The organism is Methylobacterium iners (assembly GCF_022179305.1).
Lineage (GTDB): Bacteria > Pseudomonadota > Alphaproteobacteria > Rhizobiales > Beijerinckiaceae > Methylobacterium > Methylobacterium iners.
In genome coordinates this window covers 55443-166703 of sequence record NZ_BPQP01000004.1, presented here as the reverse complement: position 1 = coordinate 166703, position 111261 = coordinate 55443, and the positions used below count along the sequence as shown (strand labels likewise).

Here is a 111261-nt window from a genome sequence, read left to right as displayed (position 1 = left end):
CGGCCTCATCGGCATGCGCGAGCGCCTAGCTCTGGTGGGTGGAGGTCTGGACATCGAATCCGCACCGGGCAGCGGCACGTCGATCGTGGCCAGGGTCCGATTGAACGGGAGTCAAGGGAATGATGCCTGACCGGACCGTGATCCGCGCTGTGCTTGCAGACGACCACCCGGTTTTTCGTCACGGCGTGGCGGATCTTCTGACAGCGGCGGGCGAAGTCGACATCGTCGCCTCTGTAGACACTGGAACGGCCGCGTTGCAGGCCGTGATGGATCTCGCGCCCGACGTCGTCGTCCTGGACATCGCAATGCCGGAGATGAACGGAGTCTCCGTTGCGCGAAAGCTTGTTGAGAGAGGAAACTATGCTCGCGCGGTGATGCTCAGCGTCTACGAAAGTCGGGTCTATGTAGAACAGGCGTTTGAAGCTGGAGCATGCGGATACGTATTGAAGCGCTCTGCATTTCAGAACATTGTACAAGCCGTGAGGGCGGTATCAGCGGGGGGTACCTATCTCGACCGCTCGCTTCCCGGACGCTATCCCGCGACTTATCAAGTCACGAAGGGCGGAAGTCCCCAGATCAGTAAGCACTCCCTAGTTGATCGTGAGAAAGAAATCTTAAGATATATTGCTTTCGGATACACTACCAAGGAAGTAGCGGCACTTTTGAATATACATATCAAAACAGTGGAGACCCTAAAGTCTAGAACATGTAGCAAATTAGGTATTTCCAGTCGCGCACAGATCGTTCAATTTGCAATACTTCAAGGTTGGTTGCACGGCGATATGCCTGCTCATTGAGTGTCTATTTTACAGGTATTAATACTATCGAGTTATTCAAAGAATTCACATTTGAAAGACTAATATAACGATTAATATTAAAACTTCTGTTTGGCAAGCCGGCACTATACTGATCGCTTAGAGGTCTCACTGGTGCGTCGCAACGTTCGGCCTTTCTCGGCATGCGTTTTGGCAGAACAAAGCCACGGAAGCGCCAGCCGGGCGAGAAGACACATGTCTTTCGCGCTGGCTCGGTGTTGTCAGCATCCCGGAAAACGTTGGCAGCGGATGAACTTACAGAGAGCTTGAGGGTGCGGCGGCATCAGAGTTGATTCCGTCGCGACGGTAGCCGCAAGTCGAAACAGCAAGGCCGATCGGATGGTCCGCTCCGCCCCGGCCAAACGGAGGGGCGATGGTGAGGGACCGATGCGTCGAGGGACTTGGCTGGGGCGCCAGGATCCTGTTCCTGCGCCACAGACGCCAAATTCCCAAGCAAGATCAACGCTTCACCCGGATCGAAGGGTTGGCGTTTGTAGCAGCGACTTGGTGCAGATGGCAACGGCTTGTCGTTCCAACACCATCCTATGCGTATTCAGTCCAAGAGTGCGATGGCGGTGATGATTGTCTCGGGCGTCAGCTTCCTGAAGCTAACGATGGCGGGATCGTTCGTCCCAGCGGGGTCGACGAGTTCGGTCCGATACAGGGCGCCGACGGCCTGAGCGCGCCTGTTGAGCTGCGGGGCAAGTGCCGCAGCGGCATGTCACCGATGGCCCTCGCGGACGCAGGCTTGCTACTGCGTCATGTCAGGGGCCGACTAAGCCTCCGGTACGCTTCAAGTGCTCGGATGAGTGTACACGTAGGCTGGTCCTACGGCCTCAGGATGTCTTCCGGTCGAGCGATGGGCGACCCTTCCGGTGCCTCCTCCATGGCGAGATAGCCGAAACGTCGCCCCAGCTCTACGAAGGCGGCAGGATTGCTGGCCGCAACACCGTGGCAGACGGCATAGTAGGTGGCCGTGACATTCTCGAGGGCGCCCGGCGGACCATAGGGCGTATTCAACGCGAGGTAGTCCACCTGCCACCCGCCGCGGTCCGTCGGAACGATGACGGCCGGTTTCGGCCTGGAGCAGAAGTGATAGCTCGTCGAGATCTGACCGCCCTTTCGGGGAGCAGGACGGTCATAGGTTCCGTCGGGATGACGAGACTCCCAACCTCTCATGCTCACTTTGAAGAGCGCGCCTTGGCTGTTTGAGCCGACGATGCTGCGCTCCTCGATGCTGAACCAGCTGCAGATGTCCATGTAGCAGCGGCCGCGCAGCAGTTCGGCTGCTTTCGTCGGTGCTGCTGCAACTGTTTGCAGGCCTGCAACAGCACACAAGAGCGAGACTGCCGGCGCAAGTCGGCAAACTCGTCCCTTCCCCATGATCTTGGTCCGAGGCTCGTAAGTCATTCGGCGTCACCCTGGGCTATAGTGCGGAGCCGCAAAGCAAAGCACTGCGCGCTGTTCCAAGTACCGCTCAGGCCCTTCGTTCGGCTCTAACCGGGCAGTCTCGCCATGCACGCTTCCAAGTTACCCATGACGGCGCCCCAGCCTTGGATCGGCGCCTGAAGCAAGCGTCCGCCCGCTGACAGTTCCAAGCCGATGGCATCCGGTTTCAGGAGTGCGGGCAGGATCGTGCCGTCGAACCGTCCGGCGTCGATGCTTGCCGCGAGCACTTCATCCCCGGCGAGCCGCGTGCGTCGAGTCTTCAGCGTACCGAGCGCCCGCCCGTCCACGGCGAGGGACAGGTTCTCGACGACCGATAGCTTCAGCGCCGTCGCGCTCACGATCAGCACAGGCGCCACGCCGCGCTCGAAGCGGTACCGGATGCTGTAGTCGCCTCCGGCCTCACGGTTTCGGCCGCGCATGCCCACTTCGCAGAACAACGAACGATCCGGCGCGGTGTTGAGGGTGATCGTCCATACCTTCATGGCCAGGCTCTCGGACGGCGGTGCCCCTGATGCCGATGGCGTGGCCGGCTGAGCCAGCGCAGGTAACCCGAGGCAGACCGGTGCGACCGCAATGGCTCCCAGCAGGATCCGACACAGGCCGCGTCGTCCAGAACGTCGCGAGCGGGCGACCTGATCAGCGACGCGACCTAGAGGCGCGCCATGAGCTTGATCGCCAACGAAGAAGGAATGATTCATCCGGGAGTCTTCCTAGATTGAGCGAAGGTCATCTCGGGATAAAGAGTTGGCCTCTGTACCCGCCGGCTGTCACTACGAGCGGTCGGTGCGGCTGCAGGGGGTCAGGGCACGGGTGGTACCCTCGTCAGCTTTCCCTCGAAGGCGCATTCCCTGCCGTGCCAGTTTCCGCAGGCGTTCTCGTCGACACGCAGGCCCTTGCCGTCCGAGGTGTAGCGCAGCACCACCTCGCAGGTGTCCCCGTCCTCGTCCGGCTTCTGCCTCAGGGTGAGGGTTAGCGGCGCGGACGTGCGCGCGATACCCGTGACCTGACCCGTGCAGCGGTTTGGCAAGGCAGTCTGAAGGCTGACGAAGTAGGCTCCGGCGACAGGCGATGGGTCGTCAAGGGCGAACACCTGAAGGGTCAGCCGTCCTTCACCTCGTCCTCTGAACTCGCCGTCGAGCTTCGGCTCCGCCAAAGCCTGACCGCCGTTAAGCACGGCGAGACCAGCGATGACGGCGATAGAGGTTGGTCGCATGGCTGACTGCCTCTTGGCGTTGGTGCGTTGCTGGAGTGGTCCTGGTTAGCTTCGACGAGCTAAGCTGAGCGCCCGGCACGAAGAACGTGCTGTCATTCAGTAACGAAGTAGAGGCCCTTCCAAATTTACAGGTTAATCCAGACTAGATGGAAACCTCGTACAGCTTGAAATCTCAGGGATGGTTCGGGTCGATGTCGAAGACTTCGCGGAAGGCGTCAGCCTTCTGCGCAGCGTTGAGCGGCCTGGCGTCGCGTTGCAGATCCCAGAGCACAAGGTTACCGTGACCGTTGTTCTTCAAGGTGAAGCTGTAGGTGCGGTACTTTACCGAGCACTCGACCTCATAATGCCTGTTCTCCGCGCGTACCTTTGAGGTACAGGAAGAACCCCTTGAGTTGGCAGCGAGGTTCTTTCGAACCTCGTCAAGCGTCCCGATGTCGACAGGACCGATCTCCGGAGCGTTCGCCAGGATGCGGAACTTATCGAGCATAGTCTGGATCGGCACGACCTTCTTGAGGAAGGTGACCGCTGCAGGACCATGGACCGGACGACCGGCGACCTTCAGATCGGTGAGGACGTAGAGGTTATCTGCGTACCGCAACTGTGCCGAGATCGCTGGTCGACCACTGGGCGTGTCACATGTGAGCTGTTGTACCCGGTAGTCGGACTCCCGTACCGGGTTGACGACGCAGAAGTGATCCGTGCTGTCCATGAACGCCGCGATCACGGTCTGAAGCGGAGCAAGCCCAAGAGAGGGTTGCCCGAGGTCTGCTTCTACGTGCAGGTTAGGCCACGTCATATAGGCGTCGGTTTTGAGGGCGGCGGGCAACTCCGTCGCTACCGTTGTGGCGCTCGTGAGAAGCAGGAGACCGACCGCCAGACTGCTGACGGGGCGAGCGAAACTGCGCGAGAGGGAAGCCATCGGTGTCACCGGGTGGGAAGCGCAGGCGCGGTGAGCGTCGGCGGTGTCCCCGGCGGGCTGACGGGCCGGAAGCTCGTACTGCCGTCGGCGTTGCGGATGCCCCCACCCTGGTCCCTCGTCCTATGGTTCCCGAGGACTACGCCGGTAAGGAAGGCGGCGACGAGCAGCCAGAAGAAGGCGGCAGACAGGATCTGAGCGAAGGGATTGTTCAGGCGCCGGCCTGAGCCGAACACGTCCCCGGCCTTCGGGAAGAGGTACTGCCAGCGCAGGATGAGGATACCGGGCGTGATGAAGATGCGCCAAGCCGGCGAGGTGTAGCCAGGGCCGCTGTTGAGGTTGGGATACATGGCGCCATCCGGGCGATGCTGAGAGCTTTGACAAGCTTCAGCGAAGCGTCCGCGTTCTTGCGGTAAGAGGACCATTATCCGTGGATTGATGGTCCCACAAGGCCACGCTTGGCCTTATGAACGGTCGCGCGTTGGTGGGCTGGAATGTGCGGCGGCTGCGGGTCGCGCTGGGGCTGAGCCAGGAAGCGCTGGCGGTGGATGCAGGCCTGGACCGCAGCTACGTCGGCCGTATCGAGAGAGCCACCGAGAACCCCTCGATTGACGTCTTGGATCAGCTGGCTGCGGCGCTGCGGGTAGCCAGTGCCGAGTTGCTGAAAGAGCCGGCCGAGAATGAAGCTCCGCCTCCGACCTTGCGGAGTGGTCGAAAGCAGGGTCGATAGGTGCGCAATGGCGACCTAGCCGTTGTCAGGTTTCGACCCAATTCTGCGATAGAAGTCGGCTCGCGACTTGGTCACAAGCGGTCGTTCGCGGGTTGAGGGCGATAAGGGCGTGAATGCACCTCCGAGGGGAGGCAGCCGTGCGCAACGAAGCTTCAAGCGGCGCAGCATAGATGCATGCCGGCTGACGCTTCGAAAGCTAACTTGCGTTAAACTCAGTCGCGTGCAATCGATCCGCCGAACCTTGGCTTTGTACGAGACTGACCGTGGCCCGGCGTATCGACTTGGATGCCATAGACCCTTTGGCCTTCGACGAGGACAAGCTTGACGATGTGCGCTCCAACGTCGGCCAAGAGCAGACCGACGCGCTCTTGCGCCTGCTTGCTGAGGAACTGACGGAGCGATTCGGGCCCTCAGGAAGTAACGCTAAAAAACTGGCCTATGAGGCACACGTCATGATCTCTTCGACGGGGGTGCTCGGCTTCGTGGGATTGTCAGACCTGTGCCGAGCCGTCGAGGAGGCCTGCCGTACCGGCCAGGACCCGTCCGTGCTTCGAACTCGCCTGGCAGAGGCACGCGATCAGGTGATGAGCAAGATCGAAGCGCTTCGCCGCTCGCCCGAAGCTAAAGAATAGAGTTTAACGCCGCGACCGTCGGGCAGCGAGTGGTCGGGCAGCTCCGGGCCAGGAGCCGAGTTAAGGCAATGGGGGAAGTTGAACCTACTTTGGCACTGGCATCGGTGGCATGCGCCGACGCTGAGTGACGCGCCGCAGCACGCGTGACAGCTCCTCCGCGGCATAGGGCTTGTGAACCAGTTCGAAGCCGTGCCGGCCTTCCTCGGCCAACACGTGGCTGTAGCCGGAGGTGAGAACGACAGGTAGGTCGAGGTAGCGATCCCGGATCTCGTGGCCGAGCTGCACGCCGCTCATACCGGGCATCACCACGTCGGAGAACACCACGTCGAAGGCGTCTGCCTCGTCGAGCCGCCGCAGAGCTTCCTCGCCGTTCGCGGCCCAGACCGTCTCGTAGCCCAGATCCTGCAGGATCTGCGTCGAGAACCTTCCGACCTCGACGTTGTCCTCAACCACGAGCACCCGGCGCCCCCGCCCGTGCATGTGGGCCTCTACTTGCAGGGGGTCCGCCTCCTTAACTGGCGCGCGCTGCCCCTCGGCCTGGGGAAGGTACAGGCCGAAGGTGGTGCCGCGCCCGACTTCGCTCTCGACCGCCACGTCGCCGCCGGACTGCTTGGCGAAGCCAAACACCTGGGAGAGGCCCAGCCCCGTGCCTTTGCCCACCTCCTTCGTCGTGAAGAACGGCTCAAAGATCAGCGATAGCCTGTCCTCGGGGATGCCGTGCCCGGTATCGGCGAGCGAGACCGCTACGAACCGGCCGGGGCTGCCGCCGTGCCCGCGAATGGGCGGCATGGCGGCGACCTCCACCACATCGATCGTGAGCCGGCCCTCGCCGCCCATGGCGTCGCGCGCGTTCACGGCCATGTTGATGAGCGCGGTCTCGAACTGGCTGACGTCCGCTTCCACGAAGCAGGGCTCCTGGGGCAGCGCGGTGACGATCTGTACCCGCGAGCCGACAATCGTGCGCAGCATGTCGGTCACGGCCTGAACGCGACGCGCGGCGTCGAACACCTCGGGCTTGAGCGCCTGACGGCGCGCGAAGGCGAGGAGCTGGCCCGTCAGCTTCGAGGCACGGTCGACGGTGTCGGAGATGGCGTCCACGTAGCGGCGCCGGCGCTCCTCGGCCAGGCCCGGCCGACGCAGCAGATCCGTCGAGCTCTTGATGATGGTGAGCAGGTTGTTGAAGTCGTGGGCGACGCCGCCCGTGAGCTGCCCGATCGCCTCCAGCTTCTGCGACTGGCGGAGCGCTTCTTGCGTCCGCTCCAGGTCGGCCTGGCGCGCCTTGTCTGCCGTGACGTCACGCGCTGTGGCGTAGAGCATCTCCCCTTCGGGCGCGGCCGTCCATGACAGCCAGCGATGCGCGCCCTGGCGCGTGCGGAAGCGGTTCTCGAACGAGCTCAGCGCGTGGCCGGCTGCCAATTGCTCCACGGCAGAGCGCGTGGCTTCCCTGTCGTCGGGATGCTCCAACCAAGCGGTCGTGCGACCGACCATGTCCTCCGGTGACCAGCCGAGTTGGTGGTGCCAGGCCGGGTTCACCGCCGTGACGATCCCGTCTGTGCGCGCGACCAGCATGAGGTCGGTGGTGAGCCGCCACATGCGGTCGCGCTCGGCCGTGCGTTCTGCCACGCGCTGTTCCAGCGTCTGGTTCGCCTGGCGCAGCCGCGTCTCACCCTCGCGCAGTGCTTCAAGCCGCGCCCGTGCCTCGTATTGACGGCGGCGCCCGCGTAGGGCTGAGCGCACCAAGCTGATCAGGGTCGTCGGGTGGAAGGGGCGCTCGACGAAGTTGACGTTGCCGAGCACGTCCAAGTAGCGACGCGCTGCGGGATTGCGCTCGATCCCGCCCCCGTGGCTCGTCAGGAGTACGAAAGGTAGATCCGACCACGCCTGCTGGTCTGCGAGCCAAGCCGCGAGCGAGCCGAGATCGGCGGTAGCGAGGGCCTCTTCCGTCACGACGACCAGTGCGGCGCCGCGGTTCAACTCCTGGATAAGATGCGGCAACGAGGGGCAGGGCGCCGCACTGATCCCGGCCTCGCGCAACATGGCGACCGCGAGCGGCGCGTCTCGCCCGCGAGGCGCGAGGACCAGAGCGCGCTCCGAGAGCGTGGTGCGCTTCACGCCTCGTCCGCCCTGAGCAGGACGGGGCCGGCGTCGACGAGCGTCGGTACACCGCTGAGGACGCCCTGGAAGTTGGTGAGAGGCTCGCCCAGCGTGATGCCGCGGCCGTTGATACGGTACTCGCGGATGGTGTCCTCGTGCGCGCCCATGCGCTTCTTCACGACGGACATCGCCCGAAGCACCCGGCCCCACGCCTCGAAGTAGCGCAGGAGGATGACGGTGTCGGCAAGGTAGGTTATGTCGACCGGCGCCTTCATATCGCCGACGAGGCCGTGCTGCGCGACAGTGAGGAAGGTCGTGGCGCCCTGCCGGTTCAGGTACTGGAGCAGCTCGTGCATGTGCAAGATGAGCGCCTGCTCCCCCGGCATGGCGGCCTGGTAGCCGTTCAGGCTGTCGATGACGACCGTCCTGACGCCGTGGACCTCGACGCAGCGTCGGACCCTCTCCGAGAACTCGCCCGGCATCAGCTCGGCGGCGTCGACCTGCTCGACGAAGAGCCGGTCCTCGTCGACCATGGCTTGCAGATCGAGGCCGAGACCCCTGGCTCGATCGAACAGGAGCCCGAGCTCCTCGTCGAATACGAACATGGCCGCTCTCTCGCCACGCTTGACCGCGCCTTGGACGAAGGTGAGTGCCAGGAGCGACTTGCCCGTGCCGGCCGGACCGAGGACGAGGACGCTCGATCCGCGGTCGACGCCGCCGCCAAGCAGCGCGTCGAGCTCGGCCGACTCGGTTTTGAGGGTGTCACGGACAAAGCGCGTCTTGTGCTCGGCCGAGACGAGGCGCGGGAAGACGCGGATGCCTCCGGTATGGATGGCGAAGTCGTGATAGCCGCCACGATAGCGCCGGCCGCGGTACTTGCCGATGCGAAGCCGCCGACGGTCGGCGCCGTACTCGGGGGACGTTTCCTCCAGCCGGATCACGCCGTGCGCGACGCTGTGCACGGTCTTGTCGTTCGCATCGGTGGTAAGGTCGTCCAGCATCAGCACCGTCGCGCTCCGCTTGGCGAAGTAGTGCTTGAGGGCAAGGACCTGGCGGCGGTAGCGCAGGGAGCTCTGGGCCAGCAGCCGGATCTCGGACAGGCTGTCGAGGACCACCCGGTCGGGACCGACACGCTCGAAGGCTTCGAAGATGCGCTTGGTGGTCTCGCCAAGTTCGAGGTCCGAGGAATAGAGGAGACTTTGCTGCTGGTCCTCGTCGAGCAGGCTCTCGGGCGGGATCAGCTCGAAGATCTCGACGCCCGCAAGGTTCCAACCGTGCGAGGTGGCGCCGGCGCGCAGCTCCTCTTCGGTCTCGGCCAGGGTGATATAGAGGCAGCGCTCACCGGCGCGAGCGCCCGCGATGAGGAACTCGATTGCGATGGTGGTCTTGCCGGTGCCCGGATTGCCTTCGAGCAAGAACAGCCGCCCGCGTTCGAGCCCTCCGGCGATGATGTCGTCGAGTCCGATGATTCCAGTTGCCGCTTGGCCGTCTCGGCTTCCTGTCACCATCGCCCCCCTGGCTGTCTCATGATCACGCAACGAAGCGAGACAAGACGATCCGGTGCTCCCACGGCACGGTTCGCCTCACCTTAGCGGGCGAGCCCGCGACAGTCTATGATGAACGTCAGCGTTAATCGTCTTTGTCAGATGGGCTTGCTGCCGTGTGACGATGCATTGCTCAGCCTGTGCTGACAGGTCACTGATGCATTTGCGCTTGTGTTTGAAGTAATACGTATGCTGAGTGTTTTTTAGGTCCGGAGTAGGTCTGCGGCGTCCTATATGAGACGTCCGCTTCCGCCAAGAGCCCACCCATAAGCCGACGCGCAGAACTCACCCTTTGCAGACTTGCTGAGGTCTCGTCTTCCGCCAGGGTGTTACTGTAGTGGCTCCAAAGCGGGTAAGTAAAGTGGCGGTGATAAAAACGGAACGCGACCGGGTAGAAACGGAGTATTTGCCCTTCTCTCTATCCGTAAGTGACTAATATACCTAGGTTCTTTTTCCAGGACGCGAGAGGGCCCGTGGACGGGCCTTTCCACTTGTCCATAGGCATGCCGTAGTGGAGATCACAACGGCATCAGAGCGGCTTGCCAGCAGTTTGGGTGGCCTTGGCACTGAAGCGTCTTCCTGTTTGGGCTTGCCGTGACCGAACGGGCCCTGGTGAGGGTTGTTGGAAAAGCGCAATGCTTCCTTGAGCGGTCGCCCAGAGGCCCTAGTTCCACGAGAGGCATGGCGGTGTGGCCTTCGGTGTTGTGGGGCTTCGGCGCCGGCAGGGCGAAGCTCGGTCCTGCTGGGGAGGGTTCGTTGCCCTGCATCGCGAAGCGAACGACCTGCGCGTGGTCGCAGTAGCGGGCCCATAGCAGGTGAGCGAGGGCGGATGAACTGGCCGGTGCGATAGCCGTGATGCACGTCGCGAGCGTCAGGTTCACGAAGCCGACCGGGACGGTATCGTTCGTTCCGACTGAGTCGACGAGTTCGGTCCGATACAGGGCGGCAACAGTCTGGTGGGCTTGATTGTGCGGCGCCTGCGTGGCGCGCTGGGGCTGAGCCAGGAAGCGCTGGAGGTGGATGCAGGTCTGGACCGCGGCTACGTCGGCCGGATCGAGAGAGCCACCGAGAACTCCTTTATGGATGCCTTGGATCAGCTGGCCGCGGCGCTCCGAGTGACGAGTGCCGAGTTGCTTCGGGAGCCGGTTAGAGGTGAGGGGCCACCTCCGACTTCGCGGAGCGACCGGAAGGTGGGTCGGTAAAGGGCGGAGAGTATATGGTCCTAAGCGAGGTTCGGTGGATGGAAGTCACAAATAAGTCCAAGCTGATATTGTTTCGGTTGGGCGTTACCGTATAAAATTTCTCAGCTGTGTTGAGCGCAACGCTCAGGTAAGCTGAGATCGAGGACTGCGAGGTGCGACGTATGCTGAGCGCTGTAGCGTTAGTGCATCTTCACGCCGCCGTGCGATCGTTCAGATGCAGGTAGTCTGGCTTGAACTCGGCCACAGCCTGGAGGCCGGGCAGGTCCAGGATTCTGAGGCTCTTCGAACGCAGCTCGATCAGACCCTGACGGCGCAGTTTTTGAAGGGAGCGGTTGACCTGTACGTTTGAGAGACCTGTTGTGTCAGCAATGTCGCGCTGAAAAAGGGACAGCGTGTAGCTGTCGGAGGGAGCCAAGCCGACGACACGCAGGCGCAGCAGCAACTCGCAGAGGAGATGCGCAACCCGCTCCGTGGCGGTGCGGCAGCCGACATTGACCAACCACTCGCGAAGGGTCGCCTCGTCGACGAGCTTTCCAATACGAAGGGCCCGCCCGATGCGAGGGTGGTTCTGCAGCAGATCCTCGATCACCGGGTGGTCAAGCCGGACCACGCGGCAGGGCGAGAGCGTGCCGATGGTATGGTCCATCCGGGGCAGCAGTCCCACGTCGACGTCGCCGAGATCGCCCGGCAGGAGGTAGGCGGTGATATGCCTAGCTCCACTCGACCGTAGCTTGTAACGGCAGGCAAAGCCCTCGAGGATCAGAAACACGCCGTCGGGTACGTCGCCTTCACAAATGAGGTCGGTACGGGCCTTAACGACGCTCGGCTTCGCTGTGATTTGCTCCAGGAGTCTCTGATCCGCCTCTGTTAGTTCACAGAAGCCCGTCAGCTTTCGCACAAGAGGGTTGGGGCTAGACACAGCAGCGATCCTAGACTGGGAAGTAGCAGTTTGTCGGAGGTTGGGTTCTGACGATGCTGCAGATTGTGCTGCGATGAGGCCGGCCGCCTGGCGGAGCCTCAACCAGAGGCCTTTGCGGTGGCTTGCACGATTGCGCCATACCAGCCCAGACCCCGATAGGTTTCGTAGCCCGGGGTGCGGTGGAAGGCGGTGACGACGCCTGAGCGGGGATCACGATCCGCGCCGCTGGCTCTGCTGCCCGGGCTGAAGGCTAGGGTTTCAGTAAGTACGCCCCGACCGTCCGACGCCGCGAGGACGCGATGACGGGAATCAACGAGAAGCACCCGCGTGCGATCGCGGTTCTCCGGTGCGACGCGCACGCCCTCGACGATGGCCCTTGCCTGCGGCTCCCAGTCGAAATGGATCGCCAGCACGCCGAGCGGCCTGCCCGTCGGGCTGGCACCGGCGCGGATGCTCGCGCAGTAGGTGGCGACCTGCGCGCCGTTCAGCGCCGGCTGAGTCCCGACGTCGCCGGCGACGTAGGCGTCGCCGTTCGGCAGTGTTACGGCCTGCCGGAACCACTCCTCGCCGGAGACATTCTGCCCGATCAGACCAGGGTACCGGTCGGGCCGTCCGTGGGCGATGATGGTGCCTTTGAGATCGCACAGCCAGAGGTCGAGGTAGACGGTGTAGGCGCCGAGGATCACGCCGAGACGCTGGTTGGCGTAGGCCGCGCGTTCCGGTGTCGGTTCGGCCGCGCAGTCGACGATCGCGGTGTCGGTCGCCCACCAGCGCACGTCGCAGGTGCGCTCGTAGAGGTTCCGGTCGATGAGCTCGACGGCGTTGAGTGCGAGGTCGATCATGCGGTCGTTCTGCGAGCTGTCGGTGATCTGCTGGACGAGGGTTTGAAGGCCTGTGATGCGCCCGGTGAGTTCTGCCTCGAGCACCTGAGCGATTCCCTCGACCTCTGCGCCGATGGAACGGACCTCCTGGGCGACGACCGAGAAGCCTCGGCCGAGCTCGCCGGCGCGGGCGGCCTCGATCAGGGCGTTCAGGGCTAGAATCTTGACCTGCCCGGTGATGGCTTGGATATGACGCGTCTTCTCGGACGCAACCCGCTTCACCTCAGCAGCCTCGGCTGCCACATGGTCCATCGTCGCAGAACCATTTGTCGAAGGTGTCGCAAGCCTAGATGAAAAGGCCCTCGCCGCTAAAGTTGTGCTCATGATAACCCCACTTCCAAATCAGGGCCAATTAGAACCTAATTAGGGTAATTTATAGTTAACGCACTCGTGTTTTGGGCTTGTGAGATTCAACTAGCATTTGCAAATCGGCCGAGTGCCATAGTAAAGGTAAAACGACTTGCTGTTGACTTGAGTTGTGGTCTACGAACTTAAAGTGTTGCTGACTCATGACATTTCAGTTGGCGAAGGTTCAGGGCGCTAATCGGCACTGTGCCGTGTCAGCAGGATTTTCGTTGTAGTCACAACTATATTTCATGATGCGCGCATGCGCACTCTTGCTCACTTTGACTTTCCAGGATCAAGTTTGTACGCTAACCCGGGTGGGTTTGAGCGTGAGCTGCTTGAGGCCGCCCTGCCAAATCTTCGCGAAAGTCGTCGAATAGGGCCAAGGTCGGCCAATGAGGAGGATCCTCGACGGCGAAAGGATAGGTGGAGAGGAGCAACGCCAGTTTCTCTCGAAACAGGCCACGCCGTAATGAAAGCCGTGTGAGAGCGCTCCGGATTGCGCAAGGGCAAGGCGGGAAAGGTCCTAGATTGGTGTCGAGCCGGCCTCGTCAGGCCGCTCGACCCTCGCCACCGAGTGCCTCGAGCGTGCCGGCCAGCACGCTGATCCGCTTCTGGCTCTCCGTCACGAGGCCGGCGATGTCGGCTGAGGACACCGACGAGCGTCCCGCCAGCGCCTTGACCTCCTGCGCGACCACCGCGAAGCCCTTGCCGGCCTCGCCGGCGCGCGCCGCCTCGATCGTCGCGTTGAGCGCCAGCAGGTTCGTCTGCTTGGCGATCTGGTCGATGGTGCCGGTGATCTCGCCGATCTTGGCGGCCGAGGTCAGCACCTCGTCGAGGGCGGCGTTGGTCTGCTCCATCGTGCGGTGGCGCAGCGAGATGTCCACCGCGCACATCAGCACGCGCTCCGGGCGCCCCTCCAGGTCCGGCAGCACGGACAGGATCGCGTCCAACCAGATCGTCGCTCCGTCGCGGCCGGGCCAGGCCAGCGTGCGTCGGATCTGCTGACCACCCACGAGCGCGCGAAGGTGCTCCTCGCCGAGCAGGGCGCGGGCGTCGGCGACGCGCTCGTCGAGCAGGACGCCCAGGCTCCTGAGATAGTCGTTGGTGCTGACCAGCTGACCGGTCAGCGTCCACTCACAGATCGCGTTCGAGGCGGAGATCGCGTCGAGCTGGATTCCGCGCTGGACGGAGGCCTTCTTCGTGTCCGTCACGTTCGCTTGGATGGAGATGAAGCGCTCGATCCTGCCGTCGCTCCCGCGGATCGGGTTGATGGCCAGCGAGATCCAGTAGGGCTCACCCGCCTTCGTGTAGTTCAGGATCTCGTCGTAAAACGCCTCGTGGCGCGCCAGGTGCTGGCGCACCTCTGCCTTGGTTGCGGCACTGGTGGCTGGTCCCTGCAGGAAGGAGCCTGGCGTGCGGCCCACAACCTCAGCGGCGGTGTAGCCTGTCATGCGCTCGAAGCCGGGATTGACGAACTCGATGCGTCCGGCCGCGTCGGTGATGATCACCGAGTTGTCGGTCTTGTTGGCGACGAGCGAGAGGAGCTGGAACTGGCGTCGGTTGGCGACATCCGTGGTGATGTCGGTGGCAAACTTCACCACCTTGATCGGCTTGCCCAAGGGGTCGAGGATCGGGTTGTAGCTTGCCTGGATCCAGACCTCGCGGCCGCCCTTGCCGAGGCGGCGGTACTCGGCGCTCTGGTACTCGCCGCGGCGCAGGGACTCCCAGAAAGCGCGGTAGGCGGAGCTCTGGTGCTCGGCCGGATCAACGAACAGGCGGTGGTGCTGGCCCTGGATCTCGGCGAGGCTGTAGCCGACGGCCGAGAGGAAGTTGGCGTTGGCCGTGAGGATGATGCCGTCGAGGTCGAACTCGATCATCGCCTGAGCCTTGTCGATGGCGGCGACCTTGCCGGCGTAGTCGGCGTTGCGCAGCTTTTCGGCCGTGATGTCCGAGGCGAACTTGACCACCTTCAGGGGACGGCCCGCGGGGTCGAGGATCGGGTTGTAGGTCGCCTGCAGCCAGATCTCACGCCCGCCCTTGGCGACGCGCCGGTACTCGCCGGAGGAGAACTCGCCGCGTCCGAGCGCGGCCCAGAACTCGCGGTAGGCGGCAGACGCGCGCTCCGCTTCGTCGACGAACACGCGGTGATGAAGACCCTGGATCTCCGTCAGGTCGTAGCCGACGGTGGCCAGGAAGTTGGCGTTGGCGGTGAGGATGGTTCCGTCGAGGGCGAACTCGATCACCGCCTGCGAGCGGTCGATGGCCGAGACCTTGCCGGCCGCGTCGATGCTGGCAAGCTTTTGCGCGGTGATGTCGGTGGCAAACTTGATGATGCGGGTCGGCCGCCCTGAAAGTCCGGCGATCGGGTTGTAGGTCGCCTGGATCCAGACCTCACGCCCACCCTTGGCGACGCGTCGATACTCCGCCTGCTGGAACTCACCGCGGCGCAACGCTTCCCAGAACGCCTGGTAGGCAGGCGCGTCGCGCTCCTCGGGCAAGACGAACATCGAGTGATGACGGCCCTTGATCTCGGCGAGGCTATAACCGACGGCAGCGAGGAAGTTGGCGTTGGCGTCGAGGATGGTGCCGTCAAGCTTAAACTCGATGACGGCCTGCGAACGGTCGAGAGCAGCGAGCTTGGCCGAGGTTGCGCGGGTTGGGATCATGGCAGCACCAAGGTCGGGCCACGTACTCTGCGGGCCCCTCAGCGTCCGAACAGCTGTCGGATCTTCGTGCATGATCGACAAACTCGTTTAACAAGTCGTTAAGTCAATTAGACCCATTTGAGCGTCACTGCTGTTGCTTAGAAAGTATGCAGCTGCTTTTTTACATATGATGGGCTCCGAACAGCCGAGCGTTTAGCTTGATGTATAGTCAATAATTGCACTCGATCCACCAGAAGTTCGCCGCACCTTTATCCGTGTCCTCGATGTCGCCACCGCACGCGCGGAAATCAAGCGATGTCAGAACCTTGCTACCAAGGAAGTGATATAGTGCGCGTGGTACAAGGGTTGGGCCTTGCTTGTGCTCTTAGAAGCCTTTGTAGGAATCGTCGCGACTTCCAGTGTCAGCAGGGGAATTGTTGAGACTCACCGGCGTCTTTAAAGATGTCGCAGGCGGTCTTTACGATTGTGAAAGCTTGATCGTGTCCGATCTCGATGCCCTGACCGCTTGAAGCGTCTCGCACAAGCACGCAAAGGGCCTCCTGTCCTCCTTCAGGTCTTACGCCCATGTTCACTCGCCAGTTCGTCACAGTGCTCGTTGGTTCAGTCAGCCTTCTCTCCGCGACACCACTCTGGGCGGCACCAAAGCAAGTCGGCACGGTCGACAAGGTCGAACGTCAGGCAGTGGCGGATCAGGAGGGCAGCGAACGCGATATGGCTCCTGCCGGCCCTGTCTACTTCCGCGACATGATCCGGACGGGGAGCGCCTCACGGCTCGAAGCCAAGCTTGAGGACGGCACTGTGCTCACTCTAGGCGAGAACGCGGCGATGGCGGTTGATGAGTTTGCCTACAAGCCTGGCCGTCGCGGCGGCAAGTTGACCGTCGATGTGGTTCGCGGTGCCTTCCTGTTTGTAGGTGGCAAGATCGAGGGTCCGACCGGCGGCAACGTCGCCATCAAGACGGCAGTGGGCACGCTTGGCGTGCGCGGCACCACGGTCTGGGGCGGGGCTATCGATGGTGGCTACGGTGTTCTGGTGCTCGACGGCGAGGTCGTGTTGCGGACGAAGCGCGGCAACGTCACGATGCGCAAGGGTCAGGGCACGATGGTCTACGATAATCGTGCGCCTGAGAAGGCTGCACCTTGGCCCGAGGATCGCACGAAGCGGGCCGTTGCCACGATAAGCATCAGCCAGGACGCTCAGTTCCTCCCCACATTGAGGGGTCAGTAAGCGTCCTAACTTGTTGGTCAGCCGTACCGTCTTGACGCCGCGATCCTTCGGTCACGAGGTTGACCGGACGGCTGACCTTTTCATTTTTTACAGGCCTGGTGCTGCGGAGAGTGAGATCGAACTTCTGGGCATGCGCCGCCAGCAGCTTCGCGATCAACGCACGCGCGGGCGATAGGAGGCGATCCGTGTCGTGATGCAGCGTGCAAAGGAGATCGAGCGCGTCACGGAAAGACATAGAGAGCAGCACTGACCAGGCTGGCGAGGATGAGAGAGCTGAAGCCACCGAACCTGACCCTACCACCTACTCAGCTTTTGGACGCCGTCGCAGCCGTGTGTCCTCGTTTTGAGTTGGACGGCGGTCACAGATGCCAGGAGGCTGCTCCGCTCCGAAGGGACGGAGAAACGGAGCTTGCCCACGAAGAAACGGAGCGGTTGACGCCCCTAGGACCCATAAAATATTGAAAGTAAAGTGCTTCCCCTTCTGCTTGGGGAGGCTCGCGGGACTGGCCTTCCCACCTGCGCTGAGCGCTTTTGGACCTCCCGCGCAGAGGGTGCAGAGCGCGTCTCGCACACCGCCCGACGACTTGGATTGTATGCACCTTCAGGCTGACCTGGGGCAGCTAAGCCGCCTCAGGTCTGGTCGCTCATGAAGCGCGGCGGCGCCGTGGTGATCCGGAAGTCTTAGTTTCTGGTGCCATGAAGGCTGCAGGACTGATGTCGGCGCTTTCGTGCGAGGCGGGTGCGGACAGCGCGGGCATGGTCCCAGCCAAAGGCCGCTCGTCGCCATACAGAACGAAGCGGGCGACCCGCGCGTGGTCGCAGTACCGCGTCCAGAGCCGTTGAGCGAGGTCGGTGGCGCCGGCCTGCGCGATGGCCGCGATGACTGCCTCCAGCGTAATGTTCACGAAGCCGACAGTGGCGGGGCTGTTCGTGCCCGCCGGGTCAACCAGTTCGGTGCGATAGAGGGCAGCGACGGCTTGAGCCCGCCGGTTGAGCTTTGGGGCGATCAGAACGAACTGGCCGCGCGAGGCGAGGCCGTGACGCAGCATGAGGTCCGTCAAGACGTGCTCGCGGTGCAGCTGTTCGAAGCCGGCGCGAGCCAGGGTGAGGCTGCTGGCGTCCTTGTAGAGCCCGCTAGCCTGGGCCGCTTCGACATACCTTTCTCTCGGCGTCGCGGACGGGCCGGTTAGGCCCTCCACGAGCTTAACTTCGATCGTGATGACAGCGGCTTCGCCCTCCGGCGTGACGGCCTCGATGAGGGCGTCTACGGCGGTGCCGTCGCCAAACCAGGCGTCGTCGAATCTTCCCGGGCTGTGTTCTAACCTGATGCCTCGAACCTCATGGACGAAATCTGGCAGGAGCGAGCGCCAGACCTGAGTAGCGAGAGTGAGGTCGATGGCCATACCGGCCAAAAGGTTCACGGTCATGGCCTGGGAGGACAGAAGATGCCCCCACAGTCGCTCCTCGTTCCACAGGGCGCCGGGCTCACGGAAGAGAAGCGTCTGACGAGCGTGGTCGCGGATGGTGGGAGCGAGGAAGGTGGCGCCAGCGTGAGCAGCCTCCTGGCGCAGCAGCCAATTGGCTGGGCGACGGCGCGGTTTGTTCGCCGAATCGCGTGAGACGAAGGTGGCGGCTGGCAGCTGCTGGTCCTGCCTCCAGAGATGGGCCAGCATTCGGCATGAAGCAGCATGACGGTCGTCGGTAGCGACGAAGGTGTGGTGCCGGCGGCGGGTGGCCTCGTCGAGGAAGGGGGCATGTATGAGGGGCTGGGTAAAGGCTGATTCAGATTTCGCGATTGAGGACGAAGGGGGGTGGCTCATACCGTGGACCTCGGGCTGCGGGTGAGTGCAGACCAAGGTTCAGGGACAGCCCGACTTTCTTGCGAGGCCGGTGACGGACAAATGCGAAGACCCTAACGGACGACTTTCCGAGCGGCCACGGATCTGCATGCGGCGGCTGGTGTTTGACCGAACGGACAACTAGGAGAGGGAAGGACAGCTGATCTTGCGCTCTCGTCCCCAGCGATCCGGGGCGTTGGAGGAGCGTATGGAGGTGTCTACTGGCGGTGTGGCGGACCGGCGGTGCCGTCGAGGGAGTGCTCCGGCCGCGTCGTCCGTGCAGAGCCAACAGAAGCAAAAGATATAGCGTCGCCACACCAGCGGTTTCACTTGGTTTGTGAGCCTTCAGCACGAGCCTTTGACATTTGTGTCGTTCGCGTATTTGGGCGGGCGTGCTGCTATCCGCTTTGTAAATGTTAAAACGCAGCCCCTGCTAATGTAAGTGTGAGCGTCCAAACGTTGCTGTAGTTTACCGTCGTCGCGGCTCTGAGACAGGGCGTACCGCGCTTGAGAGATACTCGTGCTCCTGCCCTTGATGCGTGGAGAGCCTCGTGCCTTTTTACTTCTTCGACGTTCATGACGGCGGCTACCAGCGCGATGAAGAGGGTACCTATTGTACCGATTTGGAGTCGGCAGCTTTAGCGGCGAGGCGCCTTCTGCCTGCGATTGCCGCGAACGAGACAGTAATACAAGAAGATAGAAAGATAATTACTGTGCTTGTGACGGATGAAGAGGGGCGCGCCGTGTATTCTGCTGCGCTATCTCTTGTCGGGACTTGGCTCATCCGGTAGCCATAGCCCTTAATGAGCTTGTTGTTATGCGCCTATTGATCCTTCACCCCACACCAACTTTGGCCCCTCGCCCCAACCAGTGACGCGAACTACAAATTTGTTGTTGCGCTGGCGTTGGGCGCCGCCTAGCTTGCCGCGAGTCGCCTTGGCGCTAGCATATGTCTGTCGATCCTCCGGCTTCTGAGAGCGACCCTACAAGCAGCGCACGGCGCTACCGGGCACTCGTTCTCTACGAGAATGGGCGGATCCTGAAGACTGTTGAGTTCTCGGCCTGGGGCGAGGGTGCGGCGCTTGCCATAGCCAAGGGTATGGTGAACGAGCACGCCATCGAGCTATGGGACGGCCTGCGCTTCCTTGACCGGTTTGAGCCGCCGCGTGTCTAAAGTTTCGCCTCCCGCTTTGACGGCATCTGTCCCGGCAAGGGCATCCGGCGGGAGAGTTCTTTCAGAAGTATATGGTTGTATTTAGCCAGCACTAGGTGCTTCGCACAGGCTGCGCCACTTCTGTTATTGCGGCAGACATGAACCGCTTTGTAGAATTGGATCCGTGAGCCACGAAGAGGCGACCTCAGCTGTTGGCGAGCTTGTCGAGATCCTCTTGGATGATGCGCAGCTCACGCCAGGGCGAGGTATCCCGGAAGGCAGGGCCGGGTTCCTGCGTGGCGAGTAGGGCCAGCAGCTTGAGCTGGATGCCAGTAGGAGTGACGGTTGGTGTGGCGAGGAGCGTTGCAACTGCCTCACGAACAGCTTGGTTCAGGGCAGCCTCCCGTGCTTGAACACGCGAGAGCCCACAGACTTCTGAACCACGCTCCCAAGCCTCCTGCCGCTGCAGCAGAACCGCCTGCAGGCGAGAGCGGCGCCAGCCAGGGGGGACGTAGCGGATGATCGTCGCGACGTCGGCGGCGTAGCGGACAGGTTCGCCGGCTTGCCTCGGCAGCTGCACCCGGGGCAGCTCGAGCTCAGCTCGGAGCGACGTTTCGAGCCGGTCGCACTGGCGGACTACGCGCTGATGTTCAGTCTTGAGCCGTTGGAAGGTCTCGTGCAGCACCGGAATGATGTCAGGTGTGGCATCGGTCACGCCTGCCTCGGTCCGGCTCGGCTTTGCGCTGAAGAGTGGCACGCCAGCCAGGAGCGCGAGAAGCCGCCGACGACTCGGGTGCCGCTGAGCATGAGCTTCGGCTGGCAGTGTGGTGTCGGTGTGATTCATCGTAGGCTCGTCGCAGGGTCGCGACGAAGCTTCACAAACGCTGGTGCTTTGTTGCGGTCAGGCAGCGAAGGGGAGAGCCGTTTCGACTGTGGAGATGGCAGCAGCGCTGAGCGTGCCGCTGGGTGGACTGTTTGTTCAGCCGATGGAGGGCGCTGACCCACCGCAGGCGCTGAAGGGAGGACGGCGAAAGTTCTGAATGCGCACGCAAGTGTGCTAAGATTAGCAACCTGAGGTATATGCCTTGGTTCGGCCTTCGGTGCAGACGTGCTCGTTCGCTCAAGCTGAAGACTTGGGTGGGGGTAACGCGGCACAGATGCGTTTTCGTACCAGTGCCGGCAGCTTTCGCAGGTCCTCATGCTGGAGGTGCATGAGTCGGGAGGCGCGGCGCAGTTTTTCAAGCTTGGCAGCTGCAGATTCGGCGTGCTCGGCCCTATATTGCTCCGCAGGAGCAATTGGGGGTCGTCGACCCCGGTGAAGAGCCCTGCATGATCAGGGAGTTTGTCACCTTGTCCGACCAACAAAACAACCTATCGTCGCCCCCGTTGCCGATCCAGGCTGAGGCCGCCCGGCTACTTACGCAGGGGTGTTTCTGCCGAGCATGCGAGCCGTTCCACGAACAGCGTACCAAGCAGATTGACCCGGATTTCGCCGACTTGGTGGTCTCAGGACGGGAGGAGATGGCGCGCGCGGATGCCCGGCAGGCTGCAGAGCTTGAAGCGACTTCCGTGCAGGCGCGACACCTGCCGCGTGTCATGGACCTGCCCAGCGGGTTGGCCCGGGATGAGCTGCAGGCTCGGCTTGCCTACGCAGGCTTTCACCCAAGCTGCCCCCAGTACCGTGCCTTGGTGACGCTGCTGGCCGACAGCTCATTCTACAGTGCAGTCGCGCAGAGCCGGATCGGCAAGTTCGATCATACGGAGGCAGCACGCTCCGCGCCTCGGAAGCAGTCGACGAAAAGGGCGCGGCAGCCCCGGCATGTGCCCCCCGTCTGTAGCCTGATACCTCCGGAGAACCTCGTCATTCCGCCGGAGCAGATTGCGGCGGAGCGAGCTCGCGTCAAGCGGATGGCGTACCCGGACCATGTGGGTGCAGCCCGCAAAGCGGCACAGCAACGCGTCGGCGAGCAGATCGCGGCGGCGATGCTGGGGACGGACGAGCAGAAGGCCGACGAGGCGTGATGGCGTCGCAATCGCTTCGGTCGGTCGGCCGAAGTGTTCAACAGCGCATATCCCACCATTCATGGGGCCGCGTTCCGTGCGTGCCCGAACGGAGAACATTCATGCAGAAATTTCAGACGTTGCCGCTGTCCAACTTGTCGGTACGACCGTGGGCGGAACTGGAGGCCAAGGTCGCTGAGAACGCGGCGGCGAAGCGGGCGTTTGTCGAGAGCTGGCAACGAGTACTGAAGAAGGCGGGTGTTCGGGTACCCTCACTTGGTTCGATCAAGGTGATGCCCGTCGAGATGGACGATGAGGAGGATCCTCGTCGAGCCTTCTTTGACCGGGTCGAGGGGCTCGGGGAGAAGCTGCGATTCCTGCGGGAGCATGGGCTGGAACCCGAGGACATCGGCCGGCGGAACTGGGTCGGTGCAGGCAGCACGGCCCCGGAAGTGGCCCGCCACCAGGCGGTGTTCGGCCGGAACGCGCGCGAGCATGGCCGTGCGGTTGGTAGCTGGAATCTGACGGCAGCGTTGACGACGAAGCAGTTCCGGCAGGGCTACGAGGGGATCGCGCTGTCGAACTGCTTCGGCGGCGTGCTGAACACCTTCCTGTCGATTACGTGGTCAAGGGTAGGCATAACGGAGCCGGCGGCGGTGGCGGAGGCTCACCAGCGCTACCTGGAGCTGTTGCGGAAGGCGTGCCGGAAGCATGGGAAGCCCTACGGCCTCGTGTGGGTGATCGAGAACGGCCGCCGGCACGGTCTGCACAGTCACATTCTCATGGTGATGCCAAAGGCGGACAAGCAGTGGCTGCGGCGGCAGGTCGAGCTGGCCGTGCAGACGATCTCGGGCCGGAACGTGCACTGGCGTCTGGGCACCCGCGCGGCGCGGTTGCTGCACCGATGGGACCGTGACGTCACGGCGCAGTGGCGACTGTTTCAGTACATGATGAAAGGGCTGGTGGCACCGAAGGAGCGCCGGCTCATCGACCCGGAACGGTCCGCCGTGCCGCTGGCGGTGCAGAAGGCCGCAAGGCTGAAGTTGAAGTCACAAGGCTTGGTGACAACGAAACGGTTCGGCGTCAGCCGGAACCTGGATCGGAAGAACGTGGCGGCCATACGGGCGCAATACGGCATCACGCCTTCGGCACTGACTTGTGGCGAGACAGACCCGCACGTGTTGTTCTCGACGGAGTACCTTGACGCTTGGGACGAGGTAACTCGGCCGCAGCGGGAAGCAGCGGCGCGGGCTGAGCATGAACGGTTGCAGACGGAGCTACTGACCACGCTGTGCATCTGAGGAGGTGGCGCTCGCCGCTGACAAAAGCGGAGCTGCCCTGGAAGAAAACGGAGTGGCTCCGCGAAAAGATCAGCTCTGGTAGGGAGTTGCGGTTTGGGGTGGGACCGGCGGGACCGCTACAGCCGGGGGAAAGACTCAGGCGTTCAGGTCGATGCCGTGAAACTGACTCTTGACCCGCATGGCGTTGAGCGTGCTTTCGCCTGCGACCTGCGCGAGGGCGGCCTTGGCCCTGCGGCAGATCTCAGTGACGCTCGGTGAGGGGTTGCTGATGGACAGGAAGGTCCGATAGCTCGACACGATTAGCCTGAATTCTTCGCCGGTTGAACTGAGCAGGATACCTGCAACTTCCTCCTCCGAGATTTGGAGTATGGCGGCCTCGTCCTCTTCGCCCCACCCGTCGCGCTCGCCGACCCTCATCAGATGCTGCAGGGGGTTAACTGGCTCCTCGAAGGAGCGACGGCGCTCAGCCATGGCCGAGATGAACTCCGCGTCCCGGATGCGCCCGTGGTACTCGAAGTTACTGGGATCCCAGTAACTTGGGCCCTCTCGTTCCTTGGCCGCCAGGAAGAAGCCGATGAGGCCGGAGGCACGGTCTCCGTACCCCAGCTCGCGCAGCATGGAGACGACGCCGTCGAGGTTGGGAGGTTCGATGATGGCGACGTTGCGCTCCACGGCCTGTGTCAGGGCCGTAGCTAGTTCGTCCTCGTTCCGGGCAAAGGAGGATCGGTAGATTTCCCAGGCTCGGTGATAGTCTGCCCGCATGTCGCTGGTGCGAAGGCTATCGTTGACCTGCTTCGCCTCGACCTTCAACTGCTCCTCGTCGAAGAAGCCACGATCGACCGCGCTCAGGACGACCTCATCGAGGCCGTCGATATGGCTGATGCCGTAGTCTTGGATGATCACGTAGTGCGGGTCGACCTCGGATTTGTCGCCGTTCACCGACCGGACCGCTGCGGCCCAGGGATCGAAAGCGCGGATGGAACTCAAGCTGGGAGCCTTGTCGGGCTGGTACTTGGCGTAACAGGCGAGGGTCGCCGTATGAACGCACTGCTCCAGCACGCGCTCATCGAACTCCGACAGCAGCGGCTCGAGGCGAGCGCAGAAGCGTTCGGCCTTCTTGATGACGCGGATGTTGTCGAGTTTCAGCTTGATGCAGTCGGCGCGCAGCTTGTCGTGAAAGACCGTCCGGGCGTCGAGGGCGATGCCGGCGGCCTCCTCCGGTGACAGCTCGAAATCGATGACGACGTCGACGACCTTCTCGAGCTGTGCCTGGAAGTCGTCCCTGGCCTCGCCGACGAGCTTCTCGTCGTTCAGCAGGATCGCGACCTTGCAGCCCTTCTCGTCCTTCAGCTGGGAGGCCAGGCCGAGCACGTCCTTCATGGCGAGGCTGGACCCGGCACGTTCGAGGTCGTCCAGGCAGACGATGGTGTTCCTGACGAAAAGGTAGAGCGCCCGCTGCGCGAGCTGGGCGTAGCCGTTCGACTGCGGCAGGAGACTCGCGAGGAAGCCGCCTCTCTGCACACCCTGACGCAGCAGCGAGGTTGCGTTGTCGAGGCTCGTCGGCGACGGCTTCGCCTCGACGTCCTTAGTGCTGACCGTGTTCTCCGTGACGGAGTTCCGCAGGTCAGCTAGGGAGTTCCGACCGAAGAGGGAGATATAGGAGTACTTGTCGTAGCTGATGCGCTGTTCTTGCTGCGCCAGCTTGAGGAAGTGTCGCCACGCGTAGGTCTTGCCTACACCCCAGCGTCCCTTGATGCAGAGAATTTCGGGGTCGTTGGAGCCGAGAAAGCGGGAGATCTCGGCAGCAATGAGAGGCAGTGACATGCCGCAGGGTAGGCAGCTGGCTGCTACGATTCAATCTCGGCCTGGAGCCATGAGGGGGCAGGGGGACTGAGCGCCCCGTGACGGGTGGAGGCATGAACGGCCCCAGACGAACTCTCGCTGACCCTGTGCATCTGAAAGGCTGGTCGACGATGTCGTCAAAACGGAGTCACCTTCGCGAAAAACGGAACGGTGTTGCCAGATCTCGTGTGAGTGCAAGGCGTTGCGGGAGGGCGCCGGACCGCCGGATTGCAGGAAGGCGCCGGACTGCCAGACGGACCCAGGGACTGCGGGTCGGTCGGAGATCGGCGGCTGGCTATTCAGGGCTGGCAACGGGCGCCGTGGCGGGTCGTTCGGTTGTCCTCCTCACCGATCCCCTCTTTATGGAGGGGATCTTGGTATGAAGCGGCTCGGCGTTGCTCCTGACAGGGAGGCCCGAGGGGTTGTTGTGCCCGACAGGGCACAGCTTCGCCGGTGAGTGGCAGAAGCTGATGCTCGCGTCGGTCTCTCTGGGAGGCCGTCGGAGCTGGGGCCGGAAACGCAACCTTGTCACAGGTAAGCCGGGGTTGAGCGGTCGGCTTTTACACGTCGCTTCCCACCTTCCCGGTGGTCAACGCGGACGGACCCCACTCTCCGAACCCTTGGAGTGGGAAGTCGTCTGAGAGGGCTGGGGCGCTGGCCGTTCCTCTCTCCTGAGCAGCCCAGGTGACCGGGCTGCCCTTTTTATGCCGATGCCCTTCGGCGCTTGATCCGGCGGTCCCCGTCCCGCCTGGTTAGCGGTGGAGGCTCGGAGCCCGTAAGGGGCCTGGCGTGTGCACTGATATGGTGAAATGACGTTCGCGCGAGAAGCGCGACGTGATGAAGATCTACTAGCGTTTTCGGGTCGTCAGGTTTGAGCTGCGTGCTGCCCGTTTCTTTCGCGTGCTCGGGTGAGGCTTACGGCCTGGACCCGTAGTGACCTTCAGCCCTTTCGTCAGGGCTAGGGAAGTCACGTCGAAGTGGAGGTCGATGAGATTGATGGCATCCTGCAGCTGCAGGAGAGTCGATCCCTTCGTGTAGCGGCTGGTCTCGCCCTCTGTCGTATGGCCTGTAACGTGGTCGACCACGACGGGGTTAGCATCGGCTTGATGCATCAGTGTCGTAGCTGTGTGGCGCAGTGCGTGGAAATCCAGGCCGGACCGGTACAAACCCTGTTCCTGGCGGTAACGCGTGAACCACTTGGAGAATGCGTGACCGAGCCGGGCGTCAGCACCGCCGCGGGTAAGGTTTGAGAAGAGCAAAGCCTCGCCGGCCCGACGACAGGCCGTCACATGATCCAGCAGACCGAGGCGAACTAACTCCTTGTGGACCGGCACCCGGCGCACTGCGGTGGCGTTCTTGAGCTTGCGCGGAGGGCGCTCGTTGAGGTCGAAGAAGGTGATACCCTCTTCCTCTCTCACGTCTGCCACGTGCAGCTGACAGATCTCTTCCTGGCGCATACCTGAGAAGACGCCAATGAGCGGGATCCAATAATACTCGTCGCGAAGGATCAGCGAGCCCGGTTCCCCGCGCCGTACGTCCGACTTGCAGCCTGTCCAGACTGGCGTTGAGAGGAGCTGCCTCAGTTCAGACCGCAACCACATGGGGCGCTGGTCCTTGGCCCGCTTGGCTGCGGCGAAGCGGAAGCCGGCGAAGATGTTCTCCTTGACTGCGCCCGCAGAGATTGACGAGGACCAGAGTGCTGAGAGGGCGGAGAAGTGCCGCTTGACGGTGCGCTGGCTCAGACGCTTGACGGCCCGCGTCACGGCCTCGACCTCAGCCTTCTCTACAATCTGGGGCACGGTGAGACCACGGTACTGCACGGCCTTGCTGTAGTCGCAGGGCATCAGAGACACCTGCTTGCGGAACCGGTCAGCGTCAGGCCGCCCGTAAGCTGCGAGGGGTCGGTCACCGCAGGCCTCGATGAAGAGTCGGTAGGTGGCACTGGCCTGGTTCGCCGTCTGGGCATCCCAGGTTTTCGTGGAATGCTGGTCGCGGCGAAACTCTTGACCTACGACCGACAGCAACGGCCCGTCCAGTGATGCCGATGCCTGAACCTTGGATACTGCGGGGGTATCAGTGACCGGGGGCAGGGAGTCTGAGAACACAGTAATTGAGGGGATTGCTCCCGCGGCTGTGACGGACGTCACGTACTTCGGCGTGGCAGCAATCGGAGTCTGGAGGAGTTTGTCTCTCGGCTCGTAATTGAAGTTGCCGTCGTAGCGAGCCCGCAGCTGCTGCGCGAGGTCTATACCGGCGCGCAGGATGGCTTGCCTGATTTGGTTGTGTTCCCCCGGGCCCAGGCTCTCCGGCGTGATGCCCTGCCTCCGCAGGATCACACTGGTCGCCAACTCCACATCTTCAAACTGATTGCGCGCGAGTGCGCTGCGGTGCCGGTTAATGAGATCTTCGAGGAAGGCTACCTGGAAGGCATGGTCCTCCTCCTCCAGGGCACCCTCGAGGAGGCGTCGGTGGTCGTCGATGTCGAGGACGAGCGTGTAAAAGTCTTGGACGAGGCGCGCGAGCTGGTCTTGTGGCAGCATGGTTGAGGCAGCAACGAAGAGGCGTTCGGATTCGCGGTATAGCAGGTCGGCCCGAAGCTTGGCAGCTGAGCTGCATGTCGTGCCGAGAGAGCGGACGAGCTCGCGTCGCTGGAGGCGCGCACGCAGGTTGAGTGGGACGACCCGCCGGAAGTGGAAGATGCCGGCGCGGCGTGTGACATTGACGAGGCGTGCCATGCTGCTCCACGCCGCTCGACAACGGCGATTGTAGCAGCGAATTGTAACAACACGGCCGATCCGCTGCGGCGGACGACCCGGATGTGAGCACTATCAATGCTTTAGCGGGAAGTTGGCTGGGGCGCCAGGATTCGAACCTGGGAATGGCGGTACCAAAAACCGCTGCCTTACCACTTGGCGACGCCCCATCGCTTTAGGCCGGGCGTTGTCTAGACGCAGCGGTCCGGGCTTGGCAACAGGGGACCGGCATCGTCGGCTTGAGCGAGGTTGAGAAATGAGACGCAGCGCCGTCGTGACGGGAGCTGGCTCCGGCATCGGCCGGGCCGTGGCCCTCGGGCTCGCGGGAGCGGGCTACGATCTCGTGCTGGCCGGGCGCAGGCCTGACCCGCTGGAGGTCGTGGCGAGCGAGGCCCGTGCCCAGGGCGTCGAGGCGCACGCGGTCGCCGCCGACGTCGCCGATCCGCAGGCCGTCGAACGCCTGTTCGCGCGGGTGCACGAGACGTTCGGTCGGCTCGACTTCCTGTTCAACAATGCGGGCCTCTTTGCGCCATCGGTTCCAATCGACGAGCTCCCGCTCGCGCAATGGCGCGCCGTCGTCAACGTGAACCTCACGGGGGCCTTCCTGTGCACGCAAGGAGCGTTCCGGCTGATGAAGGCGCAGGAGCCGCGCGGCGGGCGCATCATCAACAACGGCTCGATCTCGGCCCACGCGCCCCGGCCGAACGCCGCCGCCTACACCGCGACGAAGCACGCGGTCACCGGCCTGACCAAAGCGACGATCCTCGACGGGCGCCCCCACGACATCGCCTGCGGCCAAATCGATATCGGCAATGCCGAGACGGAGATGACCCGGCCGATGGCGGCCGACATCCTGCAGGCGGACGGCTCGCGCCGGCCCGAGCCGCTCCTGGACCTGCGCCACGTGGTCGATGCCGTCCTCTACATGGCCGGCCTGCCGCTCGACGCCAACGTGCCCTTCCTCACCGTGATGGCAACGAAGATGCCCTTCATCGGCCGGGGTTAGGGCGCGGCTTTCGTCGGCGCCGCGGAACAGGGTAAGAGGGCGACGTCTCGGGTCCGGTGAACGCGCCGGCGCGCCGCGCCCGATCCATGCTCGAACCCGCCGACCCGGAATCGAAAGTCGCCCCCCGCGATGTTGATGCAGAACCCGACCGAAGCCGCCAATACCCGCCCGGCCGATCCGGTCGCGCGCCGGCGCACCTTCGCCATCATCTCCCACCCGGATGCCGGCAAGACGACGCTCACCGAGAAGCTGCTGCTGTTCGGCGGCGCCATCCAGCTTGCCGGCGAGGTCAAGGCCAAGCGCAACCGCGTCTCGACCCGCTCCGACTGGATGGGCATCGAGAAGGAGCGCGGCATCTCCGTCGTCACCTCGGTGATGACCTTCGAGTATGGCGACTGCGTCTTCAACCTGCTCGATACGCCGGGCCACGAGGACTTCTCGGAGGACACCTACCGGACGCTGACGGCCGTGGATTCGGCCGTGATGGTGATCGACGCGGCCAAGGGCATCGAGGCGCGCACGCGCAAGCTGTTCGAGGTCTGCCGGCTTCGGGACATTCCGATCGTCACCTTCGTGAACAAGCTCGACCGCGAGGCCCGCGATCCCTTCGAGCTGCTGGACGAGATCGAGAAGACCCTGGCGCTGGACGTCGCCCCGGTCACCTGGCCGATCGGGCGGGGCCGAAGCTTTGCGGGCACCTACGACCTCGGCAACGGCCGTGTCCGCCGCCTCGACGCGGCCGACGACGCCGGCACCGTCCCGGTCTCCGGCGTCGAGGACCCGCTCTTCGATCAGCTCCTCACCGAGGAGGGGGAGGCCGCGACATGGCGCGAGGAGGCGGAGCTCGCCGAGACCGGCCTCAAGCGCTTCGACCTCGACGCCTTCCGCGAGGGGCACCTCACGCCGGTTTTCTTCGGCTCGGCCTTGCGCAATTTCGGGGTGCGCGACCTCATCGACGGCTTGGCGCGCTTCGCGCCGCCGCCGCGGGGGCAGGATTCCGACAAGCGCCTCGTCGCGCCCACCGAGCCGCGCATGACCGGGTTCGTCTTCAAGATCCAGGCGAACATGGACCCGAACCACCGCGACCGCATCGCCTTCATGCGGGTCTGCTCGGGCAAGCTCTCGCGGGGCATGAAGGCGCGGCTCGTGCGCACCGGCAAGCCGATGTCGCTCTCGGCTCCGCAATTCTTCTTCGCGCAGGACCGCGCCATCGCCGACGAGGCCTTCGCCGGCGACGTGGTCGGCATCCCGAACCACGGCACGCTGCGCATCGGCGACACGCTGACCGAGGGCGAGGAGATCGTGTTCCGCGGAGTGCCGAGCTTCGCGCCCGAGATCCTGCGCCGGATCAAGCTCACCGACGCGATGAAGGCCAAGAAGCTGCGGGAGGCCCTGCAGCAGATGGGCGAGGAGGGCGTCGTCCAGGTCTTCAGGCCCCATGACGGCTCCCAGGCCATCGTCGGCGTCGTCGGCGCGCTGCAGCTCGACGTGCTGAAGGAGCGCCTCCAGGCCGAGTACGGGCTGCCGATCGACTACGAGCCGACGCGCTTCTCGATCTGCCGCTGGATCGAGGCGGATTCGGAGGCCGCGATCGACACGTTCATCGGCAGCCACGGCTCGGCGATGGCGAGCGACCTCGACGGCGCGCCCGTCTTCATGGCGACCACCGCCTTCTCGCTCCGCTACGAGGAGGATCGGGCGCCGGATCTGCGGTTCACGGATGTGAAGGATTACCAGAAGCGGGCAGCTTGACGGTATCACGCGAATATTGGCTCTCTCCCCTCTCAATTTCGCGCGATACGGCGGACTAGCACACGACATCTTGAGCGAACCGGCCTAGGATCACGTATTCGGCTCTCGATCTGCGCGTCCGCGCATGCGTATCAAGGCCCGGTCTCTGCGTCGCGAGCCTCGTTCCTGATGGAAGGTACGAGCGATGACGACAGTTCAGGCGATCTTCCCCGGCCGCGTCGCGGACCGGCTCCGCGTCCGCGACATCGGCGCCGACGACTTCAAGACGGCGTTCCGGCTCGGCTTCGAGGATTTCCTCGCGATGCCGACCCATGTCGTCTTCATCAGCCTTCTCTATCCGCTGGTCGGGGTGTTCGTGGCGCTCCTCGCCTTCGGCGCGAACGTCATCCCGATGCTCTTCCCCCTCGCCGCGGGCTTCGCGCTGCTGGGACCCTTCCTGGCGGTCGGTCTCTACGAGCTCAGCCGCCGGCGGGCGCGCGGCCTCGAGACGGGCTGGAACCATGCCTTCGCGAGCCTGCGCAGACCGGCGGCGGGCGCGCTGGCCGTGGTCGGCCTCGTGCTCGCGGTGATCTTCCTGTCCTGGCTCGTCGCCGCGCAGGGCCTCTACTGGGCGCTCTACGGCGCCTATGCGCCCGCGACCTTCCTCGGCTTCGCGCAGGAGGTGCTCACTACGCCCAGGGGCTGGGCGCTCATCCTGCTCGGCAACCTCGTCGGCTTCGCCTTCTCGCTGCTCGCGCTGTCCGTCAGCATCGTCTCGGTGCCGCTGCTAGTCGACCGGGAGGCGGACGCGCTGACCGCAATCGAGACCTCGATCGCGGCCTTCCGGCAGAACCCGCGCACCCTGACGCTCTGGGGCTTCGTCGTGGCCGGGATGCTGGTGCTCGGCTCGCTGCCGCTCTTCGTGGGGCTCGCGGTCGTCATGCCGATCCTCGGCCACGCGACCTGGCACCTCTACGAGCGGATCGTGGCCGACTGAGCAGGGCTCAGAACTTCCCCAGCATCGGGAAATCCACGGTCAGGGTCGATTCGGCGGCGAGCGGCGCCTCGCGACGGCGCGGCTTGCGGTTGATCACCTGCTTGAGCTTGCCCTTCAGCACCGCCATGTCGAACGGCTTGAGGATGAAGGCGTCGGCACCGGCCTGGTGCGCCATGTTGATGTCCTCGAACTCGAAGGACGCCTCGGTGAGGATGAAGGGCGTGTTCATCAGCGCGTCGTCGCCGCGGATCTCGCGCAGCAGCGCGAGCCCGTCCATCGGCTCCATGTCGAGGTCGGAGATCACGAGGGCGTACTTGCGCTGGCGAAGCCGCTCCAGCGCCTCGAACCCGTCGGTCACGCCCTCGACGTCCGGAAAGCCGAGCCGGTTCATCAACAGGACGACGAGCTTCAGGAGCTTCTCCTGGTCGTCGACGATGAGGATCGGGGGCGTCTCGCTCATGGCGTTCAAGGACTCAAGGTCGCGGCGGTGACATCACGGTCCGGGCTTAAGGTTCAGACGAAGAGATGGTCGATGCCCTGCTTCGACATGGATTCGGCCTGGAGCGCCCCGGCCAGGGCATGGATCGTAGCGGCCCGGGGCGTGCCGCGCTGGAACATCGGCATCAGGTTGGCCTTCTGGAACAGGGCGTCGTTGGCCGCGCTGCGGATGCCCGTCGCGAACGAGTTCACGAATTCCCGCTTCACGATCTCGCGCCACTCGACGATCTGGACGTCGCGGTGACGGGTGTCGTTGCTGATCCGCGCGAAGGTCTCGTTGACCGACATCCGCTCGCCCTCGATGACCTGCGCGGCGAAGTTCTGCTCCACGACGAGGAAGCTCGTGATCACCGAGAACTCGTTCTTTTTCTGAGCCTGCCGGGTGATCTCGCCGAGCTGGCGCGCGCGGGTGGGCGCATCCGCGGCGAGGTTGAGCCGCGAGAAGTAGATCAGGTGGACGAGCGTCGTCCGTTTGTTCTTCATGTCAGCGTTCCGAGCCGGCCCAGACCCTATCCTAGCCGCAACGAGCATAACGGCGCGTAAACGCGGGACGCCCGGGGATGCCTAGGCAAATCCTGCCGGCCGGTCGATGCCGACGCGCCGGTTCTGCCGAGCGCCGGTTGCCCGAACCCTTCGAAATCAAGGGCTTAGCCTTGGCGCGGCGCTTGCAGAACCCGTCGCGAAGCGGGCCCCGGCAGGGCCGGCCGCACCCGCGGCGTTGCGAATGGAGTTTGGATCATGGATGTCTTCAGCGCGATGCAGACGGCCGTCTCCGGCCTGAAGGCGCAATCCTTCTCGCTCGAGAACATCTCGGGCAACATCGCGAACTCGCAGACCACGGGCTACAAGCGCGTCGATACGAGCTTCGTCGACCTGGTCGCCGAGCAGACGCTCGGGCGCCAGGTCGCCGGGTCCGTCGCGGCGAACTCCCGCTTCACCACGACGATCCAGGGCGGCCTGGCCGCGACCAGCATCGGCACGAACATGGCGCTGAACGGTGACGGCTTCTTCGTCGTCCAGCGCAGGACTGGGGACGCGAACGGGCAGACCGGCTTCGCGCCGGGCAGCATCTACACGCGCCGGGGCGATTTCGCCCTCGACAAGGACGGCTACCTCGTCAACGGCGGAGGCGCCTACCTCACCGGCACCACCCTCGACCCGAGCACGGGGCAGGCGAGGGGGCAGGGACCGATCCAGATTTCGAACTCGATCCTGCCCGCTCGTGCGACCTCGACCATCACCTACTCGGCGAACCTGCCGCGGTCGCCTGCCACGAGCAATGCCAGCACGACGAGCGCAGGCTCCGAGTTGCTCGGCGCCCTGGCCTCCGGCGCCAACCCGGCGATCCTGACCCCCACCGGCGCCTCGACGGTGTCCGTCGCCGACGCACCGAGCTTCATCAACCAGACCATCGAGGGCCCGTCGCTCACCGCCTACACGGATAGCGGCGCGCCGGTGACGGTCCAGACCCGATGGGGCAAGGTCCAGAACGGCGATGTCGGGGCGGGCCTGAACGACGTCTGGAACCTGTTCTACGCCACGGACAGCAGCGTTGCGGGCAACGAATCCGGTTGGACGAACGCCGGCACGTCCTTCTCGTTCAATGGCAGCGGTCAGCTCATCGCGCCGGCGGGGAACTCGGTGACCATCCCCGCCCTGACGATCGACGGCACGAATCTCGGCAACATCACCCTTCAGTACGGCAGCGGCGGCCTCACCCAATACAACGCCTCGAGCGGCCGGACGACGACCAACACCCTCCAGCAGGACGGCTACGCCTCGGGGACCCTGATCGGCACCTCGGTGACCTCCGACGGCAAGATCTCTGGCACGTACACGAACGGCAACACGATCGAGCTCGCCAATATCAGCGTCGTCCAGTTCGCGAACGACGATGGGCTGAAAGCCGATTCGGGCGGCAATTACGAGCAGACCCTCGAATCCGGCGAGCCCCTCCTGGGCCTGCGGGGGACGACCGTCCTGGGCGGCAACGTGGAGCAGTCGAATACGGATATTGCCAGCGAGTTTTCTAAGATGATCGTAACCCAGCAGGCCTATTCTGCGAACACGAAGGTGATCTCGACGGCGCAGGACATGATGTCCGCCCTCATGAACATCATCCGCTGATGCGTCGCCTGAACGACGGATGTGATGAGGGAGGGGTGAGGTGAGCTTCAACGCACTCAACACCGCGACCGCCGGTCTGCGCGTGACGCAGGCCTCGATCGGCGTCGTCTCGCAGAACATCGCCAATGTCGGCACGACGGGCTACGTCAAGCGCACGCTGACCTCCGTCGCGGGCGGGATCGGCAATGCCGGCGTCGCGACCGGCACGATCGGGCGGGCGCTCGACGCGGCGTCCCTCAAGCAGCTCCGCCTCGAGACGTCGGGCGCCGCCTATACGTCGGGCATCGCCGATCTTCGGTCGCAGCTCGACAAGCTCTTCGGCACGCCCGGCTCCTCGACCGCCCTCGACGGTGCGGTCAACAATTTCGCGCTCTCGCTCCAGGAACTTGCCGCCGATCCGACCTCGCCGCCGGCCCGCTCGACTGTCGTCGACCGCGCAGCCGCGCTCGCCGCGAAGATCACCGACATCGCGGAGGGCGTACAGGACCTGCGCAGTGCCGCCGAGGCACAGCTGTCCAACGACACCATCGAGGCGAACGGCTTCCTCTCCTCAATCGCCGACCTGAACGCCAAGGTCGCGGCGACGACCGACCCCGCCACGCGGGCCAACCTTCTCGATCAGCGCGACCAGAAGCTGACCGGCCTCTCGGCCTTCCTCGACATCCAGACCGTGCCGCAGAAGGATGGCTCTGTGAGCGTCCTGACCGGATCGGGCGTGACGCTCGTCGAGCGCAACATCGTGACCGCCCTCAGTTTCGATGGCCGCAGCACGCTCTCGCCCGACGCGGCCTACACGACCGATCCGACCACCCGAGGCGTCGGCACCATCACGGCGACGACGCCGGGGGGCGCCAAGATCGACCTGATCGCCTCGAACGCGATCCGGTCCGGCTCGCTCGCCGCCGGGATCGAGCTGCGCGACACCATCCTGCCCCAGGCGCAGCGCCAGCTCGACGATCTCGCCGCAGGCGTCGCGCGCTCGGTGTCCGACCGGCAGGAGGCGGTCGCGGCGACCGGCGGAAGCCTGGCCCTCGATCTCACCGGCCTGAAGCCCGGCAACGCCATCACCGTCGCGCTCAGGACGCCGGATGGGGCGACGCGAAACCTGATCCTCGTTCCGACATCGGGCGACCCGAGCGCCGCCATCGATCCGGCGCAGACGAACGACGCCAATGCCTTCGCGCAATCCTTCGACATCTCCGGCGGGCCTTCCACCTACGGCGCCAGGATCGCCGAGGCGATCACCGCCCTGAGCGCGCGCCTCGGCGGCACCCAGCCGGTCCCCGACATCACGGCGTCGGGCGGGGCCGCTGCCGTGACCTTCGCCAGTCCCGGAAACTGGGAGGTTCTGGGTGCCTCGGCCGGCATCACCGTGCCGAACGCGCCCGAGGATACGAGCGCGCAGGGCGTGCCCCAGATGGCCCTGTTCATCGATGGGAACGGGAGCGGCAGCCTCTTCACCGGGTCGTTCGACCCTGGCTCGCAGCTGACGGGCTTCGCGCAGCGCATCACGGTCAATCCCGCCGTCGTCGCGAAAACCTCGAGCCTCGTGAACTTCACGACCTCGCCGCAGACCGGCGACACCACGCGCCCGGACTTCCTGTACGATGCCCTGACGAAGACCAACCTGACCTTCTCCGCGGCGAGCGGGATCGGGGGTGTCAGGGCGCCGTTCAGCGACAGCGTGCAGGGTTTCACCCAGCGCATCATCGACGCGCAGGGGGCAGGGGCCGCGAGCGCCCAGGACCTCGACGAGGGTCAGCGCATCGCCCTCTCCACCGCTCAGGGCCGCTTCGCCTCCGAGTCGGGCGTCAGCATCGACGAGGAGATGTCGAACCTGATCCAGCTCCAGACCGCCTACAACGCCAACGCCCGGGTGCTGACCGCAGCGCGCGACATGCTCGACACCCTCATGCGGATCTGACGCCGATGTACATCAAGCCCTTTGCCGCCGGCACCTACGTCTCCGATCGCAACACCAGCAACCTGCTAGCGCTCAAGAGCCGGCTCGACACGCTCTCGACGCAGCTCGCCACCCAGCAGGCCTCCGACAGCTACGGCGGCCTCGGCTCCGCGCGCACGACCAGCCTCTCGGCGCACGCGACCCTGTCCGCCCTCGACGGCTACGATTCCGCCATCGACGGAGCGACCACCCGCGTCAACCTCTCGGCGGCGAGCATCACCCAGGTTTCCAGCCTGGGCGACCAGGTCCGCTCGTCGCTTGCCTCGTCGGGCACCTTCGGCACGGCCGGGGCGGTCGACACCTCGATCAAGATCGCCCAGAGCAATCTCGACGCGGCCCTCGACGCCCTCAACCAGCAATCGGCCGGCCGCTACCTCTTCGGCGGCCGCGAGACCGATGCCGCGCCCGTGGCGACGAGCGACGCCATCCTCAACGGCAATCCGGGCCTCGGCATCGACGGTCTGAAGAATGTGATCGCGGAGCGTAAGGGCGCTAACGGCACCGCCGCGCCGGCCAAGGGCAACCTGACCGTCGGTTCCCCGAGCGCGGGCGTCGTCTCTCTCTCCGAGGCGCCGAACGCGGCGGCGCCGGCTCCCAGCACCAGCGACACGGGCGCCGCGAATCGCGCCAATTTCGGCTTCATCCTCGGCTCGGCGACGAGTTCCCGGCCCTCGGCGATCCAGGCGGCGGTGACGCCGGCCGTAGCGCCGGATGTAGCGCTCAGCTTTCCGCCCCCGCCGGCGCCGCAACCTCAGGACGGCGACATCATCCGCGTCACGGTCAACCAGCCGGACGGCAGCCAGAAGCTCGTCGACTACACCGCCCGCACGACGCCGACCGGCCCCAACGAGTTCGCCGCCGGAGCGACGGCCGCTGTCAGCCTCGCTGGAAAACTGACCGGCCAGAAGGTCGCCGGAGCCCAGAGCGCGAGCCCACCCGGCGTCATCGTGAACTTCTCCGGCGGAGCGCCGGCGCGCGCCTCCTTCACGGTCTCCGCCCCTCCCACTGACGGTGATACGGTCACTGTGACCCTCGGTCTGCGCGATGGCACCTCGACCACGATCACGCTGACCGCAAAGGCATCGGGAACAGCCTCCGCCGGCCAGTTCCTGATCAACTCGGATCCGGCCGTGACTGCCACGAACCTGCAGAACGCCCTCTCGGCCTCCCTTGACGCGAGCGCCTCCACGACGCTTGCCGCGGCCTCGTCGGTCGTGGCGTCGCAGGATTTCTTCGCTGGATCGAAGCAGGTGGCTTTCGCGCCGCGCCGCGTCGACGCGACGAATGGCGGCTTCCTCTCCGAACCGGCGTCGGGTCCGAAGACCATGATCTGGTACACGGGCGACGACACGTCGACCGATCCGCGCAAGACCGCAACGGTTCAGGTCAACGCCAACGTCAAGGTCGGCATCGGCGCCCAGGCCAACGAGGCTCCGATCCAGACCGTCCTCGCCGGGATCGCGGCATTGGCCGCGGAGAGCTTCACGGACCCGGCCGCCGGCACCGCTGAGAACGCGCGCTACCAGGCGCTCGCCGAGCGCTCGCGCTCGATCCTGGTCCCCGACGGGACGGCCAACAGCATCGAGGGCATGGCCAGCGACCTCAGCCTCGCCTCGAAGAACATGCAGGACGCCAAGGCGCAGAACCGATCCGCGCGGGCGGCGCTCGAGGACACCCTCGGGGGGATCGATTCCATCGACACCAACGAGGTAACGGTCCAGCTCCTGTCCTTGCAGACCCAGCTACAGGCCAGCTACCAGGTCACCTCGATCCTCTCGAAGCTCTCGCTGGTGAACTACCTCAGCTGAGCTTGACCACGGTCGCCGACCGATCAAGTCTGGCGGCCATGGCGCTCCGATGGCTTCCTTGTCTGGCCCTGGCTCTCGTCGCGGCGTTCCCCGCCGCGGCCCGTGAACGGGCGGAGCCCGCGACGCAGGCGGCGCGGCCGTGCCCGACTCAAGGGCCGGGCTTCATCCGGATTCCGGGAAGCGACACCTGCATCCGCTTGGGCGGCCGGATCGTGAGCGGGATCGAGGCACGCATCGACCGCCGTGCCGCGGTGGCGAGACCTGTCACGGACGGGCGATTCCAGATCGATGCACGCACGCAGACGGATCTCGGGCCCGTGCGCACCTTCGTGCGGATCGGCTCGGGGCGACGCTGACCCGTCGGCAGCGCCCCGCTTTCAGCCCGGTCGACGTGGGGGGACGCGGCGGGTCACAGGCTGCGTGACAGGATCAGCGGCTGCGAACCGGCCGCGCCCGGGCGGCCATAGGGGGAGGGCGTCGTCGCCGGCACGCCGTAGAGGGTCGGGGTGCGCGAACGGCTCACCTCGTCGGCCAGCGTCTTGACCAGGCTCTCGGACACCGAGCGGGCCGTCGCGAGGACCATCTGGTTCGCCTCCACGACGCCCGCGAAGCGGCGATGCGCAACCTTGAGCCCCTCGATCGCGTCGGGCGCGAAGCGGGCAAGGGCGATGGCATTCGCCTTGGAGGCCTCCAGGCCCTGGATGTAGGCGGCGGCCAGCGCGCTCTTGCGATCGGCCTGCGCGAGGCCCTCGCGCATCCGCCCTGCGCGGACCTGTGCGCTCTCCTCGGCCAGGACCGCCTCCAGCGCCTGCATCGTGTCCATCACGCCGGCGATCAGGGTCTGCGCGCCGGCGCGGTCAATGACGCGGGGCGATTTCATTTCAGATCCGGGCTGCATCGCCGGCCTCCTGCATCTTCATCATCTCGCGGTAGATCTGGTCCGAGATGCCGACGCCGCCGCTCTTCACGATCTGGCCGGCATATTCCTTGGTGAGCATCGAGCGGTAGACGCCGCCCCCGGTGCCGTTCTCGCCGAGCGGACCGTCCGTTCCGTCGGAAGAGGTCAGGCGGTCGAGGCTCTGCTCCAGGAACATCTTCTCGAACTCGGTCGAGGCCTTGCGCGCCTTGGCCTCGGCGGCCGACCTGACGTCCAGGGACTTCGCGTCAGCAGTCTTGGCACCCGGGGCCTTGGCCTCGGCGGCCTTGGCCTTGGCGACGACGTCGGCGACCTGGCCGACGATGGCCTTGCCCACGCCCATGGCAACGGAGGCGGCAAGCGGAGCGAGTTGCAGCATGGCGGTCACCTCATCGCGGGCGGGTGGGGGCGGGGCGGCGCATCGGCTCACATCACCTCGATGTCGGCCTGCAGGGCGCCGGCCGCCTTGATGGCCTGGAGGATCGAGATCAGGTCGCGCGGGCCGATGCCGAGCGCGTTGAGCCCGTCGACGAGCTCGCGCAGGGTCACGCCCTCCTTGACGAGCGCCAGCTTGTTGCCGTCCCCCGTGTCGACCCGGACGCCGGTGCGCGGCACGACGACGGTCTGGCCCTGGCTGAGCGCGTTGGGCTGGCTCACCTGCGGCTGCTCGGTGATCGTGACGGTGAGGTTTCCCTGCGCGATCGCGACCGTCGAGACGCGCACGTCGCGGCCCATCACGATGATGCCGGAGCGCTCGTCCACGACGACGCGGGCCGTCTGATCGGGCTCGACCTTGAGCTGCTCGATCTCGGTCACGAGGCGGATCATGTTGCCCGCGTACTTGGCCGGGATCTGGATGGTGACCGTGGCCGGGTCGGTCGGCTCGGCGGTGTCGGCGGCCATGAAGTCGTTGATGGCGGCCGCGATGCGCTTCGACGTCGTGAAGTCCGGGTTGCGCAGCGAGAGGCGAAGCGAGCGCATGTCGTTCATCTTGAACGCCATCTCGCGCTCGATCATGGCGCCGTTCGGCACGCGGCCGTTCGTCGGCACGCCGCGGGTGATCGACGCGGCCTCGCCTCCGGCGGAGAAGCCTGCGATGGCAACGGACCCTTGCGCCAGCGCGTAGACCTCGCCGTCGGCGCCGAGCAGCGGCGTCACCAGCAGGGTGCCGCCCTGGAGCGACTTGGCGTCGCCGAGGGAGGAGACCGTGATGTCGATGCGGTTGCCCTGCGTGCCGAAGGGCGGCAGGCTCGCCGTCACCATCACGGCGGCGAGGTTCTGCGTGCGCATGGTGGCGCCGCGGGTGTTGACGCCGAGCCGCTCCAGCATCGCCTGCAGGGACTGGCGAGTGAAGGGGATGTTGTTCAGCGTGTCGCCGGTGCCGTTGAGGCCCACCACGATGCCGTAGCCGACGAGCTGGTTCTGGCGGACGCCCTCGATGCTCGCAAGGTCCTTCACCCGCGACAGGGCGGCGGCGGGGCCCTGCGCCAGGAGCAGGAGCGCCAGCACCCCGCCGAGGAGGCGGAGGAGACCGGAAGGGCGGGGCTGGCCGGCTGTCTGGACTCGCATGTCGCGTTTCGGCTGGAGGACGGGTTCGCCCCCTCCTTCTGCCAGGACCATGCCAACCGCTCCCTCAATCCAAGTGCTTGCATTTGAAGGATTTCCTCTCGGCGCGCAGAGCCGGACGGGCCGCAGGGGGCCGGTCCAAACTGCCGACCCGGCAGGATCTGCCCGGCCGTTTACGCCGGGTTAACCAAGCGGGCCGAGTCTGTGGCGGCCGGGACGAATGCCTGGGAGGGGTCCTGCAGATCATGCGCGTCGGTCACAGCCTTATCGCCCAAGCCGCAGGCTCCGCCGCCCCCGCGCGTCGGCCGGAAGGCGCGCGAGCCTTCACGCTGGACGCGCAGCCCCAGGCGACCGCCGCCGGCGGCGCAGCGCCCGCGGCGCCGATGGCCGGGCTCGACGCCATCCTCACCCTTCAGAGCAACGCGGACACGCCCGGCGAGCGCCGCCGACGCTCCGTGCGGCGCGGGCACGACCTGCTCGACGGGCTCGACCGGCTCAAGGCGTCGCTGCTGTCGGGCCGCGTCTCCACCTACGAATTGCGGACGATCGCCGGCCGCCTCGCGGAGCGGGCCGGCGAGAGCGGCGACCCGCGCCTCGACGGGGTGCTGGCGGATATCGAGCTGCGCGCCGCCGTCGAGCTCGCCAAGCTTCAGGCGCAGCAGCCCCGCGCGGCCTGACCGGCCGCGAAGGCCGTCGCCGGCCGGTGAACTCGCAGGCGCTCCCGACCGTTCTCCCGGCGAAGGTCCGCTCGCGTGACCTCAGGAGAACCCCATGCCCAGCCCCATGATCCGCGCGAGCCTGCTTGCCGTCCTCCTCGGCGCAGGGACCGCCGTCGCGCAGACGGCGCCCGATGCCAAGCCGGCGGCGGCACAGCCCGGCGACCGGCTGCTGGCCGAGATGCCGGCGGGCGGGCTGCGCGCCTCGAAGCTCGTCGGCGTCGAAGTGGTCGGGATGGATCACGTGCGGATCGGGCGCACCGAGGAGGTGATCCTCGACGGTCAGGGCCGCGTGGCGGCCGTGGTGGTCGGCGTCGGCGGCTTCCTCGGCATCGGCGAGAAGGCGGTCGCGATCCCCTTCGATCAGATCGCCTGGAACACGGGGGAGGGCGCGGGGCCGCGCTCGAGCACGACGCCCGGACAGGCGCCGAGTGCCGCCGCGGCGGCCAGCGCGGGACCCGACACGATGCCGGGCGCGAAGGTGAGCGACAACGTCTTCAACGTCATCGAGGAGCGGCGCAGCGGCACCGTCACGGAGGAGACGGGCTCCGTCGCCGCCCCCTCGCAGCCCCGCGGGACGGCCACGGTTCCGGCCGGCGGCACCTCCGCGACGCCGGTGCGCGCCGAGATCCGGTTCACGCGCGCGGCCCTCGAGGCGGCGCCCGCCTTCCGCTACCAGCGCGACTAGGGTCCGGAACAGGGCCGAGGCGCGAGGGCGCCGTCTTCACGCGCCGTCTTCCGTCTCGCGGACGGTGTCGGCGAACGGCACCGGGAGGAGGGGCCGGCCGTCGGCTCCCATGATCTCGAAGGAGCACACGAACCAGTCCCGCACGCCGTGCGACCGCGTTCGCGAAATCAGGTCGCGCGCCGATCGCAACGCCTGCGCGCGCGCAGCGCCGAGGTCGGCGAGTTCGTCGCCCTCCAGATCCTCGGCCAGCCCGCGCGGGCCCGGCTTGTGCCGCAGGTTGAAGTAGTAGCGCGGCATAAGGCGCCCTCGATCAGGCGGGCATATTCCGCCTCGGGCGCGCCGTAGCTGCCATCCGCCAGCGTCTCCAGGCGCTCGCGGTCGATCACCGTGATGCGCCCGCGCCGGGCCTTGATCCGGCCCGCGCCCTCCAGGTTCTGCAGGGCCAGCGTCACGCCGGAGCGCTGCACGCCCAGCATCATCGACAGGAACTCGTGCTTGAGCAGGAGATCGTCCCCGTCCACCCGGTCGTGGCACATCAGGAGCCAGCGGGCGAGGCGAGCCTCGATGTTGAAGCTTGCGTTGACGAAGGCCGTCTGGCGGACCTGAACAAGCTCCGTCTGGATGTAGCGCAGCAGGAGCCGGCGCAGGGTGGCGCTTGCATCCGTGGCAGCCAGCAACGCCTCCGCGCCGATGCGCCAGCCCTCGCCCGCGAGCTGCATGAAATGATCGTGCGGAACCCGGTCGCTGCCCAGGAGCAGCGGCACGGCGCCGACCAGCCCCTCCCGTCCCGCGATGCCCACCTCGACACGACCGTCGGAACCCTGCGCGGTGATCGAGGAAACCCCACTCTCCAGGAAATACAGGTGCTCGACCCGTTGGTTGGGCGCAATCAGCATCTGCTGGAGCGGAAGATCCGTGAGGTATAGGTGCGGCTGCAGCCGGTCGAAATCATCCGGCGACATCGCCTTGATCAGGCGGTTGCGAACGGCATTCTGTTGAAGCTGGACCACGGCTCTCGTCTCCCTGTCGGAGCAAGAGCACCGCGCGTCTCCCTGCCGTTCGCGCTCAGAGATTTCAGCAAACGATGAGATCGATTTGGGAAGGCGGCGGAAGTATTACAAGCAGGCCCGGGTGAAAGCGGATGAATTCCGTTATGTTCGATACCATACAAAACGAAGGTCTGAAAACCGACCGGCCCCGCGGATAGCTTTTGCGCAATGCATTTTGTGTTTATAGCTTCGGTTAGCTTGCCAGGCCGCCAGGACATAGGCTCCGGCAATTCTCACCGGAGCTCTGCATGAAACAAATGGCTAGGCAGCCTGTGGCGCTGGTTGCGGATGCGGACAGCTTTGTCGGCCTGGATCTGAGCGACGCGCTGCGGACGGTGGGCTACCGCGTGCTCGGGCCGTTCGCGACGACGCGAGAGGCCTTGGCCGGGCTCGGTCAGGACGATCCGACGCTCGCCGTCATCGACATCGCGCTCAGGGACAGCTCCAGCATCGCCCTGGCCGAGGAACTGCGTCGGCGTCGGGTGCTCTTCCTGATCCATTCCGGGCAGCAGCAGGACAAATCCCACCTCGTCGCCTTCCAGGGGGCGCCGTGGCTGATCAAGCCCGCTTCGGCCTCGGACGTGCTGGCGCTGTGTGACGAGCTCTCCCTGTCCGGGCTTGCGCCTGCGGGCGATGAGCAAGCCACGTTCTCCCCGGTGGTCGAGCGGGCCGGGAGCGTGAGCAACCCGTTCGTGCGCAAGCTGGAAGGCTTCGCGGCCTTGTCCGAGGCCGACCGAGCGGTGCTGGAGCAGATCAGCGCCAATGCGCGCATCGTCCCGCCGCAGACCAGTCTCGTGCACGAGGGCGACAGGCCCGACGGCGTGCTGCTCGTCATGGAGGGCTTTGCCGGGCGGCTCAAGCACCGCGCCAACGGCCATCGCCAGATCATGGCCTACCTCGTGCCCGGCGACACGGGCGATCTCGACGTCGCGCTGCTCTCCCGGATGGATCACACCATCACCACGCTCTCGGCCTGCAAGGTGGTCCGCATCGCCCCCGAGACCGTGGCGGCCTTGGTGCAGCATCATCCGCAGATCGCTCGCGCGCTTCGGATGACGACGCTGGTGGACGAGGCGACCCTGCGCGAGTGGCTGATGAATGTCGGCTGCCGTTCGGCCGTGGAGCGGATCGCGCATCTGTTCTGCGAGCTGCTGGTGCGGCTGGGGGCAGTCGGCCTCGCGCAGGGCAACAGCTACGAGTTGCCGATCACGCAGCTCGACATCGCCGACACGACGGGCTTGTCGAACGTGCATGTGAACCGCTCGCTGCAGGAGTTGCGGCGGCAGGGGCTGATCGAACTGGGGGGCAGGCGGCTGACGATCCTGAACTTGCAGCGCCTGAGGACGTTGGCGGAGTTCAAGGCCAATTACCTGCACCTGGGAGACCGCTCTGCCGCATGAGCCTTCGCCTCGAGCCTGTGCAGGTCGCGCCCAGAGGCGGCGACACCGACGGCCGGCTCGTCTTCGCCGGCGGGTATCTCGTCGCCGTTCTGGTGCGGCTGGGCGAAGGGCATGGCGAGGAGGCGGGCCGGTGGTTCGTGGAAGCGGGCTTCGGCCTCGCGGTCACCGTCCTCAAGCCGCCCACCTTCGTCGACCTCGACGAGGCGCAAGCCTGATTACGCAGCAGCTCGCCGACGCCGCGGCACAGACCTGAGCGGGACGGGCTCCAGAAGCCCATTCACCGAACCGCCGCCTGCGAGGATGGCGTAGACCGACGTCCCGCGGCGAGGTTGGGCCGGAAGCCGGCTCCCGTCCCGGCGCTGGTTGTCCCCTCACGCCGCCTTGGCGTAGGGCGTCCGTGCGGCGGCCGCGATGGCTTGCGACGCCGCGGCGCGCAACTCGGGAAGGCGGTCGAGGCCGGCGCCGTGGGCGGAGACCTCCTCGATCTCGCGGCACAGCCTCGCCAGCGCGGCGAAGCCGAGCTGGCCGGCAAGCGACACCATGGCATGAGCCTCCCGCGACAGCTCCGCGGCCGTGATCCCGGGCGCTTCGAGCTGCGCCAGGCGCCGCTCGACCTCGCTCTGGAAGGCCGCGAGAAGACCGGAGATCCGGCCCTCGCCGAGGACGCCGGCCAGCATCGCCAGCATCGTCTCGTCGAGGACGTCCGTGGATCGGGCGGGGTCCGGCTCCCCACCGCGATCGTTCGTCGCCGGCTCCGCCGCCCGGAGCAGCCTCTCGATCGCGGCGAACAGGTCCGTCCAGTCGACGGGCTTGGCGACGTGGGCATCCATCCCGGCCGCGCTGCACCGCTCGACCTCCTCGGCCAGCGCATTGGCGGTCAGGGCGATGATCGGGGTCCGGCGGCGGCCGTGCTCGCGCTCCCAGCTGCGGATCGCGGCGGTGGCGGACAGGCCGTCCTGGCCGGGCATCTGCACGTCCATCAGCACGACGTCGAAGACGGTCTCCGCCTGGACCGCCGCGACGGCCGCCGCCCCGTCCCCGACGATCGTGACGTCATGCCCCTTCCGGCGAAGGACCGCCGCGATGATCTCCTGGTTGATCGCGTTGTCCTCCGCGAAGAGCATCCGGTATCCGCGCTGCCCGGCGGGCGTCAGGCCCTCGCCCTCCGTCGAGGCGGCACCTTGCCCCTGGGCCGGCCTGAGCGGGATCTCGAACCAGAAGGTCGAGCCCTCGCCGAGCCGGCTCTCGACGCCGACCTCCCCGCCCATCAGCCGGACGAGCCGCCGCGTGATGGCCAGGCCGAGCCCGGTGCCGCCGTAGGTGCGCGAGATCGAGCCGTCCGCCTGGCTGAACCGCTCGAAGAGGTGCGGCAGCGTCTCCGCGGCGATGCCGATGCCGGTATCCACGACGTCCACACGGAGGCGCGGCTGCGCCTCGGCCCCGTCGAGCCAGCGCGCCCGCAGGGTCACCGTGCCGGCCGGCGTGAACTTGATGGCGTTGGTGGAGAGGTTGAGCAGCACCTGCCGGATCCGGACGGGATCGCCCAGGAACGCATCGGGCACGTCCGCATCGATCTGCGCGACGATGGCGAGATCCCGGCCCTTGGCGGCCTCGATGGTGAGCTCGCGGCAGCTCTTCAGGAGGGCCCGCAGCCCGAACGGCACCACCTCGATCGCCAGCTGCCCTGCCTCGATCTTCGAGAAGTCGAGGATGTCGTTGACGATGGTCAGGAGCGAGCGGCCGGATTCCTGCGCGAGCGCGATCAACCGGCTCTGCGAGGGGCTGACCGAGGGATCGCTCTGGAGGAGATCGTGGACGCCGAGCATGCCGGTGAGCGGCGTGCGCAGCTCGTGGCTCATATTGGCCAGGAACTCGGCCTTGATCCGGGCCCCGGCCTCGGCCGCGACCTTGGCACGCTCGAGGTGGGCCGCCTGCCGCTGGCGCAGGGTGACGTCGCGCAACGCCCGGATGATGCGGACCTCGCCGCCCTCGTCGACCCGCCGGAGGGCCGCCTCGGCCCAGATCCAGTGCCCGGCCTTGTGCTGCATCCGGTAGATCGCGGACCCGGTGGGGTTCTCCGCGGTGAGGGCCTGCAGCGCCGTGGCGAGCGTCGCGACGTCGTCGGGATGCACGAGGCTCAGGAGGCGCATCCGGCTCGCCTCGTCGAGGCTGTAGCCGAGCATGCTCGTGACCGCCGGCGAGACGTAGCTGTCCCGGCCCTCGGCGTCGCCGAGGATGATCAGGTCCGAGGTATGGTCGGCGAGCAGCCGGTAGCGGGCCTCGCTGTCCCGGACCCGGTTCTCGGCGGCATGCCGCTGCGTGATGTCGGTGAGCGTCTGGACGTAGCCCTCGCCGCCGCGGATCGGCATGGACCGGATCTCGATGACGCTGCCGTCCGCGCGGCGCCGCTCGGAGCGGAGATCGGCGGTGCGGTTCTCCTCGTCCAGCTCCCAGTGGCTCGAATCCTCGATCGCCTCGCCCCAGGAGCCCGTGAGCCGCAGGTGCTCCCGCACGGAGCGGTAGCTCGGGCGCGACGCCATCAGGGCCGGGGGCAGGCCGAGCAGTTCGAGGGCGCGCGCATTGGCGACGGGCACGGTTCCGTCCGGGGCGATCATCAGGAGGCCCTGGTCCATGCTCTCGAGGGCGGCCTCAAACAGCGACGACTTCTCGGCCAGCGCGCGTTCGGCCTGTTTCAGCTCGGTCAGGTCGGCGAAGACGCCGAAGATTGCGCGGATGCCGACGGACCTGCCCTCGGCATCGGTCTCGCCCTGGCAGATGCCGCGTGCGAGGACCTGCCGGATGCTGCCGTCGGGGCGCCGGATGCGCAGCTCGAAGGCGAAGGACTCGCGCTCCTCGATGGCGCGCCGCACCGCCGTCGCGACGCGCTCGCGGTCGTCGGGGTGATAGCGCTCGATCGCCCCGTCCACCGTCGGTTGGAAGGCGGCGGGATCGAGCCCGTGGATGCGGTAGACCTCCTCCGACCAGGTCAGCCGGTTCGAGGGCAGGTCGATGTGCCAGTGGCCGACATGGGCGACCTGCTCGGCCATCGTGAGCAGGCGGTTGGCCTCGCGCGCCTCCGCCTCGGCCACCTTGAGGTGGGTGATGTCGCGCACGCCGACGAAGACCCGGCCGATCCGGTCGGAGCCGGGATCGCGCAGGGGAACGTGGATGACCTCCCAGCTCTTCAGCCCGCCCCCGAGGATCTGGTGATCCTCCGTCCGCAGGGGCTCGCCGGAGAGGACGGCGAGTTCGAGCTCCGTGCGAACCTGCGCGGCGTGGGCGGGCGGGAGCAGATCCTCGGGCCGCTTGCCCATCACCGCCTCGGCTGGCAGGCCCATCGCCGCGGCGGCGGCAGGGTTCCAGGCCTCCAGGCGGAACTCCCCGTCCTCGCCGACGCGATGCACGAACAGCGAATCCGTCGAATGTTCGAACAGGCCGCGGAAGAGGGACTGCGCGTCCTGCCAGGCATGCTCCGAGGCCCTGATCCGCTGCTGGCGGCGCTCCAGGCCGGCGGCGAGCACGAGGAGCGCGATCGTCGCCAGAGCAAGAACGGAGCCCTGGATCGTGGCCTCGCGGCGCCAGGGCGCGAGCGCCTCGTCGACCGACATCGAGGCCGTGGCGACGAGCGGGTAGCGGTCGAGGCGCTGGAAGCCGACGATGCGCTCCAGGCCGTCCACGGGCGAGGCGGGGTTGTGGATGACGCCCGACGGTCCGGCCTTCAGGCCCACGGCGAAGAGCCGGCCCCGCGACAGGTCGCGCCCGATCATCGCCGACGCCTCCGGCTCGCGCAGGAGGATGCGGCCGGTATCCGCCCAGAGGGCGATCGTCCCCTGCTCGCCGATCTTCACCTGACGGTAGAAGTCCCGGAAGGAGGAGAGGCGCAGCGTCGTGCTCACCACGCCCTCGAAGCGCCCGTCCGGCCCTCTCAGGCCGCGGGAGACGGGCAAGACGGGGGCCGCGTCGTAACGGCTGACGATCGGCAGATCGACGTGGACGCCACCATCCGGATTGTCGCGATGCCACTGGAAGTAGGAGCGGTCCGCGCTGCTCAGCGGCCCGTGAGGACCGACCGAGTCATGGAGCCACGCGCCGTCGGACGACAGGACCGCGAGGTTCTGCACCTGCGGGAGCTCGGCCGCGCGCCGTTGCAGGAACTCCTTCAGCCCCGCCCGGTCCGGGTTGCCCCGCAGGCGCTCGATGGTGCCGGAGAGGACGAGGTCCGCGCCCTCGATCGTCCGGGCCGCGTGCTGGGCGAGCGCGGTGGCGAGGTTGCGGGCGGTCTCGTCGGCGTTGGCGAGGGCGACGGCGCGGGAGGTCGCGATCTGCCAGGTGCCGATCGCGGCGATGAGGATCGCGGCCACGAGCGTGACCAGCGTGGCCATCGAGATGCGTCTGGCGCCGCGCGGGGGTCGTAGAGGCGTGTCCACGCGGTCCTGCTCCCCAACCACCGAGTACCAGAGCGCGAAGGCTGGCCTAGACCGGAATACTTAATGCTGGCATGCCGCGAGCCGCGAAAACCACACCGGGTACGTGCGGCTCAGTCACGCAACCAAGCCTGGCACGCATACGGGCCGCGCACCGGAAACCGGACGCCCGGTGCGCAGGGTATTGCGAGTCCGTTTATGAATCTGTGATGGTCTGAAGGATAGCGGCGAGCCCCCCGGCCCGCTTCCTCTTCGAACCTGGGACCCTCCGCGCGAGGACGAGCATGACGCATTCGGCATCCGACGGTCCCATCGCGGTCGCGATGCTCGACGACGACCAGCTCTACCGCGAATACATGGGCGTGCTCCTGGCCCGCCAGCCGAACTACGCGTTCTTCCCGGCCGCCTCCACGGAGGAGCTGCTCGCGATCCTCGACGCGCGGCCGATCGACTGCGTGCTGCTCGACTACAATCTCGGGCGCGACACGGGGCTTGCCGTCCACGCGACCATCGAGGCGCGCTACCCCGAGGCGCCGCCCACCATCATGCTGACGGGCGACGGGCGCGAGCGGACGGTGATCAAGGCGATGCGCCTGGGCATCCGCGACTACCTGCCCAAGCGCGACCTCAAGGTCGACGAGATCGTCTCCGTCATCGGGCGGACGGTGAAGCGCCACCGGCAGGAGGTGGAGCAGAGGGCCGAACATCGCCGCCTCGTGCAGCTCTCCGGCATCGACACGGTGACCGGCCTCATGGCGCGCGAGCCCCTCGACGCGCGCCTGGCGCAGCTCGACGCCGCGCTCCCGCGCAGCCGCGTCGGATACGGCCTCCTGCTCATCGAGATGGCGGAGCTCGATCACATCAACGAGCGCTTCGGCCTCGGGCTCGGCGACCGGGCGCTCCGGGCCTTCGCCCAGCGCCTGCGCCTGCCGGCGCGGCATTCCGACATCTGCGGGCGCTACGCCGGCAGCACCTTCCTCTACATCGTCGATTCGGGCGCCGACCCCGAGCTGCTCGCCGCGGTCGCCGGGCAGCTGCGCCAGCAGACGGATTTCCGCGCCGACTTCGACGAGGCCAGCCTGCACCTGACGGCGCATATCGGCGGCGCCCTGTTCTTCATCGATGGCCGAACGACGGAGAGCGTGCTCTCGGAGGCGCGCCGCCGCCTGCGCGAGGCGCGCGAGAGCGGCGAGCGGGTCGTCCTCGCGACGAGCGCGGCCGGCCGCGAGCCGGCCGCGGCGGAGGTCCCGATGGACGAGCCGGCGCCCGCCCGCCCGGCCCCGCCCGAGGCCGAGGACCCCACGATACGTACGGCGGATTTCCGCCGCTCGCCGCGCCAGCGCGTGTTCAAGCGGGGCCGCATCATGACCCCGGACACCGGGTCGACCTTCGATTGCACCCTGCGCAACGTCTCGCAGACCGGGGCCGCCCTGCGCTTCGACGCCTTCTTCGCCCTGCCCGAGGAGTTCGACCTCGTCATCGTCGGCGCGGGCCAGAAGCGCCGCTGCCGGGTGCGCTGGCAGAGCGGCGTCGATGTCGGGGTGCAGTACGTCTCCTGAGACGGCCGCCGGCGCGTCATGGCAGGCCGACGGCGCGACGGATTCCCTCTCCCAGGGGGAGGTCGATGGCAGATGAGGCGGCTCATCGGCCAGCCGTCTCCCTGGCACCCCCCGTGGTCATTCCGGGGCCGCCCCCGGATCTCGCCTTCGGCCGGTCCGAGGACAGGCTCCGCGGAGCCCGGAACCCAGAGCCGCCAACGAGGCGGGCTGGATCGCGACCTGCGGTTCTGGGTTCCGGGCTCGCCTGAGGCGTCCCGGAATGACAAAGGTGGTTGAAGAACCCAGCCTGCGATCGCCCTGCCCAGGGGGAGAGGGGATCCGCGGGTCGCGCGACGAGCGGCGGTGACGGACGCGAGCTGCCGACGACCGGCAGCCCCATGACGCGGCCGGGCTCAGCCGACCCGGTCGAGGTCCTGCGGCACGGAGAGGAGCTCCCGGATCTTCAGGGCGAGGGCGTCCGGGCGGAAGGGCTTGACCAGGAAGCCGTCGACCCCGGCGTTCCGCGCCTCGATGCGCGAGGCGGAGCGGGCATTGGCCGTGAGCATGAGGAAGCGCAAAGCCCGCAGGGACGGCTCGGCGCGCACGCGGTTCAGCAGCTCGATCCCGCTCATCGGGACCATGTTCCAATCCGAGATGACGAGGCCGTAGCGGCGCTGGCGCAGCTTCTTCAGGGCCGAGCCGCCATCCGTGGCGCGGTCGACCTGGGCGAACCCGAAGGCGGTCAGCATCGCCGACAGGGTGTCGCCGACCATCTCGCTGTCGTCGACGACGAGCACGGGCAGGCTCGCCGGCTGGAACTGGCCCAGGAGCTCGCGCATGGCGGCGAGCGTGCCCGAGCCGCCCGGCTTCGGCGCCGCGGCGGCGCCGGTGAAGGGCGCGAAAGCCTGGATGGCGCGGGGCGGGCTCACAACCTCGCCCAGGATCACGTGGCAGCCGAGCGCGGCGAGCCGGTCGCGCTGGGCGGGCGTCGCCACGCCCGGCGCAGCGATCCGCAGCCCGAACACGCCGCCCACTGCGATGATCGCGCGCAGCCGGCGGAGCGCCTCGTCGTCCTCACGCAGGCCGGCGGGGTCGAGTTTCAGCTGATCGAAGCCGCCCTCGTGGAGGGCGTTGATCGAGGCCGGCCCGGTGCCGAACTCGTCTAGCCCGAGCTTGACCTTCAGGGACCGCAGCTTGGCCAAGGTCTCCGCCACGCGCTTGCCGCCCTTCGTCAGCGTCGCCTCGCTGAGGTCGACGCGCAGCCGGCTCGGATCGAGGTTCGAGGCTCGCAGGGCCTGGACGAAGGTGAGGGCGAGGTCGCCGCTCGAGAACTGGAACAGCGAGATCCTGAGGCCGATGCCGAGCGGCCGGTCCCAGGTCGCGGCCAGGCGGCAGGCCTCGTAGATGGTCCATTCGCCGAGCGCGGTCATCAGGCCGGCATCCTCGGCGATCGGCATGAACACCGAGGGGTCGACGGTGCCGAGCCGCGAGCTGTTCCAGCGCAGGCGCACCTCGAAGCCGATCACCGCCCCCGACGCGGCCTCCATCTCCGGCTCGTAGGTGAGGTCGAGCTCGCTGCGGTCGATGGCGTGCATCAGCTCGGCCTCGATCGCGCGGCGGCGCTGCAGGGCCTCGTTCAACGACGGATCGAAGAACCGATGCGTGTTCTTGCCCTCCTGCTTGGCCTTGTAGAGGGCCGCGTCGGCGTTGCGCAGCAGCTCATCGACATCGCGCCCGTGCGTCGGGAAATGCGCGATGCCGATGCTGACGCCCAGGCTGAGCGCGACGTCGCCGATGAGGAAGGGCCGGCCGATGGCCTCGACCAGCCGCTCGGCCAGACGTGCGGATTGATGCGCCTCCGCGGTGTAGGCCTGCAGGATCAGGAACTCGTCGCCGCCGAGCCGGAACGCCAGGTCGGTCTCGCGGGTGACCTCGGTCAGGCGCTGGGCGACGATGCGCAGGGCCTCGTCCCCCGCCGGATGGCCGTGGACGTCGTTGATGGCCTTGAAACCGTCGAGGTCGAGGCAGAGCACCGCGAAGTCGGCCCCGTACCGCTCCGCCCGGGTCTGCTCGGCGAGCAGCGCCTGTTCGAGGCCGAGCCGGTTGCGCAGGCCGGTGAGGGGGTCGTGGCGGGCGTTGCGGCTGATCCGCTCCTCGGCCGCCCGGCGCGCGCGCAGGTCCTGGAAGACGAGGAGAACGTGCTGGCGGCCGAGGAGCTCGATGGTGCGGACGTGAAGCTCGGCCGGCACGGCCCCGCCTTCGCCGGCCAGACTCACCTCGGCCGAGCGCATCGCGGCGGGCAGCGCGGGCGGCGGCACCGCGAAGAGGTCCGCCATCGGGCGTCCGATCAGGTCGCGCGGCTCGCGGCCGAGCAGCGCGCCGAGGCCGAGATTCGCTTCAAGGATCGTTCCATCGGCGCAGAAGACCGCGATGCCCTCGACGAGGACGTTGGACAGCGCGCGCAGCCGCGCGAGTTCCCCCCGAGCCAACTCCCTGACAACCTCGGGATTCATCTTGCCACCGGCTCGTAGTGTCGCGCATACCTCTGATGCGACGAACATCCCGTGTCCGGGTGAAGAAGCGTTTAACCGCGTGCCAGGGGCGGTGACGCTCGCCTGCTGCGGGCCGTGTCCTCGCCTGAGGGGAACGGGAGCCGCTGTGCGGCGCAGGCAAGGCCGCCGGACGCGGTGATCCTCGCAGCGCGTTGCGATCCTTCGGGGGAAGGGGAGACCCATGCGGCGGATGGTTTTGGTCCTCTCGGGCATCCTCGCATGGGCGCCGCATGCGGAAGCGCGGCCGTCGGCGCGTGCCCAGCCCTCCACCGAGTCCATGCGCGCGCACACCGACGCCGCGACCACGATCCTGCCGGAGAACGCCGAGGCTCATGCCCGCCAGCAGGCGTTCGACGCGAGGATCGCTCGCAAGACCCAGGCTGCGACACGATCCGTGTGCGAGGGCTGCTCCCAGGGCAATCGACCGAACGCGGGTCGGCGTGCCGTCGAATCCGAGGAGAGCGCGTTGCGGACCGATCCGGCGCAGGCGCCCCTCGATTGAAGCGCGGTCCTCTCGGCCGAAAGGCGAGAGGCTCTTCGCGGCCTGCCGTGCCGCCCGGGTGAACGGACCCCTGAACATCCACGCGCATCGCGCGGAGCGCTCCAGCCCCGCGCTCCCTCCGGGCATCCGCGCCCCGGCCCGACGACAGCATCGGCGGGACCGCCGTCAGTCCTCCCGTTCTCCATACGGCGAAACCTTCGGGCGCTCTTCTGCGTATAAGCGCGCGTCGATCGCCGACCGGCTGCGCAGCCGCCACTGCAATGGAGGGAAACTCTGCCCTGAGGGCGAGAACGACTACCTAAGTATTTGATCGACGATCGTCGAGCAGCTTTTCATCGGAGGGCCCAGGGTTTGCTCCCACAAAAGCCGAAACAAAGATCGGGTGAAGAACCCGCTCGGATTGGGACACATTCGGCCCACCATGGTACACGGCGCATCGATGTTTCAAGATCGGCTTCCTGAGATCTACGAAAGCCTTTCGGTTCCGGCTGGCGACCGCCGGGACGTTTGGGCCGCGTTGATGCCGCGCCGCCGCCGCGCCGCCTTCCGGCTCGGCATCTCGGCGGCCGTCGCGATGGCCGACCTCCTCACGATCATCGGCTCCGCCTACGCCGTCGAGCTCCTCTACTTCTACGCGACCACCGGGCAGATCCTGCCGGAGGGGTTCAGCACGGCGCCGCAGATCTCGGCGCTCGTGGCGCTGATCGTGTTGCTGACCAACCTCGTGCGCGAGGAGTACAGCATCGAGAACCAGCTCTCGTACCAGCCCCACCTGCGCCGCACGGCCACGCTCTGGCTTACGGCCTGGGCCGCCGTGCTCGTCGTCGGATTCGCGACGAAGACGACGCACGATTTGTCCCGCGTCGTCTCGATCGGCTCCTTCCTCGCCGGGCTCCCGGCCATCCTGCTGGTGCGCCTGATGATGGTCGCCCTGGTGCGCCGAGCGATCACGGCCGAGTCGGCCTCGGTCAACCGCGTCCACCTCGTCGGCTTCGAGGAGGACATCGCCCGCTTCTACGCCCACAACGATGCGGAGAGCCTCGGCCTGCGCGTGATCGGGACGAGCTACCTCCGCCGGGTCGACCCGGCCGCGGACGCCGCGGCGCGCGACGCGCAGATGTCGGAGGATCTCGATCTCGCGGTCTCCGTCGTCCGCTTCCTGCGGCCCGACGACGTCTTCATCCTGGTGCCGTGGTCCGACGTGTCGGACATCGAGCGCTGCGTCGACGCCTTCCTGCGTGTCCCGGCGGCGCTTCACTTGCGCCCCGGCGCGGTGATGGAGCGCTTCCCGGACCTGCACGTCGCCCGCGTCGGGCGGCTGTCCGGGATCGGCATCGGCCGCCGGCCGCTGCATTCGGGCGAGATCTTCCTGAAGCGCGCCCTCGACCTCAGCGTCGCGCTGGCGGCGCTCGTGCTGCTGGCGCCGCTCTTCGCGGCGGTCGCCCTGCTGATCAAGCTCGACAGCCCAGGCCCGGTCTTCTTCCGGCAGAAGCGCTACGGCTTCAACCAGCAGCCCTTCGCGGTCTACAAGTTCCGCAGCATGAAGACGGAGCGCGACGCCGTCTTCCGGCAGGCCTCCCGCAACGATGCCCGGATCACCCGCATCGGCGCCGTCCTGCGGCGCTCGAACATCGACGAGCTGCCCCAGCTCATCAACGTCATCCTCGGCGAGATGTCCCTCGTCGGCCCGCGGCCCCACGCGCTCGCCCACGACCGCAGCTTCGAGCGTCGCATCGCCCTCTACGCGCGGCGCCACAACGTGAAGCCCGGCATCACCGGCTGGGCGCAGGTCAACGGCCTGCGCGGCGAGACCCTGACGGACCTCGACATGGAGCGGCGCGTCAGCCACGACCTCCACTACATCGACAACTGGTCGATCTGGCTCGACATCCAGATCCTGTTCCAGACGGTGTTCTCGCCCCGCGCCTACCGCAACGCCTATTGATCGGCGGCCTGCTTCTCCAGGCAGGCCCCGCATTCGCCCTCGACCTCCAGGATGCGGCTCGACGGCTTGAAGCCCGCGCGGGCCAGCGTCCGGCCGAGGCCGTCCTCGACCTCCGGGGAGGTGGTCTCGTCGATGCCGCCGCATTGGCGGCAGATGAGGAAGACGAGGCCGGCATTGTCCCCGTGGGAATGCCCGCAGGAGACGAAGGCGTTCCGGCTGGCGATGCGGTGGACGAGACCATGCTCGGTCAGGAAGTCGAGCGCCCGGTAGACCGACACCGCCGCGACCCGCCGGCCCGGCCCGCTCAGGCGCTCGGCGATGTCGTAGGCGCCCAGCGGCTGGGTCTGCGCCGCCACCGCCGCGAGCACGTCGCGCCGCAATCGGGTGAAGTGCAGGTCGCGGTCGCGGCAGAGCGCCTCCGCCCGGGCGACGACGTCGTCGGCCCCAGCGCCGCAGCCGTCGCTGCCATGAACGTCGCTGCCATGGGCCTCGTTGCCATGAGCCTTGGCGTGGTCGTGCATGAATCCTTCCTGGAACGGTTTTCGGATCGGACCGACCGCCGTTGAACTCGGCTGCTGTTACAGTGTATCAGCGCCCCAGCATAAGCCTCGGCGTCCGTTCGGGCAATTTGATCGAGCCGCGTGACCCGAACCCTGCCGATGCGAATGTCTCCCATGAACGAGGGCTCGCGACGCTCCCTGTTCCAGTCCGGCGCCGCGCAGCGCTTCGCGCTCGCGCTCGGCCTGGCCGGCCTGCTCTGGGGAGCCATCCTTTGGGTCTCGTGAACGCCGCATCGGACGGAGGCGCAGCCGGCGCGATCGCCCTGCGCGGGCTGACGCTCGGCTACGACCGGCACCCGGCCGTGCACCACCTCGAAGGCGTCATCGTCGGCGGCAGCCTGCTCGCGGTGGTCGGCCCGAACGGCGCGGGCAAGTCGACGCTCCTGAAGGGGATCGTCGGCGAGATCCCCTGCCTGGAGGGCGAGATCGAGCGGCGGCCGGCGGGCGAGGCCGTGGCCTACCTGCCCCAGGCCGGCGAGATCGACCGCACCTTCCCCCTGCGGGTCCTCGACCTCGTGGCGATGGGGCTCTGGGCCCAGCTCGGCCCCTGGCGCAGCCTCCTTCCCCATCGATCGATCCTGATGCGGGCGCTCGCCGCGGTCGGTCTCGTCGGCTTCGAGCACCGGCCGATGGGCACCCTGTCCGGGGGGCAGTTCCAGCGGGCCCTCTTCGCTCGGCTCATCGTGCAGGACGCCCGAATCATCCTCCTCGACGAGCCCTTCACCGGCGTCGACGGCCAGACCTCCGCCGACCTGCTAGCCCTGATCGGCGCCTGGCACGCAGAGGGCCGCACGGTGGTCGCCGCCCTCCACGACCTGACGCAGGTGCGCGGGCACTTCCCCGACACGCTGCTCCTGGCCCGCGAGCCGGTGGCCTGGGGGCCGACGGCGTCTGTCCTGACCCCGGCGAACCTGGCCCGGGCGCAGGCCCTCTCGGAAGCCTGGGACGAGGACGCGCCGGTCTGCGACCGCGGTCATGCGCATCATCAGGGCCATGATCACGCGCAAAACCGGGTTGATCACGCGCATATTCCTGTTGATCACGCGCACGAGCATCATGATCACCGCGGGACGGCCGCGTGATCGATTTCCTGTTCGGGCCGTTCGTCGAATTCTCCTTCATGCGCAGGGCGTTGGTGGGCTGTCTTGCCCTCTCGCTCTCCGCCCCGCCCATCGGCGTCTTCTTGATGCTGCGCCGGATGAGCTTGATGACCGAGGCCATGAGCCACGCCATCCTCCCCGGAGCGGCGGCGGGCTTCCTCGTCGCCGGCCTGTCCCTGCCGGCAATGACGCTCGGCGGCCTCACGGCCGGCCTCGCCGTGGCGCTGCTCGCCGGCTTCGTCACCCGCCGGACGGGGATCAAGGAGGATGCAAGTCTCGCCGCCTTCTATCTTATTTCGCTCGCCGGCGGCGTGCTGCTGGTGTCCCTGCGCGGCTCGCAGGTCGACCTGCTCCACATCCTGTTCGGCTCCGTCCTCGCCCTCGACGATCCGGCGCTCTGGCTGCTCGGCGGCATAGCGACCGTCACTCTGGTGGGTCTGGCCGCGCTCTACCGCCCGCTGGTCATGGAATGCGTCGACCCGCAATTCCTGCGCATCGTCAGCCGCGCCGGCGGCCCGGTCCACTACGCCTTCCTCGGCCTCGTGGTGATGAACCTCGTCGGCGGCTTCCAGGCGCTGGGCACGCTGCTCGCCGTCGGCCTCATGATCCTGCCTGCGGTCGCGACCCGGTTCTGGGCGATTGACCTGGCCGGCCTGCTGCCGCTTTCGGTAGCGTTCGCCATGGCAGCGAGCCTGATCGGGCTAGAGCTCGCCTACCACGCTGACCTCCCGACCGGCCCGGCGATCGTCCTCTCGGCGGGGCTGATCTATCTCGGCTCCCTGCTGCTCGGCCCGCAGGGCGGCCTGGTGCGCCGGCTGTTCCGCCGGCGCCACCTCGAGGCCTGAGCGCGCCTCAAAGGTTGAACAGGCTCATAATCCCGGACACGATCGCGTAAACGAAGCCAGCATTCAGCATCACCCCGAGGACGCCGACTCCGAGCCCGATCACTACCACGAGCCCGTCGCGCTCGACGAGGCCGAGACCGACAAGGCAGATCGCAATTCCGAGCGGGATCTGCCCGACGAGCGGGGCGGCGACGATCAGTGCCAGCGAGAGCGTCAGCAGGATGAGGCCCACGACGCGCATGCCGAGCGCGGTCTCGAACAGGCGCATCCGGGGCTGCGACCAGCGCTCCAGACGCCGGAGGAGCGGCACGGCGCGGTTGGCCGCGCGCTCGACATCGCTGCGGGCGACCGACCGGCGCAGCAGCGCGCGCGGCAGCCAGGGGGCGGCCATTCCCGCCGTGATCTGGACTGCCACCATCAGCAGCAGCAACCCGCAGACCAGCGGGATCGGCGGCGGCATCGGGAGGCAATTCGGAAGGCCCAGGATCACGATGAGCAGCGCGAAGGCGCGGTCGCGCAGAACGGCGACGATGTCGCCGACCGTCAGCCTGTCGTTCTCCTGCGCAGCGAGCACGGTGAGGACGTCGGAGGTTCGCGCGACTGAAGACAAGTAGGCTCGGCCATGGCTGCTGTCCCGCGGCGGGCTCTAGCCTAGTCGGGCCCTCTCGCCAAGCGACGCAGGTCCATCCCGATCCTGCACGACCGGCGAACCGACGACGTTGGCAGCGCTATAACGCAGCAGCGACCGCGGCCTTTGAACGAGCCCTTACAACCGCCAGCATCCGGTTGACACCTGCGGGGCCCCTCACCATAAGAGCCGCCGCGGCCCGAGAGGGAAGCCTTTGGGGGAATGTCCCGAGCGGCAAAGGGGGCGGACTGTAAATCCGCTGCGTAAGCTTCGTAGGTTCGAGTCCTACTTCCCCCACCAAATGCGGTCGCGGCCAGCTTCCTCGCCGTGATCCGGCGCTCCCGGCTACGCGAAGCATCCAAGATGCGCGATCCATGCCGGCGTTGTGCGCCGCCGCACATCGATCGGCCGCCCGACGCGGCCGTGCGTTGCCTCTCATCCGACCCGATCCATTTCGAGCCCAACCCGGCGCGCCACGCGCCCTGGAAGTGGTGAGGATCAGATGGAATACCGGCAGTTTGGACGGTCCGGCCTCAAGGTGCCGGTGCTCAGCTTCGGCACAGGCACCTTCGGCGGCACCAACGAGTTCTTCGAGAAGTGGGGACGGACCGACGTCGCCGAGGCGACCCGCCTCGTCGACCTGTGCCTGGAGGCGGGAGTCAGCTTCTTCGACACGGCCGACATCTACTCGGACGGGGCCTCCGAGGAGATCTTGGGCCAAGCGCTCAAAGGTCGGCGAAGCCGGGCGCTGATCTCGACCAAGGCGACCTTCCCGGTGGGGGAGGGGGCCAACGAGATGGGCTCCTCGCGCCACCACCTCATTCGCGCCTGCGAAGCGAGCCTGCGTCGCCTGGGTACCGATCATATCGACGTCTACTTCATGCACGGCTTCGACGCGCTCACGCCCGTCGACGAGACCCTGCGGGCGCTGGACGACCTCGTGACCTCCGGCAAGATCGGCTACATCGGCGCCTCGAACTTCTCCGGCTGGCACCTGATGAAGGCGCTCGCGACCTCGGAGCGCTACGGGCTGGCGCGCTACGTCGCCTATCAGGGCTACTACTCGCTGATCGGCCGGCACTACGAGTGGGAGCTGATGCCGCTGGGCCTCGACCAGGGTGTCGCCCTGATGGTCTGGAGCCCGCTGGGCTGGGGTCGACTCACGGGCAAGATCCGGCGCGGGCAGGGGCCGCAGGGCGGACGTCTCGCCGCCGGCGGCGCGGAGGGCGGTCCCGTGGTCGCCGACGAATACCTCTACAACGTGGTCGACGCGCTCGATGCGGTCGCCGCCGAGACGGGCAAGACCGTGCCGCAGGTGGCGCTGAACTGGCTGCTGAGCCGACCCACGGTCGCCAACATCGTCATCGGCGCGCGCAACGAGGAGCAGCTCAAGCAAAACCTTGGGGGCGTCGGCTGGTCGCTCACGCCCGAGCAGATCGCCCAACTCGACGCCGCGAGCCAGGAGATGCCGATCTACCCCTACTGGCACCAGAAGGGCTTCGACATCCGCAACCCGAAGCCCACGGTCTGGTAGGGGAGGCCCCGGCCTCGCCTTCTCAAGCCGCCCGGAGCATGGTATCCGGCCGGCAGCGCGGGTGTAGCTCAATGGTAGAGCAGCAGCCTTCCAAGCTGAATACGAGGGTTCGATTCCCTTCACCCGCTCCACTTCCCGTCCTGCCGAAGGCTTTCTCACGCCCACAGTTCCGAGGGACAGAGACGACGTTTCCACGACCTGAGGACCTCGGCGGACGAGGAGGGCGCAGCCGCTCCCATTCACACCCAACACCGTTGGCGTTGCGGGTCGGATGGACATCGCCGGCCTAAGGCGCTTCATCGGAGCCGCTACGCTTCAACCGGAAACCCGAATGACATCCGAGATCGTACTTGGCGCGGTCGTCCTGAAGGGGGCGGGCGGCGAACCCGCCGTGATGAACATCGAGGAGCTGCTCGCCACGCGCCTTCTCGTCCAGGGCAATTCCGGCTCCGGCAAGTCCCATCTCCTCCGTCGCATCCTGGAGCAGAGCGCCGGCAGGGTGCAACAGATCGTCATCGACCCGGAGGGTGACTTCGTGTCCCTTTCGGACCGCTTCGGTCATGTCGTCCTCGATGCCCAGCGCAGCGACGTCGAGCTCGAAACCATTGCCCTGCGCATCCGGCAATCCCGCGTCTCCGCGGTGCTGAACCTGGAGCACCTTGAGATCGAGGGGCAAATGCGGGCGGCCGGCATCTTTCTCAACGCGATGTTCGAGGCCGACCGCGCTTTCTGGCATCCGGCACTCGTCGTCGTGGATGAGGCGCAGCTGTTCGCTCCGACCGAGAAGGGCGAGTTCTCCGAGGAAGCCCGGCGCCTCTCCTTGGGCGCCATGACCAACCTGATGTGCCGCGGCCGAAAGCGCGGCCTCGCCGGCATCATCGCGACGCAGCGCCTCGCGAAGGTCGCCAAGAACGTCGCAGCGGAAGCCTCGAATTTCCTGTTCGGGCGCACGTTCCTCGACATCGACATGGCGAGGGCCGGCGACCTGCTGGGCATCGACCGGAAGGCGACCGAAATGTTCCGCGATCTTAGACGGGGCACCTTCATGGCGCTCGGCCCTGCCCTCTACCGAAGGCCGACCCAGGTTGCCGTCGCCTCGGTCGAGACCAGGGCGCTCGGCACGGCGCCGGCGCTCACGCCGCCGCCGCTCGACGTCTCCCTCGAGGAACGCTCGGCCATCCTTGCGCCAGTGCCCGCGGCGGCGCCAAGGCCTGTTGCCGAGCGCCGGGCAACCGTCCCGGCACCGCCCTCCGTGAACGACATGCTGAGCAGGATTTCGGAGCGGCACGTCGCCGACGAGGAGGAGGCGGCAGCGCTCTCGATGCCCGCGGAGGAACGCGAGGCCCTGCTGCGCGAGATCGTGCGTGACATCGTCGCGAACCCCGAGAACGCCTTCGCGGACGAGCTCAGGCTGTTCAACGAGTTCTCCTACGCCTGCCGCTTCAAGCGCATTCCCGGTGCGGCCGATCGGGACGAATTCAAGCGCCTCCTCGCGCCCGCCAGAGCCGGGGCCGGCAGCATGGACGCGTCCGACGAGCAGTGGCAGCAGGCCATGGCCGCCGCCGAGGAGGTCCCCGTCGAGGATCGAACCCTCTTCCTGCTGTTCGCCAAGGCGGCGATGCACCAGCAGCCTTGCCCATCCGATGCGACCGTGGCCAGGATCGCCGGCACGCGCTCACCGGGCCGAGCGAGGGGCTTGATCTCGTTCCTGGAGCGGAAGGGACACATCGTGACCCGACCCGGTTTCCGGAACCTGCGGATCGTCGCCATCCCAGCCCTGGCCTGGGAGACGCTCCCGGGCGATCCGAACGCACCCGATGCGCCCGCCTGCGGTGCGCCGGGCATCAACCTGCCCGGTGATGAAGCTCGCGGCGAACGCATTTCGTGAGCGATCGTCGAAGCCCATCCTCCCGGCGCAGGTCGGGCGGGAGGTCGACCCCTGCTCAGACCGGCGTCTTGCCGTGCAAGAGGCCGGACGGCGGCCGGCTCAGGCGATCCGTACGCTCATGAGCGCCTCTGCCGCCCGCCGCACCTCGGTCGCGATCAATTCCTCGCTCGGCTCCTCCGCGGGCAGGTCGGCCAGTAGGACGGCGACGTCGCGTTTGACGTCCTCGCGCACCTCGGGATCCTCCTCGGAGAGACGCCCGATAAGGACCCCGACGACCACCTCCATCGCCACCATTTTCGCGTAGAGGCGTGAGAAATCGTCCAGGCCCTCCTCGTCGTTCGCGTTCATTCCCCGCCCCCCCCCCACATTCCGGTTCCATACCAAAGCCCCATCACCGCGAGGCTGATCGCTCGACCCGCCTCACGCTCGCTAGCATGGCACGGGCGGCGGTGTGGCGGTCCTCTCCGGTCTCGCAGGTCCTGCAGGTCGCGCCGAGATAGCGACCGTCGATTACGGTCTCGGCGAACAGGCCCGACTTGAATCGTCCCGCAGCGTTGGTCTCGACCGCGATCCACGTGTGCGGACCGAACTCGACCGGCCCGAGCGGTTGGCGGATTGTCGCCCCCAAGCTTGTCCTCTCGAGCACCGTCCGTAATCGCAGATAGCGCGACAGCGGCGTCGCGTGCAGGCCGGCAAGGCGCTCAGCGTCATCGGCGCCCTCGACTGAATCGCGCCGGAGGACGAAGGTGCAGGGCTCCTGCGTGCGGCGGCAGGCCGGCGTCCGGCAGACGATGCGGGCTCGCATGCGACCGGTGGCGTCGCCAGGATCGTCGGCCGCGCGCTCCAGTTCCCAGCCCGGGGCCATGTCGAGAACGAAGCCCTTATCGAGGCGAAGCGTCACTGGCAAGGCCTGGTCTGCTTGCTGCTCGCCGGTATCCTCCTCGGCCCGGAATGGTGCCTCGCTCTGCGGCGCGTCGTCGGCACGCCCCGCGCGCGCGGCCAGAAGGACGGCCAGGGCAGCGGTGCCGACGAGGCGGATCGAGGTGAAACGTCTCATGACGTATCCTTTGTTCCCGGAAGATGGCGCGTCGTCAGTGACTCGAAACGGTCGAGCCCGTCGGGATCGAGGGCGCGCAGCGGAGGCGGCAGGACGAGGCCCCAGCCCAGCGGCAGGACCAGAAGGTCGCCCATGCGCTCGCAGCCCTGGAATAACGACCAGGCCAGGTGAGCATGGGCTCCTCCGCGCATCGTCACGATGCCGCCCTCGCCGATCCACATCTCGGCTTCGCCTCGGGCGGGATCGAACGCCATCTCCGCGGCAAGGGATTGCAAGGCGGGGCGGCGGAAGAGCCGATCCGCCACAAGTCCGAGGCCGACGAGGGTCGCCGCAGCCAGGACACCCTTCCAGAAATCCGTATCGATCATCTCGACCAAGAGCGGGAATGCGGCCTCGAACGGCACCTGGTACGGGTCGATGCACCAGGTCGCTGCCACGATCGCCGGATAGAGCAGGCTCAGGGCGACGAGCCAGCCGACCGCACCGACGAGCCGCGCGCGGTGCGCCGCAGGCGTCGTGAGCATGCGTTCCATCACCGCCACGCGCTCGTCGACCGTCGGCTCGAAGACGACGTGTTGGGCTCCGGCCTCAGGCGGGTCCGGGAGAGGCGCGGACGAGGCGCCGCTGCGGCCCGCGAGGTCGTAAACCGCGCGGCGCAGGCGCTCGGCCACATCCGACGAAACGCCGTCCTTTGGAATTGCGATCGCTTCCTCGCTGACCGTGGTCGTGATGAAGAAGTGGTGGCCATCCTCGCCGAGGGCGAGAACGTCGCTCCAGGGAATGAAGCTCATCAGTCCCGGATGGCTTCGGGTCATCCCCGACTGGTCGAAGCGGTAGCGCAAGGTCACGGGGTCGCGCCCCCCGGACGAGCCCATCATGATCCGAAGCTGCCGCCGCATCAGGGTTGGATAGACCGCCCAATACGCATGGAAGCAGCCGGCGATCGCGGCGAGGCAGAGCGCGAGCGGCAGCAGATCGAGGCGTGGCAGGTCGCCCATCAGCCTGCCGAAATCCCGTGGCCCGCCGGCGGTCGCCCAGGTGGAGACCGCGCCGAGGCAGGCCAGGAACCACATCAGCGGCAACCCGACCATCAGGATGAGCCGACGCTGGCGGCCGAGCCGCGGCCATTGAACGTGCAGGAACCCGGCGAGCTGGTCCTCATAGCCGAAGGGCGCCTCGAAGGTCAGGGCCGGATTCGGGATCGGGGCGCGGGCGGGAATGGCGGGAACGACGGGCATCGCTCGCCTCAGCGCTCCGCCGGCGGCACCGCCGCGGCGCCGACGCTCGCGGCCCAGGCGCCGAGATCCTGTTTGCGGATCGCGGCCGCCATCAGGTCGGGGAACAGATCGGGCGTGCAGGCGAAGGCGGGGACCCCCAACGCGACGAGTCGTGCGGCGAGCGCCCGGTCGTAGGAGGGCGCGCCCTCGTCGGAGAGCGCGAGGAGCGCCACCACCTGCACCCCGGACGCGACGAGGCGCTGTGCCTGGGCCAGCAGCCCGGCCTCGACCCCGCCCTCGTAGAGGTCCGAGATCAGCACTAGCACCGTGTCCTCGGGCCGGGTGATCCGCGAGGCGCAGTAGCCCATCGCCCGGTTGATGTCGGTGCCGCCGCCGAGCTGGACCGAGAACAGCACCTCGACGGGATCGTCCATGTCGTTGGTAAGGTCGACCACCTCGGTATCGAACACCACGAGCCGGGTCGAGACGGCGGGCAGCGAGGCCATTACGGCGCCGAAGATGCTCGAATAGACCACGGAATTCGCCATCGATCCCGACTGGTCGATGCAGAGGATCACGTCCTTCAGGGAGCCCCGGCTCCTGCGGCCGTGACCGAGCCGGGTCTCTGGGATGATGGTGCGGTACTCAGCCTGGTAATGGCGCAGGTTCGCCCGGATGGTGCGGTTCCAGTCGATCTCGGCGTGGCGCGGGCGGCGGTTGATGCTCGCACGGTCGATCGCGCCGTTTACCGCCTGCCGTAGGGGCTCCTCCAGGCGCTTCATCAGTTCGTCGACGACCTTGCGGACCACGAGGCGGGCGGTCTCCTTGGTGCGTCCGCCGAGAAGGCTGCGCATCGAGATCAGGGTGGCCACGAGGTTCACGTCGGGCTGGACGGCCTCCAGCATCTCGGGCTCGGTGAGCATGCGCTTGAGGTCGAGCCGCTCGAAGGCGTCGCGCTGCATCACCTGCACGACGGAGCTCGGAAAGTAGTTGCGGATGTCGCCGAGCCAGCGCGGGACGGAGGGGGACGAGGAGCCGAGGCCGCCGGATCGGTCGGAATCGTAGAGGGCGCCCATGGCCCGGTCGAGACGCAGGTCGTGCTCCGAGAGGCCGGCACCGGTCCCGTCGGCCGGTCCGCCGCCCAGGACCAGGCGCCAGCGGCGCAGGCGTTCGGTCTCGCTCATGCGGCGTCTCCGTCGATCGCGTCTCCGGCCGTCCGGGCCGGCTCGGGGCCGAGCAGCAGGCGCAGGATCGGCAGCACCTTGGCGGCGCGCTCCGCATCGAAGACCCGGGACCCGTCCTCGTCGCCGGGCGCAGGCCCGCCCAGCCGGGCCAGGGACTCGCCGATCACCCGGCGCTCGGGGGCGGGGATCGTCGCGAAGGTGCGACGCACGATCGGCAGCAACTCGACGAAGGTCTCGGAATCGAGATCGCCGAGCCACGCGTCGACCACCGGCAGCAGGCCATCACCGTGGATCAGAACCATGCCGCTGTCTTCCAGAAACCCCTCGATCCAGGCAGCCGCCGCGATGGCGCCGGCCGCGCGCGACAGGGCGCGCCGCAGGCGGTCGCCTGCCTCGGCCGCCGCGATCGCGCGGTCGTCGAACAGGAGCCGCACGGCCCGGCCAACGACACGGCCGTGGACGTGCTCCTGGTCGGCGAGCGCCCGAAGCGCCTCCTGCCACGTCGCCTTCAGATCCGGGTCTTCCAGCAATGAGACTGCGCCGGAGACCGCGACGATGCGGCCCTTGGCCTTCGTCGCCGCGTCGTCGTCGAGGCTCTGGCAGGCCGCGACGAGGCCGGCCGCCGCCCGCGGCACCAGTACTCGCACCACGGCGAGCACGGGCGCGGTGTCGGAGGAGCGGACCGAGCCGTAGCGGGCGAGTTCCGCGAGCGGGGGCAGCGCCTCCATCAGGTCGAAGACATCGGCCGAGACGGCGGCGCGGTCGTTGAGCGCCTGGATGACCTCGCCGGTGGCGTCCGCGAGGTCCGCGTCGAGCAGCGTGCCGATGAGGCCGGAGAGCTCGGCGACCCGCGTCGCGGTCCGGGCATGCGCCCGCACGCGGCTGGCCGCGGCTTCGGCCACGGTGCCGCCCCCGGCGGAGGCCGCCACCAGCTCCACTACCCAGTCGGGCTGCCAGGAAAGGAACCACGCCTCCTTGAAAGTACCGCGCCCGCGGGCCTGCCGCCGCTCGCCCCAGGGGATCCCGAGGAGGCGCAGGCGGTTGAGGAAGTGGCTGCGGCCGAGATCCCCCTCCTTGCGCAAATCGAGGACGATCTCGCCGGCATCCGAGCCCGGCTTCAGGCGCAGGCGCTTGCACTGCGCCGCGAAGTCGGCCTCGACCGGGGTGCCGGGGCTGTCCGGCGGGGTCGCGCCGAGGTGCTCGCCTATGACGAGCTTGCGCCGGATCAGGGCCATCGGCGCGTCGTCGGCGAAGCACAGGGTGGCCTGGGCGGCCTCGTCGAGATCTTCGAGCGAGGGCCGGGCTCGCCCACGGAAACCGGCGAGCGCCTCAGCGAGACGCGCCGCCTCGATCACCGAGGCCGGCGACGCGTCGAGGTCCTCGGCCCGCAGCAGCGCGGCGGCCCGTGCCAGCCAGCGGGCGGCGACTTGGCCGCCGTGGTTCCACAGGGTGTCGTACCATTCGGGCGAGAGCACCCCGGCGCGGTAGCCCGAGGCCGTCGCCAGCCGCTCGTAGGACCAGGGCGCCCAGGCGGCGGCGACCTTCGTCTTGGGCAGGCCCTTGAGAGTCGCGGCGTCCGCGCCCGATTGCCCGCGTGCATCGTGGCGCAGCAGGGCCGGTACGTGCCAGGCACCGCAAACCACGGCCACGCGCTCGAACTCCTTCGCCGCTCCGCGGATGGCCGCGCGCATATGCGCCTCGCGGGCTTCCTCGCGGAACGCGTCGTGGGGATCGGGCTCGGCCTCCTCGCGCAGAGCCGTCATCGCCTCGGCGATCGCCGCGAAGACGTCGCCGTCCTCGCCCGAACGGCTCTCGATGAGGGCGTCCCACCAGCGCTCGCCGTCGGGGTAGCCCGCGGCCTGCGCCAGCTCCCCGAGCGGGTCGCGGCGGATCGCGGCGGGGGCCACGATCGGCTCCTCCACCGACGATGCGTCGGCCGCCGCGGCGATGGGCTCCCCCTCCGGCGGCGCAACTTCATCCTCTCCCGGCAGTCCGAATCCGTCCGCGAGCTGAATGGCGTGCGGCAGGTCGATGAAGCGCACCGCCGCGCCGGCCTCGATGCCGTGGCGCATGGCGACCCATTCGGGCGAGAAGGCCGCGAAGGGGAAGAAGGCGCAGTCCCCCGGCCGGTCCGGCCGATAGACGAGGAGCGCCACGGGCGGCGCCATGGCCTCGTGAGCCGCGAGCCGGATCAGGTCGTCCGCATCCGGCGGCCCCTCGATCAGGAGGCAATCCGGCCGGAACGCGTCGAGGGCCGCGCGCAGCGAGCGCGCCGAGCCCGGTCCGTGGTGGCGGATGCCGAAGATCCGGATGTCAGCCATGAGAGCTCCCTCACGCGCTGGCGCGGGCGGCCCTGTAGAACTCCTTCCAATCGGCGCGTTCCTTGACGACGGTTTCCAGGTACTCGCGCCAGACGATGGCATCCTGCACCGGGTCTTTCACCACCGCCCCGCTGATCCCGGAGACGAGGTCCTCGGCCGAGAGGCGGCCGTTTCCGAAATGCGCCGCGAGCGCGAGGCCGCTGCCGACCACCGAGATCGCCTCGGCCGTCGAGAGTGTGCCCGACGGCTGCTTCACCTTGCTCTTGCCGTCGGCCGTCACACCCTCGCGCAGCTCGCGGAAGATCGTGACGACGCGGCGGATCTCGGCGGCGCCCGGCGGCTCGGCCGGGATCTCGAAGGTGCGCCCGAGCGAGGCCACCCGGCTCTCGACGATCGCGATCTCGGCCTCGATCGTGGCCGGCGGGGGCAGCACTACCGTGTTGAACCGGCGCTTGAGCGCGCTCGACAGCTCGTTCACGCCCCGATCGCGGTTGTTGGCCGTGGCGATGAGGTTGAAGCCCTTCTGGGCCGGGACCTCCTCGTTCAGCTCCGGAATCGGCAGCGTCTTCTCGGAGAGGACGGTGATGAAGCTGTCCTGCGTCTCCGACGGGATGCGGGTCAGCTCCTCGACTCGGGCGATGCGGCCCTCGTTCATCGCCCGCATGATCGGCGAGCTCACCACCGCCTCGCGGCTCGGACCCTTGGCGAGCAGCAGCGCGTAATTCCAGCCGTAACGGATCGCCTCCTCGCTGGTCCCCGCCGTGCCCTGCACGATGAGGCGCGAGGTGCCGCAGATGGCCGCCGCGAGATGCTCGCTGACCCAGCTCTTGGCCGTGCCGGGCACGCCGAGCAGCAGCAGCGCGCGGTCGGTGGCCAGCGTCGCCACCGCGATCTCCATCAGACGCCGGTCGCCGATGTATTTCGGGGTGACCTCGAATCCGGAGGAAAGGCGCCCGCCCATGAGGTAGATGACGACGGCCTGCGGCGACATCTGCCAGTTCGGCGGCCTGGGTCGGTCGTCGGACCTCTTCAGGGCCGTGATCTCCTCGGCGAAGGCATCCTCGGCGGCCTGGCGCAGCTGCGCGGCCTTGGCTCCGTGCGTCGTCATTTGCGGCGATCTCCCTTGAAGGATCTCTCGTCAGGCGAATTCACGGCGCATGGCGGTGCGCAGCTCCAGCTTCTCCGCCAGCCGGGCGAATTGCTCGGGAAGGCGCTTGTCGTCGGGGTCATCCGGCAGCCGCGCGAGGATGGCGGCGGCGCTGGCGGCGATATCGTCTCCAGGTGAGAGGCGTGCGCCGAGCCCGTGAAGCAGCCAGGATTTCGCGAGGTCGTGGCGGTCCGAGCGCGACCCGCGGGAGAGCCTGGCGAGCCAGTCGAGGACTGCCATGCTGAAATCCTTCGAGAACAGCGGAGGCCCGCGACCAAGCAACGAAAGGATCGCATCGATCTCGCCCCCGCCGATCACCGAGCGCAGGTTCGCCTCCCATTCGGCCTGCGGCAGCAGGGTCACGGCACGCGCCCACAATTCGAGGAGCGGCTTCGTGCGCCGCACGCCGTCGACCCGGCCGGCATAGGCCTCGCCGAGCACGGCGGCCATGGCACCGGTCCAGGCGAGGTCCCCCTCACGGGCGACGGCCTGGAAGAACCCTTCGAAGATCTGATCTGGAAAGTCGCTGCGAAGCGCCAGCTCGATCCAGAGCCGCGGCGGGTGATCGGCGAAGGCATGCAGGGGCGCCGCCGCCAGGATATCCCGCAGGAGCCCGGCCCGCGTGCCGCCCCCGCGCCTCTCGTAGCTCTTGGGCTCGACGCCATCGCGGGCGAGCGCCGGCGATTCCTCCGGCAGCGTCACCGCGAGGGCGTAGGTCGTCGCACGGAGCAGGCGGCGCTTGGCCTCCACAGCGAGCGCCGCCTTTGCCCGAGCCGCCATTCGCGAGGCGAAGGGCGAGTTGGGCAGGAACGGCAACAGGCGCTGCGCGGCCGCGCGCACGCCCGCGGCCCGGTCGTCGAGGCAAGTTTCGAGGAAGGGCGCGTCGGCATCCGACAGCCCCACCCTTAGCGCGCCGACGAGGGTCTCGCGCATGGTCGCCTTCTCGCCCTTGAACCCGGCCTCCAGGGCGGCGCGAGCGCCGGCGGGATCGCGCTCACGGAAGGCGGCGAAAGCGATGCTGCGCTCGTTCGCGCTGCCCTCGGTCCAATCTGGCGCCGAGGCGGGGGGCTCCTGTGCGTCGCCGCAGGCCCGCGCCAGCCAGTCGAGTTCGGGGCCGGCGATCGCCTCGAGCGATGGGAATTCCCGTCGATAGGACGCAAGCGCCGGAAGGAGCCAGATGGGCGCGCGCACGCCTGCCGCGGCGGCGAGGTCGCACCATTCCCTGAGCCGGTCCCGCACGCCGGTGCCGCCAGCGAGCAGCAGGGTGAGCCGCGTCGCGGCGGCGGGAGGGCATTCCGGCCCGGTCCCGATGCGGGGCGGCAGCGGGGTCAGCGCTTCGGCGGCGCGCCCCGCGCCCGCGAGGTGATGAAGCCCGGCCGCGGCGATCCGCGAGAGCAGTCGCGCGCCCGCGTCGCCACCGGCATCGAGATCGGCGACGGGTCCGCTTGACGGCGCCGGCGGCGCGCGCTCCGCCCCGATCAGGGCCACGGCGAGCGCGCCGTTCCAGGCCGAGCTGGGCAGGCCCTCCGTCCCCGCCGCCATCAGGCCGCCCGCATCAGGACGGGCCGTGGGTCCTGGGCGGGCACCGCATAGAGGCGCCCCTCCGTCACCAGGGCCAGGGGCGAGAGGCCGAAGCCGTCATAGGTCCCGAACAGGTCGACCGGCCCGCCTGCCGCCACGGCGACCAGGGCCGGAAGGTGCGGATTAGCCCGCAGGGCGAGGCATCCCGTGGCATCGCCGATCCCGACGGCGGGCGCCTCCGCTGCTTCGCCCGGCAGATGCCCGAAGCGGACATTGTCCAGGCGCAGGGGCCAAACCTCCGTCCAGGGGGAACGGGCGAGCACCGCGGCGAAGCCGTCGAGCGCCTGTCCTACGCTCACCCGGCCTGGCAGGAACCCGGAAGGAGACGGAGCAGCCCGGCCTTCGCGAAATACGGCCCGCAGCGGCGGCTCGCCCGGCTGAAAAGCGAGAGCCCCGCAGAAATCCTGCCCCACGGCCGGGACCGGCGGCAGTGGCGAGCCCGGCGCGCCGTAATCGACCACCTGTGCCAGCGCACCCGTCCGCCGCCCGACGAGCCAGAGCGAGCGGGCGGTGATCCGGTCCTCCTCCTCGACCGCATGGGCGAGCACCGCCCAGTCGTCGGTGTGATCGGGCCGGGCCGCTATCTCCTCGGCGGTCACGGGGTAGCCGATCGCCGCGCGAACCGAAGCGGCCTGCTCGGGCGCGAGGGCATTGAGGCGCCGAAACGCCTGGATCAGGAGGGCGAGCCGGCCGATTCCAAGCGCCAGCCCCTCCTCGCGCCGTGCTGCGCCGGCCGCGGGCGCCGCCGCGGCGAGGCCGGGCAGGGCGCGCACGCGCCGGGCGAGGCCCGGGGCCTGCCCGTCCACGAGGCGGCCCGCAATCCGATCCCAATAGGCGTAGGGCTCGGAGCGCGCGGCGGCGAGCCCGCGCCGCATCAGGTCGCGCAGCCAGAGCTCGAGTTCGTCCAGGGCGGCGGCGACCCGTTCCTCGCGTGCCTGGCGGCGCTTGGCCTGCGCCTTCTCCTCGACGGGTTTCTGCGGCTCGCGCGCCTTGGTCTCGGCCGCCGTCGCCCGGCTCTCGCGTCCCTTGGCCCAGGCGGCGACCCAATCCGGCGGCTCGGCCGCAGCGACCGGCGCGGCAGCGTCGGCGAGCATCAGCCCGAGCCCATGCTTGCAGGGAAATTTCCGGCTCGGGCAGGTGCATTTGGAGGCAGGCCCGGCGAGATCCGCAACGGTGCGGTAGGGGCTGGCGCCGCTGCCCTTGATCTCGCCCCAGATCACCGTCCCGGCCCGCCCGAGCCCGCTCCACTTAGCGGGCTTGGCCTGATCCTAGCCGGCCTTGCGGCTCCCGTCATCGGGGGCGAGATCGAGAATCTGGGCAATCGTCAGGGTCATGCGGCGAGGGGTTTGGGTTTCCGTCGCTCAAGTCTCTGGCGTGGCCCATCTAGGCCATGCCAACCGAGCGGCAAGCCTAGCAATCTACGATTGTTGGATCGATCCGATCGATTGCGGCACGGCAGCCGATCCATGGAGGTCGCCGTGCTGTCCACGAGGATGGCGCGGGCGCTCGAAACGCCGTCTGCGGCGTCCCTGGTGACCGCGGTGCTTGCAGCGGGGCGACGGCCGGGCCGGTCCACCCTTGAGGTAGCTCGCCGATGATGAAGGGGTCCGAGCCGCGACCGGTGACAGATGCCGACGAGGGCGCGCGGACCTTCCCGTCGCAAACATCCGCCTACGATCGATCCGTGACCGTCCGAACGTCATCCGTGACGGGGCAGCCAACGACGGCAAGGGAATGCAGGGGTCGGCGTTCCACGAGCAGGCTCGCGCCGCCGATGATCGGATGCGCACGTCGCGCTTCGTCGAAATGCAGAAACCTGAAGGAGATCAGGTTGGTGCGGCCAAGAGGACTCGAACCTCGGGAGAGCCAAGTACCTCTAGGCTTGCCAATGGGTTACGGTCAGCAACCGCCCTCTTTGTGTGAGACTTCTGTGTGACAGTCAAGCCCGCCGCACAGGGTTGTCATCACTCATCGCTTAGGCCCCGACCTTCTCACGTCCGGTCCGAAGGTAGGCGCTCAAACCAAGGGTCTTGTCGGTGATGTAGCCCACGTCTCCCTCATCGGATCTCTCGTGGGCATAGGCCAGGGCATCCTCGAATGATCCGTCGAAGTCACGACCGATCCACATGACAGCCATCAACTCCATACGCTCCTCGTGTGTCAGTTTAGAAACTGCATCAACTAGCGGCTTCTGATTATCCGAAAACTCCTTCATAGAAACCCTAGGATCACTGTTCTCTACCCGTACAGCCTCTTTCCGATTAAGCTCATCGACACAGTGAATAATATGGTCAATTTGATCAGACGTTAGGTTCTTAAGCATTCTTATGTCCCCTTATACAAGCTGATGGCAAGCTATAAGAGTCCTTGTCATCAATGTTTAGACAGACCATAGGCCAGAGATAGCCACTGATCTGCCCATCAATTTTCCATCGCGGCGTCGTAGTTACGCTGTGCTACTTGTATGGTCTAAAGCCGACATCCTTTCCGCCCCCTAGGATGTCACCCTTCAAACGTTCGCGTCGTAGTCGCTCTGTGAAGAGGTTAGTTTCTTCCTGAAGGAGGCGGTTGGCAGCTAACTCCCGGTAGCCCTCGATGATCTTGTTGGCGACTTGTGCCTTGGTGCCGTCCTGCGACTTCGTACCATAAGAGAGGTGCGGCTTACTCACCACATGCTCGTCTAAGAGATCGATAACCGGCGTCTCACGGTAGTACCTTTGCAGCCTATCGAACAGGGTTTCTTTGCCGTCTTCTGTCATTTTAGTTCTTAAATCGATGTCACCAAAGACTGAGGCGAACCGTGGAGGCATCGCGAAGCTGCTACTCGACGCAAGTTCAATCGTGTTTAGCTCTCGCAGAACCCGTAGCTCCTTCGCTGTTCTTCCGGCTTCCCGTTGTTCTTTGGTCGTGAAGTTCAAGCCCAACAGAGCACTTGCCGGATTAGCAAGAGTACGAACGTTTCCGAGTTGGTCATACTGTTTCGCAACTAGGGGATCACTCGGGTTTACCTTAGCTCTGATGTACTGCTCCCATGAGACAGGGTTCGCTAGAACTGGATTGTCTTGTAAACTCGATTTAGAGACAACAGCCGGGATAGCAAGCTGAAGCTTCTGTCCAGCGAAGCGAGACAATGCGTTCTCTTTGTTCTCGGGATCAGACATGATCTGAACCATTTGAACGATCTGATCAACGCCTCCCATAAGGTTCGCGTCTTTGATAGCCTGAGCGACAGATAAAGTTGCTGCGGAGATGTGACCACCTACCAGTTTCATCTCATCGTCTACATACTCACCTTGCGCCTTCCGGTATTGCAGCACAGAAAGCTTGTCGAGTGCATTGACCATGATCTTGAACGGGGTAGCGAAGGGATCGAGGTTTCTGAAGGAGAAGGTCGAACCATCGGAGAACTTGAGTGTGTAGGGTTCCCACTGCTTCCCATCTTCTAGTCCCCGCTTCTGCTTGTGGTCAGTCGGGCCACCCCCTGTGATCCTCCCCTGTGCGTAGAGCATCGCGACAGAACCAGCGAAGGCCATGGAAAGCATCGATTCTCCTTGCGCTCGCATCTGCCTCACGGGACCGTTCAGTCCGTTTAAGTCACTGATGATGCTGGATCGCCCTGTCACCACATGGGACAGCAGGTTCAGCCCAGGGGTAAGCCGGATGCCTTCCTCAAAGACCCTAACCGGCGTCCTGAAAAACAACTGGCCTACGAGACGCATCCACGGGTTTTCATTGACCCACGCCTCATACCGCTGAGCCCATGTCGAAGCCCCGTTCTCCCCGCTGAACCTACGCTTGAAGAGCAGGTCGTCGGCGTAATCCCTCCCGGCCCTGTCGGTAGCTTCCTTCAGGAGTTCACCGTTTCGGTTAAGCTCGGTCCTCACCCATTGATCGAGGCGTTCTCCTGTAAGCCCTCTTGCCTCGCCCTGGTGCTTCAGAAAGGCCAGGGTGTTCACCGCATCGGGTTTGTCAGCGAAGGATTGGGCAACGGCTTGTTGAACCCTGGCATCCACGAATGCGTCAGCATCAGCCCCCTTCAAGCCCTTAGCAGCAGCAACCTCCACGGCATCGGCGGTAGCCTGTCCAACCACGAATCCCCGGTAGTTCACCTGGGCGAAGAACTCATCAGTGGTGTTGAGGATGCGCGGGAAGGTTCGGATCAGGCGTCCTGTCAGACCGGGTATGACCGTGCCGTTCTCTAGGACCCGGTTTCCTTCTAGCGACAACAGAGAGCGTTCGTATTTGAATGCCGCCTGTGCCGCCCTGAGCGCCGTACTCGTGCTCGCAAACATCGCCCCGTAGGTTGAGGTCATCCGTCGTAATTCGATCTTCGAGAGCGGATCGTGAGCAACGTATTGAAGGAATGGCGTGTAAGCTGTCTTGAGCACAGCAGGCAGAGTGTTGGCTACAATGGTCGCAGGAGAGAATACCGTCGAGATAATGTACTCGTTGAGCCCTTTGAGGCCAGTCTTGGCTGCACTTTGAGTCCTGCTAATGACCCCGCCCTTGATCAACTCCTGCTCAAGCAGGCCATCGATGATTTCACTGCGCCTACCAATGGAAAGCAGAGCGCCTGAGATGTCATCGGCTTCGAACTTGGTCTCGATGTCAGCTTCTAGCGACTTGATCTCATCTCGCTTTTGGGCCTTCTCAAGGTATGCTTGATATCTGTCGTAGTAGTCTGCCTGTGCCGAGAGCTTCTGTTCCGGTGTAGCAGCCTCAGGATTGATACCCTTATCCTTCAGAATGTCCTCAACGGTTAGTCCCCGGTTCTCATTCGTGTTGAAGACTTGGTTGTTGGCTCTCTCGCCCAACCGTGTGCCGCTCATGGAAGACAGGTCGGTGTCAGCAGCCTTGATGATCGACCGCATGGCATCGATCTGGTCCAACCGTTCAAGGGCTTGAAGGTCACCCTGCCGAGCGAAATCGAGCGCCTTCGTTCCTTCCTCGTCCAGTGCCCTCGTGGCCTTCATTAGGGTAGAACCGACAAGCTGCTCCTGTTCTCCCGTGGAAGCCCAGCGTCGTAGTTCCTCAACCGATTGTGCGACCTCCCGAGGGCTCTTGCTCAACAGCAGTTCTACCGGTTGCTCCACCGTCTCAGCGATGGCAGACGGGATGCGAGGGAAGTCACGCACTCCGGTAGGCTCCCCTGCAACGCCACGGATTGCTTCGATCACGTCATTGGTTGGGGGTGAAGCCGGTAACGTGTTGGCCCTGGGCTCAACCGCCTGCTCAAGAAGTGTGACCTCAGCCGCTCCGTCCCCTGGCTTCACTGCTGGCTGATCGATAGCAGCCGGTTGGACAGGAGCATCAATCGGCCTCACCGCCTGAGATGCCAATTCCTCAGGCACCACAGCGTCACCAGCGGCTACGGACGGGCTTCCGGGCAGTTGTCCCGCCTCTCGCCCGACAAGCTGCTCTACGGGGCTTCCTGCGTCTTTCCCGAGTACGTTACCGGCACCCTTGATAAGACCCTGAGCCCCGGCACTGAGGACACCACCTGCAACACCGCCCAGGGCCGCGGCACCAAGAGCCTTCCCGGTGTCGAACTCGGCTTGGCCCCCAGCATTGATCCTTGCAGATTGCTGAACGCTTTCCTGTACGCCGGTCCATAGCGCCCCTTCCATGCCGCCCTGTACGCCGGTCTTAAGAAGGGCCTTGATGCCTTCCTTAGTCAGCACCTTGCCTGCCGCCGAACCCGCCATGCCAAAGCCCAGGGTAGACAGTCCGACGTAGGTAGTAGGATCAGCAGCCAATCCTTTGAGTGCCCGACCTACGCCACCCCATGAAATCCCCAGCTTGTCATAGGTCTCCATGAGGTGAAGGAAGGCCCTCTTCTCCTCCGGGTCTGCTGTCCTCATACGGTTTGCATCAACAGCCATTGACGGCAGATTGTAGTTGAACCACCCCATCTGATTGATGCCGTAGTCAGCAGCCTCAGCATCAGTCCCGGTGAACGTCTTGCCCTCACGTTTTGAATAGGTGACCTTAGAAGCATGAAGCCAGTCCGGGTCATGCCGGAGTGAGTCGGTGGTAATGCTTTGAGTATCAGGGCTGGCTAACTTGGAATGAAAGAAGGCTGTCTTCTGCTCCTCAGTCAGATCATTTGAAAGTTGGTACTCCTTCTCATTGATGATGTAGGTCGTGTAACCGCTGCTACTCACCTGAGGCGCTTGTGTCTGGCCGCGTCGATCCGGCAATGACTCAATGTGCTGTTTGATAATCTGGTTCTGCACATCCTCCGGCATGTCATCCGGCAACTCTATCGTCTGATCTCCGATAATGTGGGTCTTATATGCTGCCGAAGGCGAAGTGGTACCCTCACGCTGAGCACGTTGTTCCTCAAGAATCTCAGCATAGATCCCATCCCTTGCCTCCTCGGGGATCGTATCCGAGATAACGACATCTTGGTTTCCAACTCGAACTGTAGGCATGGCTTGGGTCCTTCCTGACAAAGTTTGATTGTTGATTTGAGACACACGGCGCTTAGGCATAGCTTCGCCATCGGCTGCATGGGGACAGCGCGAGAGTTTCCAGTTTTTCCGTACTAAAGAACTTCTATCCTACACGCTCACTATTGCGCTGAGACGTAGTAGGACCGTCTCTGTGCTAACCAAGTAGCCAAAAGACCTTCGAGCCAGTCCTGAGCCAACGTCGTCAATCGTAGCGGCATCGTAGTGGCACGGTGACACCGGTGAGACTGGGGCCTCGAAGACGAGTCACCCTCTGCCAGACTGGGAAAGGCTTATGAGCCCTAATATTGCTTAACTGGGTGTCTAACTCCTATACCGTAGTGTGACCGAAGGTGTATAGAGATTTATTGATACTAGATATGTCATCTATAGAGACTGAACCTTCTATCCCTACCATATCGTAGAAGACACTGAGCATCACAGACACTGTTATCTCTCTTGCTGACTCAGGTACGAGAACACAATCATGGATCGGAAGAGACACAATCCCCTCACCAATCAGGATCGACACTACTCGAATGATCATTTCACTTTCTATGAATTGGATACGATGACCAATCTGAGATGGAAGGTGATGAGCGATATCAGGATGTGAGTCGATGATGAATTGACACAAGTTCTTCACATTTGTCTTAGGCAGAAGCTGCGTGGTTTCTCTTGGTTTCTTTGAAGGTATCACATCAGAGAACGTAAGAGTATTGTACAGCCTCTTGATCCCCTCCCTCCATTTAGGATCGATGCATTTGATCTCATACAAATCATCTCTCGGCGGTGTCTTACCGGTGATACCGTAGAGGATACGAATAGCTGACGACTTGTAGTCTACCCCCACGATCCTCTCACCATTGATCTTTAGCCCCCGTAGTCGCTCCTCCTTACCCAAGTTCATCCAGAACCCGTCCCACATCCGACCACCACTGCTGAATGAGCCACAAGTGAAGGAACGGCGCAGGCGTCGTAGTGAAGTATCTACAGTGATGAACCGTCGTAGCGCCCTACGGTCGAACTCAATATCAGCACCCTCTAGATATTCATTGATTGCTTGAACCTGAGTTCGATACCGGCAAGTTTGCTCCGTATCTGTGTACGGGATGTTCTTGGGCTTCTTCCCGTATCCCTTCTTAAAGTCCTTGAGTTCGATCAACTCTCGTACCCTATCATGACCGAAGTCATCGCAGGTTAGACCGTGTTTCGCGACAAGCTCATGGAATGCCTCGCGAGCATTGATGGTAGTCTTTTGCTTAGCGCCGCCTTTGTAATGATATCCTCGCCTCTGTTCCAGCCAAAGGAGACCTTCACCGGACATCGCATCTAGCAGCTTCGGTAGACCCTGGTTCATCGCAGGATGCTTGTAGCGATTGGCCTTACCAAGTTCCTCCTTCGACCTACTGATGACCATCGACCTGTGATCATCGGATAAGATGTAGTGAGCCAAGTCACATACAACGGCTGTTACGGTCGATATGTATGTCTGTTGGTCTTTGGCTTTACGTCGTCTCTTTCTCCTGAGATCAGCTTTCTCATTCTGATCAAGGATGTCGATTGCTTTCTCAACGAACGCTTTAGCCTTGGCAGTGCGAGGAATACGGGAAGGGCAGAAGAAGCGGTCGACCTCCTGTTCCTCTTGATCAAACGGGTTCGCTTGGATGTCAGCGCCACCAATCACCGTAGTGACTCCAATGCATCGAAGTATGCCAGCTTCTCCTTCCGCTCCTTCTCCTCATCTTCTTTGACTATTCGGGAGAACGTCACGCCTGTTGAGCCAAGCTTACCGATGATCAGGGTTGACATGACGATGTTGGCCTTGGGAGGAAGTTCATCGTAGACAAGCTTCCGCTTGCCGCCTTCACCTGTAGGCCAGGACTTCGCATTCGTCGTAGTCAAGCCACGCACTCGCCTGACCAACTGAAACCTGAATGACTGATCCGTCCTGAACCTTCGCCCTTCCAGGTCGTACATGAGATAACAGGCTAGGACGGTATCAATGACCTTCTTCGGTTCAACATTGATCCCTAACTTCCTGATCTCACTCATACCCCTCCGGTTATACCGGTTCATATACGGAGTGCTGGCTAGGGTCTCCTGACAGTAGTCAACCAAGCTGTTCCACTTGGCTTCCATCATCAGCCAAACTGTGTTGTCAGGGTGTTTCGCTCTCTTGTTATGAACCATCTCAACATACGGCCTCAGCATCTCCTTAGTGATCCCTATCTGCTCAGGGTCACCATGGTCGCGGTTAGCCGCATAATGCTTCGTACAATAAATACCGTATGATGATTTCGCTGGTCTATGACATCGTTCGACTCGGCACATCCTGTGCATCGCCTCTTCTAATCGGCCGTTATGGGAGCCTAGGGCTCACCCTCGCAGGCTTACATTTTAGAAGATCGATAAGTCAAGCCCTTCCAGGTCACTTCCTAGTCACTTTCTATTTGTATTTACTTACGCTTCTGTAGACGTTTGCGTTAGCGTAATTGTCTGTGTTGATTCATCAGCATTTTCGACGGCCTACCCCGGCAAAGAATCTTTCTAGATCCTCCCCAGCACCTCCTTCACGCCGACGTGGCTGATCCGAAAGCCCTTCGCCTGGACCGCTTCTGCAATCACCCTCAGTGACTTCCCATCGGTCTTGAGTGTCTTCATGAGCGTCACCGCTTCTTGCTCGGCCTCATGCTCAACAAGGTCACCCTGGTCCCCCACGCGGTAGCCGAACGGCACCTTCCCTCCGAGGTACCTATTGCGGGCCTTCTGATCCTTCTTCACGTCACTGATCCGCTCACGAATGCGGTCCCGCTCAGCCTCAGCCACGGCGCTAAGGATCGTGAACACCATCTTGGCGATACCGTTGCCGGTCACGTCGCCACCAAGGTCGATCATGTGAAGCGAGACACCCTTCTCCCTGAGTTCATGAAGGACATTGAGAGCATCCCTGGCTGACCGGAACATGCGGTCCAACTTCGGAGTGATGATGGTGTCACCCGGTCTAACCACGGCTAGGAGTTCGGAGCCTTCCTGCCTCTCGCTCACGGGGACTGACCCGGACACACCCCGCTCAACGAAGTGTCGATCCACGGTCATCTCCTGCATCTGGGCATACCCGTTGACCCGCCTTTGCTGAGCACCAAGGCTCTCGCCTTCATCAGCCTGTCGATCCGTGGAAACCCTGGTGTAGCTGTAGACGGCCATGACGCTCAGAACCTCTTGTAAGGTTGTAAGCTTGTGACACACTCGTCAGCCTCTGTAAAGCTGCATTAGCAACCTAACAGATGGAGCATCAGGAAGCCTCAGGAACGGTCTCGCTTCAGGAGATGAGTGTGGTTGACGGGGAGGGTGGCCTTGCCTGTCCTGAGCCAACCTCGTCAGTCCGTGGCCCTGCTCAGCGATGATACAGTGTGAACCCGACCCGATGATGGGCACACTCATAACCCTGCCCCTGCTCAACCAAGGCGACGGGAGGGGTGGGCTAGGGGGGAACCCTGCTGGAAACACCTTTAGGGTTGGCCTCTCACATTTTTCTAACAAATCAGCCGGTAAACCCCTGCTGTCTGAAAGGGTTCTGCACAGAGTTACAAGTGATACCTAGCTAAACGACGCTGAGCCTACATCACTGAACGGTTACGCTATGGTATGTGCCTTCGATATGCAGGTCGCTCGCGGTAACGGGTCCATTATTGAGCCATAATGTACTGCCAATGCTCGCCGGCCTAGCTTAATAGGTCTCTTGCTGAGCTACGTCCCACAATGCGCAACCTGATAACAATACAACTGGGTACCTTGTTCCGTCTCGAACTCGATGACTATGGGCTGTATATCGTCATAGGTTCTAGAGACTGGTTTTGGAACATGAGAGTAAGACCCTTGTCGTGGGTCAAGTTCGTCACGAAAGACAGAAGCAAACCAGGTGCGGCCACGGTCTGACCATCAGGGGGAGGGGAGGTGCGATCTCCTTCTCTTCGTCGACGTCTTACAGATGCTCAACAACTTCCTTGCAGCCACCACCAGACCCGCCTTGAGGCGTTTGCTCTATCTTGTCATACGTTTGTGCAATACGGGACATCAGCAATGTGGGGGTAAGTGATGCGTTCGCTCTTTGGGTTGGCACTTCTTGCCGCCACAACAGTCAATGCCTTTGCTCAACCTGATGCTTCGGCTTGGCGATGGGAACAGGCGACACCTTTAGAACGACAGTCCTACTCTTGCGCTGCTCTGATGATGGTACTTACAACAACACCGGATCAGCCCGAGTACCAATCATTGAATAAGAGTGCCATGGTTGCTGGCATGGTCTTGAACGCTGTTGGTGCGGAGGAAAGCGCTAAGCGTCTGAGAGTGCGTGTAAACAATGGCTTTGTTCATACCATCCGAGATAGTGAGATGAAGGTCGCAGCCGCGTCTTGGCAAGTTGATAGACCAAAGACAGTCAAGCGGTTTTGGGATTGCCTCGTCTGGGGAACGTCATCCGTCCAAGCGCTTCAGAGTGAAGCCATCAAAAACCCGAGTGAGATAGTATATCCATTATCTTTCCCTCCAATCGGAGACGGTAAGGCGGATCAGAAGGAGAGGTTTGAGAAATGGGTTTATGCTTCCATGGACACGTGGCAAAAGCTCAGCAACATTACGCCAAGCGATCTCAAGGAAGCAGCACGCAGGGATGTTAATCCTTAATTTCGCATCATGATATTAGGCGGTTAAGTCAAGCTTATACCTCGGAAACCGCTTCATGGCTTTCGCCTTCATTTTCAAGGTCGGAGCCTCATAAGATCTTCCAACGGACCTAACCCTGTGTCCTGTGATCGCGTCTCTAATGCGTTCCTCAATTCCGACATCAAGTGCCTTCGTCTTCCATGTGTGACGCCAGCCGTGGTTCGGATCGACGTTAGGGTCCAGCTTTGCCACTTCACGAACCCACTTCGCCACCTTTTGCCCGCGCTGTTCCGCAGGAGGCGTCGCTGTCTTTTTGTCATGCCTCTCAGGATCGAAGAAGAGAGGACCAGGGCCTGACGCCTCTACAAAGGCAAGGAAACCCTGTTCGATCAGGTGCTCATGGATGGGAATGAGGCGGGGGGCATCTGTCTTAGTCACCCTTAGGTCCATCAGCGTTACGCCGTCTTCCACCCTGATATCTCGCTTTTCAAGGTGGGTCAGTTCGGCGATGCGAGCCCCTGAGTAAGCGGCAAGCCAAGGACACCATCTATAGGCGAAATAGAGAGTAGGGTTCGTGTCATTAGGCTTGACCGATGAAGCAGCAGAAAGGATCGCGCCGATCTCCTTCTCCCGGAAGTGCTTCTCTCGCTTTTTTCCTTTCTCCTTAGGCTCATCCAAGCGAGATCCACTCACAGGGTTTGCGGTGAGGAGTGTTCCACCCTGCCGGCTCATGGCCCAACTGAACACCGAGCTTACCGCCACCAGATCGTTCTTATTGACCGCCTTTGCCGTGATGCCTTCCACCTTCTCGCGGTGAAGCGCCCAGGCGTAGATGTCATCACCTGTCAGGGAACGAACGTCGCGATCCTCGGCAAACCGGATCAATGACCGGAAGCTACCCCGATACCGCTTGATCGTGTTCGCGGCCTTCTTATCAGCGTTATAGGCGGCCCACCGTTCGAACAGATCATCCACTGACAAAATAGAGTCTGCCCTAGGCGCGTCGTTGTCTCCGTTCGAGATACTAGGCCGTGTCCAAGTAGGAAATGTTGACGCTACAGGATCAGGGCTATAGTCGCCTCTTGCATTTCGTTTTAGGGTTCCAGCGGCTCTATCCAAGGTGTCGAAAGCAGCTTCAGCGAGACGTTTCCAGCTAGTCTCGTCAACAACAAGACCCTCCCGAGTTAATACCGCATCTACCGAAGGCCCGATCCACTTCTCAGTCTTGCCTCTGGCCCGGTAGCTGGCATGTATATTCTCAACTTCTTCCCAAATCTCGGCTGTTCCGGGCTCGTCACTCAGTCCGTCTATAAAATCTTTGTACAAGAGACCGCACAAGGCGGTTATCTGCCTCTTGTTGAGAGTCATCGGTCCATTGCGCTCAGCATCCCAAAGCCGCTTGAGAGCACCATCGGCAACCGCATGTCGGGTCCTAGCCTCAGTGACCTCTTTGGTACGGAGGGACGCCTGAACCATGTCACCGACCTTCACGGAGACAAACGTACTGGCAATGGGGATCGAGATGACGCGACCCTTCACACGGACCAAAAGGTCACGCGGGGTGCGCTGTCTGAGGTGGTAGACCCCGGTCTTAGGGTCCTTCCAAGGTCGGGCAGTCATGAGGGCCATGTGGGGCACCGCTGTGTGAGAGCGCGGCTTTCCCTAACCCACTGTATTGCACCAACCTTCTGTCACACAAGGACAAAAGAGTTGGTGCGGCCAAGAGGACTCGAACCTCCACCCCTTGCAGGACTAGCACCTCAAGCTAGCGCGTCTACCAATTCCGCCATGGCCGCATCGTCGCCACGTCGCCGGATCGCGGCCCCGTTAAGGGGTGAGCGCCAGGGATCGTGTGGAGCGGCGCAGCGGATAACAGATGAAATCCGATGCGACAAGCGCGTGTTGACCCTCAGAGGAAATTGACGCCGCCCTCCAGCACCGGCACCGCACCCTCGCCGATGGTCACGCCGGGCAGGCGCACCGCCTCGGCCTTGCGGATCAGCTCGGTGATTTCGACGGAGATGCGGTTGCCCGTGACCACGATCTGGCCGCGGGCGATCGGGTGGTCGTTGGCGAGGATTTCGACCATATCCGTCTCGGTAGATTCGAGCTCGATCACCGCGCCGCGGCCCATGCGCAGCAGCATGTGCAGCGGCATGTGGCTCCGCCCGAGCACGACCGTCAGATCGACCTTGAGGTCTTCGAGAACCGCCACGCCTGTCGTCCCGCTCACGGGACGCCGCGGCTCGCGGCTCCCGATACCGACCTTCCACGCAGGACCGTGAAGTCTTGGTAAAAGAAACCGTAATGACCGGGCGTCTCGCGTTCTCGCCGTCGGATTTCCTGCCCGATGCCGGGAGCGGACCCGTCGAGTGGCGGATCGAGGACGTGCCGGTGCCCTACGCCGAAGCCGTCGTCGCGATGGAGGCGCGGGCCGCGGCGATCGCGGCCGGGCAGGCCCGCGAGCAGGTCTGGCTCTTGGAGCACCCGCCGCTCTACACGGCCGGCACCTCGGCCCGCGAGGCGGATCTCGTCGAGCCGGACCGATTTCCCGTGCACCGGACCGGGCGCGGTGGGCAGTTCACCTATCACGGGCCCGGGCAGCGCGTGGCCTACGTCATGCTCGACCTCAGCCGGCGCCGGCCAGACCTTCGCGCCTACGTCGCCGCGCTCGAGGCCTGGATCATCGCAACCCTCGACGCCTTCAACGTCGCCGGCGAGCGCCGGGCCGACCGCGTCGGCGTCTGGATGCGCCGGCCTGAGAAGGGGGAGGGCGCCGAGGACAAGATCGCCGCGATCGGCATTCGGGTGCGCCGCTGGGTCAGCTTCCACGGCATCAGCCTGAACGTGGAGCCCGACCTGACTCATTACTCCGGGATCGTGCCCTGCGGGATCGCGGGCCACGGCGTAACGAGCCTCGTCGACCTCGGCCGCCTCGTCACGATGCCCGAGGTGGACATGCAGCTGCGCGCCGCCTTTGAGCCGATCTTCGGGGCGACGCGGCTGGTCGATTAGACCACCGGCACCCCGCGCTGCTTGGCGTGCTCGCCGGGCTCCACGTGAATGACGACCACAGCGCCCTGGATCTCGCCCTCGATCGCCGCCTCCAGGCGGTCGCAGATGTCGTGGCTTTCCTTCACGGTCATCTCCCCGGGCACCACGAGGTGGAAGTCGATGAAGGTCGCCTGGCCTGCGTGCCGCGTGCGCACGTCGTGGGCCTCGAGGGCGCCGGCGCCGTGGTCGGAGATCAGCGCGCGGATGCGGCCGGCCATCTCGGGCGGGGCGGCCTTGTCCATGAGCCCGCTCACCGAATCACGGACCATGACCCAACCCGACCAGACGATGTTCAGGGCCACGAGCCCGGCAATGATCGGATCGAGGATCAGGACGCCGGTGGCCGCGACCAGCGCCACGCCCAGCAGCACGCCGCCGGAGGTGACGACGTCGGCGATCACGTGACGGGCGTCGGCGACGAGGGCGGGCGAGCTCCAGGCCCGCCCGCGGCGGAGCAGGAAGCTCGCCCAGGCGAGGTTGATCGCCGTGGCCAGCGCGTTGACGGCCACGCCGAGCAGCGGGGCGTCAAGCGGCTGGGGGGCCAGCACGCCTTCGAACGCCTCCCGCAGGATCAGCAGGGCGGCGACGATGATTAGCGCGCCCTCGACCACCGCGGAGAAGAACTCGGCCTTGTGATGCCCGTAAGGGTGCTCGGCATCGGCCGGCTGCGCCGCGATCCGCAGGGCGGCGAAGGCGAAGATCGCCGCGACCACGTTGATGATGCTCTCAAGCGCGTCCGAGTAGAGCGCAAGGCTGCCGGTGAGCCACCAGGCCGTGAACTTGAGGCCGGTCACGCCGGCGCCGATCGCGGCGCTGGCAAGGGCGGCTTTCTGGGTGCGGTCCATTGCGGCGTCCGGGGGCGACCGCGGCCCGGAAACTCCGGTTCGGCCGGGCGCGCTCATACGGGGCTCAGCCCTACAAGGCCACGGCAAAGGTTTTAGCCGAAGCTATCGGCGCTCGCGTCCGGACCGTCGCCGCGGCCCCGCGCGGTCTCGCGCAACCGGCTTCGCTCGCCCTGGGCGCGGGCGCGGGCCGCCTTCCGTTCATAGCGGCGGGCGACCCAGCCCCAGCGCGCACGGGCGGCGAGGGCGTCGAGACGGAGCGCCTCCCGCTCGCAATAGGAGACGAGCTGACCATCGAGCGTGATCCGCGGTTGGCGAACTTTGACGATGTCGTCGGTCATGACGCTCATATCCCTCGGTCGGAAGTGAAGGGTCAGGGAGGCGCCCATCGCCGCTGGTCCCGCACCAGCTACCCGCCTCCCATTGCCCGTCAACGCGGAACCGTGCTGTTGGCGTCCTATGCGCGTAGACCTTTTCGATTTCGAGCTGCCGGAAGCGAGCATCGCCCTGCGGCCGCCCAATCCGCGCGATTCCGGCCGCCTCCTCGTGGTGCGCCCCGGCGACGATCTGGAGGACCGTCGCGTGCGCGATCTCCCGGCGCTCCTCCGCCCGGGTGATGCCCTCGTCTTCAACGACACCCGCGTCATCCCGGCCCGTCTCATGGGCCTGCGCACGCGGCCGGGCGCGTCGGGCCTGCGCATGGAAGCCATGCTCCACCTGCGCGAGGCGCCCGATCGCTGGCGTGCCTTCGCCCGACCCGCCAAGCGGCTCGCCGTCGGCGATCGCGTGCGCTTCGGCGAGGGGGGGGCGAGCGATCCGTGCGAACTCGGGCGCCTGGAAGCGGAGATCGTCGCGAAAGGCGATGGCGGCGAGATCACCCTCCGGTTCGACCGCTCCGGCCCTGCCCTCGACGAGGCCGTGGCGGCGGTCGGCATCCTGCCCCTGCCGCCCTACATTGCGGGCAAGCGCGCCGTCGATCGTCAGGACGCCACCGACTACCAGACCGTCTATGCCCGCGAGCCGGGCGCCGTCGCGGCGCCCACCGCCGGCCTGCACTTCTCGCCCGAGCTGCTCGCCGCCATCGACGCGGCCGGCATCGCCCGCCACAGCGTCACCCTGCATGTCGGCGCGGGCACCTTCCTGCCGGTCAAGGCAGAGGACACCGACGACCACCGCATGCATGCCGAGATCGGCATCCTCGACGAGGCGACGGCCGCTTCCCTCAACCGGGTGCGCGCAGCGGGCGGCCGGATCATCGCCGTCGGCACGACGGCGCTCCGCCTGTTGGAGAGCGCAGTGAACGAGGAGGGCCGGCTGCACGCCTATTCCGGCGCCACGGGGATCTTCCTCACGCCGGGCCGGCCGATCCGCTCGGTCGACGCCCTGATGACGAACTTCCACCTGCCGCGCTCGACCCTCTTCATGCTGGTCTGCGCCTTCTCCGGGCTCGACACGATGCGTGCCGCCTACGCGCACGCCATTGCGGCGGGCTACCGGTTCTATTCCTACGGGGATTCGAGCCTGCTGTTTCCGGCGCCCCAGGGAGCCCTGACGATGCGCGATCGATGACGATCCCGAATCTCATCACCATCGGACGGCTCGTCCTCGTCCCCTTCGTCGTCGCCATGATCGTGCAGGGCGCATGGGACCTCGCCTTCGCCGCCTTCCTGGTCGCCGGCATCTCCGACGCCGTGGACGGCTTCATCGCCCGGCGCTTCGCCATGAAGAGCGAGCTCGGCGCCTATATCGATCCGCTGGCCGACAAGGCGCTCCTCGTCTCGATCTACGTGGCACTCGCCGTCCAGGGCGTGCTGCCGCCCTGGCTCGCGATCGTGGTGGTGTCGCGCGATGCGATGATCTTGTGCGCAATCATGATCTCCTGGTTGATGGATCGACCGGTGGCCATCCGGCCGCTGCTGGTCAGCAAGCTCAACACGGCGGTGCAGATCGCCCTCGCGGCCTTCGTTCTCGGCGCCAAGGCCTGGGGAGCGGGGCCGGGTGCCGTGGCGCCGTGGGCGATGGTGACCGTCGCGGTCCTCACCGGCCTGTCGGCCATGGCTTATTTCCGGGTATGGTTGCGCCATATGGCGGCGGAGGCTTGAGCGATGGATGATCTTGATCATGCCGTGGCCCACGCCACCTCTGGACGGGTTCAGGTGCGAGTCGAGGGACGGCCGATGCGCGGCAGGGCGATGATCGGACTGGCGGCCCTCGCGGTGGCCGTGCTGCTGCTCTACCTGCTGCGGGACGTGATCCTGCCCTTCGCGGCGGGCCTCGCGCTCGCCTACCTGCTTGATCCCCTGGCCGACCGGCTGCAGCGGATGGGCCTCGGGCGGCTCACCGCCTCGCTTCTCATCCTGGCCCTGTTCGTGGTCGCCCTCCTCTTGACCCTGCTGATCGTCGCGCCCATCGCGGCCAAGCAGGTCGCGGGACTGATCGAGACGCTGCCGGGCGCGATCTCCCGGCTCCAGGGCATCGTCGTCGAGCGGGCGGGCCCGCTGCTCGAGCGGGTCGGCGGCACCGACGTGCTCAACGACCTGCAATCCTCGGTCGGCACCCTGGTGAGCCAGGGCGGCACCTGGATGATGACCTTCCTGCGCTCGCTCTGGTCGGGCGGGCAGGCCCTGATCTCGATCGCCTCGCTGCTCGTCGTGACGCCGGTCGTCGCCTTCTACATCCTGGTCGACTGGGACCGGATGGTGGCCAAGATCGACGGCTGGGTGCCGCCCCGCCATCGCGACACCGTCCGCTGCCTGGGACGCGAGGTCGACGCCGCGATCACCGGCTTCCTGCGCGGGCAGACGCTGGTCTGCCTGATTCTGGGCACCTTCTACGCGGTGGGCCTGTTCCTCGTCGGGCTGAATTTCGGTGTCCTGATCGGGCTCATCGCCGGGTTCCTCACCTTCATCCCCTACGTCGGCACGCTCACCGGCTTCCTCCTCTCGGTCGGCGTGGCGCTCGTCCAGTACTGGCCGAACTCCGACTGGCTCCATATCGGACTGACGATCGGCGTCTTCCTGCTCGGGCAGTTCCTGGAGGGCAACGTGATCTCGCCGAAGCTCGTCGGCGATTCGGTCGGCCTGCACCCCGTCTGGCTCATGTTCGCGCTGCTCGCCTTCGGCTCCCTGTTCGGGTTCCTCGGCCTCCTCATCGCGGTGCCGGTGGCGGCCTCGATCGGCGTGCTCGTGCGCTTCGCCCTGCGCCGCTATCTGCAGAGTCCGCTCTATCACGGCAGCGGCACGGCGGTGGCGGCGAAGCCCGAGATGTAGGCACCCATGCGCGACCCCGGCCCGCCCCGGCAGCTCACCTTCGACCTGCCCCTCGACCCGCGCTACGGCCGCGAGGATTTTCTGGTGGGTCCGGCGAACGAGGCGGCCTACGGCCTGATCGAGGCCTGGCCCGACTGGCCCGAGACGGTCTTCCTGCTCACCGGCCCGCCCGGCAGCGGCAAGAGCCACCTCGCCTCGATCTGGGCGACGCGGGCCCATGCCTGGACGATCCCCGCCGCCGAGGTGAGTGCCGCCAACGTCACGCACCTGGCGTCGAACGGCGCCCTCGTCATCGAGGATATCGACCGCGCCGCCTCGCGCGACGAGGCGGCCCTGTTCCACCTCCTCAACCTCGCCCGCGAGCGCAGGCACCCCGTCATGATCACCTCCGCGGTCGGGGTCGATTCGCTGGGGCTCGCCGTCGCCGACCTCCGCTCGCGCCTGCGGCTCGCCTTGGGGGCGACCATCCTCCCTCCGGACGAGGCGCTGCTGCGGGCGGTGATCGTGAAGCTCTTCGTCGACCGTCAGCTCGTCGTCGACCTGAGCGTCGTCGAGGCCGTGGCCCTGCGCATCGACCGCTCCCTCGGCCGGGCCCGCGCCGTCGTGACGGAGCTCGACCGCGACGCCCTCGGGCGGGGGCGCCGCATCACCAAGCCGCTCGCGCTCGCGGTCCTCGCGCGTCTCGGCATGACGGATCCGGCGGGGGATGACGACGCCGAGTGACGCGGCGCTGGCGCGATCGGCGGCCAACTGTCACAAACGACGCGTCGAGGCGTGCTAGGACGCCGCCCCTTGGCGAGCAGAGGAGATGGTCTTTGGCGGAGATGGAAGCGGACGCGATCGCCCGGGACACGGACAGCCCACCGGCACGTGATGACGCCGGCCAGGAGCCCTCCGCCCGCCCTGCCGCAGCCGGTACGCCCAGGACCCGAACCGCGCGCAAGGCCTCCGCAGCGACCCGGCCTCGCGCTCCCCGGCGCCCGCCCGCGAGGCGCGCCGTGGCCAAGGCGCAGCCCGAGGAGAGTGCGTCTCAGAAGCCGGAAGTCTCCGCTCCGGCGCCGCTCGACGATCCCGCCCGCGAGCCGGTGCTGGAGGCCGGGCAATCCCTCCGCCATTCGCCGGAGCGGTTCGTGAACCGTGAGCTCTCCTGGCTGCAGTTCAACCACCGCGTTCTCGAGGAAGCCTCGAACACCAGCCACCCGCTCCTCGAACAGCTCCGCTTTCTCTCCATCTCGGCGAACAACCTCGACGAGTTCTTCATGGTCCGCGTAGCCGGCCTGCACGACCAGGTCCGCGCCGGGCTGGTTCAGCCCTCGCAGGACGGGCTGACGCCCGCCGAGCAGCTGAGCCGCATCGGGACGGAGGTCTCGCGGCTGGCCCTCGACCAGCAGCAGCGCTGGCGCGAGCTGCGGGTCGAGCTCCAAGGCGTAGGAATCGAGCTCGTGGAACCGGCGGGACTCCGGCCCGAGCATGCCGCCTGGCTCGAGGACTACTTCCTGTCCCACGTCTTCCCCGTGCTGACGCCGCTCGCCATCGACCCGGCGCATCCGTTTCCCTTCATCCCGAACCTCGGCGCGACGGTCGCCCTGATCATGGTGCGGCCCCGCGACGGCCGGACGCTGCGCGCCCTGATCCGCCTGCCCGCGGTGGTCGAGCGCTTCGTGCGCCTGCCGGAGATCACGGGCGACGCGACGGCCCGGTTCATCGCGATCGAGCAGGTGATCGTGATGTTCACCACGCGCCTGTTTCCCGGCTACTTCCTGAAGGGGCAGGGCGCCTTCCGGGTCATTCGCGATTCCGATCTCGAGATCGAGGAGGAGGCTGAGGACCTCGTCCTGCATTTCGAGAGCGCGCTGAAGCAGCGCCGCCGCGGCGTGGTGATCCGGCTCGAGGTCGAGGGCGGCATGCCGGAGGACCTTCGCGCCTTCGTGGCCGACGAGCTGGAGATCGGTGCGGACGCGGTCTTCGTGGTCGACGGGATGCTCGCGCTCAACGAGCTCTCCCAGATCGTCGGGATCGACCGGCCGGACCTGAAATTCAAACCCTACAATCCGCGCTTCCCCGAGCGCATCCGTGAGAGCGGCGGCGACGTCTTCGCGGCGATCCGGCAGAAGGACTTCATCGTCCACCACCCCTACGAATCCTTCGATTCGGTGGTGCAGTTCCTGACCCAGGCCGCCCGCGACCCGAACGTGGTGGCGATCAAGCAGACCCTCTATCGCACCTCCTCGAACTCGCCGATCGTCGCGGCGCTGGCCGAGGCGGCGGAAGCCGGCAAGTCGGTGACCGCCCTCGTCGAGCTGAAGGCGCGCTTCGACGAGGAGGCCAATATCCGCTGGGCGCGCGACCTGGAGAAGGCCGGCGCGCAGGTGGTGTTCGGCTTCATCGAGCTGAAGACCCACGCCAAGCTCTCGATGGTGGTGCGCCGCGAGGGCGACCGGCTCGTGAGCTACTGTCATGTCGGCACGGGCAACTATCACCCGATCACCGCGCGCATCTACACGGACCTGTCCTTCTTCACGGCCGATCCGGCGGTGGCCCGCGACGTCTCGCGGATCTTCAACTTCATCACCGGCTACGCCGAACCGGCCGAGCTGGAGCGCATGTCGGTCTCGCCGCTGACCGCGAAGGCGCGGCTCCTCGAGAACATCGCCGCGGAGGTCGCGCATGCCCAGGCCGGGCGGCCGGCCGCGATCTGGATCAAGTGCAACTCCCTCGTCGACCAGGCCATCATCGATGCGCTCTACGACGCCTCCTGCGCCGGCGCGCAGATCGATTGCGTGGTGCGCGGCATCTGCTGCCTGCGCCCCGGCATCCCGGGCCTGTCGGAGGGCATCCGCGTGAAGTCCATCGTCGGCCGCTTCCTGGAGCACGGCCGGGTCTATGCCTTCGGCAACGGCTACGGCCTGCCCCACCCGAAGGCGACGGTCTACATCTCGTCCGCCGACCTGATGAGCCGGAACCTCGACCGCCGGGTCGAGGCGCTTCTGCCGATCACCAATCAGACCGTGCACCAGCAGGTTCTCGACCAGATCATGCTGGCCAACCTCCTCGACAACCGCCAGAGCTGGCGTGTACTGGCGTCCGGTGCGAGCGAGCGGATCCAGCCGGTGGGCGGCGAGGAGGCCTTCAACGCGCACAAGTATTTCATGACGAATCCGAGCCTCTCCGGGCGTGGCAAGTCGTCCAAGAAGTCGAGCCCACGCGCGTTGAGCCGCCGAGCGCAGCGCAGCTGACCGACCTTCAAAAGGACCCTGGATGGGCCTCTTCCGCGCTGACTCGAAGCCGGCCGGCGCCGCGCCGGTGGCGATCATCGACATCGGCTCGAACTCGGTCCGGCTCGTCGCCTATGACGGGCTCACCCGGGCGCCGACCCCGATCTACAACGAGAAGGTGCTCTGCGGCCTCGGACGCAACGTCCTCACGACGGGGCGGCTGAACGAGGAGGCGGTGCGGCGCGCTCTGGCGGCGCTGGCGCGATTCCGGGTGCTCTGCGACATCATGCAGACGGCCCACGTCTTCGTGCTCGCGACGGCCGCTTCCCGCGACGCGGAGAACGGGCCGGCCTTCCTGGCGGCGGCCGAGACGGCCTGCGGCCACCCGATCGAGCTTCTGTCGGGCCGGCGCGAGGCGGAACTGTCGGCGCTAGGCGTGGTCTCCGGCTTCCACGCGCCCGACGGCGTCGTCGGCGATCTCGGCGGGGGCTCCCTCGAACTCGTCGACGTCCGCGGCGCGACGATGGGGCAGGGCGTGACCATGCCGCTCGGCGGCCTCGCGCTCCAGGACCTCTCCGGCGGCTCGACCAAGAAGGCGCTCAAGATCGTCCGCGAGCACCTGAAGCGGGCCGAGCCCCAACTGCAGACCCTGCGCGGCCGCAGCTTCTACGCGGTCGGCGGAACCTGGCGGGCGCTGGCCCGCCTGCACCAGGCCGCGCGCGGCTACCCGCTTCACGTCATGCACGGCTACAGCATCGAGCCTTCCGACGAGCTCAACTTCCTGCAGGTCGTCGAGAACACCGACGCGGCGCTGCTCACCGACGTCGAGAGCATCTCGGAGGCGCGCCGGCCGCTCCTGGCCTACGGCGCCCTGGTGCTGGAAGAGATCATCCGGTTCGGGCGCCCCCGCGAGATCGCGATCTCGGCGAGCGGCGTGCGCGAGGGGCTCCTCTACGAGCGGCTGGATCGGGAGGTCCGCGCCGCCGACCCCCTCCTCGTCGCGGCCAGGGAGCTGAACGCGCTGCGCGCCCGCTCGCCCGGGCACGGCGAGGAGCTCATCGCCTGGACGGACCGCTTCGTCGAAACCCTCGACGGTCCCGAGACCGCCGACGAGCGGCGCCTGCGTCACGCCGCCTGCCTGCTCTCCGACATCGGCTGGCGGGCGCACCCCGATTATCGCGGCGACCAGAGCGTCAACGTGATCACACACGCCGCCTTTGTCGGGACCGACCATCCCGGTCGCGCCTACCTCGCGCTGGCGGTCTATTTCCGCCACGAGGGCGTCGCGCCCGAGCGGGCGAGCCCGATGCTCCGGGGCCTCGTCGGGCCGCGCCTCTTCGAGCGCGCCCGCCTGCTCGGCGGCCTGTTGCGCGTCGCCTTCCCCGTCTCCGCCGGCATGGCGGGCACGCTGCCCCGCATGCCCGTCATCGCGCAAGACGGCCGCGTCGTCTTGCAGATCCCCGCGGCCTGGGACGCGCTCGCGGGCGAGCGCCTCCTCAACCGCGTTCGCGGCCTCGGCCGCATCATCGGCCTCGACGGACGCGTCGAGATCGTCTGAACCATCAATAACGGACTGCTGATTCCTCGGATCGCCGCAAGCTGGACTTGGTCTATCGAGCCGGTCTCGTTTTGCTAACGAAGCGATAATTCCGACTAGGACATTATTTTAGAAGATAAATCGCAGAACAATTTCCCGCTGCGCACGTTGAGCGTTCGTGTTTGAGGCACGATCGAGCCGGAGACAACGGTTCGAGACCAGAAGCGGGTGACGCACGACGCATCCCACGGATGCGGTCCCGCAAAGCGTGTCACCGCCGCCCTGCCGAACACGCATCATGAGACCGGCGCATCGTCGTAAGGAGTTCCTGCCGTGGCCACATCAACCACCCTTCACCCCGTCGTCGAGACGGGTTCGGCGCTCGAATCCCGCGCCGCCGACCTTCATCAGGTCTCCTGGGGCGCCATCCTCGCGGGTGCCGTCGCGGCGCTCGTGGTCCAGCTCATCCTCAACATGATCGGTCTCGGGGTCGGGCTCGCAACCCTCAACCCGACGGGGAACGATACGCCGGCCGCGAGCTCGATCTCCCTGGGCGCGGGCCTGTGGTGGGTGATCTCCGGCATCCTCGCCTCGCTCGCGGGCGGCTTCCTGGCCGGGCGGCTGTCCGGCAGGCCGGTGGCCTCCACGGCCGGCTATCACGGCCTGGTCGCCTGGGCGGTGACCACACTTCTCATCGTCTACTTGCTGACCTCCGCGGCGGGCGGGCTCGTCGGCGGCGCCTTCAACACGATCAGCAGCACGCTGGGTAGCGCGGGGCAGGCGATCGGCGGGACCGTGCAGACGGCGGCGCAGGCGGCGGCTCCCTCGCTGACGAAGCTTTCGGACCCGCTGAGCGGCATCGAGACACAGGTCCGCCAGTCCAGCGGCGGACAGGACCCCGCCGCCCTGCGTGACGCAGCGGCCAGCGCCATCCGCGCGGCCCTGACCGGCGACCAGGCGCAGAAGGCCGGTGCCGAGGCCAAGGCCGCCGATGCCCTCGCCAAGGCGCAGGGGATCCCGGTCGACCAGGCGCGGACCCAGATCCAGGACTACCAGAAGCAATACACGCAGGCCCTCGCCGACGGAAAGCAGAAGGCGGCGGAGGCGGCCGAAGCGACCCGCTCGGCGGCGTCGCAGGGCGCCCTCTACGCGGCGCTGGCGCTCATCCTCGGCGCGATCGCGGCGTTCTTCGGGGGCCGCCTCGGCACCGTCGCACCGGGCCTGCGTACGCAGGAGACCGTGCGCCGGGCCTGATCTTCCCGGTAGACGCGACGCAGCGGCCCCTGACACGCGTCAGGGGCCGTTGTCGTTTCCGCGGGAGGATCAGGCGGTGGTCAGCGCAGCGCCCGGCTCGGCCGGCGGGGTGGTGAGAACGTCGGCCGCCTGCGCCTCGACCACGGCCGCGGCCGTCACGTTCACGATCCCGCGCGCCGTCACCGAGGGCGACAGGATGTGGGCGGGCTTGGCCGGGCCGATCAGCAGGGGGCCAACGGGAAGCGCGTCCGCGAGGACCTTGGCGAACTGAAAGGCGATGTTCGCGGCGTCGAGGTTCGGGAAGACCAGCACGTTGGCCGATCCCTTCAGGCGCGAGCCCGGAAGGACCCGGTCGCGGATCAGCTCCGAGAGGGCGGAATCGGCCTGCATCTCGCCATCCACCTGAAGGGCCGGCGACCGCGCCTGGATCAGCGAGAGGGCGCTGCGCATCTTGACGGCCGAGCGCGAATCCGACTGCCCGAAATCGGAATGGCTGAGCAGCGCGATCTTCGGCGTCAGCCCGAAGCGGGAGACGTGCTCGGCGCAGGCCACCGCCACGTCGGCGATCTCCTCGGCGCTCGGATCGGCGCGAACATGGGTGTCGGCGAGGAAGAAGGCGCCCTTCTTGGTGACGATGAGGCTCATCGCCGCGAAGTCGAGCACGCCCGGCGCGAGCCCGATCACGTCGCGGATGGCTCTCAACCGCGACTCGAACCGGCCCTCGAGCCCGCAGATCAGGGCATCGGCCTCACCCCGCCGCACCGCGATCGCGCCGATCACCGTGTTGTTGGTGCGGACCAGCGTGCGCGCCGCGTCGGGGGTGATGCCGCGCCGGCCCGCGATCTCGAGATAGCTGGCGACGTAGTCGCGGTAGCGCGGATCGTCCTCGGGATCGATGAGGTCGAAATCCTCGCCCTGGCGGACCGACAGGCCGAACCGCTTGATCCGCGTCTCGATCACCCGGGGGCGCCCCACCAGGATCGGCCGGGCGACCTTGTCCTCGACGATGGCCTGGATCGCCCGCAGGACGCGCTCGTCCTCGCCCTCGGAATAGATGACGCGCTTCGGGTTCTCCTTCGCCTTCGAGAAGATTGGCTTCATAATGAAGCCGGAGCGGTGGACGAAGCGGTCGAGCGAATCGGCGTAGGCGTGGATGTTCTCGAGCGGCCGGCCGGCGACGCCCGAATCCATGGCCGCCTGCGCGACCGCCGGGGCGATGCGCAGGATGAGGCGCGGATCGAAGGGGCTCGGGATCAGCGAGCGCGGGCCGAAGGGTCGCGCCTCGCCGCCATAAGCGCGGGCGACCACGTCCGAAGGCGTCTCGCGCGCGAGGGCCGCGATCGCCTTGACCGCCGCCTTCTTCATCTCCTCGTTGATGCTGGTGGCGCCCACATCGAGCGCACCGCGGAAGATGTAGGGGAAGCACAGGACGTTGTTGACCTGGTTCGGGAAGTCCGAGCGCCCGGTGCAGATCATCGCATCGGGCCGCTTCTCCTGCGCGAGGTCGGGCATGATCTCGGGGTAGGGATTGGCGAGCGCCATGATCAGCGGCTTGTCGGCCATCCGCTCGAGGTATTCCGGCTTCAGCACGCCGCCGGCCGAGAGGCCGATGAATACGTCGGCCCCCGGAATGACCTCGGCCAGCGTCCGGGCCTCGGTCTCCTGCGCGTAGACCTCCTTCCACCGGTCCATCAGCTCGGGGCGGCCCTTGTAGACCACGCCCTTGATGTCGGTGACGGTGATGTTCTCCCGGGTGGCGCCGAGCGACACCAGCAGGTTGAGGCAGGCCAGGGCCGCCGCGCCCGCGCCCGAGGTGACGATGCGGACGTCCGCGAGGTTCTTGCCGGCGAGTTCCAGCGCGTTGAGGATCGCGGCCGCCACGATGATCGCGGTGCCGTGCTGGTCGTCGTGGAAGACCGGGATGTTCATCCGCGCCCGGCAGCGCTCCTCGACCTCGAAGCACTCGGGCGCCTTGATGTCCTCGAGATTGATGCCGCCGAAGGTCGGCTCCAGGGCGCAGACCACATCGACGAGCCTGTCGACATCGTGCTGATCGACCTCGATGTCGAACACGTCGATGCCGGCGAATTTCTTGAACAGGACAGCCTTGCCCTCCATCACGGGCTTGGAGGCGAGCGGGCCGATATCGCCGAGGCCCAGCACCGCCGTGCCGTTGGTGAGCACCGCGACGAGGTTCTGACGGATGGTCAGCGTCGCGGCTTCCTGCGGATCCTCGTGGATCGCCATGCAGGCGGCGGCCACGCCAGGGGAATAGGCGAGCGCCAGGTCGCGCTGGTTGCCGAGCGGCTTGGTGGCCTGGATCTCGAGCTTTCCGGGGCGCGGCAGCCGGTGATAGACGAGCGCACCGGACTTGAGATCGTCGGACATGTTGTCGCCCATGCCGTTCACTCCCTGGCTTGCGCGTCGCCTCGCGTCGGCGGCCGAGAGCCGCCCTACGCCGGACTGCGCCGGTTGAAAGCTCTGTTGCACCGGCTGCGGAGTGGGCGCAACCCGCACAATGAGACCCGCATTCACCTCGCCGGCCTGACGCGGCGCTACGGCTTCGACATCGGCGCCTATTCCTACGGGCGGCCCAAGGTCCGCTTCCCGGAATCCGGCCGGCGACTGACGATCGGGCGATACTGCTCCATCGCGGACAAGGTCGAGATCCTGCTCGGCGGCGATCACCGCCTCGATTGGGTCTCGACCTACCCGTTCGCGGCCATGGCCGGCCTCTGGCCAGAAGCGCAGGCATCGCAGGATTATCACGCCTCGCGCGGCGACGTGACGATCGGCAACGATGTCTGGCTCGGCTCCGGCTGCCTGATCCTGTCCGGTGTTACGATCGGGCACGGCGCCGTCATCGCCGCACACGCGGTCGTGACCCGGGACGTCCCCGACTACGCGGTGGTCGCGGGCAACCCAGGCCGGATCGTGCGGCGGCGCTTCAGCCCCGAGATTGTGGCCGGCCTATTGGAGACCCGCTGGTGGGACCTCGAACCGGCGATGGTGACCCGCCTTGTTCCAGCCCTCGAGGCGCCCGACGCGGAGGGATTGATCGACGCCGTGCGGGCGATCCGGGCCGGTGGCGTTGCGAACGGCCCCTGAATCCCGTACCCGCACCACTCTTCCGCTCAGGTCCAGACCGATGTCCGACACGCCTCCCGACCGCCTCGCGGCGAACCCGAACAGCCCGTTCTACGACGAGGCCCTTCTCGCCCGTGGGATCGGCATCCGCTTCAAGGGCGTCGAGAAGACCAATGTCGAGGAATATTGCGTCAGCGAGGGCTGGGTCCGCCTCAGCGCCGGCAAGACCCTCGACCGCGCCGGCAACCCGATGACGGTGAAGCTGAAGGGGCCGGTCGAGCCGTATTTCCGGGACGTAGAACAGGGCTGACAGGCTCTGACACGAGGTCAGCCCTCACGCGCCCTGCGCGCCGCTTCGAAATTCCGCAGGGCGATCTCGACCATCGCTTCGATCTGCGCCGGATTTTTCGGATCCGTGACGACGAGGCTCGTCAGCACTTCCGGATGCGTGCGCCGCTGCCGGGGCCGACGCGCGTGGTTCGAGACCCGTAGGGTGAAGCTGCAGGCCTCCGGTTTCAGGTAGACCGACTCGCTGCGTCCCTCCCGGATGACTTCCGAAAATCCCCGCTCGGTGAGTAGGGCGACGGCGCGGGCCAGCGCCGCGGCCGGTCTCAGGGGCGCGGTCACGGGGATGTCGTCGCGGTCTTCATCCCGCTCCGGCCCATCACCCGCGCCTTGAGTCCGAGCGCCGGCTTCTCGACCCCGTACCAGGACGCTGCCGCGACGAGCCCGGTCAGGAGCAGAGAGGGCCCGAGGAGCATGAGCGGCGCGAGACCGGGGAGGAGGGCATGCAGCGCCTGCTGAATCGGCCAGCCGTAAAGATAAATCCCGTAGGAGAGGTCCGCCCGAGGATCGAAGGCGGATCTCGCCAGCCAGGGCGACAGGCCGAGCCAGATGGCGCCGTAGGCCTCCGCCAGGAACAGCGCGGGGCGGTAGAGTGGCAGGCCGTGGAGGAGGACGGCCGCCAGAGCAAGGGCCGCCAGCGGCAGGCCGGAGAGCCGGATCGTGTCGCGCCACAGGTAGAGCGCCGCACCCGCCGCGAAGATGAGCGGCAGCCGCAGCGCCGTCTCGAGCCCCTTCGGCATGGCCTGGTGCAGGAGGTCGGTGAGCGCAAGCGCGAGGATCAGGCCGGCGACCAGGATCAGCGCCGGCACTCGCCGCAGGCCGCCCGCCAGGCCGAAGGCGAGCACCCCGAGGTAGCACAGCACCTCGTATTTCAGCGTCCAGACGGTCCCGAGCGGGCTGCGGTAGGGGTTCTCGGAGAAGACGCCGGGAAGGGCCGTGTTGCTCTTGAAGGTCGTCAGCGTGTCGCGGATGACGCGCCAGAGGGCGGGGTCGGCGAGGTACTCGGCGAGCGGCACGGCCGTCATCGCCGGCCCGAGCAGCAGGGCGGTCGCGAGCACCGCCGCGACGAGGCCGGGAAGGATCCGCAGGACCCGCGCGAGGACGTAATCGCGCGCGCCGCGCCGCTCCAGGCTCATGGTCACCAGGAAGCCGGAGACCGCAAAGAAGCCGTTCACCGCGTGCTCGCCGAGGGTGAACCCGGTCGCCCGCATCAGCGGCTCGTCGAGCGCATTCCCGGTCGTCACGCTGAAGGCGTGCGAGAGCACGACCGCGACCGCCAGGGCGAGGCGGATCGCTCCGAAGCCGTTCCGCGGGCGTGCCAGGGCGGCGGCGACGGTCGGCGTGCTCATGCGAGACCCTCGCGGGCGAGGGCCGTCCGACCCCGCATGGCCGCCAACGCGCCGGCCGCCGAGCCGGCATAGCGCTCGATCTGCGCCCGGCGGAGGCTCAAGGGCGCGAGCAGGGCCTTGGGCGCGTTCACCGCGAGCATGGCGGGGCTCGGGTCCGGCAGGCCGTACTTGCGGGAGACGTAGGCGCGCGACCAGGCCTGGTGCCAGCGGGTCCGGAAGGTCCGGCCGGGAAGGGGCGAGGACGAGCGTCCGCGTCCGTGGCTCGCCACCGCGCCGTGGACGTGGACGAGGGCGCGACCGGTCTCCGCGACGCGCCGGCAGAAATCGTCGTCCTCGTAGAACAGGAAGATGTTTTCGTCGAAGCCGCCCATCTCCAGGAAGAAGTCGCGGGCGATCATCAAGCAGGCCCCGGAAAGGAAGGGCGCGCAGGCGTCGCCCTCGGGCAGAGCGCGCCGGCCGCTCGGGTTGGTCAGGTAAGGCGCGAGCAGCGAGCGCGGCTGGTAGAACAGGCGCCCGTCCGGTTCGACGAGGCGGGGCGCCAGGAGAGCCGCCTCCGGATAGGCCTGCGCTGCCGCCAGCAGGGCGTCGACGGCGCCTGGCCGCAGGACGACGTCGGGGTTCAGGATCAGCACCCGCCCCGCCCGTCCCGCCGCGCGCACGCCGATGTTGTTGGCCCGGCCGTAGCCCTCGTTGCGGGGATTGCGAAGAACCTGCGCACCGGCCGCCTCGGCGATGACGGCCGAGTCGTCCCGGCTCGCATTGTCGACGACCAGCGCCGGGACATGCTCGGCCGCGAGCGCGGCGAGGCAGGCCGGGAGAGCCTCGGCGCTGTCATGGGTCACGACGATCGCGACGAGGCTCGGCATCGGTGGCGTTCGTCCGGGTTGGCGCGACGCCACGCCCGGGAGCGTGGCGCCCGCGCTCAGCCCTGCTTCTCGGGGAGGTTCAGGCGGATGTGGAGTTCGCGGAGCTGCTTGGGAGTCGCTTCCGCCGGCGCGCCCATCATCAGGTCCTCGGCGCGCTGGTTCATCGGGAAGAGCACGACCTCTCGCAGGTTCTGCTCGCCGCAGAGAAGCATGACGATGCGGTCGATCCCCGGCGCGATGCCGCCGTGCGGGGGGGCGCCGACCTTGAGCGCGTTCAGCATGCCGCCGAACTTCTCCTCCAGGACCTCCACACCGTAGCCGGCGATGCCGAAGGCCTTCTCCATCACGTCGGGACGATGGTTGCGGATCGCGCCCGAGGACAGCTCGGTGCCGTTGCAGACGATGTCGTACTGGAACGCCTTGATGCCGAGGATCTTCTCCGACTCGCTCGGGTCGAGCGCCAGGAACTCGTCGCGGTCGTAGTTCGGCATCGAGAACGGGTTGTGCGAGAAGTCGATCCGCTTCTCGTCCTCGTTCCACTCGTACATCGGGAAGTCGGTGATCCAGCAGAAGGCGAACTGGTCCTTATCGCTCAGGTTCAGCTCGTCTGCGATTCTGATGCGCGCCTTGCCGGCGAGCGCAGCGGCCTTGGCCTCGGTGCCGGCGGAGAAGAACACGGCATCGCCGGCCTTGGTCCCGGTCTTCTCGGCGATCAGCGCCTGGACCTCGGCCGGAATGAACTTCGCGATCGGCCCCTTGCCGGTGAGCGTGCCGCCCTCGTCCTCGAAGACGATGTAGCCGAGGCCCGGCGCGCCTTCCGAGCGCGCCCAATCGTTCAGCTTGTCGAAGAAGGAGCGGGACTGGCCGGCAGCCCCGGTCGCCGGGATGGCGCGCACGACGCCGCCTGAGGCAATCACGCCCTTGAAGGCCTTGAACGCGACCTCGTCGCGGCCGAACTCGTCGGTCACGTCGGCGATGACGAGCGGGTTGCGCAGATCCGGCTTGTCGACGCCGTATTTCAGCATCGCCTCGGCATAGGGAATGCGCGGGAAGGTGCGGGTGACGCGCTTGCCGTCGGCGAATTCCTCGAACACGGAGCGCAGGACCGGCTCGACGGCCTGGAAGACGTCCTCCTGCGTGACGAAGCTCATCTCGATGTCGAGCTGGTAGAACTCGCCTGGGCTACGATCCGCCCGCGCATCTTCATCGCGAAAACAGGGGGCGATCTGGAAGTAGCGGTCAAAGCCCGCGATCATCGTGAGCTGCTTGAACTGCTGCGGCGCCTGCGGCAGCGCGTAGAACTTGCCCGGATGCACGCGCGACGGGACGAGGTAGTCGCGGGCGCCCTCCGGCGAGGAGGCCGTCAGGATCGGGGTCTGGAACTCGAAGAACCCGCCCTCGCGCATGCGCCGGCGCAGGCTGTCGATGATCGCGCCGCGCTTCATGATGTTGGCGTGCAGCTTCTCGCGGCGCAGATCGAGGAAGCGGTACTTGAGGCGGGTCTCCTCCGGGTATTCCTGGTCGCCGAAGACGGGCACCGGGAGCTCGCCGGCGGGCCCCAGCACTTCGAGGTCGTCGATATAGACCTCCACCGCGCCCGTCGGCAGCTCGGCGTTCTCCGTGCCGGCAGGGCGTGTGCGCACCCGGCCGTCGATGCGGATGACCCATTCCGAGCGGGCCGTCTCGGCCGCCTTGAAGGCCTTGGAGTCGGAATCGACCACGCATTGCGTCAGGCCGTAATGGTCGCGCAGGTCGATGAAGAGCACGCCGCCATGATCGCGGATGCGGTGACACCAGCCGGACAGGCGGATGCTCGCGCCGACGTCGGACGGGCGGAGCGCCCCGCAGGTGTGGGTTCGATAACGATGCATGACCGGCTCTGAGGGTTGAGGCCGGCACCATTCACGCGGGGCGCCCTAAGTCAAGGCGAGGCCGGGGGCGCCGGGCCTGCAAAACCCCTGGTACGAGACGTTCCAAGCCTTTCGGAATCGGGGGCCGATTCCCATATAACTACCATGAACCAGCATGCTTTTTTCCCACTTCCAGCCGAGCTGGACTCTGCGGGCAACCTGCCCGCAGAGCGCCAGGAGGGTGCCTGGCGGGTGTTGCCGATCGAGGGCGCGTTCGAGATCGTCTACGAGGACTCTCGCGGGCTCTGGAGCACCCGTTTTCTCGATGCGCGCGAGCTCAAGCTCGGGCCGGGGCGCACGCTCATCGGCGGCATCGACCGGGCGCGCGGCGGCTACCGGGGCTTCCGGGCCGATCGCATCCGGCGCCTCACCGCCGGACCCGAGCGCGTCGAGACCGGGATCCTCGACTGGCTGCTCGGCCGTGCCGAGGCGCAGAGACGCGAGCGGGTCGCTCGTCGCCGCAAGGTGAAGGGCGCGGCGCGGGCGGCCTGATCGCAGTATCCGGAATGCAGGGCGACCCCGTCCCGGGGGCCGCCCGAAGCATCACGCCTCTTCGCGGAAGTGGAGAGCGCACGATCGCGTCGGCTTCCGACCTCGCCTGAGGCGGCAACCTTCGATATAGCCGGCTGTCATGGATCTCATCACCACCACGCCGGCCCTCGCCGAGGCCTGCGACCGCTTCGCCGCCCAGCCCTTCGTGACCGTCGACACGGAGTTCATGCGGGAGACGACCTACTATCCCAAGCTCTGCCTCATCCAGATGGCGGGCCCCGATGGGTCGGGCGTCCTTGTCGATCCGCTCGCGCCTGAGATCGATCTCAAGCCGTTCTTCGGCCTCATGGCGGATGAGGGTGTCGTCAAGGTCTTCCACTCCGCGCGGCAGGACCTCGAGATCATCTGGCTCTTGGGCGGCCTGCTGCCGCAGCCCTTCTTCGACACGCAGGTGGCTGCGATGGTCTGCGGCTACGGTGACTCGGTGTCATACGAGCAGCTGACCAACGACGTCGCCAAGGCCAAGATCGACAAGTCCTCCCGCTTCACCGACTGGTCGCGCCGGCCGCTCTCGGAAGCGCAGCTCGCCTACGCGCTCTCCGACGTCACCCACCTCGTCACGATCTACGAGGTCTTGGCCGGCCAGCTGCTCAGAACGGATCGGGGCGAGTGGCTCGACGAGGAGATGAGCGTCCTCACCTCGCCCGAGACCTATCGGGCGGACCCGGCCCAGGCCTGGCGCCGGCTGGCCGGGCGGATGCGCAAGCCGCGCGAGATCGCCGTGCTCATGGAGGTCGCGGCTTGGCGCGAGCGGGAGGCCCAGGCCCGCAACGTGCCGCGCGGGCGCATCCTCAAGGACGAGGCGGTGATCGACGTGGCCTCCTCCGCACCCCGAAGCGTCGAGGCGTTGGGGCGGCTCCGCTCGATCCCGGCCGGTTTCGAGCGCTCGCGCACCGGCGCGGAGATCCTCGCCGCCGTGGAGCGTGGCTTCGAACGCGAGCTCGCCGAGATTGCGGCACCGGAGCGCAGCCGCGGCGGGCGCGGCGGGAACGGGGCGTTGGTCGAGCTCCTGAAGGTCCTGCTCAAGGCCGTCTGCGAAGAGGAGCGCGTGGCGCCCAAAATCATCGCGACCGTGGACGATCTCGAGGCGATCGCCGAGGACGACGCGGCCGACGTGCCGGTGTTGCACGGCTGGCGCCGGACTCTGTTCGGCGAGAAGGCGCTCGCTCTCAAGGCCGGCCGCCTAGCCCTCTCGGCGCAGGGCGGACGGGTCGTCGTCCGCGAGCTCGCCTGAGCGCGTCGCCTAATTTGCCTTCGCGTTGATCTCCAGCCGGTCGAGAACGGCGCCGGGCGTCGGGGCCGCGCTGAAATCGATGACACCGAGGCCGTTGCCGTTCTTCGGCCGCGCGCTCAGCGAGAGACGGCCGGGCTTCGCCACGAACTGGGCCATGGCCGTCCCGATCGCCTTCGCCGCCGCGGAATTCCCGAGAATCGCCGGCACGCCGAAGGCCGTGGCGGTGACGTATTCCTGGGTCAGCTCCTCGGGCTTCAAGCTCAGCACTTTCGACTGCGCGGCGATGAAGCGTTCGAAGAGGCCACCGTTCTCGATGGTCAGATCGAGCGCCTTGGCGGTCGCCGAGAGCATGGCGTAGCCGGAGACGGCGGCGTTCGGATCGAAGACCTCCGGACCGATGCCGCCGACAGTTCCGTTCAGGCGCAGGCTCCCCATGTCCTTGCCGGAGAGGGAGATCTCCCGGACGCTGAGCTCCCGGGTGCCCTCGTCCCAGGAGGTGTCCGCGACGAGGTTGAGATCGAGGTCGCGATATCCGTAGAGGCCCAGCGAGCCGAGGCCAGGCACGCCCGCCACCGTGGACGCCGGCAAGGTGAGGCCGGACAGGCTGAGGCGGCTTGCGGTCGGCACGCCATCACGGGGCGGCCCGAAGGTCATCGAGGCGCTGCGCACACCCAGATGGGCGGCGGGCTCCGGCGGACGTCCCTTCACCGGCTGCTCGGCGGGCAGGTCGATGCTCATGTCCTGCAGCGCCAGGGTGCCCAGGGCTGGCGTCAGCCGCCGCAAGTCGTCCTGTGACGGATTGGCGACGGCGGCGGAGAACTTGCGCAGGGCGGCGATGGTCGGACCGAGCGAGAAGTCGGTCAGCGAGAGCCGCCCGATCCGGGTCCGTGCACCGGCGCCCGAGAATGCGACCTCTTCGAGGCTGGCTCCGGAGCCCGTGTAGCTCATGCGCGCGATCCCGAGATCGAACGGCGCGTCGCCCTTGGTCTCCTGGACGCTCAGGCCCGTCGCCTCGAGCGTACCCACGGACACGGCCTCGAACAGGTCGGCGGCCAGGCCGGTGACCCGGGCGCGCTCGGCCGGAGGCGCCTTCTCGAGATCGACGCCGGAGAAGGCCTGCATCGCGCCCGTCCAGGAACTCGGGATCTGCCGACCCCCAAAATCCTTACCCTCGAGCCTGGCGAGCTTCACCGCGGTGCCGCCCTCGTCGACATAGGCGACCTCGGCGATTGCGAACGTCCCGTAGACCCGCTGCACCGCGCCCTTGCCGTCGCCCGGTTCGCCGTAGAGGCGGGCGAGCGCCGTGAGATCGAGGTCGGTCGCCTGGATGCGGCCGTAGGTGCCCGTGCCGGTGCGCGGACCGCCCTCGACGGTGATGGTAGCGCCCGCGCCAACGAGCTCCGCGATCCGTCCGGCCCGCACGTCCTTGGCCACGACGTCGCGATAGAGGATCACCTGACGCGTGCCGCCCGGCCCCGCATTCTCGGCCCGTAACTCGGGGATGTTCAGGCTCGCGGCGTCCAGCCTGGCGAGCCGGGCGGCCGCGGTCGGTCCGCTCCCTCGCAACAGGGCGATCAGGTCGTCCTTCGAGAGTCGCGTGCCGCTCACCGTCACCCGCGGCGCCCTCAACACGGTCTCGCCGAGCGTGAGAGCCACGTCCTGAAGCGTGACGTCCTGAACGGCGGAGGCGGCCTCCTGCGCCAATGCGGATCGCGGGCCGCCCTCCGGTCCTGCACCGAGGCAGATGGCGAGCACGCAGGCCGTCGGCCTGAGGAGACGGCGGCCCCAGAAGCGGGTCATGAGCTTATCCGGATCGCTGGCGGAAGCGCGGGCAGGGTGCTGTCGGAACGGACGCGCATCCGTGCCGCAGTTTCGCGAGCGAGGCAATCTGGCCCGTGCTCAGAGCGAGAAGGAGGTTCCACAGCCGCAGGAGGCGGTCGCCTGCGGGTTCTCGATCTTGAAGGACTGGCCGATCAGGTCGTTGACGAAGTCGATCGTCGAGCCATTCATGTACTCGAGCGACACGGGGTCGACGAGCACCGTGGCTCCGTCGCGCTCGATCGCCACATCGTCACCGGCCCGCGCGCGCTCGATATCGAAGGCGTAGGAGAAGCCCGAGCAGCCCCCGCCGTTGACGCTGATGCGCAGGGAGGCGCCGGGCGGCTCGCCGCCCATGATCTCGTTGATGCGCTTCGCCGCGCGCGGCGTCAGGGTGATGTCGGCCATCGTTCGCTCTCGTCGATATCCGTGGGCGGTCGCCCGGCATCGATTGCCGGGACGGCGGCCGCGCCCAAGATATGATCCTCGATGTCGCGCCGCAACGCGGCGGTTGGTCTGGATGGTGACGTGCGGCACACGGGGGAACGGCGCGGAGAGCGATGGCGGGCGCCCTACGCCACGGATCCGGCCGAGACCCGCGGGCGGCTGATCCCCGAGGCCGTCTCGCCGACGCGCAGCGACTTCCAGCGCGACCGCGACCGCATCATCCACTCCACCGCCTTTCGGCGCCTGAAGCACAAGACCCAGGTCTTCGTGCATCATGAGAGCGATCACTACCGCACGCGGCTCACGCATTCCCTCGAAGTCAGCCAGATCGCGCGGGCGCTCGCCAGGGCGCTCGGGCTCGATGAGGACCTGGCGGAGGCGCTCGCCCTCTCGCACGATCTCGGCCACACGCCGTTCGGCCATACGGGCGAGGACGCGCTCGACGCCTGCATGAGCGAGCACGGCGGCTTCGACCACAACGCCCAGGCCTTGCGGATCGTGACCCGCCTCGAGCGCCGCTACGCCGGCTTCGACGGGCTCAACCTCGCCTGGGAGACCCTCGAGGGGCTCGTGAAGCACAATGGGCCGCTGCTCACCGGGGAGGGCGCGCCCACGCCGCGCTATGCCAAGCGCGGCATCCCCGGCGCGATCCTGGAATACGACGCCCTGCACCCCCTTCAACTTGCCTGCTTCGCCGGACCGGAGGCCCAGGCCGCGGCGCTGGCCGACGACATCGCCTACGATTCACACGATCTCGACGACGGCCTGCGCGCGGGGCTGTTCGATCTCGCCGACCTCCGCGAGGTCGCGTTCCTCACCGGCCTGCTCGATGAAATCGACGCGCTCTATCCCGGGCTCGAGGATTCCCGGAAGATCCACGAGCTGGCACGCCGGGTCATCACCCGCTTCGTCGAGGACGTCATCGCGGAGAGCACGCGCCGGATCGACCGCGTGGCGCCCGCCGATGTCTCTGCCGTGAGGCGAGCCGAGGCGCCGGTGATCGCCTTCTCACCGGCGATCGTCGCGGCGGACGCGGCGATCAAGACCTTCCTCTACGCACGCATGTACCGCCACCCGGGCGTCATGGCCGTGCGGGCGAAGGCCAACACCATTGTGTTCGATCTGTTCTCGGTCTTCATCGCCAATCCCTCGGCGATGCCTCCGGAATGGCATGCCGGCTTGGAAGGGGCCGGCGCGGACCGGATCGCGCGTCGCGTCGCCGACTACATCGCGGGCATGACCGACACCTACGCCGTGCTCGCCCACCGTGGGCTTTATCCCACCACACCGGACCTGCACTGGAACCCCGGCAGTCTCGGCCTGCCTCTGGCGGAGCCGTGAGACGGCTCATCTCCTCCGATCCGTACGACGGCCGTCCGGCACGCTCGAACCGTGACACCTACGCCTGCCCTTGCTATGCCGCGGCCTTACGACAACGGCCGGTCCCCGCGTGACCGGCCCTAGCGGATTCTCACCGAGTCATGAACATCTTCGCCCTGTTCGAGGCCCGCGTCCGCGAGGCGCTCGGCGCCCTCGTGCGCTCCGGACACCTGCCCGACGGTCTCGACCTGAGCCGCGTGGTGGTCGAGCCGCCGCGAGATGCCAGCCATGGCGACCTCGCGACCAACGCGGCGCTGGTGCTCGCCAAGGAGGCGCGCACCAACCCCAAGGCGCTGGGCGAGGCGCTGGCGGCGGAGCTGCGGGGGGACCCACGCGTCGTCGAGGCGAGCGTCGCGGGGCCGGGCTTCATCAACCTGCGGCTCGCGCCCGACACCTTCCACGACGTCCTGCGCGCGGTCTTGACGGAGGGTGAGGCCTACGGACGGGCGCGCATGCCGGGCGGCAAGGTCAATATCGAGTACGTCTCGGCGAACCCGACCGGGCCGATGCATGTCGGCCATGGGCGCGGCGCGGTGTTCGGTGACGCCCTGGCCAACCTCCTGGTTCTGGCCGGCCGGGACGTGACCCGCGAATACTACGTCAACGATGCCGGGGCCCAGGTCGACGTGCTCGCCCGCTCGGCCCACCTGCGCTACCGCGAGGCCCTGGGCGAAACCGTCGGGAGCGTTCCCGAAGGGCTCTATCCCGGCGACTACCTCGTGCCGGTGGGCGAGGCGCTGGCGCAGACGCATGGGCGCACCCTGCTCGCCGTGCCGGAGGCCGAGTGGCTGCCTCTGGTGCGCGAGACGGCTATCGCGATGATGATGGACCTGATCCGCGCCGACCTCGCGCGTCTCGGCATCCATCACGACGTGTTCTTCTCCGAGCGCACCCTGCAGCCCGCGCTGCCGGCCCTGCTCGCGGCGCTGCGCGAGCGCGGGCTCGTCTACGAGGGGCGCCTCCCTCCGCCGAAGGGGCAGGCGTCCGAGGATTGGGAGGACCGCGAGCAGACCCTGTTCCGCACCATGGAGTTTGGCGACGACACCGATCGGCCGCTCCTGAAATCGGACGGCGGCTACACCTACTTCGCCTCCGACATCGCCTATCACCGCGACAAGATCCAGCGGGGCGCGACCGAGCTCATCGACGTGCTCGGGGCCGATCATGGCGGCTACGTCAAGCGCATGCAGGCTGCCGTGAAGGCCGTCAGCGACGGCGGGGCGAGCCTCGACGTGAAGCTGTGCCAGCTCGTCCGGCTCCTGCGCGCGGGCGAGCCCGTAAAGATGTCGAAGCGGGCGGGCGAGTTCGTGACCCTGCGCGAGGTCGTCGACGAGGTCGGACGCGACCCGGTCCGCTTTATGATGCTCTACCGCAAGAACGACGCGACCCTGGACTTCGACCTCGCCAAGGTCGTCGAGCAATCGAAGGACAACCCGGTCTTCTACGTCCAGTATGCCCATGCCCGCTGCGTGTCGGTGTTCCGCCAGGGCCGCGAGGCGATGCCGGCCGAGGATTTTTCGCGGGGGGCCCTGTTGCAGGACGCCGACTTCGCGCTCCTGAGCGATCCCGGAGAGACGGAGATGATGCGCCTCATCGCGCAATATCCGCGCGTGATCGAGACCGCGGCTGCCGCGCACGAGCCGCACCGCGTCGCGTTCTACCTCTACGAGCTGGCCGCGTCACTGCATGGTTTCTGGAACAAGGGCAAAGACCTGCCGCAATTACGGTTTATTAATCCCGTTGACCGAAATTCAACGCGGGCTCGCTTGGCCCTCGTCGAGGCTCTGCGAGGCGTGATCGCCTCCGGCCTCTCGGTCCTGGGCGTCACCGCGCCGGAAGAGATGCGGTGAGGTGATCTCAGTCTGAACAGGGATGCTGTCATGACAACCGCTTCGCGAGCGCCTGTCGACCTTGACGCTTTCGAGCGTGACCTTCAGCGGCCTCCCGAGCGCAATCCAGCGAAAGCCGATCCGCTGGCGGAGCTCGCCCGCATCGTCGGGCAGGACGATCCCTTCCGGGCGCTCCTCGAGGCGCGCGATTCCCGCGCCGCGCCGGCTTCCCAGGTCGAGCGTGGACGGGTCGAGCCGACCTTCCACGACGCGGCTCCGCAGCAGGCCCATCAGCATTACGCGCCGCCGCCGGCCGACGCGTTCGATCAATATCTCGCCTCCGTCGAGCACGGCCCGAACGCCGGGACCGGTCCCGAGGAAGGTGCGGCCTTCGCCGACGAGGCGTCTCATCGCCGCTACGCGGCGGAGCGCCCGCGCAAGCGCAAATGGCTCGCTTCGGTCGGTGCCGGCCTCGCGGTCGTCGCCGTGTCGGTCGCCGGTGCCATGACTTGGAAGAGCCTGAACTCGGGCAGTTCCCCGGGCACCGTCCCCACGATCCTCGCCGACAAGGCGCCGCTCAAGATCGCGCCGCAGAAGGCCGACGGCGTCGAGATTCCGGATCAGAACAAGCAGATCTACGATCGGACGCCCAAGGACGGGCAGATCCGCATCGTGAACCGCGAAGAGCAGCCGGTCGACGTGACCCAGGCCGTTCGCGCAAATCCCCGCGCCGGCGAGGGCGGGGCGACGCCCGGCAATGCTTCCACCTCGGCTGTGAATCCCCCTCCGGGCACCCTTGCCGAATCGCTCGGCGAGCCGCGCCGGGTCCGCACGGTCTCGGTGAAGCCGGACACGCCGCCCGCTCCGCAGCGCGAGGCCTCGTCTGAGCCCGCCGCGCCCTCCGTCATTCCAACGATGGTCCTGCCTGGCGAGGGTACCACTACGACCGCCTCGCTGCGCCCGCGGCCCGGCCGGACGCAGCCGCCGGCGCTGCCGCCGACCGATACGACGCCCGTCGTCGAGTCCGCGACTCCGACCGCGCCGGTGCCGCCGCCGAGTGCCGCACCGCGGGTCAAGGCGCCCCAGCGCGTCGCGTCCGTTTCCCCCGAGGCGACCGCAGCTCTCGCGCCTCCCCCGGCGGTGACGGCATCCCAACCCTCGTCCGGCGGCTTCGCGGTTCAGCTCGGCGTCCGCGGCAGCGAATCCGAGGCCCAGGCCGCTTTCCGTCAGATGCAGGGCAAGTACAGCCAGCTCGGCGGTCAGCCCATGATGATCCGGCAGGCCGAAGTCGGCGGCAAGACGATCTACCGCGTGCGGGTCGGACCGCTGGGCAAGAACGACGCGACGAACCTCTGCACGCAGCTCAAGGCCGCCGGCGGCCAGTGCTACGTCGCGGCGAACTGAGCGAAGTCAACGAGGCCGCCGAGTTACGGTCCTGAGGCCGGGCGGCCTCATCGCATTCCCACGACGAACCCCGGCCCGCCCGGCGATTTGATGCAACACCGGTCGCCGACCGCACGTTGCTCGCGGCTTTCGCCTTGATGCGAACGCGTCTCCGACCCGATCCTGAACCTTCCGATTCGCTGCCAGCCCATGCGAGCCATGCAATGACCGCCCGTGCCGTGATTCTCGGTTGTTCAGGCCGCAGCCTCCTGGCGGAGGAGGCCGCGTTCTTCCGCGACGTGCAGCCCTGGGGCTTCATCCTGTTCAAACGCAACATCGGATCGCCCGAGGAGGTCCGCGCTCTGACGGCGGATCTGCGCGCTACCGTGGGGCGGGAGGATGCGCCGATCCTGATCGATCAGGAGGGCGGCCGCGTCCAGCGGATGGGACCGCCGCATTGGCCGGCCTATCCGGCCGGCCGCCGCTATGGCGGCCTCAACGGTTCCGCCGTGACGATGGCGCGGCTCGGCGCCCGCCTGATGGCTCACGACTTGGCGAGCGTCGGCATCAACGTCGATTGCGCTCCGGTGCTCGACGTACCGGTCGCCGGCGCTCACGACGTCATCGGCGACAGGGCCTACGGGACGATGCCTGACACGGTCGCCGAGATCGGCCGGGCCGTCGCCGAGGGTCTGATGGCGGGCGGGGTCCTGCCGGTCATGAAGCACATCCCCGGTCATGGCCGCGCGGGATGCGACAGT

At 66.6% G+C, this 111261-nt stretch carries 91 protein-coding genes, 4 tRNA genes and 2 pseudogenes (1 of these 97 cut by a window edge); 45 read left to right on the top strand and 52 right to left on the bottom strand.

From position 1 onward, the window contains the following. The first annotated feature begins 119 nt into the window (after nt 1-119). Nucleotides 120-797 (top strand): response regulator, encoded by a 678-nt coding sequence (locus MFF55_RS01730; protein WP_238242350.1) that lies wholly within the window; start codon nt 120-122, stop codon nt 795-797. An 846-nt stretch (nt 798-1643) separates the two neighbouring features. Here the strand turns inward: MFF55_RS01730 and MFF55_RS01725 are convergent. From MFF55_RS01725 to MFF55_RS01705, 5 genes are all read right to left on the bottom strand, one after another. Continuing rightward, a complete protein-coding gene (locus tag MFF55_RS01725) occupies nt 1644-2225 on the bottom strand; it encodes a hypothetical protein (RefSeq protein ID WP_238242349.1) in 582 nt (193 codons plus the stop codon). An 86-nt stretch (nt 2226-2311) separates the two neighbouring features. Continuing rightward, nucleotides 2312-2746 carry a hypothetical protein gene (locus tag MFF55_RS01720; protein ID WP_238242348.1) on the bottom strand — a complete coding sequence of 145 codons (435 nt, stop codon included), beginning with the start codon at nt 2744-2746 and terminating at the stop codon, nt 2312-2314. A 317-nt stretch (nt 2747-3063) separates the two neighbouring features. Further along, entirely contained in the window at nt 3064-3477 is a 414-nt protein-coding gene (locus MFF55_RS01715) for a hypothetical protein (RefSeq protein ID WP_238242347.1), read from the bottom strand. A 172-nt stretch (nt 3478-3649) separates the two neighbouring features. After that, entirely contained in the window at nt 3650-4396 is a 747-nt protein-coding gene (locus tag MFF55_RS01710; RefSeq protein WP_238242346.1) for a hypothetical protein, read from the bottom strand. Nucleotides 4397-4401: 5 nt separating this feature from the next. Further along, entirely contained in the window at nt 4402-4743 is a 342-nt protein-coding gene (locus MFF55_RS01705; RefSeq protein WP_238242345.1) for a hypothetical protein, read from the bottom strand. A 116-nt stretch (nt 4744-4859) separates the two neighbouring features. Between MFF55_RS01705 and MFF55_RS01700 the strand changes: the two genes are divergently transcribed. Then, complete coding sequence (locus MFF55_RS01700) at nt 4860-5123, top strand: helix-turn-helix domain-containing protein (RefSeq protein WP_238242344.1); 264 nt, start codon at nt 4860-4862, stop codon at nt 5121-5123. Nucleotides 5124-5386: 263 nt separating this feature from the next. Continuing rightward, complete coding sequence (locus tag MFF55_RS01695) at nt 5387-5755, top strand: Hpt domain-containing protein (protein WP_238242343.1); 369 nt, start codon at nt 5387-5389, stop codon at nt 5753-5755. Between the two features lie 84 nt (nt 5756-5839). On the opposite strand, the gene MFF55_RS01690 is transcribed toward MFF55_RS01695, so the two are convergent. Beyond that, nucleotides 5840-7867: a response regulator gene (locus MFF55_RS01690; RefSeq protein WP_306421373.1), complete on the bottom strand. Its 2028-nt coding sequence runs from the start codon at nt 7865-7867 to the stop codon at nt 5840-5842. Beyond that, nucleotides 7864-9357: an ATPase domain-containing protein gene (locus MFF55_RS01685; RefSeq protein ID WP_238242342.1), complete on the bottom strand. Its 1494-nt coding sequence runs from the start codon at nt 9355-9357 to the stop codon at nt 7864-7866. The genes MFF55_RS01690 and MFF55_RS01685 overlap by 4 nt, the downstream gene beginning before the upstream one ends. 992 nt (nt 9358-10349) lie before the next feature. Here MFF55_RS01685 and MFF55_RS01680 point away from each other — a divergent pair. Beyond that, entirely contained in the window at nt 10350-10595 is a 246-nt protein-coding gene (locus tag MFF55_RS01680) for a helix-turn-helix domain-containing protein (protein ID WP_306421372.1), read from the top strand. Nucleotides 10596-10785: 190 nt separating this feature from the next. Here MFF55_RS01680 and MFF55_RS01675 read toward each other — a convergent pair whose 3' ends face one another. From MFF55_RS01675 to MFF55_RS01655, 4 genes and pseudogenes are all read right to left on the bottom strand, one after another. Continuing rightward, nucleotides 10786-11514, bottom strand: a complete 729-nt coding sequence (locus MFF55_RS01675) for a Crp/Fnr family transcriptional regulator (protein ID WP_238242340.1) — start codon at nt 11512-11514, stop codon at nt 10786-10788. A 98-nt stretch (nt 11515-11612) separates the two neighbouring features. Next, nucleotides 11613-12647: a methyl-accepting chemotaxis protein gene (locus MFF55_RS01670; RefSeq protein WP_238242339.1), complete on the bottom strand. Its 1035-nt coding sequence runs from the start codon at nt 12645-12647 to the stop codon at nt 11613-11615. A 644-nt stretch (nt 12648-13291) separates the two neighbouring features. Beyond that, nucleotides 13292-13600, bottom strand: a complete 309-nt coding sequence (locus MFF55_RS27050) for a methyl-accepting chemotaxis protein (RefSeq protein ID WP_373874691.1) — start codon at nt 13598-13600, stop codon at nt 13292-13294. A 345-nt stretch (nt 13601-13945) separates the two neighbouring features. Next, a pseudogene (locus MFF55_RS01655) lies at nt 13946-15409 on the bottom strand (PAS domain-containing protein); the annotation flags it as partial. 564 nt (nt 15410-15973) lie between these two features. On the opposite strand from MFF55_RS01655, the gene MFF55_RS01650 reads away from it, so the two are divergent. Next, a complete protein-coding gene (locus tag MFF55_RS01650) occupies nt 15974-16636 on the top strand; it encodes a FecR family protein (RefSeq protein WP_238242338.1) in 663 nt (220 codons plus the stop codon). Between the two features lie 644 nt (nt 16637-17280). On the opposite strand, the gene MFF55_RS01645 is transcribed toward MFF55_RS01650, so the two are convergent. Then, nucleotides 17281-18456, bottom strand: coding sequence for a PGN_0703 family putative restriction endonuclease (locus tag MFF55_RS01645; protein WP_238242337.1), 1176 nt, complete (start codon nt 18454-18456; stop codon nt 17281-17283). 569 nt (nt 18457-19025) lie between these two features. Between MFF55_RS01645 and MFF55_RS01640 the strand changes: the two genes are divergently transcribed. Then, nucleotides 19026-19265: a DUF6894 family protein gene (locus MFF55_RS01640; protein ID WP_238242336.1), complete on the top strand. Its 240-nt coding sequence runs from the start codon at nt 19026-19028 to the stop codon at nt 19263-19265. Nucleotides 19266-19832: 567 nt separating this feature from the next. On the opposite strand, the gene MFF55_RS01635 is transcribed toward MFF55_RS01640, so the two are convergent. After that, nucleotides 19833-20471 carry a hypothetical protein gene (locus MFF55_RS01635; RefSeq protein ID WP_238242335.1) on the bottom strand — a complete coding sequence of 213 codons (639 nt, stop codon included), beginning with the start codon at nt 20469-20471 and terminating at the stop codon, nt 19833-19835. Nucleotides 20472-20956: 485 nt separating this feature from the next. On the opposite strand from MFF55_RS01635, the gene MFF55_RS01630 reads away from it, so the two are divergent. Both MFF55_RS01630 and MFF55_RS01625 read left to right on the top strand, forming a co-directional pair. Next, on the top strand, nt 20957-21649 hold the full coding sequence (locus MFF55_RS01630) for a hypothetical protein (protein ID WP_238242334.1): 693 nt from the start codon (nt 20957-20959) through the stop codon (nt 21647-21649). A 101-nt stretch (nt 21650-21750) separates the two neighbouring features. Then, a complete protein-coding gene (locus tag MFF55_RS01625) occupies nt 21751-22929 on the top strand; it encodes a rolling circle replication-associated protein (protein ID WP_238242333.1) in 1179 nt (392 codons plus the stop codon). 135 nt (nt 22930-23064) lie between these two features. Here MFF55_RS01625 and MFF55_RS01620 read toward each other — a convergent pair whose 3' ends face one another. The 3 genes from MFF55_RS01620 to MFF55_RS01610 all read right to left on the bottom strand — a co-directional run bounded on the left by MFF55_RS01620 (nt 23065) and on the right by MFF55_RS01610 (nt 27694). Next, nucleotides 23065-24309, bottom strand: coding sequence for a hypothetical protein (locus tag MFF55_RS01620; protein ID WP_238242332.1), 1245 nt, complete (start codon nt 24307-24309; stop codon nt 23065-23067). A 1310-nt stretch (nt 24310-25619) separates the two neighbouring features. After that, complete coding sequence (locus tag MFF55_RS01615; RefSeq protein ID WP_238242331.1) at nt 25620-27506, bottom strand: site-specific integrase; 1887 nt, start codon at nt 27504-27506, stop codon at nt 25620-25622. Nucleotides 27507-27619: 113 nt separating this feature from the next. Then, nucleotides 27620-27694 (bottom strand) — tRNA-Gln (locus MFF55_RS01610). 86 nt (nt 27695-27780) lie between these two features. Between MFF55_RS01610 and MFF55_RS01605 the strand changes: the two genes are divergently transcribed. From MFF55_RS01605 to MFF55_RS01595, 3 genes are all read left to right on the top strand, one after another. After that, the gene (locus MFF55_RS01605) at nt 27781-28530 is read left to right on the top strand and encodes an SDR family oxidoreductase (RefSeq protein WP_238242330.1); all 750 of its coding nucleotides are present in this window, start codon (nt 27781-27783) and stop codon (nt 28528-28530) included. Between the two features lie 129 nt (nt 28531-28659). Next, nucleotides 28660-30282, top strand: coding sequence for a peptide chain release factor 3 (locus MFF55_RS01600; protein WP_238242329.1), 1623 nt, complete (start codon nt 28660-28662; stop codon nt 30280-30282). A 184-nt stretch (nt 30283-30466) separates the two neighbouring features. Continuing rightward, nucleotides 30467-31258 carry a DUF2189 domain-containing protein gene (locus MFF55_RS01595; protein WP_238242328.1) on the top strand — a complete coding sequence of 264 codons (792 nt, stop codon included), beginning with the start codon at nt 30467-30469 and terminating at the stop codon, nt 31256-31258. A gap of 7 nt (nt 31259-31265) precedes the next feature. Here MFF55_RS01595 and MFF55_RS01590 read toward each other — a convergent pair whose 3' ends face one another. After that, nucleotides 31266-31718 (bottom strand): response regulator, encoded by a 453-nt coding sequence (locus tag MFF55_RS01590; protein ID WP_238242327.1) that lies wholly within the window; start codon nt 31716-31718, stop codon nt 31266-31268. A 53-nt stretch (nt 31719-31771) separates the two neighbouring features. Continuing rightward, on the bottom strand, nt 31772-32239 hold the full coding sequence (locus MFF55_RS01585) for a BLUF domain-containing protein (protein WP_238242326.1): 468 nt from the start codon (nt 32237-32239) through the stop codon (nt 31772-31774). A gap of 255 nt (nt 32240-32494) precedes the next feature. Between MFF55_RS01585 and MFF55_RS01580 the strand changes: the two genes are divergently transcribed. From MFF55_RS01580 to MFF55_RS01565, 4 genes are read left to right on the top strand one after another with little or no spacing between them, the layout of a single operon-like run. Beyond that, nucleotides 32495-33883, top strand: a complete 1389-nt coding sequence (locus MFF55_RS01580; protein ID WP_238242325.1) for a flagellar hook protein FlgE — start codon at nt 32495-32497, stop codon at nt 33881-33883. Nucleotides 33884-33923: 40 nt separating this feature from the next. Next, nucleotides 33924-35807 (top strand): flagellar hook-associated protein FlgK, encoded by a 1884-nt coding sequence (gene flgK, locus MFF55_RS01575; RefSeq protein ID WP_238242324.1) that lies wholly within the window; start codon nt 33924-33926, stop codon nt 35805-35807. A gap of 5 nt (nt 35808-35812) precedes the next feature. Next, nucleotides 35813-37654, top strand: coding sequence for a flagellin family protein (locus MFF55_RS01570; RefSeq protein WP_238242323.1), 1842 nt, complete (start codon nt 35813-35815; stop codon nt 37652-37654). Between the two features lie 38 nt (nt 37655-37692). Continuing rightward, nucleotides 37693-38010, top strand: a complete 318-nt coding sequence (locus MFF55_RS01565; protein ID WP_238242322.1) for a porin — start codon at nt 37693-37695, stop codon at nt 38008-38010. 53 nt (nt 38011-38063) lie between these two features. Here the strand turns inward: MFF55_RS01565 and MFF55_RS01560 are convergent, their stop codons facing one another. From MFF55_RS01560 to MFF55_RS01550, 3 genes are read right to left on the bottom strand one after another with little or no spacing between them, the layout of a single operon-like run. Next, nucleotides 38064-38534, bottom strand: a complete 471-nt coding sequence (locus tag MFF55_RS01560) for a hypothetical protein (RefSeq protein ID WP_238242321.1) — start codon at nt 38532-38534, stop codon at nt 38064-38066. Between the two features lies 1 nt (nt 38535). Then, entirely contained in the window at nt 38536-38949 is a 414-nt protein-coding gene (locus MFF55_RS01555) for a rod-binding protein (RefSeq protein ID WP_238242320.1), read from the bottom strand. 47 nt (nt 38950-38996) lie between these two features. Further along, nucleotides 38997-40139, bottom strand: a complete 1143-nt coding sequence (locus tag MFF55_RS01550; protein WP_238242319.1) for a flagellar basal body P-ring protein FlgI — start codon at nt 40137-40139, stop codon at nt 38997-38999. A 242-nt stretch (nt 40140-40381) separates the two neighbouring features. Between MFF55_RS01550 and MFF55_RS01545 the strand changes: the two genes are divergently transcribed. Further along, the gene (locus tag MFF55_RS01545) at nt 40382-40813 is read left to right on the top strand and encodes a flagellar assembly protein FliX (RefSeq protein WP_238242318.1); all 432 of its coding nucleotides are present in this window, start codon (nt 40382-40384) and stop codon (nt 40811-40813) included. A 94-nt stretch (nt 40814-40907) separates the two neighbouring features. Further along, the gene (locus MFF55_RS01540) at nt 40908-41540 is read left to right on the top strand and encodes a PRC-barrel domain-containing protein (protein ID WP_238242317.1); all 633 of its coding nucleotides are present in this window, start codon (nt 40908-40910) and stop codon (nt 41538-41540) included. A 36-nt stretch (nt 41541-41576) separates the two neighbouring features. On the opposite strand, the gene MFF55_RS27045 is transcribed toward MFF55_RS01540, so the two are convergent. Then, nucleotides 41577-41837: a DUF6894 family protein gene (locus MFF55_RS27045; RefSeq protein ID WP_373874688.1), complete on the bottom strand. Its 261-nt coding sequence runs from the start codon at nt 41835-41837 to the stop codon at nt 41577-41579. A 2-nt stretch (nt 41838-41839) separates the two neighbouring features. Continuing rightward, nucleotides 41840-42550, bottom strand: a pseudogene (locus MFF55_RS01535) (Crp/Fnr family transcriptional regulator); the annotation flags it as partial. Between the two features lie 311 nt (nt 42551-42861). Here MFF55_RS01535 and MFF55_RS01530 point away from each other — a divergent pair. Together MFF55_RS01530 and MFF55_RS01525 are read left to right on the top strand one after the other, a co-directional pair. Next, entirely contained in the window at nt 42862-43989 is a 1128-nt protein-coding gene (locus MFF55_RS01530) for a helix-turn-helix domain-containing protein (protein WP_306421371.1), read from the top strand. Next, on the top strand, nt 43986-44204 hold the full coding sequence (locus MFF55_RS01525; RefSeq protein ID WP_238242316.1) for a hypothetical protein: 219 nt from the start codon (nt 43986-43988) through the stop codon (nt 44202-44204). The genes MFF55_RS01530 and MFF55_RS01525 overlap by 4 nt, the downstream gene beginning before the upstream one ends. Before the next feature lie 156 nt (nt 44205-44360). Here MFF55_RS01525 and MFF55_RS01520 read toward each other — a convergent pair whose 3' ends face one another. Beyond that, a complete protein-coding gene (locus MFF55_RS01520) occupies nt 44361-48371 on the bottom strand; it encodes a PAS domain S-box protein (RefSeq protein WP_238242315.1) in 4011 nt (1336 codons plus the stop codon). Nucleotides 48372-48697: 326 nt separating this feature from the next. Here MFF55_RS01520 and MFF55_RS01515 point away from each other — a divergent pair, with 326 nt between their 5' ends. After that, nucleotides 48698-49972, top strand: coding sequence for a diguanylate cyclase domain-containing protein (locus tag MFF55_RS01515; protein ID WP_238242314.1), 1275 nt, complete (start codon nt 48698-48700; stop codon nt 49970-49972). A gap of 392 nt (nt 49973-50364) precedes the next feature. Here the strand turns inward: MFF55_RS01515 and MFF55_RS01510 are convergent, their stop codons facing one another. Further along, nucleotides 50365-52464: a diguanylate cyclase domain-containing protein gene (locus MFF55_RS01510; protein WP_238242313.1), complete on the bottom strand. Its 2100-nt coding sequence runs from the start codon at nt 52462-52464 to the stop codon at nt 50365-50367. A 220-nt stretch (nt 52465-52684) separates the two neighbouring features. Here MFF55_RS01510 and MFF55_RS01505 point away from each other — a divergent pair, with 220 nt between their 5' ends. Both MFF55_RS01505 and MFF55_RS01500 read left to right on the top strand, forming a co-directional pair. Then, the gene (locus MFF55_RS01505; protein ID WP_238242312.1) at nt 52685-53005 is read left to right on the top strand and encodes a hypothetical protein; all 321 of its coding nucleotides are present in this window, start codon (nt 52685-52687) and stop codon (nt 53003-53005) included. 439 nt (nt 53006-53444) lie between these two features. After that, nucleotides 53445-54950: an undecaprenyl-phosphate glucose phosphotransferase gene (locus MFF55_RS01500; protein ID WP_238242311.1), complete on the top strand. Its 1506-nt coding sequence runs from the start codon at nt 53445-53447 to the stop codon at nt 54948-54950. On the opposite strand, the gene MFF55_RS01495 is transcribed toward MFF55_RS01500, so the two are convergent. Further along, entirely contained in the window at nt 54944-55471 is a 528-nt protein-coding gene (locus tag MFF55_RS01495; protein ID WP_238242310.1) for a Fur family transcriptional regulator, read from the bottom strand. The two genes, MFF55_RS01500 and MFF55_RS01495, sit on opposite strands and share 7 nt — an antisense overlap. Before the next feature lie 251 nt (nt 55472-55722). Between MFF55_RS01495 and MFF55_RS01490 the strand changes: the two genes are divergently transcribed. Beyond that, entirely contained in the window at nt 55723-56592 is an 870-nt protein-coding gene (locus tag MFF55_RS01490; protein ID WP_238242309.1) for a metal ABC transporter ATP-binding protein, read from the top strand. A gap of 38 nt (nt 56593-56630) precedes the next feature. Then, nucleotides 56631-57455 (top strand): metal ABC transporter permease, encoded by an 825-nt coding sequence (locus tag MFF55_RS01485; RefSeq protein WP_238242356.1) that lies wholly within the window; start codon nt 56631-56633, stop codon nt 57453-57455. 7 nt (nt 57456-57462) lie between these two features. On the opposite strand, the gene MFF55_RS01480 is transcribed toward MFF55_RS01485, so the two are convergent. Continuing rightward, complete coding sequence (locus tag MFF55_RS01480) at nt 57463-58065, bottom strand: exopolysaccharide biosynthesis protein (protein WP_283206685.1); 603 nt, start codon at nt 58063-58065, stop codon at nt 57463-57465. A gap of 234 nt (nt 58066-58299) precedes the next feature. On the opposite strand from MFF55_RS01480, the gene MFF55_RS01475 reads away from it, so the two are divergent. The 4 genes from MFF55_RS01475 to MFF55_RS01460 all read left to right on the top strand — a co-directional run bounded on the left by MFF55_RS01475 (nt 58300) and on the right by MFF55_RS01460 (nt 61505). Then, nucleotides 58300-58383: transfer RNA gene (locus MFF55_RS01475), tRNA-Tyr, on the top strand. A gap of 202 nt (nt 58384-58585) precedes the next feature. After that, a complete protein-coding gene (locus tag MFF55_RS01470; RefSeq protein WP_238242308.1) occupies nt 58586-59617 on the top strand; it encodes an aldo/keto reductase in 1032 nt (343 codons plus the stop codon). 57 nt (nt 59618-59674) lie between these two features. Further along, nucleotides 59675-59748: transfer RNA gene (locus tag MFF55_RS01465), tRNA-Gly, on the top strand. A gap of 200 nt (nt 59749-59948) precedes the next feature. Further along, nucleotides 59949-61505 carry a helicase HerA domain-containing protein gene (locus MFF55_RS01460; RefSeq protein WP_238242307.1) on the top strand — a complete coding sequence of 519 codons (1557 nt, stop codon included), beginning with the start codon at nt 59949-59951 and terminating at the stop codon, nt 61503-61505. 99 nt (nt 61506-61604) lie between these two features. Here the strand turns inward: MFF55_RS01460 and MFF55_RS01455 are convergent, their stop codons facing one another. The 13 genes from MFF55_RS01455 to MFF55_RS01395 form a co-directional block, all read right to left on the bottom strand. Continuing rightward, entirely contained in the window at nt 61605-61853 is a 249-nt protein-coding gene (locus MFF55_RS01455; protein ID WP_238242306.1) for a hypothetical protein, read from the bottom strand. A gap of 43 nt (nt 61854-61896) precedes the next feature. Then, nucleotides 61897-62562, bottom strand: a complete 666-nt coding sequence (locus tag MFF55_RS01450) for a hypothetical protein (protein WP_238242305.1) — start codon at nt 62560-62562, stop codon at nt 61897-61899. Then, entirely contained in the window at nt 62559-63800 is a 1242-nt protein-coding gene (locus tag MFF55_RS01445; protein ID WP_238242304.1) for a YcxB family protein, read from the bottom strand. Before MFF55_RS01445 ends, MFF55_RS01450 begins: the two co-directional genes overlap by 4 nt. A gap of 8 nt (nt 63801-63808) precedes the next feature. Then, nucleotides 63809-64963, bottom strand: coding sequence for a VWA domain-containing protein (locus tag MFF55_RS01440; protein ID WP_238242303.1), 1155 nt, complete (start codon nt 64961-64963; stop codon nt 63809-63811). Continuing rightward, nucleotides 64960-67284, bottom strand: coding sequence for a DUF5682 family protein (locus MFF55_RS01435; protein WP_238242302.1), 2325 nt, complete (start codon nt 67282-67284; stop codon nt 64960-64962). Before MFF55_RS01435 ends, MFF55_RS01440 begins: the two co-directional genes overlap by 4 nt. A 10-nt stretch (nt 67285-67294) precedes the next feature. Continuing rightward, on the bottom strand, nt 67295-68392 hold the full coding sequence (locus MFF55_RS01430) for an ATP-binding protein (protein WP_238242301.1): 1098 nt from the start codon (nt 68390-68392) through the stop codon (nt 67295-67297). Between the two features lie 30 nt (nt 68393-68422). Continuing rightward, nucleotides 68423-69973, bottom strand: a complete 1551-nt coding sequence (locus tag MFF55_RS01425) for a DUF5691 domain-containing protein (RefSeq protein WP_238242300.1) — start codon at nt 69971-69973, stop codon at nt 68423-68425. Continuing rightward, a complete protein-coding gene (locus MFF55_RS01420; protein WP_238242299.1) occupies nt 69973-71232 on the bottom strand; it encodes an SWIM zinc finger family protein in 1260 nt (419 codons plus the stop codon). Before MFF55_RS01420 ends, MFF55_RS01425 begins: the two co-directional genes overlap by 1 nt. Before the next feature lie 755 nt (nt 71233-71987). Further along, nucleotides 71988-72335 (bottom strand): DUF3775 domain-containing protein, encoded by a 348-nt coding sequence (locus MFF55_RS01415; protein ID WP_238242298.1) that lies wholly within the window; start codon nt 72333-72335, stop codon nt 71988-71990. A gap of 133 nt (nt 72336-72468) precedes the next feature. Continuing rightward, nucleotides 72469-76446, bottom strand: a complete 3978-nt coding sequence (locus tag MFF55_RS01410) for a hypothetical protein (RefSeq protein ID WP_238242297.1) — start codon at nt 76444-76446, stop codon at nt 72469-72471. A gap of 349 nt (nt 76447-76795) precedes the next feature. Next, nucleotides 76796-78151 carry a hypothetical protein gene (locus tag MFF55_RS01405; RefSeq protein ID WP_238242296.1) on the bottom strand — a complete coding sequence of 452 codons (1356 nt, stop codon included), beginning with the start codon at nt 78149-78151 and terminating at the stop codon, nt 76796-76798. Continuing rightward, the gene (locus tag MFF55_RS01400) at nt 78148-78678 is read right to left on the bottom strand and encodes a hypothetical protein (RefSeq protein ID WP_238242295.1); all 531 of its coding nucleotides are present in this window, start codon (nt 78676-78678) and stop codon (nt 78148-78150) included. Before MFF55_RS01400 ends, MFF55_RS01405 begins: the two co-directional genes overlap by 4 nt. A 336-nt stretch (nt 78679-79014) precedes the next feature. Beyond that, nucleotides 79015-79671 carry a recombinase family protein gene (locus tag MFF55_RS01395; RefSeq protein ID WP_238242294.1) on the bottom strand — a complete coding sequence of 219 codons (657 nt, stop codon included), beginning with the start codon at nt 79669-79671 and terminating at the stop codon, nt 79015-79017. Between the two features lie 891 nt (nt 79672-80562). Here MFF55_RS01395 and MFF55_RS01390 point away from each other — a divergent pair. Further along, on the top strand, nt 80563-81150 hold the full coding sequence (locus MFF55_RS01390; protein ID WP_238242293.1) for a hypothetical protein: 588 nt from the start codon (nt 80563-80565) through the stop codon (nt 81148-81150). A gap of 15 nt (nt 81151-81165) precedes the next feature. Here the strand turns inward: MFF55_RS01390 and MFF55_RS01385 are convergent, their stop codons facing one another. The 3 genes from MFF55_RS01385 to MFF55_RS01375 form a co-directional block, all read right to left on the bottom strand. Continuing rightward, a complete protein-coding gene (locus tag MFF55_RS01385) occupies nt 81166-82758 on the bottom strand; it encodes a site-specific integrase (RefSeq protein ID WP_238242292.1) in 1593 nt (530 codons plus the stop codon). 82 nt (nt 82759-82840) lie between these two features. Further along, nucleotides 82841-82925 (bottom strand) — tRNA-Leu (locus MFF55_RS01380). Nucleotides 82926-83038: 113 nt separating this feature from the next. After that, the gene (locus tag MFF55_RS01375) at nt 83039-83344 is read right to left on the bottom strand and encodes a FliM/FliN family flagellar motor switch protein (protein ID WP_238242291.1); all 306 of its coding nucleotides are present in this window, start codon (nt 83342-83344) and stop codon (nt 83039-83041) included. 92 nt (nt 83345-83436) lie between these two features. On the opposite strand from MFF55_RS01375, the gene lipB reads away from it, so the two are divergent. Beyond that, nucleotides 83437-84144 carry a lipoyl(octanoyl) transferase LipB gene (lipB, locus tag MFF55_RS01370; RefSeq protein ID WP_238242290.1) on the top strand — a complete coding sequence of 236 codons (708 nt, stop codon included), beginning with the start codon at nt 83437-83439 and terminating at the stop codon, nt 84142-84144. On the opposite strand, the gene MFF55_RS01365 is transcribed toward lipB, so the two are convergent. Both MFF55_RS01365 and MFF55_RS01360 read right to left on the bottom strand, forming a co-directional pair. Further along, nucleotides 84141-85028 carry a cation diffusion facilitator family transporter gene (locus tag MFF55_RS01365; RefSeq protein ID WP_238242289.1) on the bottom strand — a complete coding sequence of 296 codons (888 nt, stop codon included), beginning with the start codon at nt 85026-85028 and terminating at the stop codon, nt 84141-84143. The two genes, lipB and MFF55_RS01365, sit on opposite strands and share 4 nt — an antisense overlap. A gap of 92 nt (nt 85029-85120) precedes the next feature. After that, entirely contained in the window at nt 85121-85366 is a 246-nt protein-coding gene (locus MFF55_RS01360) for a hypothetical protein (RefSeq protein WP_238242288.1), read from the bottom strand. 118 nt (nt 85367-85484) lie between these two features. Here MFF55_RS01360 and queA point away from each other — a divergent pair, with 118 nt between their 5' ends. The 7 genes from queA to MFF55_RS01325 all read left to right on the top strand — a co-directional run bounded on the left by queA (nt 85485) and on the right by MFF55_RS01325 (nt 94300). Then, entirely contained in the window at nt 85485-86594 is a 1110-nt protein-coding gene (gene queA / locus MFF55_RS01355) for a tRNA preQ1(34) S-adenosylmethionine ribosyltransferase-isomerase QueA (RefSeq protein ID WP_238242287.1), read from the top strand. Continuing rightward, complete coding sequence (locus MFF55_RS01350) at nt 86591-87127, top strand: CDP-alcohol phosphatidyltransferase family protein (protein ID WP_238242286.1); 537 nt, start codon at nt 86591-86593, stop codon at nt 87125-87127. The genes queA and MFF55_RS01350 overlap by 4 nt, the downstream gene beginning before the upstream one ends. Before the next feature lie 75 nt (nt 87128-87202). Next, nucleotides 87203-88294 (top strand): AI-2E family transporter, encoded by a 1092-nt coding sequence (locus MFF55_RS01345; protein WP_238242354.1) that lies wholly within the window; start codon nt 87203-87205, stop codon nt 88292-88294. Between the two features lie 6 nt (nt 88295-88300). Further along, the gene (locus MFF55_RS01340) at nt 88301-89017 is read left to right on the top strand and encodes a P-loop NTPase family protein (RefSeq protein ID WP_238242285.1); all 717 of its coding nucleotides are present in this window, start codon (nt 88301-88303) and stop codon (nt 89015-89017) included. Between the two features lie 101 nt (nt 89018-89118). Next, on the top strand, nt 89119-91530 hold the full coding sequence (locus tag MFF55_RS01335; protein WP_373874690.1) for an RNA degradosome polyphosphate kinase: 2412 nt from the start codon (nt 89119-89121) through the stop codon (nt 91528-91530). Nucleotides 91531-91552: 22 nt separating this feature from the next. Continuing rightward, entirely contained in the window at nt 91553-93067 is a 1515-nt protein-coding gene (gene ppx / locus MFF55_RS01330) for an exopolyphosphatase (RefSeq protein ID WP_238242283.1), read from the top strand. 312 nt (nt 93068-93379) lie between these two features. Then, the gene (locus MFF55_RS01325; protein WP_238242282.1) at nt 93380-94300 is read left to right on the top strand and encodes a PhnA-like protein; all 921 of its coding nucleotides are present in this window, start codon (nt 93380-93382) and stop codon (nt 94298-94300) included. Nucleotides 94301-94369: 69 nt separating this feature from the next. Here the strand turns inward: MFF55_RS01325 and MFF55_RS01320 are convergent, their stop codons facing one another. Next, the gene (locus MFF55_RS01320) at nt 94370-96700 is read right to left on the bottom strand and encodes an NADP-dependent malic enzyme (protein ID WP_238242281.1); all 2331 of its coding nucleotides are present in this window, start codon (nt 96698-96700) and stop codon (nt 94370-94372) included. Between the two features lie 84 nt (nt 96701-96784). On the opposite strand from MFF55_RS01320, the gene MFF55_RS01315 reads away from it, so the two are divergent. Both MFF55_RS01315 and MFF55_RS01310 read left to right on the top strand, forming a co-directional pair. Beyond that, on the top strand, nt 96785-97408 hold the full coding sequence (locus MFF55_RS01315) for a CatB-related O-acetyltransferase (protein ID WP_238242353.1): 624 nt from the start codon (nt 96785-96787) through the stop codon (nt 97406-97408). A 40-nt stretch (nt 97409-97448) separates the two neighbouring features. Next, entirely contained in the window at nt 97449-97697 is a 249-nt protein-coding gene (locus MFF55_RS01310; protein ID WP_238242280.1) for a DUF3297 family protein, read from the top strand. Between the two features lie 17 nt (nt 97698-97714). On the opposite strand, the gene MFF55_RS01305 is transcribed toward MFF55_RS01310, so the two are convergent. Genes MFF55_RS01305 through aspS form a run of 4 tightly spaced genes read right to left on the bottom strand, consistent with a single transcriptional unit; the run spans nt 97715 to nt 101818 of the window. Beyond that, on the bottom strand, nt 97715-98014 hold the full coding sequence (locus MFF55_RS01305; RefSeq protein ID WP_238242279.1) for a hypothetical protein: 300 nt from the start codon (nt 98012-98014) through the stop codon (nt 97715-97717). Continuing rightward, complete coding sequence (locus MFF55_RS01300) at nt 98011-99081, bottom strand: acyltransferase family protein (protein WP_238242278.1); 1071 nt, start codon at nt 99079-99081, stop codon at nt 98011-98013. Before MFF55_RS01300 ends, MFF55_RS01305 begins: the two co-directional genes overlap by 4 nt. Then, nucleotides 99078-99947, bottom strand: a complete 870-nt coding sequence (locus MFF55_RS01295; RefSeq protein ID WP_238242277.1) for a glycosyltransferase — start codon at nt 99945-99947, stop codon at nt 99078-99080. The genes MFF55_RS01300 and MFF55_RS01295 overlap by 4 nt, the downstream gene beginning before the upstream one ends. A 56-nt stretch (nt 99948-100003) precedes the next feature. Continuing rightward, the gene (aspS, locus tag MFF55_RS01290; RefSeq protein WP_238242276.1) at nt 100004-101818 is read right to left on the bottom strand and encodes an aspartate--tRNA ligase; all 1815 of its coding nucleotides are present in this window, start codon (nt 101816-101818) and stop codon (nt 100004-100006) included. Between the two features lie 144 nt (nt 101819-101962). Between aspS and MFF55_RS01285 the strand changes: the two genes are divergently transcribed. Next, the gene (locus MFF55_RS01285; protein WP_238242275.1) at nt 101963-102349 is read left to right on the top strand and encodes a hypothetical protein; all 387 of its coding nucleotides are present in this window, start codon (nt 101963-101965) and stop codon (nt 102347-102349) included. A 139-nt stretch (nt 102350-102488) separates the two neighbouring features. Beyond that, a complete protein-coding gene (gene rnd, locus MFF55_RS01280) occupies nt 102489-103643 on the top strand; it encodes a ribonuclease D (protein WP_238242274.1) in 1155 nt (384 codons plus the stop codon). A gap of 9 nt (nt 103644-103652) precedes the next feature. Here the strand turns inward: rnd and MFF55_RS01275 are convergent, their stop codons facing one another. Both MFF55_RS01275 and MFF55_RS01270 read right to left on the bottom strand, forming a co-directional pair. Continuing rightward, on the bottom strand, nt 103653-105443 hold the full coding sequence (locus MFF55_RS01275; RefSeq protein ID WP_238242273.1) for an aq_1923 C-terminal domain: 1791 nt from the start codon (nt 105441-105443) through the stop codon (nt 103653-103655). A 99-nt stretch (nt 105444-105542) separates the two neighbouring features. Continuing rightward, the gene (locus MFF55_RS01270) at nt 105543-105869 is read right to left on the bottom strand and encodes a HesB/IscA family protein (protein WP_238242272.1); all 327 of its coding nucleotides are present in this window, start codon (nt 105867-105869) and stop codon (nt 105543-105545) included. A gap of 81 nt (nt 105870-105950) precedes the next feature. On the opposite strand from MFF55_RS01270, the gene MFF55_RS01265 reads away from it, so the two are divergent. The 4 genes from MFF55_RS01265 to nagZ form a co-directional block, all read left to right on the top strand. Beyond that, a complete protein-coding gene (locus MFF55_RS01265) occupies nt 105951-107249 on the top strand; it encodes a deoxyguanosinetriphosphate triphosphohydrolase (protein WP_238242271.1) in 1299 nt (432 codons plus the stop codon). 140 nt (nt 107250-107389) lie between these two features. Next, nucleotides 107390-109138 (top strand): arginine--tRNA ligase, encoded by a 1749-nt coding sequence (gene argS, locus MFF55_RS01260; protein ID WP_238242270.1) that lies wholly within the window; start codon nt 107390-107392, stop codon nt 109136-109138. A 30-nt stretch (nt 109139-109168) separates the two neighbouring features. Continuing rightward, complete coding sequence (locus MFF55_RS01255; protein ID WP_238242269.1) at nt 109169-110521, top strand: SPOR domain-containing protein; 1353 nt, start codon at nt 109169-109171, stop codon at nt 110519-110521. Nucleotides 110522-110724: 203 nt separating this feature from the next. Continuing rightward, nucleotides 110725-111261 carry the 5' portion of a beta-N-acetylhexosaminidase gene (gene nagZ, locus MFF55_RS01250; RefSeq protein ID WP_238242268.1) on the top strand. 471 nt of this gene lie beyond the right edge of the window, so 537 of the gene's 1008 nt are visible here — the first part of the coding sequence; the start codon lies at nt 110725-110727; its stop codon lies off the right edge, out of view.

Bases quoted from the DNA above. Each gene is read 5' to 3' on its own strand.
- MFF55_RS01590 (WP_238242327.1), bottom strand. From the start codon at position 31,718: ATGAGCGAGACGCCCCCGATCCTCATCGTCGACGACCAGGAGAAGCTC.
- MFF55_RS01340 (WP_238242285.1), top strand. From the start codon at position 88,301: ATGCGCGACCCCGGCCCGCCCCGGCAGCTCACCTTCGACCTGCCCCTC.
- MFF55_RS27045 (WP_373874688.1), bottom strand. From the start codon at position 41,837: ATGCCGCGCTACTACTTCAACCTGCGGCACAAGCCGGGCCCGCGCGGG.
- MFF55_RS01255 (WP_238242269.1), top strand. From the start codon at position 109,169: ATGACAACCGCTTCGCGAGCGCCTGTCGACCTTGACGCTTTCGAGCGT.
- MFF55_RS01455 (WP_238242306.1), bottom strand. From the start codon at position 61,853: ATGAACGCGAACGACGAGGAGGGCCTGGACGATTTCTCACGCCTCTAC.
- MFF55_RS01705 (WP_238242345.1), bottom strand. From the start codon at position 4,743: ATGTATCCCAACCTCAACAGCGGCCCTGGCTACACCTCGCCGGCTTGG.
- MFF55_RS01605 (WP_238242330.1), top strand. From the start codon at position 27,781: ATGAGACGCAGCGCCGTCGTGACGGGAGCTGGCTCCGGCATCGGCCGG.
- MFF55_RS01510 (WP_238242313.1), bottom strand. From the start codon at position 52,464: ATGAATCCCGAGGTTGTCAGGGAGTTGGCTCGGGGGGAACTCGCGCGG.
- MFF55_RS01425 (WP_238242300.1), bottom strand. From the start codon at position 69,973: ATGGCGGCGGGGACGGAGGGCCTGCCCAGCTCGGCCTGGAACGGCGCG.
- MFF55_RS01295 (WP_238242277.1), bottom strand. From the start codon at position 99,947: ATGCCGAGCCTCGTCGCGATCGTCGTGACCCATGACAGCGCCGAGGCT.
- MFF55_RS01470 (WP_238242308.1), top strand. From the start codon at position 58,586: ATGGAATACCGGCAGTTTGGACGGTCCGGCCTCAAGGTGCCGGTGCTC.
- MFF55_RS01525 (WP_238242316.1), top strand. From the start codon at position 43,986: ATGAGCCTTCGCCTCGAGCCTGTGCAGGTCGCGCCCAGAGGCGGCGAC.
- MFF55_RS01285 (WP_238242275.1), top strand. From the start codon at position 101,963: ATGAACCAGCATGCTTTTTTCCCACTTCCAGCCGAGCTGGACTCTGCG.
- MFF55_RS01620 (WP_238242332.1), bottom strand. From the start codon at position 24,309: ATGAAGGACGTGCTCGGCCTGGCCTCCCAGCTGAAGGACGAGAAGGGC.
- MFF55_RS01445 (WP_238242304.1), bottom strand. From the start codon at position 63,800: ATGCCCGTCGTTCCCGCCATTCCCGCCCGCGCCCCGATCCCGAATCCG.
- MFF55_RS01600 (WP_238242329.1), top strand. From the start codon at position 28,660: ATGTTGATGCAGAACCCGACCGAAGCCGCCAATACCCGCCCGGCCGAT.
- MFF55_RS01430 (WP_238242301.1), bottom strand. From the start codon at position 68,392: ATGACGACGCACGGAGCCAAGGCCGCGCAGCTGCGCCAGGCCGCCGAG.
- MFF55_RS01545 (WP_238242318.1), top strand. From the start codon at position 40,382: ATGCGCGTCGGTCACAGCCTTATCGCCCAAGCCGCAGGCTCCGCCGCC.
- MFF55_RS01520 (WP_238242315.1), bottom strand. From the start codon at position 48,371: ATGGCCACGCTGGTCACGCTCGTGGCCGCGATCCTCATCGCCGCGATC.
- MFF55_RS01685 (WP_238242342.1), bottom strand. From the start codon at position 9,357: ATGGTGACAGGAAGCCGAGACGGCCAAGCGGCAACTGGAATCATCGGA.
- MFF55_RS01595 (WP_238242328.1), top strand. From the start codon at position 30,467: ATGACGACAGTTCAGGCGATCTTCCCCGGCCGCGTCGCGGACCGGCTC.
- MFF55_RS01715 (WP_238242347.1), bottom strand. From the start codon at position 3,477: ATGCGACCAACCTCTATCGCCGTCATCGCTGGTCTCGCCGTGCTTAAC.
- MFF55_RS01275 (WP_238242273.1), bottom strand. From the start codon at position 105,443: ATGACCCGCTTCTGGGGCCGCCGTCTCCTCAGGCCGACGGCCTGCGTG.
- MFF55_RS01500 (WP_238242311.1), top strand. From the start codon at position 53,445: ATGTTTCAAGATCGGCTTCCTGAGATCTACGAAAGCCTTTCGGTTCCG.
- argS (WP_238242270.1), top strand. From the start codon at position 107,390: ATGAACATCTTCGCCCTGTTCGAGGCCCGCGTCCGCGAGGCGCTCGGC.
- MFF55_RS27050 (WP_373874691.1), bottom strand. From the start codon at position 13,600: ATGGAGCAGACCAACGCCGCCCTCGACGAGGTGCTGACCTCGGCCGCC.
- MFF55_RS01270 (WP_238242272.1), bottom strand. From the start codon at position 105,869: ATGGCCGACATCACCCTGACGCCGCGCGCGGCGAAGCGCATCAACGAG.
- MFF55_RS01495 (WP_238242310.1), bottom strand. From the start codon at position 55,471: ATGCACGACCACGCCAAGGCTCATGGCAACGAGGCCCATGGCAGCGAC.
- MFF55_RS01645 (WP_238242337.1), bottom strand. From the start codon at position 18,456: ATGAGCCACCCCCCTTCGTCCTCAATCGCGAAATCTGAATCAGCCTTT.
- MFF55_RS01560 (WP_238242321.1), bottom strand. From the start codon at position 38,534: ATGAAATCGCCCCGCGTCATTGACCGCGCCGGCGCGCAGACCCTGATC.
- MFF55_RS01460 (WP_238242307.1), top strand. From the start codon at position 59,949: ATGACATCCGAGATCGTACTTGGCGCGGTCGTCCTGAAGGGGGCGGGC.
- MFF55_RS01650 (WP_238242338.1), top strand. From the start codon at position 15,974: ATGTTCACTCGCCAGTTCGTCACAGTGCTCGTTGGTTCAGTCAGCCTT.
- queA (WP_238242287.1), top strand. From the start codon at position 85,485: ATGCGCGTAGACCTTTTCGATTTCGAGCTGCCGGAAGCGAGCATCGCC.
- MFF55_RS01395 (WP_238242294.1), bottom strand. From the start codon at position 79,671: ATGGCCGTCTACAGCTACACCAGGGTTTCCACGGATCGACAGGCTGAT.
- MFF55_RS01615 (WP_238242331.1), bottom strand. From the start codon at position 27,506: ATGGCACGCCTCGTCAATGTCACACGCCGCGCCGGCATCTTCCACTTC.
- MFF55_RS01700 (WP_238242344.1), top strand. From the start codon at position 4,860: ATGAACGGTCGCGCGTTGGTGGGCTGGAATGTGCGGCGGCTGCGGGTC.
- MFF55_RS01310 (WP_238242280.1), top strand. From the start codon at position 97,449: ATGTCCGACACGCCTCCCGACCGCCTCGCGGCGAACCCGAACAGCCCG.
- MFF55_RS01350 (WP_238242286.1), top strand. From the start codon at position 86,591: ATGACGATCCCGAATCTCATCACCATCGGACGGCTCGTCCTCGTCCCC.
- MFF55_RS01385 (WP_238242292.1), bottom strand. From the start codon at position 82,758: ATGGCCCTCATGACTGCCCGACCTTGGAAGGACCCTAAGACCGGGGTC.
- MFF55_RS01630 (WP_238242334.1), top strand. From the start codon at position 20,957: ATGATCAGGGAGTTTGTCACCTTGTCCGACCAACAAAACAACCTATCG.
- MFF55_RS01555 (WP_238242320.1), bottom strand. From the start codon at position 38,949: ATGCTGCAACTCGCTCCGCTTGCCGCCTCCGTTGCCATGGGCGTGGGC.
- MFF55_RS01300 (WP_238242278.1), bottom strand. From the start codon at position 99,081: ATGAGCACGCCGACCGTCGCCGCCGCCCTGGCACGCCCGCGGAACGGC.
- MFF55_RS01730 (WP_238242350.1), top strand. From the start codon at position 120: ATGATGCCTGACCGGACCGTGATCCGCGCTGTGCTTGCAGACGACCAC.
- MFF55_RS01440 (WP_238242303.1), bottom strand. From the start codon at position 64,963: ATGAGCGAGACCGAACGCCTGCGCCGCTGGCGCCTGGTCCTGGGCGGC.
- MFF55_RS01360 (WP_238242288.1), bottom strand. From the start codon at position 85,366: ATGACCGACGACATCGTCAAAGTTCGCCAACCGCGGATCACGCTCGAT.
- MFF55_RS01365 (WP_238242289.1), bottom strand. From the start codon at position 85,028: ATGGACCGCACCCAGAAAGCCGCCCTTGCCAGCGCCGCGATCGGCGCC.
- MFF55_RS01565 (WP_238242322.1), top strand. From the start codon at position 37,693: ATGGCGCTCCGATGGCTTCCTTGTCTGGCCCTGGCTCTCGTCGCGGCG.
- MFF55_RS01670 (WP_238242339.1), bottom strand. From the start codon at position 12,647: ATGGACCATGTGGCAGCCGAGGCTGCTGAGGTGAAGCGGGTTGCGTCC.
- MFF55_RS01570 (WP_238242323.1), top strand. From the start codon at position 35,813: ATGTACATCAAGCCCTTTGCCGCCGGCACCTACGTCTCCGATCGCAAC.
- MFF55_RS01265 (WP_238242271.1), top strand. From the start codon at position 105,951: ATGTCGCGCCGCAACGCGGCGGTTGGTCTGGATGGTGACGTGCGGCAC.
- aspS (WP_238242276.1), bottom strand. From the start codon at position 101,818: ATGCATCGTTATCGAACCCACACCTGCGGGGCGCTCCGCCCGTCCGAC.
- MFF55_RS01580 (WP_238242325.1), top strand. From the start codon at position 32,495: ATGGATGTCTTCAGCGCGATGCAGACGGCCGTCTCCGGCCTGAAGGCG.
- ppx (WP_238242283.1), top strand. From the start codon at position 91,553: ATGGGCCTCTTCCGCGCTGACTCGAAGCCGGCCGGCGCCGCGCCGGTG.
- MFF55_RS01390 (WP_238242293.1), top strand. From the start codon at position 80,563: ATGCGTTCGCTCTTTGGGTTGGCACTTCTTGCCGCCACAACAGTCAAT.
- MFF55_RS01710 (WP_238242346.1), bottom strand. From the start codon at position 4,396: ATGGCTTCCCTCTCGCGCAGTTTCGCTCGCCCCGTCAGCAGTCTGGCG.
- MFF55_RS01320 (WP_238242281.1), bottom strand. From the start codon at position 96,700: ATGGGCGACAACATGTCCGACGATCTCAAGTCCGGTGCGCTCGTCTAT.
- MFF55_RS01725 (WP_238242349.1), bottom strand. From the start codon at position 2,225: ATGACTTACGAGCCTCGGACCAAGATCATGGGGAAGGGACGAGTTTGC.
- MFF55_RS01635 (WP_238242335.1), bottom strand. From the start codon at position 20,471: ATGAATCACACCGACACCACACTGCCAGCCGAAGCTCATGCTCAGCGG.
- MFF55_RS01485 (WP_238242356.1), top strand. From the start codon at position 56,631: ATGCGCAGGGCGTTGGTGGGCTGTCTTGCCCTCTCGCTCTCCGCCCCG.
- MFF55_RS01335 (WP_373874690.1), top strand. From the start codon at position 89,119: ATGGAAGCGGACGCGATCGCCCGGGACACGGACAGCCCACCGGCACGT.
- lipB (WP_238242290.1), top strand. From the start codon at position 83,437: ATGACCGGGCGTCTCGCGTTCTCGCCGTCGGATTTCCTGCCCGATGCC.
- MFF55_RS01450 (WP_238242305.1), bottom strand. From the start codon at position 62,562: ATGAGACGTTTCACCTCGATCCGCCTCGTCGGCACCGCTGCCCTGGCC.
- MFF55_RS01410 (WP_238242297.1), bottom strand. From the start codon at position 76,446: ATGCCTACAGTTCGAGTTGGAAACCAAGATGTCGTTATCTCGGATACG.
- MFF55_RS01720 (WP_238242348.1), bottom strand. From the start codon at position 2,746: ATGAAGGTATGGACGATCACCCTCAACACCGCGCCGGATCGTTCGTTG.
- MFF55_RS01540 (WP_238242317.1), top strand. From the start codon at position 40,908: ATGCCCAGCCCCATGATCCGCGCGAGCCTGCTTGCCGTCCTCCTCGGC.
- MFF55_RS01435 (WP_238242302.1), bottom strand. From the start codon at position 67,284: ATGGCTGACATCCGGATCTTCGGCATCCGCCACCACGGACCGGGCTCG.
- MFF55_RS01515 (WP_238242314.1), top strand. From the start codon at position 48,698: ATGACGCATTCGGCATCCGACGGTCCCATCGCGGTCGCGATGCTCGAC.
- MFF55_RS01415 (WP_238242298.1), bottom strand. From the start codon at position 72,335: ATGCTTAAGAACCTAACGTCTGATCAAATTGACCATATTATTCACTGT.
- MFF55_RS01550 (WP_238242319.1), bottom strand. From the start codon at position 40,139: ATGCGAGTCCAGACAGCCGGCCAGCCCCGCCCTTCCGGTCTCCTCCGC.
- MFF55_RS01625 (WP_238242333.1), top strand. From the start codon at position 21,751: ATGCAGAAATTTCAGACGTTGCCGCTGTCCAACTTGTCGGTACGACCG.
- MFF55_RS01585 (WP_238242326.1), bottom strand. From the start codon at position 32,239: ATGAAGAACAAACGGACGACGCTCGTCCACCTGATCTACTTCTCGCGG.
- MFF55_RS01400 (WP_238242295.1), bottom strand. From the start codon at position 78,678: ATGCTGAGGCCGTATGTTGAGATGGTTCATAACAAGAGAGCGAAACAC.
- MFF55_RS01345 (WP_238242354.1), top strand. From the start codon at position 87,203: ATGCGCGGCAGGGCGATGATCGGACTGGCGGCCCTCGCGGTGGCCGTG.
- MFF55_RS01505 (WP_238242312.1), top strand. From the start codon at position 52,685: ATGCGGCGGATGGTTTTGGTCCTCTCGGGCATCCTCGCATGGGCGCCG.
- rnd (WP_238242274.1), top strand. From the start codon at position 102,489: ATGGATCTCATCACCACCACGCCGGCCCTCGCCGAGGCCTGCGACCGC.